Origin of the sequence: Mycobacterium pinniadriaticum (assembly GCF_026242045.1) — a bacterium.
Taxonomy (GTDB): Bacteria; Actinomycetota; Actinomycetes; order Mycobacteriales; family Mycobacteriaceae; genus Mycobacterium; species Mycobacterium pinniadriaticum.
Window position 1 is genome coordinate 1 of record NZ_JAPJDO010000022.1, and the last position, 98,828, is coordinate 98,828.

Annotated in this window: 96 protein-coding genes, 4 tRNA genes and 1 pseudogene; 56 read left to right on the forward strand and 45 right to left on the reverse strand. The window is 67.5% G+C overall.

All coding sequences use genetic code 11. The annotated features are described in order from the left end of the window. Nucleotides 1–298 precede the first annotated feature (298 nt). Complete coding sequence (locus ORI27_RS21285) at nt 299–997, reverse strand: SGNH/GDSL hydrolase family protein (RefSeq protein WP_265999024.1); 699 nt, start codon at nt 995–997, stop codon at nt 299–301. A 424-nt stretch (nt 998–1,421) separates the two neighbouring features. On the opposite strand from ORI27_RS21285, the gene ORI27_RS21290 reads away from it, so the two are divergent. Next, a complete protein-coding gene (locus ORI27_RS21290; protein WP_265999026.1) occupies nt 1,422–1,754 on the forward strand; it encodes a hypothetical protein in 333 nt (110 codons plus the stop codon). A 91-nt stretch (nt 1,755–1,845) separates the two neighbouring features. Here the strand turns inward: ORI27_RS21290 and ORI27_RS21295 are convergent, their stop codons facing one another. After that, nucleotides 1,846–3,396, reverse strand: coding sequence for an RNA polymerase sigma factor (locus ORI27_RS21295; RefSeq protein WP_265999028.1), 1,551 nt, complete (start codon nt 3,394–3,396; stop codon nt 1,846–1,848). A 175-nt stretch (nt 3,397–3,571) separates the two neighbouring features. After that, entirely contained in the window at nt 3,572–4,351 is a 780-nt protein-coding gene (gene ppgK, locus ORI27_RS21300) for a polyphosphate--glucose phosphotransferase (protein ID WP_265999030.1), read from the reverse strand. A gap of 80 nt (nt 4,352–4,431) precedes the next feature. Between ppgK and ORI27_RS21305 the strand changes: the two genes are divergently transcribed. Next, the gene (locus ORI27_RS21305) at nt 4,432–5,304 is read left to right on the forward strand and encodes an inositol monophosphatase family protein (RefSeq protein ID WP_265999032.1); all 873 of its coding nucleotides are present in this window, start codon (nt 4,432–4,434) and stop codon (nt 5,302–5,304) included. Between the two features lie 4 nt (nt 5,305–5,308). Here the strand turns inward: ORI27_RS21305 and cei are convergent, their stop codons facing one another. Next, the gene (gene cei, locus ORI27_RS21310) at nt 5,309–5,959 is read right to left on the reverse strand and encodes an envelope integrity protein Cei (protein WP_265999034.1); all 651 of its coding nucleotides are present in this window, start codon (nt 5,957–5,959) and stop codon (nt 5,309–5,311) included. Between the two features lie 170 nt (nt 5,960–6,129). Between cei and ORI27_RS21315 the strand changes: the two genes are divergently transcribed. Next, a complete protein-coding gene (locus ORI27_RS21315) occupies nt 6,130–6,432 on the forward strand; it encodes a DUF4193 domain-containing protein (protein WP_265999035.1) in 303 nt (100 codons plus the stop codon). Between the two features lie 43 nt (nt 6,433–6,475). Here ORI27_RS21315 and ORI27_RS21320 read toward each other — a convergent pair whose 3' ends face one another. Next, on the reverse strand, nt 6,476–6,958 hold the full coding sequence (locus ORI27_RS21320) for a DUF3093 domain-containing protein (protein WP_265999036.1): 483 nt from the start codon (nt 6,956–6,958) through the stop codon (nt 6,476–6,478). Between the two features lie 25 nt (nt 6,959–6,983). Between ORI27_RS21320 and dut the strand changes: the two genes are divergently transcribed. Both dut and ORI27_RS21330 read left to right on the forward strand, forming a co-directional pair. Beyond that, entirely contained in the window at nt 6,984–7,448 is a 465-nt protein-coding gene (gene dut, locus ORI27_RS21325; protein WP_265999037.1) for a dUTP diphosphatase, read from the forward strand. Continuing rightward, nucleotides 7,448–8,224, forward strand: a complete 777-nt coding sequence (locus ORI27_RS21330) for a DUF3710 domain-containing protein (RefSeq protein ID WP_265999038.1) — start codon at nt 7,448–7,450, stop codon at nt 8,222–8,224. The genes dut and ORI27_RS21330 overlap by 1 nt, the downstream gene beginning before the upstream one ends. A 45-nt stretch (nt 8,225–8,269) precedes the next feature. Here ORI27_RS21330 and ORI27_RS21335 read toward each other — a convergent pair whose 3' ends face one another. After that, nucleotides 8,270–8,983 carry an alpha/beta hydrolase gene (locus ORI27_RS21335; RefSeq protein ID WP_265999039.1) on the reverse strand — a complete coding sequence of 238 codons (714 nt, stop codon included), beginning with the start codon at nt 8,981–8,983 and terminating at the stop codon, nt 8,270–8,272. A 122-nt stretch (nt 8,984–9,105) separates the two neighbouring features. Here ORI27_RS21335 and ORI27_RS21340 point away from each other — a divergent pair, with 122 nt between their 5' ends. Both ORI27_RS21340 and ORI27_RS21345 read left to right on the forward strand, forming a co-directional pair. Beyond that, nucleotides 9,106–9,477 carry an OB-fold nucleic acid binding domain-containing protein gene (locus tag ORI27_RS21340; protein WP_265999040.1) on the forward strand — a complete coding sequence of 124 codons (372 nt, stop codon included), beginning with the start codon at nt 9,106–9,108 and terminating at the stop codon, nt 9,475–9,477. A gap of 86 nt (nt 9,478–9,563) precedes the next feature. After that, complete coding sequence (locus ORI27_RS21345; protein ID WP_265999128.1) at nt 9,564–10,178, forward strand: DUF3159 domain-containing protein; 615 nt, start codon at nt 9,564–9,566, stop codon at nt 10,176–10,178. Nucleotides 10,179–10,181: 3 nt separating this feature from the next. Here the strand turns inward: ORI27_RS21345 and ORI27_RS21350 are convergent, their stop codons facing one another. Both ORI27_RS21350 and ORI27_RS21355 read right to left on the reverse strand, forming a co-directional pair. Next, entirely contained in the window at nt 10,182–10,865 is a 684-nt protein-coding gene (locus ORI27_RS21350; RefSeq protein WP_265999042.1) for a potassium channel family protein, read from the reverse strand. Between the two features lie 4 nt (nt 10,866–10,869). After that, nucleotides 10,870–11,547: a potassium channel family protein gene (locus ORI27_RS21355; protein ID WP_265999043.1), complete on the reverse strand. Its 678-nt coding sequence runs from the start codon at nt 11,545–11,547 to the stop codon at nt 10,870–10,872. Between the two features lie 134 nt (nt 11,548–11,681). On the opposite strand from ORI27_RS21355, the gene ORI27_RS21360 reads away from it, so the two are divergent. From ORI27_RS21360 to dxs, 4 genes are all read left to right on the forward strand, one after another. Then, nucleotides 11,682–13,676 carry an APC family permease gene (locus ORI27_RS21360; RefSeq protein WP_265999045.1) on the forward strand — a complete coding sequence of 665 codons (1,995 nt, stop codon included), beginning with the start codon at nt 11,682–11,684 and terminating at the stop codon, nt 13,674–13,676. Beyond that, complete coding sequence (locus ORI27_RS21365) at nt 13,651–14,871, forward strand: class I SAM-dependent RNA methyltransferase (RefSeq protein ID WP_265999046.1); 1,221 nt, start codon at nt 13,651–13,653, stop codon at nt 14,869–14,871. The genes ORI27_RS21360 and ORI27_RS21365 overlap by 26 nt, the downstream gene beginning before the upstream one ends. Nucleotides 14,872–14,963: 92 nt before the next feature. Further along, entirely contained in the window at nt 14,964–16,286 is a 1,323-nt protein-coding gene (gene nhaA / locus ORI27_RS21370; RefSeq protein ID WP_265999047.1) for a Na+/H+ antiporter NhaA, read from the forward strand. 28 nt (nt 16,287–16,314) lie between these two features. Further along, nucleotides 16,315–18,228 carry a 1-deoxy-D-xylulose-5-phosphate synthase gene (gene dxs / locus ORI27_RS21375; RefSeq protein WP_265999048.1) on the forward strand — a complete coding sequence of 638 codons (1,914 nt, stop codon included), beginning with the start codon at nt 16,315–16,317 and terminating at the stop codon, nt 18,226–18,228. Nucleotides 18,229–18,260: 32 nt separating this feature from the next. Here dxs and ORI27_RS21380 read toward each other — a convergent pair whose 3' ends face one another. Next, complete coding sequence (locus tag ORI27_RS21380; protein WP_265999049.1) at nt 18,261–19,565, reverse strand: ribonuclease D; 1,305 nt, start codon at nt 19,563–19,565, stop codon at nt 18,261–18,263. A gap of 1 nt (nt 19,566) precedes the next feature. Further along, entirely contained in the window at nt 19,567–20,148 is a 582-nt protein-coding gene (locus ORI27_RS21385; RefSeq protein ID WP_265999050.1) for a DUF3000 domain-containing protein, read from the reverse strand. Nucleotides 20,149–20,300: 152 nt separating this feature from the next. Here ORI27_RS21385 and hemE point away from each other — a divergent pair, with 152 nt between their 5' ends. From hemE to ORI27_RS21410, 5 genes are all read left to right on the forward strand, one after another. Continuing rightward, on the forward strand, nt 20,301–21,350 hold the full coding sequence (gene hemE / locus ORI27_RS21390; RefSeq protein WP_265999051.1) for a uroporphyrinogen decarboxylase: 1,050 nt from the start codon (nt 20,301–20,303) through the stop codon (nt 21,348–21,350). Continuing rightward, nucleotides 21,347–22,705, forward strand: coding sequence for a protoporphyrinogen oxidase (locus ORI27_RS21395; protein ID WP_265999052.1), 1,359 nt, complete (start codon nt 21,347–21,349; stop codon nt 22,703–22,705). Before hemE ends, ORI27_RS21395 begins: the two co-directional genes overlap by 4 nt. A gap of 49 nt (nt 22,706–22,754) precedes the next feature. Further along, entirely contained in the window at nt 22,755–23,459 is a 705-nt protein-coding gene (gene hemQ / locus ORI27_RS21400) for a hydrogen peroxide-dependent heme synthase (RefSeq protein ID WP_265999053.1), read from the forward strand. Nucleotides 23,460–23,601: 142 nt separating this feature from the next. Continuing rightward, nucleotides 23,602–25,971 (forward strand): putative bifunctional diguanylate cyclase/phosphodiesterase, encoded by a 2,370-nt coding sequence (locus ORI27_RS21405; protein ID WP_265999055.1) that lies wholly within the window; start codon nt 23,602–23,604, stop codon nt 25,969–25,971. Nucleotides 25,972–26,212: 241 nt separating this feature from the next. Next, nucleotides 26,213–28,540, forward strand: a complete 2,328-nt coding sequence (locus ORI27_RS21410; RefSeq protein ID WP_265999056.1) for a putative bifunctional diguanylate cyclase/phosphodiesterase — start codon at nt 26,213–26,215, stop codon at nt 28,538–28,540. Here the strand turns inward: ORI27_RS21410 and msrB are convergent. From msrB to ORI27_RS21430, 4 genes are read right to left on the reverse strand one after another with little or no spacing between them, the layout of a single operon-like run. Continuing rightward, entirely contained in the window at nt 28,500–28,919 is a 420-nt protein-coding gene (gene msrB, locus ORI27_RS21415) for a peptide-methionine (R)-S-oxide reductase MsrB (RefSeq protein ID WP_323055646.1), read from the reverse strand. The genes ORI27_RS21410 and msrB overlap by 41 nt on opposite strands. A gap of 4 nt (nt 28,920–28,923) precedes the next feature. Then, nucleotides 28,924–30,234, reverse strand: a complete 1,311-nt coding sequence (gene aftC / locus ORI27_RS21420; RefSeq protein WP_407666386.1) for an arabinofuranan 3-O-arabinosyltransferase — start codon at nt 30,232–30,234, stop codon at nt 28,924–28,926. Between the two features lie 35 nt (nt 30,235–30,269). Then, nucleotides 30,270–31,844: an alpha/beta fold hydrolase gene (locus tag ORI27_RS21425; protein WP_265999060.1), complete on the reverse strand. Its 1,575-nt coding sequence runs from the start codon at nt 31,842–31,844 to the stop codon at nt 30,270–30,272. A 36-nt stretch (nt 31,845–31,880) separates the two neighbouring features. Beyond that, the gene (locus ORI27_RS21430; RefSeq protein WP_265999061.1) at nt 31,881–32,678 is read right to left on the reverse strand and encodes a pyrimidine reductase family protein; all 798 of its coding nucleotides are present in this window, start codon (nt 32,676–32,678) and stop codon (nt 31,881–31,883) included. Nucleotides 32,679–32,821: 143 nt separating this feature from the next. Between ORI27_RS21430 and zapE the strand changes: the two genes are divergently transcribed. Further along, entirely contained in the window at nt 32,822–33,838 is a 1,017-nt protein-coding gene (gene zapE, locus ORI27_RS21435; RefSeq protein WP_265999062.1) for a cell division protein ZapE, read from the forward strand. An 8-nt stretch (nt 33,839–33,846) separates the two neighbouring features. Here zapE and ORI27_RS21440 read toward each other — a convergent pair whose 3' ends face one another. The 5 genes from ORI27_RS21440 to ORI27_RS21460 form a co-directional block, all read right to left on the reverse strand. Next, nucleotides 33,847–34,155, reverse strand: coding sequence for an STAS domain-containing protein (locus ORI27_RS21440; protein ID WP_265999063.1), 309 nt, complete (start codon nt 34,153–34,155; stop codon nt 33,847–33,849). Continuing rightward, entirely contained in the window at nt 34,152–38,282 is a 4,131-nt protein-coding gene (locus ORI27_RS21445; protein WP_265999064.1) for a SpoIIE family protein phosphatase, read from the reverse strand. Before ORI27_RS21445 ends, ORI27_RS21440 begins: the two co-directional genes overlap by 4 nt. Nucleotides 38,283–38,386: 104 nt before the next feature. Next, the gene (locus ORI27_RS21450) at nt 38,387–38,920 is read right to left on the reverse strand and encodes a GNAT family N-acetyltransferase (RefSeq protein WP_265999130.1); all 534 of its coding nucleotides are present in this window, start codon (nt 38,918–38,920) and stop codon (nt 38,387–38,389) included. 56 nt (nt 38,921–38,976) lie between these two features. After that, nucleotides 38,977–40,293: a N(5)-(carboxyethyl)ornithine synthase gene (locus ORI27_RS21455; protein ID WP_265999066.1), complete on the reverse strand. Its 1,317-nt coding sequence runs from the start codon at nt 40,291–40,293 to the stop codon at nt 38,977–38,979. Nucleotides 40,294–40,459: 166 nt separating this feature from the next. Beyond that, the gene (locus tag ORI27_RS21460) at nt 40,460–40,849 is read right to left on the reverse strand and encodes a hypothetical protein (RefSeq protein WP_265999068.1); all 390 of its coding nucleotides are present in this window, start codon (nt 40,847–40,849) and stop codon (nt 40,460–40,462) included. A gap of 17 nt (nt 40,850–40,866) precedes the next feature. On the opposite strand from ORI27_RS21460, the gene ORI27_RS21465 reads away from it, so the two are divergent. From ORI27_RS21465 to ORI27_RS21480, 4 genes are all read left to right on the forward strand, one after another. After that, on the forward strand, nt 40,867–41,064 hold the full coding sequence (locus ORI27_RS21465) for a hypothetical protein (protein ID WP_265999069.1): 198 nt from the start codon (nt 40,867–40,869) through the stop codon (nt 41,062–41,064). Between the two features lie 205 nt (nt 41,065–41,269). Further along, nucleotides 41,270–42,487 (forward strand): cation:proton antiporter, encoded by a 1,218-nt coding sequence (locus tag ORI27_RS21470; RefSeq protein ID WP_265999070.1) that lies wholly within the window; start codon nt 41,270–41,272, stop codon nt 42,485–42,487. A gap of 54 nt (nt 42,488–42,541) precedes the next feature. Next, nucleotides 42,542–42,985, forward strand: a complete 444-nt coding sequence (locus ORI27_RS21475) for a CBS domain-containing protein (RefSeq protein ID WP_265999071.1) — start codon at nt 42,542–42,544, stop codon at nt 42,983–42,985. Between the two features lie 25 nt (nt 42,986–43,010). Next, on the forward strand, nt 43,011–44,300 hold the full coding sequence (locus ORI27_RS21480) for an ArsB/NhaD family transporter (protein WP_265999072.1): 1,290 nt from the start codon (nt 43,011–43,013) through the stop codon (nt 44,298–44,300). Here ORI27_RS21480 and ORI27_RS21485 read toward each other — a convergent pair. Beyond that, nucleotides 44,282–45,025 carry a Clp protease N-terminal domain-containing protein gene (locus tag ORI27_RS21485; protein WP_265999073.1) on the reverse strand — a complete coding sequence of 248 codons (744 nt, stop codon included), beginning with the start codon at nt 45,023–45,025 and terminating at the stop codon, nt 44,282–44,284. The two genes, ORI27_RS21480 and ORI27_RS21485, sit on opposite strands and share 19 nt — an antisense overlap. A gap of 127 nt (nt 45,026–45,152) precedes the next feature. Here ORI27_RS21485 and ORI27_RS21490 point away from each other — a divergent pair, with 127 nt between their 5' ends. The 4 genes from ORI27_RS21490 (at nt 45,153) to ORI27_RS21505 (ending at nt 48,789) form a co-directional block, all read left to right on the forward strand. Continuing rightward, nucleotides 45,153–46,991 (forward strand): AMP-dependent synthetase/ligase, encoded by a 1,839-nt coding sequence (locus ORI27_RS21490; protein WP_265999074.1) that lies wholly within the window; start codon nt 45,153–45,155, stop codon nt 46,989–46,991. A gap of 73 nt (nt 46,992–47,064) precedes the next feature. Then, nucleotides 47,065–47,886 (forward strand): 1-acyl-sn-glycerol-3-phosphate acyltransferase, encoded by an 822-nt coding sequence (locus tag ORI27_RS21495; RefSeq protein ID WP_265999075.1) that lies wholly within the window; start codon nt 47,065–47,067, stop codon nt 47,884–47,886. Between the two features lie 93 nt (nt 47,887–47,979). After that, a complete protein-coding gene (locus ORI27_RS21500) occupies nt 47,980–48,495 on the forward strand; it encodes a hypothetical protein (protein WP_265999076.1) in 516 nt (171 codons plus the stop codon). A gap of 3 nt (nt 48,496–48,498) precedes the next feature. Further along, the gene (locus ORI27_RS21505) at nt 48,499–48,789 is read left to right on the forward strand and encodes an EF-Tu/IF-2/RF-3 family GTPase (protein WP_265999077.1); all 291 of its coding nucleotides are present in this window, start codon (nt 48,499–48,501) and stop codon (nt 48,787–48,789) included. Nucleotides 48,790–49,023: 234 nt separating this feature from the next. Here ORI27_RS21505 and ORI27_RS21510 read toward each other — a convergent pair whose 3' ends face one another. Next, the gene (locus tag ORI27_RS21510; protein ID WP_265999078.1) at nt 49,024–49,287 is read right to left on the reverse strand and encodes a hypothetical protein; all 264 of its coding nucleotides are present in this window, start codon (nt 49,285–49,287) and stop codon (nt 49,024–49,026) included. 903 nt (nt 49,288–50,190) lie between these two features. Between ORI27_RS21510 and ORI27_RS21515 the strand changes: the two genes are divergently transcribed. Both ORI27_RS21515 and ORI27_RS21520 read left to right on the forward strand, forming a co-directional pair. Then, on the forward strand, nt 50,191–50,571 hold the full coding sequence (locus ORI27_RS21515; RefSeq protein WP_265999080.1) for a hypothetical protein: 381 nt from the start codon (nt 50,191–50,193) through the stop codon (nt 50,569–50,571). Between the two features lie 363 nt (nt 50,572–50,934). Then, nucleotides 50,935–51,444, forward strand: a complete 510-nt coding sequence (locus ORI27_RS21520) for an Rv2253 family sensor-like surface protein (RefSeq protein WP_265999082.1) — start codon at nt 50,935–50,937, stop codon at nt 51,442–51,444. A gap of 168 nt (nt 51,445–51,612) precedes the next feature. On the opposite strand, the gene ORI27_RS21525 is transcribed toward ORI27_RS21520, so the two are convergent. The 3 genes from ORI27_RS21525 to ORI27_RS21535 all read right to left on the reverse strand — a co-directional run bounded on the left by ORI27_RS21525 (nt 51,613) and on the right by ORI27_RS21535 (nt 51,874). Next, a tRNA-Val gene (locus tag ORI27_RS21525) sits at nt 51,613–51,687 on the reverse strand. Nucleotides 51,688–51,702: 15 nt separating this feature from the next. Further along, a tRNA-Cys gene (locus ORI27_RS21530) sits at nt 51,703–51,773 on the reverse strand. A gap of 28 nt (nt 51,774–51,801) precedes the next feature. Next, nucleotides 51,802–51,874: transfer RNA gene (locus ORI27_RS21535), tRNA-Gly, on the reverse strand. 170 nt (nt 51,875–52,044) lie between these two features. Here ORI27_RS21535 and ORI27_RS21540 point away from each other — a divergent pair. Next, a tRNA-Val gene (locus ORI27_RS21540) sits at nt 52,045–52,116 on the forward strand. A gap of 398 nt (nt 52,117–52,514) precedes the next feature. Here the strand turns inward: ORI27_RS21540 and ORI27_RS21545 are convergent. From ORI27_RS21545 to ORI27_RS21560, 4 genes are all read right to left on the reverse strand, one after another. Next, nucleotides 52,515–53,630, reverse strand: a complete 1,116-nt coding sequence (locus ORI27_RS21545; RefSeq protein ID WP_265999083.1) for an alpha/beta hydrolase — start codon at nt 53,628–53,630, stop codon at nt 52,515–52,517. Between the two features lie 923 nt (nt 53,631–54,553). After that, on the reverse strand, nt 54,554–54,973 hold the full coding sequence (locus ORI27_RS21550; protein WP_407666388.1) for a DUF6319 family protein: 420 nt from the start codon (nt 54,971–54,973) through the stop codon (nt 54,554–54,556). A gap of 185 nt (nt 54,974–55,158) precedes the next feature. Next, entirely contained in the window at nt 55,159–55,434 is a 276-nt protein-coding gene (locus ORI27_RS21555) for a hypothetical protein (protein WP_265999132.1), read from the reverse strand. Between the two features lie 132 nt (nt 55,435–55,566). Beyond that, on the reverse strand, nt 55,567–56,937 hold the full coding sequence (locus tag ORI27_RS21560; RefSeq protein ID WP_265999084.1) for a cytochrome P450: 1,371 nt from the start codon (nt 56,935–56,937) through the stop codon (nt 55,567–55,569). Nucleotides 56,938–57,215: 278 nt separating this feature from the next. Between ORI27_RS21560 and ORI27_RS21565 the strand changes: the two genes are divergently transcribed. Both ORI27_RS21565 and ORI27_RS21570 read left to right on the forward strand, forming a co-directional pair. Then, nucleotides 57,216–57,605 carry an STAS domain-containing protein gene (locus ORI27_RS21565; protein WP_265999085.1) on the forward strand — a complete coding sequence of 130 codons (390 nt, stop codon included), beginning with the start codon at nt 57,216–57,218 and terminating at the stop codon, nt 57,603–57,605. Nucleotides 57,606–57,635: 30 nt separating this feature from the next. Then, the gene (locus ORI27_RS21570) at nt 57,636–58,106 is read left to right on the forward strand and encodes an ATP-binding protein (RefSeq protein ID WP_265999086.1); all 471 of its coding nucleotides are present in this window, start codon (nt 57,636–57,638) and stop codon (nt 58,104–58,106) included. A 1-nt stretch (nt 58,107) separates the two neighbouring features. Here the strand turns inward: ORI27_RS21570 and ORI27_RS21575 are convergent, their stop codons facing one another. Next, entirely contained in the window at nt 58,108–58,518 is a 411-nt protein-coding gene (locus ORI27_RS21575; protein WP_265999087.1) for a Zn-ribbon domain-containing OB-fold protein, read from the reverse strand. Between the two features lie 2 nt (nt 58,519–58,520). After that, on the reverse strand, nt 58,521–59,726 hold the full coding sequence (locus ORI27_RS21580) for a thiolase family protein (protein WP_265999133.1): 1,206 nt from the start codon (nt 59,724–59,726) through the stop codon (nt 58,521–58,523). A 96-nt stretch (nt 59,727–59,822) separates the two neighbouring features. On the opposite strand from ORI27_RS21580, the gene ORI27_RS21585 reads away from it, so the two are divergent. The 5 genes from ORI27_RS21585 (at nt 59,823) to ORI27_RS21605 (ending at nt 64,356) form a co-directional block, all read left to right on the forward strand. Beyond that, a complete protein-coding gene (locus ORI27_RS21585) occupies nt 59,823–60,695 on the forward strand; it encodes an SDR family NAD(P)-dependent oxidoreductase (protein WP_265999089.1) in 873 nt (290 codons plus the stop codon). Continuing rightward, nucleotides 60,692–61,759, forward strand: a complete 1,068-nt coding sequence (locus ORI27_RS21590; RefSeq protein WP_265999090.1) for an NAD(P)H-dependent amine dehydrogenase family protein — start codon at nt 60,692–60,694, stop codon at nt 61,757–61,759. The genes ORI27_RS21585 and ORI27_RS21590 overlap by 4 nt, the downstream gene beginning before the upstream one ends. Before the next feature lie 31 nt (nt 61,760–61,790). Further along, complete coding sequence (locus ORI27_RS21595; protein ID WP_265999091.1) at nt 61,791–62,423, forward strand: TetR/AcrR family transcriptional regulator; 633 nt, start codon at nt 61,791–61,793, stop codon at nt 62,421–62,423. A gap of 91 nt (nt 62,424–62,514) precedes the next feature. After that, nucleotides 62,515–64,008: a hypothetical protein gene (locus tag ORI27_RS21600; RefSeq protein WP_265999092.1), complete on the forward strand. Its 1,494-nt coding sequence runs from the start codon at nt 62,515–62,517 to the stop codon at nt 64,006–64,008. A 90-nt stretch (nt 64,009–64,098) separates the two neighbouring features. Next, complete coding sequence (locus tag ORI27_RS21605) at nt 64,099–64,356, forward strand: DUF7218 family protein (RefSeq protein WP_265999093.1); 258 nt, start codon at nt 64,099–64,101, stop codon at nt 64,354–64,356. Nucleotides 64,357–64,385: 29 nt separating this feature from the next. Here ORI27_RS21605 and ORI27_RS21610 read toward each other — a convergent pair whose 3' ends face one another. The 5 genes from ORI27_RS21610 to ORI27_RS21630 are packed head-to-tail and all read right to left on the reverse strand — an operon-like array spanning nt 64,386 to nt 67,964. Next, nucleotides 64,386–65,009, reverse strand: a complete 624-nt coding sequence (locus tag ORI27_RS21610; protein ID WP_265999094.1) for an SAM-dependent methyltransferase — start codon at nt 65,007–65,009, stop codon at nt 64,386–64,388. Next, nucleotides 65,006–65,773 (reverse strand): PIG-L deacetylase family protein, encoded by a 768-nt coding sequence (locus ORI27_RS21615; RefSeq protein ID WP_265999095.1) that lies wholly within the window; start codon nt 65,771–65,773, stop codon nt 65,006–65,008. The genes ORI27_RS21610 and ORI27_RS21615 overlap by 4 nt, the downstream gene beginning before the upstream one ends. After that, nucleotides 65,770–66,714, reverse strand: a complete 945-nt coding sequence (locus tag ORI27_RS21620; protein ID WP_265999096.1) for an acyl-CoA dehydrogenase — start codon at nt 66,712–66,714, stop codon at nt 65,770–65,772. The genes ORI27_RS21615 and ORI27_RS21620 overlap by 4 nt, the downstream gene beginning before the upstream one ends. Next, nucleotides 66,711–67,436 (reverse strand): glycosyltransferase family 2 protein, encoded by a 726-nt coding sequence (locus ORI27_RS21625; RefSeq protein WP_265999097.1) that lies wholly within the window; start codon nt 67,434–67,436, stop codon nt 66,711–66,713. Before ORI27_RS21625 ends, ORI27_RS21620 begins: the two co-directional genes overlap by 4 nt. A gap of 30 nt (nt 67,437–67,466) precedes the next feature. After that, nucleotides 67,467–67,964, reverse strand: a complete 498-nt coding sequence (locus ORI27_RS21630) for a DUF1990 domain-containing protein (RefSeq protein WP_265999098.1) — start codon at nt 67,962–67,964, stop codon at nt 67,467–67,469. 167 nt (nt 67,965–68,131) lie between these two features. On the opposite strand from ORI27_RS21630, the gene ORI27_RS21635 reads away from it, so the two are divergent. The 11 genes from ORI27_RS21635 (at nt 68,132) to pdxT (ending at nt 78,127) form a co-directional block, all read left to right on the forward strand. After that, a complete protein-coding gene (locus ORI27_RS21635) occupies nt 68,132–68,767 on the forward strand; it encodes a PaaI family thioesterase (protein ID WP_265999134.1) in 636 nt (211 codons plus the stop codon). Then, nucleotides 68,764–69,177 (forward strand): TIGR02611 family protein, encoded by a 414-nt coding sequence (locus ORI27_RS21640; protein WP_265999099.1) that lies wholly within the window; start codon nt 68,764–68,766, stop codon nt 69,175–69,177. The genes ORI27_RS21635 and ORI27_RS21640 overlap by 4 nt, the downstream gene beginning before the upstream one ends. An 84-nt stretch (nt 69,178–69,261) precedes the next feature. Then, entirely contained in the window at nt 69,262–71,313 is a 2,052-nt protein-coding gene (thrS, locus tag ORI27_RS21645) for a threonine--tRNA ligase (protein WP_265999100.1), read from the forward strand. Then, the gene (locus ORI27_RS21650) at nt 71,306–71,854 is read left to right on the forward strand and encodes an HIT family protein (protein WP_265999101.1); all 549 of its coding nucleotides are present in this window, start codon (nt 71,306–71,308) and stop codon (nt 71,852–71,854) included. The genes thrS and ORI27_RS21650 overlap by 8 nt, the downstream gene beginning before the upstream one ends. Next, nucleotides 71,851–72,531 carry a phosphatidylinositol phosphate synthase gene (gene pgsA, locus ORI27_RS21655; protein WP_323055647.1) on the forward strand — a complete coding sequence of 227 codons (681 nt, stop codon included), beginning with the start codon at nt 71,851–71,853 and terminating at the stop codon, nt 72,529–72,531. Before ORI27_RS21650 ends, pgsA begins: the two co-directional genes overlap by 4 nt. Next, complete coding sequence (locus ORI27_RS21660) at nt 72,528–73,490, forward strand: phosphatidylinositol mannoside acyltransferase (protein WP_265999103.1); 963 nt, start codon at nt 72,528–72,530, stop codon at nt 73,488–73,490. The genes pgsA and ORI27_RS21660 overlap by 4 nt, the downstream gene beginning before the upstream one ends. Then, nucleotides 73,490–74,650: a glycosyltransferase family 4 protein gene (locus ORI27_RS21665; RefSeq protein WP_265999105.1), complete on the forward strand. Its 1,161-nt coding sequence runs from the start codon at nt 73,490–73,492 to the stop codon at nt 74,648–74,650. The genes ORI27_RS21660 and ORI27_RS21665 overlap by 1 nt, the downstream gene beginning before the upstream one ends. Nucleotide 74,651: 1 nt before the next feature. Next, complete coding sequence (locus ORI27_RS21670) at nt 74,652–75,692, forward strand: NUDIX hydrolase (protein ID WP_265999106.1); 1,041 nt, start codon at nt 74,652–74,654, stop codon at nt 75,690–75,692. Nucleotides 75,693–75,758: 66 nt separating this feature from the next. After that, nucleotides 75,759–76,688, forward strand: coding sequence for a pyridoxal 5'-phosphate synthase lyase subunit PdxS (gene pdxS / locus ORI27_RS21675; RefSeq protein WP_265999107.1), 930 nt, complete (start codon nt 75,759–75,761; stop codon nt 76,686–76,688). Between the two features lie 6 nt (nt 76,689–76,694). Next, the gene (gene tesB / locus ORI27_RS21680) at nt 76,695–77,537 is read left to right on the forward strand and encodes an acyl-CoA thioesterase II (protein WP_265999108.1); all 843 of its coding nucleotides are present in this window, start codon (nt 76,695–76,697) and stop codon (nt 77,535–77,537) included. Next, nucleotides 77,534–78,127, forward strand: a complete 594-nt coding sequence (gene pdxT / locus ORI27_RS21685; RefSeq protein WP_265999109.1) for a pyridoxal 5'-phosphate synthase glutaminase subunit PdxT — start codon at nt 77,534–77,536, stop codon at nt 78,125–78,127. The genes tesB and pdxT overlap by 4 nt, the downstream gene beginning before the upstream one ends. Before the next feature lie 28 nt (nt 78,128–78,155). On the opposite strand, the gene ORI27_RS21690 is transcribed toward pdxT, so the two are convergent. Continuing rightward, on the reverse strand, nt 78,156–79,064 hold the full coding sequence (locus ORI27_RS21690; RefSeq protein ID WP_265999135.1) for an NAD(P)-dependent oxidoreductase: 909 nt from the start codon (nt 79,062–79,064) through the stop codon (nt 78,156–78,158). Nucleotides 79,065–79,075: 11 nt separating this feature from the next. Then, complete coding sequence (locus ORI27_RS21695; protein WP_265999110.1) at nt 79,076–79,456, reverse strand: carboxymuconolactone decarboxylase family protein; 381 nt, start codon at nt 79,454–79,456, stop codon at nt 79,076–79,078. A gap of 132 nt (nt 79,457–79,588) precedes the next feature. On the opposite strand from ORI27_RS21695, the gene ORI27_RS21700 reads away from it, so the two are divergent. Continuing rightward, a complete protein-coding gene (locus ORI27_RS21700) occupies nt 79,589–79,747 on the forward strand; it encodes a hypothetical protein (RefSeq protein WP_265999111.1) in 159 nt (52 codons plus the stop codon). Between the two features lie 103 nt (nt 79,748–79,850). On the opposite strand, the gene ORI27_RS21710 is transcribed toward ORI27_RS21700, so the two are convergent. Continuing rightward, the gene (locus ORI27_RS21710; protein ID WP_265999112.1) at nt 79,851–81,614 is read right to left on the reverse strand and encodes a CocE/NonD family hydrolase; all 1,764 of its coding nucleotides are present in this window, start codon (nt 81,612–81,614) and stop codon (nt 79,851–79,853) included. A 93-nt stretch (nt 81,615–81,707) separates the two neighbouring features. On the opposite strand from ORI27_RS21710, the gene ORI27_RS21715 reads away from it, so the two are divergent. Then, a complete protein-coding gene (locus ORI27_RS21715) occupies nt 81,708–82,307 on the forward strand; it encodes a TetR/AcrR family transcriptional regulator (protein ID WP_265999113.1) in 600 nt (199 codons plus the stop codon). A gap of 89 nt (nt 82,308–82,396) precedes the next feature. Continuing rightward, complete coding sequence (locus tag ORI27_RS21720; protein ID WP_265999114.1) at nt 82,397–83,149, forward strand: YebC/PmpR family DNA-binding transcriptional regulator; 753 nt, start codon at nt 82,397–82,399, stop codon at nt 83,147–83,149. Between the two features lie 2 nt (nt 83,150–83,151). On the opposite strand, the gene ORI27_RS21725 is transcribed toward ORI27_RS21720, so the two are convergent. Further along, on the reverse strand, nt 83,152–85,140 hold the full coding sequence (locus tag ORI27_RS21725; RefSeq protein ID WP_265999115.1) for a molybdopterin-containing oxidoreductase family protein: 1,989 nt from the start codon (nt 85,138–85,140) through the stop codon (nt 83,152–83,154). 64 nt (nt 85,141–85,204) lie between these two features. Next, nucleotides 85,205–85,654 carry a cupin domain-containing protein gene (locus tag ORI27_RS21730; protein ID WP_265999116.1) on the reverse strand — a complete coding sequence of 150 codons (450 nt, stop codon included), beginning with the start codon at nt 85,652–85,654 and terminating at the stop codon, nt 85,205–85,207. Nucleotides 85,655–85,749: 95 nt separating this feature from the next. Here ORI27_RS21730 and ruvC point away from each other — a divergent pair, with 95 nt between their 5' ends. The 4 genes from ruvC to ORI27_RS21750 are packed head-to-tail and all read left to right on the forward strand — an operon-like array spanning nt 85,750 to nt 88,347. Next, a complete protein-coding gene (ruvC, locus tag ORI27_RS21735) occupies nt 85,750–86,304 on the forward strand; it encodes a crossover junction endodeoxyribonuclease RuvC (RefSeq protein WP_265999117.1) in 555 nt (184 codons plus the stop codon). Continuing rightward, nucleotides 86,301–86,891 carry a Holliday junction branch migration protein RuvA gene (gene ruvA, locus ORI27_RS21740; RefSeq protein ID WP_265999118.1) on the forward strand — a complete coding sequence of 197 codons (591 nt, stop codon included), beginning with the start codon at nt 86,301–86,303 and terminating at the stop codon, nt 86,889–86,891. Before ruvC ends, ruvA begins: the two co-directional genes overlap by 4 nt. Continuing rightward, nucleotides 86,888–87,952 carry a Holliday junction branch migration DNA helicase RuvB gene (gene ruvB / locus ORI27_RS21745; protein ID WP_265999119.1) on the forward strand — a complete coding sequence of 355 codons (1,065 nt, stop codon included), beginning with the start codon at nt 86,888–86,890 and terminating at the stop codon, nt 87,950–87,952. The genes ruvA and ruvB overlap by 4 nt, the downstream gene beginning before the upstream one ends. Nucleotides 87,953–87,963: 11 nt before the next feature. Further along, nucleotides 87,964–88,347, forward strand: coding sequence for a DUF1304 domain-containing protein (locus ORI27_RS21750; protein ID WP_265999120.1), 384 nt, complete (start codon nt 87,964–87,966; stop codon nt 88,345–88,347). On the opposite strand, the gene ORI27_RS21755 is transcribed toward ORI27_RS21750, so the two are convergent. Beyond that, the gene (locus tag ORI27_RS21755; RefSeq protein ID WP_266074019.1) at nt 88,340–89,419 is read right to left on the reverse strand and encodes a GGDEF domain-containing protein; all 1,080 of its coding nucleotides are present in this window, start codon (nt 89,417–89,419) and stop codon (nt 88,340–88,342) included. The genes ORI27_RS21750 and ORI27_RS21755 overlap by 8 nt on opposite strands. A gap of 115 nt (nt 89,420–89,534) precedes the next feature. Further along, nucleotides 89,535–93,050: a carboxylic acid reductase gene (gene car / locus ORI27_RS21760; RefSeq protein ID WP_265999122.1), complete on the reverse strand. Its 3,516-nt coding sequence runs from the start codon at nt 93,048–93,050 to the stop codon at nt 89,535–89,537. A 279-nt stretch (nt 93,051–93,329) separates the two neighbouring features. Here car and ORI27_RS21765 point away from each other — a divergent pair, with 279 nt between their 5' ends. Continuing rightward, nucleotides 93,330–94,001 carry a hypothetical protein gene (locus ORI27_RS21765; RefSeq protein ID WP_265999123.1) on the forward strand — a complete coding sequence of 224 codons (672 nt, stop codon included), beginning with the start codon at nt 93,330–93,332 and terminating at the stop codon, nt 93,999–94,001. A gap of 86 nt (nt 94,002–94,087) precedes the next feature. Here the strand turns inward: ORI27_RS21765 and ORI27_RS21770 are convergent, their stop codons facing one another. The 3 genes from ORI27_RS21770 to ORI27_RS21780 form a co-directional block, all read right to left on the reverse strand. Continuing rightward, a complete protein-coding gene (locus tag ORI27_RS21770; RefSeq protein WP_265999124.1) occupies nt 94,088–95,521 on the reverse strand; it encodes a gamma-aminobutyraldehyde dehydrogenase in 1,434 nt (477 codons plus the stop codon). Nucleotides 95,522–95,534: 13 nt separating this feature from the next. Then, nucleotides 95,535–96,875 (reverse strand): 4-aminobutyrate--2-oxoglutarate transaminase, encoded by a 1,341-nt coding sequence (gene gabT / locus ORI27_RS21775; protein WP_265999125.1) that lies wholly within the window; start codon nt 96,873–96,875, stop codon nt 95,535–95,537. A 153-nt stretch (nt 96,876–97,028) separates the two neighbouring features. After that, a complete protein-coding gene (locus ORI27_RS21780; RefSeq protein ID WP_265999126.1) occupies nt 97,029–97,721 on the reverse strand; it encodes a nitroreductase family protein in 693 nt (230 codons plus the stop codon). A 131-nt stretch (nt 97,722–97,852) separates the two neighbouring features. On the opposite strand from ORI27_RS21780, the gene yajC reads away from it, so the two are divergent. Further along, nucleotides 97,853–98,197, forward strand: coding sequence for a preprotein translocase subunit YajC (gene yajC / locus ORI27_RS21785; RefSeq protein WP_265999127.1), 345 nt, complete (start codon nt 97,853–97,855; stop codon nt 98,195–98,197). Nucleotides 98,198–98,302: 105 nt separating this feature from the next. Further along, nucleotides 98,303–98,828 (forward strand): annotated as a pseudogene (locus ORI27_RS21790) (protein translocase subunit SecD); the annotation flags it as partial.

A 98,828-nucleotide genomic window follows, 5' to 3' on the forward strand; every position in this document is an offset into this window, starting at 1 on the left:
ACCCCCATAACTGTCCGAATGAATCCGAGTTGGTGGCAGCGCCTGGGAGTGACCCGCGAACGCCCTATGAGCAATTATTCTGCAGCGCAGACGATTACGCTCGATCTCTAGACCCGCGATCCAACTCCAGCAGAACAGTCCGTCCTGCGGTAACCAACCCGCGAATATCAGACTTGACGACGCGTCGACAAACGACACGCTCGCCAATCATCAGGTCCATTCGGCAACGGAAGCGGGCGCCACGACGACGGTCATGGCGCCCGCTTCCCCCTGCCCACTTGACAAAGCGAATTACATATCAGGGCGTTGGCTGAAGTTGTTTCGCGATGAGAGGGGTGATCTCGTCGGCCAGGTAGCTATGTCCGGCGTCGGTGGGGTCCTTGCTGTAGGAGCTGATGAGGATGGATTGGCCGACGAACCAGCCGTCGGCTATCGGGTCGACGAACGTGGCCCCGGACGCGGAAGCTTCGGTCTTCAGTACGTTGCGCACCTGTTGGATTCCGGGCGGTGGCGCGGTGTTCATCCAGGCCGGGCCGATGACGAGAATCTTCGCCGCCGGAGCGGCGGTCCTGACATCCGCCAGCGTGCGCCGAACGGCTGCGGTGAGCTGGTTCGCGGGAACGGCGGCATCGTTGCGTGACCCGAACAGGACGACCAGCTGGTCGGTGGAGCCGACCACGTTGGGAATCTGGTCGGCGAACACATGGCCGTCCTCGCCGGGTTGCACGTAGCCGGACCCGGCTTCGAACCCGACCGCGGGATCGATCGGGATGCCCTGCTGATCGAGCCTGTCGGCGACAAGGGCAGGCCACCCCATCAGCTCTTTTCCGCCAGTCGCGGAGCCCCCGGTGTACGAGTCCCCGATGATCGCCAGGGCGGCGGGTGCCTGCGGTTCGGGCGAGATCGGTGTGGTGTAGCGGGACACGTAGTCCGGCGGCGTGTGACTACAGCCGGCCACGGCCCCGATCAGACACAGGACCGCAATGAGGTAACGCAACCGGACCTCCGTGATGAGTTCGATCTCATTCGATGGTTGAAGCGCGACACTGCGGGTGTTTGCGGGGTAACGCGTTCCAGGCGCACGAAGCACCTCAGGGTTTTGCAGTTTGCCAGGACGTGATGTTCTTCCTGCAATTCTAATGACGATCGACTGTCGGCGCGTGCTGAAATCTGCGGCAACGCCGGCCTCCGGCCATGGTTGCGGTATCTGTATTGCCTGTTCAGGATCTACTTCGACTGCTGGCCCAGCAATATTTACCGCAACGACAACGGCGGCACACCCGCGCGTCAACCGGAGCGGAACGAGGTGGGCGTCATCCGCATGAAGAATTGCTGTGGCGCCGTGCGGCGCTGGGTGGCGGCCCGCTCGGTCCTGCCCGATCTGCGCCCGGGGATTCAGTCTGCGCGTCTACCATCGCAGTATGAATACCGACCGCCACTCGCGGCGTTGCCGGGCTGCTGGAGCCGGTCTCGCGCTGGTCGCGATCCCGATCCTCGGCTTCATTTCACCACCGGCCGGCCATGCCCAGGACGAATGCGTGGCGAACCCGCAATCTCTCGAATGCATGATGAAGTCTGACAACGGGTTTGGCGGTTCGGGTGTGCATGACGACTGGACCCAACCCGGCGACCTCGTGATTCCGGCCGGCGGGGGACCGCCACAGGTCGCCGTTGCGCCCGCGCCTCCCGGTGCCCCGGTAGTCACAGCGGGAGGCGGGGCGCCCGTCATTCCCGCCGGACCGCCAATCGGTTAACCACGGTCACCCGCCTGCGGGAGCGTGCCCGACCGCGTCAAGACGCAGATGGCGGTCGGCGGCGGGCGGACTGGTCGCCGAACGTCGACGCCTAATCCAGGTAGTCGCGCAACACCTGGGACCGGCTGGGATGCCGCAGCTTGCTCATGGTCTTCGACTCGATCTGCCGGATCCGCTCGCGGGTGACCCCGTAGACCTGTCCGATCTCGTCGAGGGTGCGCGGCTGACCGTCGGTCAGGCCGAACCGCAGCCGCACCACCCCGGCTTCACGCTCCGACAGCGTCTCGAGCACCGATTGCAGCTGATCTTGTAGCAGCGTGAACGAGACGGCGTCGACGGCCACCACGGCCTCGCTGTCTTCGATGAAATCGCCGAGCTGGCTGTCACCCTCATCGCCGATGGTCTGGTCGAGCGAGATCGGCTCACGCGCGTACTGCTGGATCTCCAGCACCTTCTCCGGCGTGATGTCCATCTCCTTGGCCAGCTCTTCGGGAGTGGGCTCGCGGCCCAGGTCCTGAAGCAGTTCGCGCTGGATGCGGCCGAGCTTGTTGATGACCTCGACCATGTGCACCGGGATCCGGATGGTGCGGGCCTGGTCGGCCATCGCGCGGGTGATGGCCTGGCGGATCCACCAGGTGGCATAGGTGGAGAACTTGTAGCCCTTGGTGTAGTCGAACTTCTCCACCGCGCGGATCAGACCCAGGTTGCCCTCCTGGATGAGGTCCAGGAAAGCCATGCCGCGGCCGGTGTAGCGCTTGGCCAGTGACACCACCAGACGCAGGTTGGCTTCCAGCAGATGATTTTTCGCGCGATCGCCGTCGCGGCAGATCCACTGCATGTCGCGGCGCTGCTGAACGGGCAGCTTCTCACCCTTGTCGGACTTCTCGGCCATCAGCTGAGTCGCGTACAGGCCGGCCTCGATCCGCTTGGCGAGTTCGACCTCCTCCTCGGCGTTCAGCAGCGCGACCTTGCCGATCTGCTTGAGATAGGCGCGAACCGAGTCCGCCGAAGCGGTCAGTTCGGCGTCTTTGCGGGCCTGCCGAAGCGCCTCGGACTCCTCTTCGTCCCACACGAAGTCACCGGAGGCCTTGTCCTTTTCGGATGGCTCGGCGATGTCGTCCTCGTCGGTGGATTCGCCCTCGGGGGCGGGCGCCTTCTTGGCGGCGGGGGCGGCCTCGCCGCCCTCGCCATCGTCGCTGTCGTCGTCGGAGGCCTCGTCGGTGTCGTCATCCGCCTCGTCGGCGACATCCGCGAGGTCGTCGAGTTCCAGATCGTCGTCGGCTACGTCGAGAACGGGGTCGCCCTCCAGGTCGTCGTCGAGGTCCTCATCGCTGACGAGCTCGGCATCACCGTCGGCAGCGCCCTCGGCGGGCGCGGCGTCCTTCTTGCTCCGGCCGCGGGCGGCAGGCGCCTTCTTCGCGGGAGCCTTGGTGGCGCGCCCCTTGGTCGGGGTGTCGGTGGTCTCCGAATCAGCGGCGTCCGCTGCGGCGCCGCGAGGCGCGGCCTTGCTGGCGCGTTTGGCCGGCGCGGATCCGTTGGCGGCCGGCTTGGATTGGCTGGCCGCCGGCTTCTTCGCGGGAGTCTTGGTGGCGGTGCGCTTCACCGGCTCGTCGGTTGCCGGGCTTGCCTTCGTCGCTGCCACGTACACCCTTTCGGTCGTGCTGACTCTCGGTGGGCGCGGGGGCGCCACCGAAAGCGTCGGCTATGAGGACTGTTGGCGTGGATCTCGTGTTCGGATTCTCGCCGCTATCCGGTAGGCGGCCGCCGTCGACCATTGTAACGACAGTGTGGGCTTCCACCGCGCCGAGCGGGCAAAATCAGCGCGTGACGTCGGCTTGCGCTGCCATCGCCGCGCCCACGATGCCGGCTTCGTTCTGCAGTTCCGCGGCGACCACCGGGGTCCGGTTCTTCAGCAGGGGGATCCACTTGTCGGCCTTGCGGCTGATGCCGCCGCCGGCGATGAACAGCTCAGGCCAGATCGCATTCTCGATGCTGACCAGCACTTTCGTGACCTCCTCTGTCCACCGCTCGTAGCTCCAGTCCTTGCGTTCCTTCACCGACGAGGCGGCCCGGTGCTCGGCTTCCTTGCCGCCCACCTCGAGATGGCCAAACTCGGTGTTGGGTAGCAATTGCCCGTTGTGAATCACCGCCGACCCGATTCCGGTGCCGAACGTCAGCAGTACGACGACGCCGTTCTTGTTGCGTCCAGCACCGTGGCGCTGCTCGGCCAGGCCGGCGGCGTCGGCGTCGTTGAGCACCGTGACGTGCTGTCCGCCGAGGGCCGAGCTGATCTCCGCGGCGGCGTTGGTGCCGATCCAGCCCTTGTCGACGTTGGCCGCGGTCTGCACCACGCCGTTGACGACCACCCCGGGGTAGGTGACCCCCAGCGGGCCCGTCCAGTCGAAGTGTCGAACCACCTCGGCGACGGTCGTGGCCACCGCGGCCGGTGTCGAGGGCTGTGGGGTGTTCAGCTTGAAGCGGTCCCCGATGAGTTTGCCGGTGTCGAGATCGACGATGCCGCCCTTGACCCCGCTGCCCCCGACATCGACCCCGAAGCCGCGGTTCTGTCCGGGGTTGGTGGATTCGGTCACGGGCATGGGCTGCTCCTCGGCGAGGCGGGCGGTCGGCGCGATCCACACATTAGTGGGTACGCGCCCCGGTGTGCTGCGATAGGCGGGTGACCGATAACCGGCCTGAACAATTGCGGGTGGTGGCCGAGGGGTTGGCCGCCGAAGCGGCCGCCTTCGTCCGCACGCGCCGCGCGGAGATCTTCGGCGACGACAACGACGCGATCAGCCCGGATTCGGTGCAGCCTGGATTGGTACAAACGAAGAGCACGCCGACCGATCCGGTGACCATCGTGGACACCGAAACCGAACTGCTGCTGCGGGATCGGCTGGCTACGCTGCGTCCCGGTGACACGATCCTCGGCGAGGAGGGCGGCGGTCCGGCGGCAGGTGACGACGATGTGGTCTGTTGGGTCATCGACCCGATCGATGGGACGGTCAATTTCGTCTACGGCATTCCGGCTTACGGCATTTCGATCGCCGCCCAGCTCGGCGGCGTGTCGGTGGCGGGTGCGGTGGCCGATGTGGTCAGCGGTGACGTGTACTCGGCGGCGGCGGGCCACGGCGCGCACGTGGTGAGGGCAGGGCAGCGCCGAGCGCTTCGCTGCAGCGCGGTCACCGAGCTGCCGGTGGCGTTGGTGGGCACCGGCTTCGGCTACGCACCGCAGCGGCGAGCCGACCAGGCCGCGTTGCTGGCCCGGCTGCTGCCGCTGGTGCGTGATGTGCGGCGGATCGGGTCGGCCTCCCTGGACTTGTGCATGGTCGCCGACGGCCGCCTGGACGCTTACTACGAGCACGGCCTGCACGTCTGGGACTGGGCGGCCGGGGCGCTGGTCGCCACCGAGGCCGGGGCGACGGTACTGCTGCCGCTCGCTGACGGTTCAGGCGGGGACGGCGCGCTGCTGCTGGCCGCAGGGCCCGGCATCGCCGCGACTCTCGTGGACGCGTTGAAGCGGGCCGGCGGACTGCGAGTGCTGCGGTAGCGGCTCAGCAGGTGCCGTTGTGGATTTTGGTCAGCAGCGCCGAGTCGGCGGGTTCGGTGGCGTCCGGACGCAGACCGGCCAGGACGGCGTCGATGTCGTCGCTGTGGGCCAGCGTCGTGAAATCGGTGCCGAGGGCCAGATCCACCGAATCGTCCTTGCGATCGTCCTGGAACAGCTCGACGCAGGGCGCGACCAGCCACACGGCGGCCGCCCCGGCCCGTCCGCTGGCACCGAAGCGGATCTGACCCCGGCAGTTCAGCCGGGTGGTGGCATAGATCGGGTCGTTGGCAGCGGTGGGCTGGGCGAAGCCGAGGTCCCTGAGCGCGCCGGCGATCTCACCCGCCTGTCCGCCCTGGCCGCTGGCGTTGAGCACCCGGATCTTGGTGTCGACCAGTTTGGCCGGTGCGACGTCGAGCATCGATGAGTGCGACACCTGCTCACCAAGCGTGGGCGCGTTCGGATCGGCGGCCGGTGGCGGCGGGTTGCAGGCCTCTGCTTCCCGCACGTCGACCGGGCGAGTCAGCACAAACGCCCACACCACGGCGGTGATCGCGAACATCACAGCCACGGCGATGAGTCCGGGGAGGTAGTTGCGCCGCCGGAACGGGCGGCCGTGCTTGTCGAAGGCCGTGCCCTCCGTGATTTGTGCGACCACGGGTGCACTCTAGAGGCAGTCGGTGGGTGTCGGTGGAACACGCCCGCCCAACCAGATCAATAGATGTGACGTAAATCACACATCGCTTCTGTGTGATCTGGGCACGAATCGTTTGGCGGATCCGTTCGACGCTGATACAAAGCCATGCTGAGGTTACGAGGGGACAACAAATGGCTACCGACTACGACGCTCCACGGCGCACCGAGACCGACGACGTGTCCGAGGACTCGCTCGAGGAGCTGAAGGCACGCCGCAACGAGGCGCAGTCGGCCGTGGTCGATGTCGACGAAACGGATTCTGCGGAGAATTTCGAACTGCCCGGCGCCGATCTGTCCGGCGAGGAGCTGTCGGTGCGGGTCGTCCCGAAACAGGCCGACGAGTTCACCTGCGCGAGCTGTTTTTTGGTGCACCACCGCAGCCGGTTGGCCAGTGACAAGAACGGCGTGATGATCTGCACGGACTGCGCGGCCTGACGGGACGATCAGCTGCCGTCTTGTGACGATGCGGGCCGGGACATCAGTTCCGAAGCGCAGACAGCACCCGATCGGGATGACGAGCGCTGACCAGCCAATACGGCGTTGGATCGTCCGGATCGTCGAGAACGACCAGGACCAGCGGGCCCACCCAGCCGCGGTGCAGCACGTAGGCGGCCGGATCGAGTTGGCGACCCAGCGCCGCCGACTTCGCCGTTCGCGGGACCTCGGCCGACCGTGAGACCACTGACATCGGCAGGTGGGCCTGACCGGCCCACAGCTCCACGTCTCCGTTTTGACCGTCAGTCACCACCCGAACCTCGGTGCGGCTCAGCCAGAGCAAGACGCCCACCGCGACGGCGCCGAGCAGCGTGTAGGGCAGCCAGCTGGGCAGTGTGCGGACACCCATGGTGACCTCCTTGGCGATCAGTGCCGCCAAGGCCAGGCCGAGCGGCCACCACCACCACGGGACCCAGAGCCGCTCGCGGTACCGCACGGTTTGCGAGGTCACACGCGAACCAGACACGCGGCCAAGGGTAGTCTGTGGCACCGTGCCCACCAGTCTTGCGGTGGTTCGCCTAGACCGCGATCTCCCGATGCCCAGCCGCGCCCACGACGGCGATGCGGGCGTGGATCTGTTCAGCGCAGAAGACGTTGACTTGGCGCCCGGCCAGCGTGCCCTGGTGGGTACCGGCATCGCCGTGGCGATCCCGCACGGCATGGTCGGTCTGGTCCATCCGCGCTCCGGTTTGGCTGCGCGCGTGGGGCTTTCGATCGTCAACAGTCCCGGCACGATCGACGCCGGCTATCGCGGCGAGATCAGAGTGTCGTTGATCAACCTCGACCCCACCACGCCGATCAACATCCGGCGCGGTGACCGCATCGCCCAACTGCTGGTCCAGCGGGTCGAACTTCCAGAGCTGGTCGAGGTGGCCTCGTTCGACGAGGCCGGACTGGCTGACACCACCCGTGGCGTGGGCGGCCACGGATCCTCCGGCGGACATGCGAGTTTGTGATGGCATTCGGCAGACGCAAGAACGACCCAGATACCCGTGAGACCGCGGACGAAACCCCGGGCGGCCCCGCGGCCACCGCGGCGGCGGAACCCGACGACGCCGATGACGGCTACGAGGGCGGCCCTTTCGACCTCGAGGATTTCGACAATCCTGGTGACGCCGTGGCCGCCCGGCTCGACCTCGGCTCGGTGCTGGTGCCGATGTCCCCGGACGGCCAGATTCAGGTGGAATTGAACGAAGTGGGCGTGCCGAGTGCGGTGTGGGTGGTCACCCCCAACGGGCGGTTCACCATCGCCGCCTACGCCGCTCCGAAGTCGCCGGGTCTGTGGCGGGAGGTGGCCGGCGAGCTAGCCGCTTCGCTGCGCAAGGACAACGCGCAGGTGTCGATCGAGGACGGCCCCTGGGGCCGTGAAGTCGTCGGCACCGGTGCCGGGGTGGTGCGTTTCATCGGTGTCGACGGCTATCGCTGGATGATTCGTTGTGTGGTCAACGGCGCCCCGGAAACGATGCCCGGCCTTGTAGCGGAAGCGCGAGAAGCGTTGGCGGACACAGTCGTACGACGCGGTGACACGCCGTTGCCGGTCCGCACGCCGCTGCCGGTTCAGCTGCCCGAGCCGATGCTGGAGCAGTTGCGCCAGGCCGCCGCGCAGCAGGCCCAAATGGTGGCTGCCCAGCAGGCGCAGGAACAGCAGGCGCAGGGCCAGCCTCCGACCGAGCGGCGCAGCGCATCGGGCTCGGCGATGCAGCAGTTGCGCAGCACCAGCACCGGCGGTTAGTCGCCTGCATCGTCGAGCGCTCGGGTCGGATGGGCGCTCTCCTCCTCAGGCTCGTGCCGCGCCTGCATCGTCGAGCGCCGCCAGACACGCCGCGCCCAACACCGACGGGTCGGGACCGAAATCCTCGAGGCTGACCGTCCGCAGCGCCGCGTACGGTGCGGCGGCCACCCATTCCACCGCCACCTCCAGCGGATGGATCGGGTCGTCGGCAGCGCCCACCACACCCATCGGCACCGTCAGGCGCTCCAGTTCGCCGATGCTCGGGGCGGCGTAGCCGGCGGCTTCTTCCATCGCGTCGGGCAGCTCGGGCCACTGGCCCAGCCAACTGCGGGTCAGCTCGTCGGCCAGCCAGGCCGGGCTCGACGCCCGCATCTGAGCGGTCGTGGCGACCAGGCCGGTGGTGCGCAACTGATGGGCGGTGTGCCGCGCTGACAACGCGGCCGGAGCCGACTGTGGCGCCCCGGTCCACGGCGGCAGCGCGGCCAGCACCGCCACGGCGCGGCCCGGGTGCGCCACCGCCCACGCCACGGCCACCGCCGCCCCGATGGACACCCCTCCGACCACGACCGGAGCCTGCCGGGACGCGTCGTCGAGCGCATCCAGGTAGCTGGCGATCAGCCGGCCCGGCTGGGGCGGTGGCGTGGTGACCACCGCACCGACTCCGTGCAGCGGCCCGGCGAACGCCCGGTAGACGTAATCGTCGTCGGAGCCCGTTCCCGGCAGCAAGACTGTTGTCACGCCGCGAAATGTGATCGTCATCTCATGATCCTGCCTTGTGATGGATTAGCAACAGCCGTCCCGGGTATGCCACATGGCATTGGGGAACTAACAGGTCTACCGTTGCGTTGGCATTGTGATCCGCTGGAGTATCAGGAGAGGCCATGGCTACGGCCGAAAGTTTTGTCCGCCGTCTCACCCGTCGGCTGACGGAGGACCCTGAACAGCGGGACGTCGAGGTACTCACCGACGAAGCTGCGAGCACCGGCGCGCAGCGGGCGATCGATTGCCAGCGTGGCCAGGAGGTCACCATGGTGGGGACCCTGCGCAGTGTGGAGACGAATGCCAAAGGCTGTGCCGGTGGAGTGCGTGCCGAGCTGTTCGACGGCACCGACACCGTGACCCTGGTGTGGCTGGGACAGCGCCGCATCCCCGGGATCGAATCGGGTCGTACCCTGCGCGTACACGGCCGGTTGGGAACATTGGAGAACGGCACCAAGGCGATCTACAACCCGCACTACGAGATCCAGACTTGAGCCTTCCAGCCGACAACGAAGACACCGCAAACACCGAAGAGGCGACTCCCGCCGCGAAGTCACCCGCCCAGGCGCTGTTGGCCCAGATGGGTGGCTTCAGCGGGCTGATCTATTCCGCACTGCCGGTGGCGGTGTTGGTACCGGTGAATACCGCGTGGGGCCTGATGCCGGCCATCGCCGCGGCGCTGGGCGTGGCGGCCCTGATCCTGGTGTGGCGCCTGATCCGTCGCGATTCCGTACAGCCGGCGGTGTCGGGATTCATCGGGGTCGGGATCAGCGCCCTTATTGCCTGGTTCGTCGGGGCGTCGAAAGGCTACTTCCTGCTTGGCATCTGGACGTCGCTGATCTGGGCGTCGGTGTTCGCGCTGTCGGTGCTGATCCGCCGGCCGGTGGTCGGCTATATCTGGAGCTGGGTCAACAGCCACGACCGTGCCTGGCGCGGCAGCCGGCGCGCGGTATTGGCCTTCGATGTGGCGACGTTGACCTGGGTGCTGGTGTTCGCGTCACGATTCGTGGTGCAACGCCACCTCTACGACCTCGACCAGACCGGCTGGCTGGGGGTCGCCCGTATCGCGATGGGCTGGCCGCTGACCGCGGTGGCAGCGCTGGTCACCTACCTGGCGATCCGTGTCGCCCAGCGCGCAATTCACGCCGAGCACGCCGAAGGCCGCGACGCGGACGGCGCGACGGCCGGCGACTGACCGCTACCCGGACGAAGCCGTCAGCACGGTCGTGCGCAGCTCGTCTTCGACCTCGGGGGCCGCGACGAACAGCAGCTCGTCGCCGCCTTCGAGCGGTTCGTCCGCTTCGGGCACGATCACCCGCGGGCCGCGCAGGATCGTCACCAGCGTGGCATCGCGCGGCAGGACGAGCTTGCGCACTGGGCGCCCACCCCACGGGGTGTCGTCGGGCAGGGTGATCTCGACGAGGTTGGCATGGCCCTGGCGGAACTGCATCAGCCGCACCAGATCGCCCACCGCGACGGCCTCCTCGACCAGCGAGGCGAGCATCCGCGGGGTGGACACCGCCACATCCACGCCCCACGCGTCGTCGAACAGCCACTCGTTGCGGGGATCGTTGACCCGGGCCACCACCCGCGCCACCGCGAACTCCGTCTTGGCCAGCAGTGACAGCACCACGTTCGCCTTGTCGTCACCGGTGGCGGCGACGACGACGTCGAATTCCTGCAGGTGCACCGATTCCAGCAGGCTGATCTCGCAGGCGTCCCCGAGCCGCCAGTGCGCAGCCGGGATGGCGTCGACGTCGAGATGCTCGGCGTTGCGCTCGATGAGCGTCACCTCGTGCTCGTTCTCGAGCAGTTCGCGGGCGATCGATCGGCCGACCGCACCCGCCCCGGCGATCGCCACCTTGAGCCGTTTTTCGCCCATCTCTTCAGTGCCCCTCTCCGACGTCCGGGCCGGGCGGCAGCGCGGCGATGGCCAGCGCCTCCGCGGCACGCCCGGATACCGCCGCGATGTAGACCTGGTCACCGGCCTGAACGACGGTCTTCGGCTCGGGCAGGATGCCCGTGCCGAACCGGATGACGAACGCGACCCGCGCCCCGGTGGCGTCCTCGAGGGAGGTGAGCCGGTGACCCACCCAGCCCTCGTGCAGGGTCGCCTCGGCGACGGCCATCGTGCCGGTCGGATCACGCCACTTGGTGGTCTCGGTGTCGCCGACGAGCGCGTTGAGCAACCGGTCGGCGGTCCAGGGCACGGTGGCCACGGTCGGAATGCCGAGGCGCTCGTAGACCGCGGCACGCTTGGCGTCGTAGATGCGCGCGACGACGCGCCGCACCCCGAACGTCTCGCGGGCCACCCGTGCGGAGATGATGTTCGAGTTGTCGCCGGATGACACCGCGGCGAATGCATCGGTGTTCTGAATCCCAGAGCGCAGCAGCACTTCCCGGTCGAATCCCATGCCGAGGACCCGCTCGCCGGAGAAGTCGGGCGAGAGCCGGTGGAAGGCCGTCGCGTCCCGATCGATGATCGCCACCTCATGGCCGATCCGGGACAGCGAGTCCGCCAGCGAAGCGCCGACGCGGCCGCACCCCATCACCACAACCCGCACCTGGCGTCCTCTCGACTTTGCCGTGCGTCGCCTCGCTGCGAACCGGGGCCGCGGAGTGGCTGACCGATGCGCGCGGACAACGACCGTACGGGGAACGCTACAGCCAAAGCGCCATGGGCTTACTCTTGGCACTCGTGTCTAAGCTTTCGACCGCCGCCCGTCGGCTGGTCCTGGGGCGCCCTTTCCGCAGCGACAAGTTGAGTCACACGCTGCTGCCCAAGCGCATCGCCCTGCCGGTCTTCGCCTCCGATGCCATGTCCTCGGTGGCCTACGCACCCGAGGAGATCTTCCTGGTGCTCTCCGTGGCCGGGTTGTCGGCGTACGCGATGGCGCCGTGGATCGGGGTGGCCGTCGCGGTGGTCATGCTCGTGGTGGTGGCTTCCTACCGCCAGAACGTGCACGCCTACCCGTCCGGCGGTGGCGACTACGAGGTGGTGACCACCAACTTGGGCCCGACGGCGGGCCTGACGGTGGCCAGCGCTCTGCTGGTCGACTACGTCCTGACCGTCGCGGTGTCGATGGCCTCGGCGGCGTCGAACATCGGATCGGCGATCCCGTTCGTCGACACCCACAAGGTGTGGTTCGCGGTGGCGGCCATCGTGGTGCTGGCGTCGATGAACCTGCGTGGCATGCGTGAGTCGGGGACCGCGTTCGCGATTCCCACCTACGCGTTCATGATCGGGATGTACATCATGCTCGGCTGGGGCTTGTTCCAGATCTACGTGCTGGACATCCCGCTGCAGGCAGAATCCGCCGGTTTCGGGGTACACAACGAACACGGCAAGGTGTTGGGGTTCGCGCTGGTGTTCCTGGTCGCCCGTTCATTCTCCTCGGGCTGTGCGGCGCTGACCGGCGTGGAGGCGATCAGTAACGGTGTGCCCGCGTTCCGCAAGCCCAAGTCGCGCAATGCGGCGACGACGCTGGCCATGCTGGGCTTCATCGCCATCTCGCTGTTCATGGGCATCATCCTGCTGGCCAAGGCGACCGGGGTGAAGGTGGCCGACGACCCGCAAAGCCAGCTCATCGGGGCGCCGGACGACTACCAGCAGAAAACCCTGGTTGCCCAGCTCGCCGACGCGGTGTTCCACGACTTCCCGGTGGGGCTGTTCCTGATCACCGGGGTCACCGCGCTGATCCTGGTGCTGGCGGCCAACACCGCCTTCAACGGATTCCCGGTACTGGGCTCGATCCTGGCCCAGGACCGCTACCTGCCGCGGCAGCTGCACACCCGTGGCGACCGGCTGGCCTTCTCCAACGGCATCCTGTTCCTGGCGGCGGCCGCGATCGCGTTCGTCGTCGCCTTCCGCGCCGAGGTCACCGCGCTGATCCAGCTCTACATCGTGGGCGTGTTCGTCTCGTTCACCCTCAGCCAGATCGGCATGGTCCGGCACTGGACACGACACCTGCGCACCGAGACCGACCCGCGCGCCCGCGCGCACATGATGCGCTCGCGAGTGATCAACACGATCGGCTTCATCGCCACCGGTGCGGTACTGATCGTCGTTCTGGTCACCAAGTTCGTCGCCGGCGCCTGGATCGCCATCCTGGCCATGACAAGCCTTTTCATCCTGATGAAGGCGATCCACCGGCACTATGACACCGTGGCCCGCGAACTGGCCGAGCAGGAGGCCGAGGAGGGCGAGGTGGTCCTGCCCAGCCGCAACCACGCCGTCGTGCTGGTCTCCAAGTTGCACCTGCCGACGCTGCGGGCCCTGGCCTACGCCAGGGCCACCCGCCCCGACGTGCTGGAGGCCATCACCGTCAACGTCGACGACTCCGAGACCCGCCAGTTGGTGCACAAGTGGGAGGACAGCGACATCACCGTCCCGCTGAAAGTCGTTGCCTCCCCGTATCGGGAGGTCACCCGGCCGGTGCTGGACTACGTCAAGCGGATCAGCAACGAAGCCCCCCGCACGGTCGTGACGGTGTTCATCCCCGAATATGTGGTCGGGCACTGGTGGGAGCAGGTGCTGCACAACCAGAGCGCGTTGCGGCTGAAGGGCCGGTTGTTGTTCATGCCCAATGTGATGGTGACTTCGGTGCCGTGGCAACTGACTTCGTCGGAACGGTTGCATGAGTTGCAAACGCAGAATGCGCCCGGCGATGTGCGCAGAGGCTTCCTGGAGTGATTCGATAGTGGCGCAGGGGGATGCGGTCGAGCTGGTGCTCACCACCGGTGCGGCCGCCAACGGGGGCAGCTGCGTGGCGCGCCACGAGGGCCGGGTGGTGTTCGTTCGCTATGCGCTGCCCGGCGAGGTCGTGCGGGTGCGCGTGACCGGCGACCGCGGATCGTATTGGCACGCAGAGGCAATCGACATTCTCGAACCCTCGCCCGACCGGGTGGAGTCGCTGTGCCCGATCGCCGGTGTCGGTAAGGCCGGCTGCTGTGATCTGGCCTTCGCCGCGCCCGATGCCGCCCGCGTGCTCAAGGGCCAGGTCGTGGCCAACCAGCTGGCGCGGTTGGGTGACTTCGCCTGGGACGGGGTGGCCGAGCCGGTCGGCGACGGCTCGGCCCGCGGCTGGCGAACTCGGGTTCGGCTGGCGGTGGATGCTAACGGCCACGCCGGATTTCACCGCTACCACAGTGCCGAGCTGGTCACCGACCTACGCTGCGGGCAACTGCGTGAGGGGTTGCTCGACGGAATGGATGCAGTGCGCTGGCGCCCCGGTGACCAGGTGCACGTGGTCACCGACGACGACGACACTCGGCACGTGGTCTGCACCAATCGTCAGCAGCGGCGCGGCCACCGCGCCGAGGGCTCCTACGACGCGGTGCAGCGGGTAGGGAGCCGCGCCTGGCAGGTGCCGGTCACCGGTTTCTGGCAGGCCCACCGCGACGCCGCGACGACTTACAGCGCGCTGGTGGCCGGCTGGTCGCAGGACATCGCCGGGGGTACGGCGTGGGACCTGTACGGCGGTGCCGGACTGTTCGCCGCCGTGCTGGCCGACGCGGTGGGCGAGCATGGCCGGGTACTGACGGTGGACACCTCGCGGCCGGCGTCCGGTGCGGCGCGCGCGGCACTCGCAGATCTGCCCGCTGTCGAGGTGGTCACCGATTCGGTGCGCCGGGCGCTGACCGCGCAGCGCGGCGGTGCCGACATCGCCGTGCTCGATCCGCCGCGGTCGGGGGCCGGGCGCGAGATCATCGATCTGCTCGCCCGGGCCGGCGTACCACGGGTGATTCACATCGGGTGTGAGGCGGCGGCGTTCTCCCGCGACATCGGCTTGTATCGGGGGCACGGCTATGCCGTCGAGCAGATCCGGGTATTCGATTCGTTCCCACTGACCCACCACATCGAGTGCGTGGCGCTGCTGACGCGGTGAAAGTCGCCACCTCGACTAGGCTGGGGCCAGGCGTGCCGGGAAGTCTGGTCGGCGTTGCATTTTCCGTACCCGTTGATGCCTGAGGTGGATTAGTGGCCGACCGCAAGCCGTCGCTGCACCGTGCGTTGTTCGCTCAAGGATCGTGGGCGGAGACCTCGCGGATCACCACGATCCTGCGCAAGGAGACCGTCGGCGGGGCGCTGCTGCTGCTGGCCGCCGCGATTGCCTTGATCTGGGCCAACTCGCCATGGTCGGCGGCTTACCACAGCCTCACGCAATTCCACGTCGGCACCGATCGGCTGGGCCTGCACCTGGATCTCACGCTGGGCGGCTGGGCGGCCGACGGGCTGCTGGCGATCTTCTTCTTCGTCGTCGGGCTCGAACTGAAACGGGAGTTCGTCGCCGGCGACCTGCGTGACCCCGGCCGTGCCGTGCTGCCGATCGCCGCGGCGGTCGGCGGCATGGTCGTTCCGGCTGTGATCTTCGTCGCATTCACCCTTGGCGCCGGTCCCGGCGCCACCGGGGGGTGGGCCATCCCGACGGCCACCGACATCGCGTTCGCGGTGGCGGTGCTGGCCGTCATCTCCACCCACCTGCCGTCGGCGCTGAGGACGTTCCTGCTGACCCTGGCGGTGGTGGACGACCTGCTCGCCATCTTCGTGATCGCGGTGTTCTACACCGACAAGATCAAGATCGTCCCACTTCTGCTGGCGCTGATCCCGCTGGCGCTGTTCGCGGTCCTGGTCCAGCGGCGGATCCAGACGTGGTGGCTGCTCGTCCCGCTGGCGCTGCTCACCTGGGCGTTTGTCCACGAGTCCGGGGTTCACGCCACCGTCGCGGGGGTCCTGCTCGGATTCACGGTCCCGGTGCTGCGCAGTGCGGCGGCTGGCGGCCCGGATGCCGGACCGGGGCTGGCCGAGCACTTCGAGCACGTCATGCGTCCGGTGTCGGCGGGGTTCGCGGTGCCGGTGTTCGCCTTCTTCGCCGCCGGTGTGACCTTCGGTGGCTACACCGGATTGGTGAGTGCGCTCACCGACCCGATCGCCCTGGGAATCGTCGCCGGTCTGGTGGTGGGCAAGACGCTGGGGGTGTTCGTCACCACCTGGCTGCTGGCCGCCGCGACCCGCGCGAGCCTCGATTCGGCCCTGCGCTGGATCGACGTGTTCGGCATGTCGCTACTGGCCGGCGTCGGGTTCACGGTGTCGCTGCTGATCGGCGAATTGGCCTACGAACCGAGCTCAGCTCGCGACGATGTGGTCAAAGTGGCGGTACTCGCGGGCAGTTTGCTGGCCGCGGCCCTGGCGGCGATCGTGCTGCGGCTGCGCAACCGGCAGTACCGGTTGTTGTGGGAGATGGAAACCCGGGATCGCGATCGCGACGGTGTGCCCGACATCTACGAGTCTCATCAGGACTGATCCGCGCGCGGGTGCGTAGACTGGCCAGATGCTTGAACAGGTTCGCGGCCCTGCCGATCTGCAACACCTGTCCCAAACGCAGCTGACCGAACTGGCCGCCGAGATTCGCCAGTTCCTGATCCACAAGGTCGCTGCCACGGGCGGACACCTCGGGCCCAACCTCGGCGTCGTCGAGCTCACGCTGGCGCTGCACCGGGTGTTCGATTCGCCGCACGATCCGATCCTGTTCGACACCGGGCACCAGGCGTACGTGCACAAGATGCTCACCGGGCGCGCCGCCGACTTCGACACGTTGCGCAAGCGCGACGGCCTGTCGGGATACCCGTCGCGGGCCGAAAGCGAGCACGACTGGGTCGAGTCGAGCCACGCCTCGGCGGCGTTGTCCTACGCCGACGGGTTGGCCAAGGCGTTCGAACTGACCGGGCACCGCAACCGCCACGTGGTGGCGGTCGTCGGCGACGGCGCGCTGACCGGCGGCATGTGCTGGGAAGCGCTGAACAATATCGCCGCCGCCCGCCGGCCCGTGGTGATCGTGGTCAACGACAACGGCCGCTCCTACGCCCCGACCATCGGCGGATTTGCCGATCACCTGGCCGGACTGCGGTTGCAGCCGGGCTACGAGCGGTTCCTCGAGCGCGGCCGGGTGGCTGTGCGCGGGATGCCCGTGGTCGGCGAGGCCTGCTATCAGGCCATGCACAGCGTGAAGGCGGGCATCAAGGATGCGTTGTCCCCGCAGGTGATGTTCACCGACCTCGGCCTCAAATACGTCGGCCCGATCGACGGGCACGACGAGCATGCGGTCGAGACGGCGCTGCGTCATGCGCGCGGCTTCAACGCCCCGGTGATCGTGCATGTGGTCACCCGCAAGGGCATGGGCTACGCGCCGGCGGAGAACGACGAGGCAGAGCAGATGCACTCGTGCGGGGTCATCGATCCGGGCACCGGTCTGGCCACCAAGTCCGCGGCGCCGGGCTGGACATCGGTGTTCTCCGATGCGCTGATCTCCTACGCCGCCAAGCGGCGTGACATCGTGGCGATCACCGCGGCGATGCCGGGCCCGACCGGCCTGTCGGCGTTCGGCGAACGCTTCCCGGACCGGCTGTTCGACGTCGGGATCGCCGAACAGCATGCGATGACCTCAGCGGCCGGGCTGGCGATGGGTGGGCTGCACCCGGTCGTCGCGATCTATTCGACGTTCCTCAACCGCGCCTTCGACCAGATCATGATGGATGTGGCCCTGCACAAGCTGCCGGTCACGATGGTGCTGGACCGGGCCGGGATCACCGGCAACGACGGCGCCAGCCATAACGGTGTCTGGGACTTGTCGATTCTCAACGTCGTTCCCGGCATCCGGGTGGCTGCGCCGCGCGATGGTGCCCGGCTGCGGGAGGAACTGGGCGAGGCGGTCGAGACCACCGACGGCCCGACTGCCATCCGCTTCCCCAAAGGTGAAGTGGGCGAAGATATTCCCGCAGTTGAGCGAGTGTCGGGCGTTGACATCCTGGCGTGGCCCGCTGACGGCCTCGGCAACGATGTGCTGCTCGTCGCGGTCGGATCCTTCGCGCCGATGGCTCTCAAGGTTGCCGAGCGACTGCGCAACCAGGGAATCGGGGTGACTGTCGTCGATCCTCGCTGGGTGATTCCAGTGCCCGATGCTCTTGTCCCGCTTGCTGATTCGCACAAGTTGGTCGTGACGGTGGAGGACAACGGCGTGCGCGGGGGCGTCGGCTCGGCGGTGTCCGCTACGTTGCGTGCCGCCGAGATCGATGTGCCGTGCCGCGATATCGGTGTGCCGCAACAGTTCTTGGACCACGCCGGGCGCGGCGAGGTGCTTGAGCTCGTGGGCCTAACGGAGCAGAACATCGCCCGGCAGGTCACCGGCTGGGTGGCTGCGCTGGGTGCGCTCGACGACACGGTCACCGACTCCGCCGACAAGGCGTAGGCGCCGCCGAAACGTCGGCGTGTCGGCGACCTTTATGTCTGCTCCCCAGCGGGCGGTGTCTGCGGCTCGGCTGACGCGCTGAGCGCCTGGGTCAATACCGGAACCGCCAGGGCGCGTTGCCACTGCCTGGCTCCGCCGGCACGCAGGAAGTCCTCGATCGCCCCGCCGACGTCGGCGCTGTCCTTCCAGTCCCAGCACAGCCTGCGCACGAGCTCGGGGGAGACCAGGTTCTCGGTCGGGACGTGCACCTGCGCCGACAACTCGGCGAGCTGGGCACGGGCGGCGTCGAGTCGCGCCGCCGCCTCGGGCTTGCGCTTGGCCCAGCGCACCGCCGGCGGCGGGCCGTTCTGCGGCTCGGCGCTCTCCGGCGGATCGGGATTGGCGCGCGCCGACTCCAGCGCGGCCAGCCAGACGTGTGCACTCTTGCGCTGCTTGTGCCCACCGAAGATCGGCAACTTCGTCAGATCCTCGGCGGTCCTGGGATCGGCCACGGCCGCGGCGATGATCGCCGAATCAGGCAGGATCCGCCCCGGGGCGATGTCGCGGCGACGGGCGATCTGATCGCGCACTGTCCACAATTCCCGGACCGCTGCCAGCGTGTGCCGGTTGCGGACCTTGTGGATCCCCGATGTCCGCCGCCACCGATCACGACGGGTGGGTACCGCGTCAGCGTTCCGGAGGTATTCGAATTCTTCTGCGGCCCAATCGCTTTTGCTCTGCTCGGCCAAGACGTCGGCGATCGCCTCACGCAGCGCGATAAGCACCTCGACATCGAGGGCGGCGTAGTTGAGCCACGCGTCGGGAAGGGGGCGCTTGGACCAGTCCGCCGCCCCGTGCCCCTTGGCCAACCCCAGTCCCAGCAGTCGCTGCACCATGGCCGCCAGATTGACCCGCTCGAAGCCCGCCAGCCGGCCGGCCAGCTCCGTGTCGTACAGGGCGGGCGGGCGCATACCGACCTCGGCCAGGCACGGCAGATCCTGGTCGGCGGCGTGCAGGATCCATTCGTCGGTAGCCAGCACCTCGGCCACCGGCCGCAGCACGTCGATCGGGCTGTTGCCGTGGTTGACCGGATCGATGAGCACCGTGCCCGCGCCGCTGCGCCGGATCTGGATCAGGTAGGCGCGGTTGGAGTAGCGAAATCCCGACGCCCGCTCGGCGTCGACGGCGAACGGTCCGGTCCCTGCGGCGAGCTGGTCTGCCGCGCGCGCGATCTCGTCGACACTGACCGACAACGGCGGAACGCCCTCGGCCGGGCGCAGCAACGGCGTCGCCTGTGCGGTGTCGTCCGCCGGGGTCTCGGACGCCGCGGTGGCAGCGTCATCATCGGTTTCTGGCATGTCAGGCGCGCGAGCGGGAACCCAGATCCGTCACTCCCGCCGGCGGTAGACCCGCGGCATGCTCGAGCACCTCGCAGAACGCCTGCACATGGGTGTCGAGTGCCATCGTGGTGGCCGTCCAGGACGCCCGCAGCTCGAGTTGATGGGCGCGCGGTGGACCGGAGATGTCGCCGTAGCGCACCGAGGTGGTAGCCGTGACCGTGCCGCCGAGGGCGGTGACCGGGTCGGCACGGCTTTCCAGCGCGTCGACCAGCCAACTCCAGGCCACCTCGGGTAGCAGCGGGTCGACAGCCTCACTGGAGTCCAGGTCGGCCTGGATGTAGGCGACCAGGCGCATGGTGCCGTCCCAGGCCTCCGAGCCGTCCGGGTCGTGCAACAGGATCAGCCGGCCGAACGCGTCACCCTCGGAGCGCTCCGGCACGATTTCGGTTTCTGGATGCTTAACCTCCGCGCCCAGCGCATAGCTGTATGGCGCGAGACGTTGAGGTGGGCGGATCGGACCGAGTTCGATCTCCGGCCGTACCTCGGCGGTGTTCATCGCCGCCACCGCCTCGCGGAATTGCGCCGGTTCCGCAGTGGTCACGCCAATTGACGCTAGCCCTATCCCCGAGGTCGACGGGGCAGGCGCGCCGATTTGGTCCCGTCCGGCGGGCAGGAGCGGAGCGACCCGGGGATGGGCTCGGGCGGCCAAGGGCTCGTGGGCTGGGCGGGTGGGCCCGTGGGAACATGGAGCCGATGAGTACCCGTCGCCAGCTGCCCGAGGCGCCCTATCTGGCCGCAGCCACTGGCTGCAAACCCAGCCATCTTCCGGTGTGGTTCATGCGCCAGGCCGGCCGCTCACTGCCCGAGTACCGCGAGCTGCGGGCCAAGAACACGATGATGCAGGCTTGCTTCGATCCCGCGCTGGTCTGCGAGATCACCCTGCAGCCCGTGCGCCGGCACGGGGTCGACGCGGCGATCCTGTTCTCTGACATCGTCGTCCCGCTGCGCGGTGCGGGCATCGACCTCGACATCGTCCCCGACGTCGGCCCGGTCATCGACCATCCGGTGCGCACCGCGGCGGATGTCGCTGCCATGAAAGGCCTTGACTTGCAGCGGGTCAGCGCGATCTCCGACGCCGTGGGCCTGCTGGTGGCCGAGCTCGGCGAGGTGCCGCTGATCGGTTTCGCCGGCGCCCCGTTCACGCTGGCGTCCTATCTGATCGAAGGCGGCCCCAGCAAGCAGCACGAGCGGACCAAGGCGATGATGCTGGCCGATCCGTCGACCTGGCATGCGCTGATGGAGTACTTGGCCGACGTGACGATCGCCTTCCTGAAGGTGCAGCTCGATGCCGGAGTGGACGCCATCCAGGTGTTCGACTCCTGGGCGGGCACGCTGTCGCTGGCCGACTACCGCAGCCATGTGCTGCCGCACAGCGAGCGGGTGTTCGCTGCGCTCGCCGACTATCGCGTGCCGATGACCCACTTCGGTGTGGGCACCGCCGAACTGCTCGGCGCGATGGGTGAGGCGGGTGCCACCGTGGTCGGCGTCGACTGGCGGACCTCTCTGGCCGACGCCGCGCTGCGAGTCGGCCCGAACAAAGCGCTGCAGGGCAACCTGGATCCGGTAGTGCTGCTGGCCGGCTGGCCGGCCGTCGAGCGGGCCGCCCGCTCGGTCGTCGACGACGGTCGGCGCGCGGTCGACGCCGGTGCTGCCGGGCACATCTTCAACCTGGGCCACGGTGTGCTGCCGGCCACCGACCCCGGGCTGCTGACCGAACTGGTGGATTTGGTGCACTCGCTGTGACACAGCAGCGGTATTGCGTTGTCGGAGGCGGTATCTCGGGGCTTGTCGCGGCCTACCGGCTGCGGGTCCTGGTCGGCGACGATGCCGACATCACGGTGTTCGACCCGGCCGACCGGCTCGGCGGCATCCTGCGCACCGAACGGCTGGCCGGCCAGCCGATGGACGTCGGCGCCGAAGCGTTCGTGGTGCGCCGCCCCGAGGTGCCGGCGCTGCTGGCCGAGCTCGGCCTGGCCGGCCGCCAGATCAGCACCACCGGGGTCCGGCCCACGATCTACAGCCAGGCCCGCATCCACCCGCTGCCACCCGACACCGTCAACGGGATCCCGACCTCGGCGGCCTCGGTGACCGGTCTGGTCGATGACGCGACGATCGCGCAGATGGCCGCCGAGCCCAACCGGCCGCTGGACTGGCGGGCCGGCGCCGATCCGGCCGTCGGTGCCGTGGTCACCGATCGGTTCGGCGAACAGGTGGTGGCGCGTTCGGTCGACCCGATGCTCTCCGGCGTCTACGCCGGCTCGGCGGCCACCATCGGCATCCGCTCCGCGGCGCCGACGCTGGCCGCCGCCCTCGACGCCGGGGCCACCAGCCTCACCGAGGCTGGTCGGCGCGCGCTGCCCGGCAGCACGCGCGGCCCGGTGTTCGGCGCGATCGAGGGCGGCTACCAGGTCTTGCTGGACGAATTGATCGCCCGCAGCCGGCTGCGGTGGGTGCAGGCACGGGTGGATCGCATCGAGCCGGAGGGTGACGGCTGGAGCGTGCGCGACGACGAGGGTTCGCACTGGGGCGCCGACGCGGTGATCGTGGCCGTACCGGCACCGCGGCTGGCGCCGCTGCTGGCGGAGGTCGCGCCGAGTGCCGCCGCGGCGGCTGCCCGGATCCCCGTCGCCTCGGCGGCGGTGCTGGCGTTGGCCGTTCCCGGCGGAACACCGTTGCCCGCGCAGTCGGGGGTGCTGGTGGCCACCGGAGAACGCTTACGCACCAAGGCGATAACCCTCTCGACCCGCAAGTGGGGGGCGCGCGGCAACGCCGAGTTGCTGAGGCTGTCGTTCGGCCGCTTCGGGGACAGCATCGCCCGGAACACCTCCGATGCCGACCTGCAGGCCTGGGCGCTTACCGATCTGCAGACGGTGTTCGGCATCGCGGTGGATCCCCTCGACGTCCTGGTGCATCGCTGGCTGGACGCGATGCCGCAGTACGGTCCCGGTCATCGCGAACTTACCGCGGGACTGCACACGGGTCTGCCGCCCACGCTGGCGATCGCGGGCAACTATCTCGACGGGATCGGGGTGCCGGCGTGCGTGGCGGTCGCGGCTCGGGCGGCGCAGTGTGTGGTGGCGGCCACCACGCGGGGATAGCGGCCACCAGGCGCCGATGGCCGAAGGCGCACGTGGCACCATGGGTGCCATGGCCAAACTGGACTACGACGAGCTCAACGCCACGATCAGGTACGTGATGTTCTCGGTGTTCGCGGCGGAGCCGGGGGAGCTGGGCTACGACGAAGAATCCCGGGCTGCCGTCGTCGACGAGACCGCGACGTTCCTCAAGCAGCAGGAGGACAACGGTGTCGTGGTGCGCGGTCTCTATGACGTCGCCGGGCTGCGCGCCGATGCCGATTTCATGATCTGGACGCACGCGGAGCGGATCGAAGCACTGCAGGCCACCTACAGCGACTTCCGCCGCACCACGACGCTGGGCCGGGCCGTGTCCCCGGTGTGGAGCGCCGTCGCGCTGCACCGGCCGGCGGAGTTCAACAAGAGCCACGTCCCGGCGTTCCTGGCCGGCGAGGAACCCGGAAACTATGTGTGCGTCTATCCCTTCGTGCGTTCGCTGGACTGGTATCTGCTGCCCGACGACGAACGCCGCAAGATGCTCGCAGACCACGGCATGGCCGCCCGCGGCTACAAGGACGTGCGGGCCAACACCGTTCCGGCGTTCGCGCTGGGTGACTATGAATGGATCCTGGCTTTCGAAGCCCCCGAGTTGTACCGCATCGTCGACCTGATGCGTGACCTGCGAGCCACCGAGGCCCGTCGGCATGTGCGCGAAGAGGTCCCGTTCTTCACCGGCCCCCGGGTCGGTGTCGAGGAATTGGTCGCCAAGCTGCCCTAGCGCGCTCGGCAGGCAATCGAGCCGTCAGCCAGCCGAATGTTCGCTACGATCGCGTTACCGCGGTTTTGCGCGGCCGAGACGATCGGGGGCCCGGGTGACAGGGCTTAGGGGGACGCAGACGCTGTCCGTCGCCGCTGTCGCCGTGTCCATCCCTGTGATCGGCATGTTGTTGGCGTTCGAAGGGTGGTCGAGCGCGTCGCCGCTCTCGCTGGTCACCAACACCGACAACGTGCTGATCGAACTGGCTGTGCTAGCGGTGTTCGCCGCGGCGTGGACTGCTCGATCCGGTCGTGGCCGAGTGCGCATCGCGTGGGTCACGATGGCAATCGGCCTCGGTCTTTTCACCTCCGGCGCCGTGCTCTGGCGCTACTACAAGTTTGTCGGTCACAAGAACCCGTACCCGTCGGTGGCCGACGCCGCCTACCTGGTGCTGCCGGTCGTCACCGCGGTGGCGCTGTTGCTGTTGTCCTCCGGGTTCAGCCGGACCTCGCGGACCCGGCTTATCCTCGACGGGCTGATCGTGGCCGGGTCGTTCACCATCGTCGGGTGGGCCGCGGTCTTGGACGAGCTGTGGAATTCGGAGCCCAGGGACAAGCTGCAGGTGGCGGTCTCGGTCAGCTACCCGGTGCTGGACGCGGCGGTGCTGACCATCGGGGTCCTGGTGGTGGCACGCGCGCCGCGCGGTCAGCGGCTGACCCTGATCCTGCTGACGTTGGGCATGTTGGGGATCACGATCTCCGACGGCCTCTTTGTCTACCTGACGGCGACGCACCAGCGAACGAGCGTGCAGCTCCTCGACGCGGGTTGGCTGTTGGGGCTGGCGCTGTTCATCGCCGCGGCGATCACCGGGCACGGGTATGCGCATCGGGAAACGGTTGCGAATCAGCCTGTTTCGTTGACGTCGGTATGGCTGCCGTTTGTGCCGGTCGTCTTTGCGAGCTTCGCGGTGTTCACCGAGTCGCCCGATCAGATCAAGGCCGGACCGATTCCAGTGATCGGGATGGTGCTGCTGGTGGCCTTCAGCGCTCGCCAGATCTTGGTGATGAGTGAGAATCGCAGCCTTTTGGCCACGGTGGCCGACCAGGCGCTGCGCGATCCGCTGACCGGCGTCGGTAACCGGATCGTCTTCCGGGACCGGCTCAACCACGCCATGGAGATGCGCCAGCGGGACGGACTGTCGGTCGGCGTATTGGTCATGGACCTCGATGACTTCAAGGTGGTCAACGACACCCTGGGTCACCCGGTGGGGGACGAACTGCTCAGCCTGGTGGCCGACCGCATCGTCGGGTGTGTGCGGGCGGGCGACACGGTTGCGCGGCTCGGTGGTGACGAGTTCGCCGTCCTCATCGAAGGCCGCGTGGACAAGTCGCAGCTGGTCGCCCACCGGGTGGTGGAGGCGTTTGACGAACCCTTCATCGTCGACGCTCAGGATCTGCTGATCCGGCCCAGTGTCGGGCTGGCGGTCGCCGAAGCGGACGAACCCGATCTCACCGCCGAGGATCTGCTCAAACGGGCCGACATCGCGATGTATTCGGCCAAACGGTCTCGTAGCGGCGGCGTGCACCCGTTCAACTCGGAGATGCTGTTGGCCGAATCCCCGGACAGCGATTTGTTCGCCAGCGGGCCGATGCCGGTGGCACGCAGCGGTGCGAGCACGATCCGACTGCTGGGCGAGCTGCGTCAAGCCATCGACCAGTTCGAACTCACCCTGGTGTACCAGCCGAAGTTCGACCTGAACACCGCGGCGATCGTCGGTGTCGAGGCGCTGGTGCGGTGGCCGCATCCCAAGCGGGGTCTGCTGGCGCCTGACGAGTTCCTTCCGCTGGTGCGCCGCTACGGGCTGATGGGCTCGATCACCGACCTGGTGGTCAACACCGCCCTCGATGATGTATTACGTTGGCGCGCAAAGGGGCTCGAGGTGCCGGTCGCGGTCAACATCTTCGCGCCGTCGATGGCGGACCTGCGGCTGCCGGGCAAGTTCGCCGCGGCCCTGGCCAGCCGCGATCTCAGTCCGTCCCAGCTGACCGTCGAGATAACCGAAGACCTCTTCCTGGACAACGTGGATCGCGCCAAGACCGTGCTGAATCAGTTACAGGAGAACGGAATACGGATCGCGATCGACGATTTCGGCAGTGGGTACTCGGCGCTGTCGTATATGCGCGATCTCACCGTCGACGAGGTCAAGCTGGACCGCCATTTCATCGCGCCGATTCCCGCAGACACGCGCGCGGCGGCCGTCGTGCGTGCGGTGGTCAACCTGGCCGACGAACTCGGCCTGACGACGGTGGCCGAGGGGATCGAGACGGCGCGCACGGCTGACTGGTTGCGTGCGCATGGCTGTCATATCGGGCAGGGTTACTACTTCAGTCCGCCGCTATCGTCCGCCAAGCTGGTCGAGATCTTGAAGAGGTGCCAGCGCGACGGCAACTGCCAGACATTGGGCTGTTCGGTCCGCGACGGCACCTGCCGCTGGGTGGAGTCCGATGTTCCACAGATCGAGTTGATGCGCTAGGTATACCTTCGAGGCCGACTCGGCGGCGATATCGGGCAGGGCGTCTACCACAGTATGCCGCTGCCGCCCGAAAAGTTGTTGCGCCTGATCAAACGTCGGGCGGCCGACGCGAAGATCGGGTAGCGGTCGGCGGAGACTGTCGTTCTCGCCTATGAGCTGCGGTGACGTTGCTAATCTTGCCCTGTCGTCACTGCCGTCGGCCTACCGTCTGTGGCTGCCTGCGTGGCGCACAGGGGGTGGTATGCGCAACGGACGCGTGGCCGCATTCATCGCTGCGGGGGGCGCCGCAATCGCTTTGTGGCTCATCGGTTATTGGGTAGCTGCCGCGGTCGACTCCGCCCTGTTCGTGGTCGCGCCGTGGGTCGCCGCGGGCAGCGCCGTCTGGGCGGCCCGGTCGTCGACGGGTCGGCAGCGCGTGGCCTGGCTGTGCATGGCGGTGGGGCTCGTCGGCTGGGCGCTCGGTGCGGCATCGATCGTGCACATCGAGGCGTTTCTCAGTGGACACCCGCTGTCGAGCGCAGACACCTGGCCATTCATTCTGTTCCCGATCGGACTCGGTGTCGCGCTGCTGCTGTTTCCGCCCGGATTGGCCAGGCGATACGTGGGCCGGTTCATTCTCGATGCGGCCATCGTGGCGGGGCTGTTCTTCCTGATCTTCTGGCTGGTCGTGATGGACGAGGTGTACAAGGTCGCGGGCGGAGTCGACCATTTCATGCAGATCTTGCCGGTGGTGTACGCCGCCCTGGAGATCGCCGTGCTGACCTTCGCGCTGCTTCTCGTCGTGCGAGCCCCGTCCGGTCAGCGTTCGACGCTGTCATTATTGACCGCGGGCCTGCTCGGCGTGATCGTGTCGGACGGCGCGTACACGTACATCTCGGTGAGCACCGCCTACTCGCATGGGGCGCTCGTTGACATCGGCTGGATCGCCGGTATGTTCCTCATCGCCGTTGCCGCGCTGTCGGCACCTCGCTCGACGGTGTCGGTTCCCAAGGTGCGAACGGAGTCTGCCTGGGCATCGGCGTGGCTGCCTGGCCTCACCGCGGTCCTGGTGGCGGTGGCCGCGGTCACCGAACCGATGGTGGACCTGACCTCGCGGCCGGTGCTGATGCTGGCCGCGGGTCTCGCCCTGGCGGTGTTCGCCCGGCAGTTTCTGGTCATCAGCGACAATCATCGGCTCCTTGGCGAAGCGGCGGATCAGGCGCTGCGGGATCCGCTCACCGGGGTAGCCAACTACACGCGGTTCAACGAGCGGCTGACCGAGGCGATGCAAGAACGTGAGCACGACCGGGTCCCGGTCGTGGTGATGATGTTGGACCTCAACGATTTCAAACTGGTGAACGACAGCTACGGCCATCCCGCCGGTGACCGGCTGCTGATGCTGGTCGGTGACCGCATCAGTGAGGCGGTCCGCCCCGCCGACACGGTGGCGCGACTCGGCGGTGACGAGTTCGGGATCGTGATGACCGGCCCGATTGACGATTCATATCGGATCGCACGGCGGGTTGTCGAGGCGTTCGACGCACCGTTCGTGGTGGACGGTCACGACCTGGCTATTCGTCCCAGCGCCGGGGTGGCCGCCGCTGATACCGACGGTTCCGCGGTTGACACCGATATGCTTTTGAAGCAGGCGGACACCGCGATGTATTCGGCGAAGTGGGCGGGATCTGGCAGTGTGCACGTCTTCACGGCGGAGATGGATTCGGTTCGGGTAGGCCGCGAGTTGTTCCGCACGACTGAGGTTTCGGCGCGCGGCGGGCCGGCGGTGCTGACTCTGCTGGGCGAACTTCGGCAGGCCGTTGACCGCGCCGAGCTGACAGTGGTGTACCAGCCTCAGTTTCGTCTGCGGACCGGCGATCTGATCGGCTTCGAGGCGTTGTTGCGCTGGCCCCGGCCCGACGGCAACGTGCTCGCGCCCCATGAGTTCCTGCCCATGATCCGCCGGCACGGCTTGATGGATGCGGTGACCGATTTCGTGTTCGCCAGGGCAACCGAGGATGCCGTGCGCTGGCGGGCGGCCGGCATTGACGCGTCGGTCGCGGTCAACGTATTCGCGCCGTCGCTGGCCGATGCCACGCTGCCGGCCAGGATCGGTGCCGCGCTGGCCGTCAGCGGCCTGCCGCCCGCGAGCCTCACCATCGAGATCACCGAGCACATGGTGCTCGGCGACCTCGAACAGACCCGAGAGGTATTGCACACGTTGCGGGAGCAGCAGATTCGGATTGCCATCGATGATTTCGGCACCGGCTATTCAACGCTGTCCTATCTGCGGGAACTGCCCAGTGACGAACTCAAGCTGGATCAACAGTTCATCGCCCCGGTTCTGGTCGATCCCACCGCGGCAGCAGTCGTTCGGGCCGTGGTCGGCCTGGCGCAGGAATTGGGAATCACCACGGTGGCAGAAGGGGTGGAAAACGCGCAGACCGCGGAGTGGCTTCGGCGCAACGGCTGCGACATCGCACAGGGCTTCCTCTACGGCGCACCCGTCGACATCGACACCGTGCTTGAGCGCTTCGCCGTGCAGCCGAGCGCTACTCCTGCGACGGCACCAGCTTCAGCGAAATCGAATTGATGCAGTATCGCTGGTCGGTCGGCGTGGGGTAGCCCTCGCCGCTGAACACATGCCCGAGGTGGCTGTGGCAGTGTGCGCAGAGCACTTCCACCCGGTGCATGCCCATCGAGTCGTCCGGCCGAAGGATCACCGCGTCGGAGTGGGACGGGTCGAAGAATGACGGCCAGCCGCAGTGGGACTCGAATTTCTCTGTGCTGCGGAACAATTCGGTGCCGCACGCCCGGCAGGCGTAGATGCCCTCAGTCTTGGTGTCGGTGTACTCGCCGCTGAACGGGCGCTCGGTGCCGGCCTGGCGGAGTACCGCGTACTCGGCAGGGCTCAGCCGCTTGCGCCATTCGTCGTCGGTCAGTTCCAGCTTCGGACCGGGAATCGAACTCATGCGTTCACGGTACCGCGTGTGGGGTGTCGGCTCGTGGTTCGCGCATCCACGGCGGATCGATACCGTCAGCTAGTCTGCGCTCGGATTTGGCGTCGGCGTAGCGGAAGTAGAGGACGCAGAACACCACGACCAGCATCAGCGACCAGCCGTACGTGATCTTCATGTATTCCAGGAACCGTCCGGTCGTCGGCCAGCGCCACATCAACCAGAAGTCCATGGTCAAGAACCCGTAGGTGGCCAACCAGGCCGGCCAGTTGCGCACCACCGAGTTGGGCAGCACCACGGTCATCAGGAACGGGAACAACATCATCGAGTAGTAGCCCTGGGCCAGCGAGAGCACCAGCCAGGACGCGATCAGCAGCACACCCGAGGAGGTCAGCATCCAGAACAGCGGGTCGCGTTGCCGGTAGTAGCGGTACAGGAGCCACAGGCTCACCACGGCAAGCGCCAGGAAAATCAGCCGCAGCAACAGGATCAGCCACATCGGCAGCCCGTAATACACCCCGTTGCCCAGCACCGAGCTGTTGAAGTAGTCCCGCGTCGAGAAGATGTAGGGCAGTGTGCGTTTGACGAAGTCCATCGGATCGGCCACCAGCGGCCAGGCCGCGGCGTTGAAGGCCAGCGGTACGGCGAGCGCCGTCACCAGCACCCGCCACTGCCGGTTCAGCAACGGCAACAGCAGCAACACGCCCAGCAGGGGTTTGACCACCAGCGAGAGCCCGATCGCCACACCGGCCCACCACTCGTGGGAAACCTTCCCGTCGAGCACCCACCGGAAGAACAACACCTCGCACAGCAGGATGCAGCCGTTGACGTTGGTGAAGACCAAGGTGTTGGTCACCGATTCGGTGCAGAACATCGCCAGCAGCAGCGCGGGTAGCGCGACCGAGGTCAGCGAGAAGTTGAACAACCGGACCAGCAGGCAGGCCGCGATGATCATCGCCACGGTGTTGAAGAACACGAACCAGTTGTGCGAGGCGAAGACCGGTAGGTAACCGAACGGTGCCATCAACAGCGTGCCGCCCGGCGGATACAGATAGTGCGGGTCGACGTAGTCGAAGTGCTCGTTGTAGATGGCCAGCCCGCGGCGGAAGTTCGAGACGGCCCGGTACACCGGGCCGAAGTCGTCGGTGATGTAGCCGTTGCTGGAGAGCACGTAGCTGCGATGAATGATCGACATGATCGCGATCGGCCACAGTGCCGAACGCAGCACCGTCGCCGTGCTCGCGGGGCCGGTGCGGGGACGGAAAGCCTTCAGCACGCCGGCGGGCAGGAGCGAAGCGACGCGGGAATGGTTGGAGTCAGCTAGCGCCACGTCCGCACCGTACACCGGCGCGATGCGTCAGACGCTCAGGCGGGGCAGTAGGTGTCGGTGGGCGGCATGTCGCCGCTGTCGAGATAGCTGATCATGGGCGGCAGGGCGCACGCCGAGTAGACGCTGGCCCCGTGCCCGAGGCCCTGCCACATCACCCGCTTGCTGGCCGCGCCGGCGTTGATGACCGTGGCCGCCGACGCGGGCACGCCCTGGTTGCCGGCGATCGGGTCGTTCTGCACGCCGAGCAGCAGCACGTTGACCTTCAGGTCCTTGGGTTCTTTGGGGGCCGCGCCGCTGGGCCAGTTCAGGCATTTCACCAGGCCGAGTGCACCGACCGTGCCGAATTGGGGGTAGATCTTGCCCCACTGGACTACGAGTTCGCGTACCCGGTCGGGGGTCGGGCGGTTCAGGGCGTCGCTGCAGGTGTTGACGAACTGGCCGTCGCTGTCGCGCGTCGCCTCGGCCTGGTTGATCAGGCTGTTCAGCTGGTTGGTGTCGCCGTTGCGGGCCGCCGCGAGGGTGTTGGCCAGGCTGAGGGTGCTGCCGACCGGGTCTCCGCTCGGATAGCCCATGGCGGTGACGATCGCGTTGGCCAGCACCGCCACGGAGACGCCACCGGGGCCCCGGCCGGCACGGGCCGAGGACAGCAGCGCATCAACGGCACCTTTCGGGTCGGGCCCGAGCGCGCAATTGACCGCAACGCATCGCGCGGCGAACGCGTCGAGGGCGGCCTGCTGACCCTTGACCTGTTCTTCGGCCGCCGCTTCGGCGTCGACGCCGGGCGGGACAGGGGAGTCGAGCACCAGGCGGGCCACCTTGTCGGGGTGTGAACCGGCATAGGCCAGTGCGATCTGCGCACCGTTGCCGACCCCGATCAGCGCCAGCGCCGGGACGTCCCAGGTGCTGCGGAGTCGCTCGAGGTCCTCGGCGGCGCGGGCGTTGTCGTACGCCGAGTCCCCGGGGGCGATGGTGTCGGTGCAGCTCGTTGTCGCCGTCATGGTGATCGCACCGAGGTTCGCCACGGGGTCGTCGCCGGACTCGAACTGGGCCTGGTCGCGCATCTCCTGCCGGTCGAACGCGTCGCGGCAATCCACCGGGCTGGACATGCCGATGCCGCGGCGATCCACCGAAACGATGGGATGGCTCTTGAGCACGTCGGCTCCCGACCGGGACAGCCACACCGGCAGCTGCAGAGATGACGGGATGTCTGTGCCGGTGGTGAACACCAGCGGCCCGGCGTCGGGTGGGGTCTGCACCGACCGGGCGCGCACCACCCCGATGCTCAGTGTTCCGGTCGCGCCGGCGATGGGGTCCAGGTCGGCGTCATAGTCGGCGCACTCCAGGATCACACCCGGGGCGGCAGGCACTCCGGCGTCCCCGAACATCCTCGACGTGCAGTCCTTCCAGCCCAGCTCGTTCTTGGGAGCCGCGATGGCGGGCGGGCCGCCGGCCGGTGCGGTGGTGGTGGTTCCGGGCGGATTGTGCGCCTTGTCGCTGGCGAACTGCGGATTCGCCGCCAGCCACGGCGCGCATCCGGTGAGCAAAGCCGTCAGCGCCGCGGTGCCGAGGCTGACTATGGCTCGGGAGGCCCAGACCCGACGATCGCGCATGCCCACCACAGTAGCGACACCGCCGCCGGGCATCGCTCAGCCGGCGCGGGTGTAGCGCCCGTACAGATAGCCCTCGGCGTCGGAGATCAGGTGTTGTCGACGCATCTTCGCCAGCACGTGGCCGGCGCCGGTGACGATGCGTGGCGCGGACCCGCCGACCAGCATCGGTGCGGTGGTCAGGCACAGCTCGTCGAGCAGGCCGTGTTCGATGAACGTGCCCATCAGCGTCGGTCCGCCTTCGCACAGCACCCGGGGCAGCCCCCGTTCTGCCAGCGCGGTCAACACCGTCCCGGGGTCGACCTCGGCGGGATCGGCGGCCGAACAAGCGATCACCTCGGCGGCACCGCCGAGCCGAGACCGGGCGTCGGCCGCGGCGTCACGGCAGGTGAGCACCAGCGGCGCCACTTCGGTGCGGGTCAGCACCGGCACGTCGCGGTCGAGGCGCCCGGAGCGGGTGACCAAGGCGATGGGTGGCACCTCGCTCTGGCCGCGCCGCTGCCGGTTGCTGCGTTGGGTGAGGGTCATCTGCGCGCCGGAGTAGTTTTCGGCCCGCGCGGTGCCGGCACCGACGACGATGACGTCGGCGAGCTCGCGCAGCACCCGGAAGAGCCGCCGGTCACCCGCTTCGCCGAGGCCGCCCGATGTTCCGTCGGTCGAGGCGCCGCCGTCGAGGCTGGTGATCATGTTGCCCCGAACCACGCAGCCGGTGACGTCGGCGGGGTAGGCATAGAGCTGCGCGAGCCGGTCTTCGTCGACGAAACGGCCGGGGCCGTCGTCTTCCCCCAGCAGTGTGAAGTGCGTCCCATCGGGGTCGTTCGGGCTCGGGTCGGGCATAACAACGATTGCAGCACGCGGCGGGCAGGAGCGAAGCGACCGGGGGAGTGACACGGCGGGCAGGAGCGAAGCGACCGGGGGAGCGACACGGCGGGCAGGAGCGAAGCGACCGGGGGACTAACCGGGCCGATAGGGTGCCTGTCATGGACCGCCTCGTCGATCGGCATCCGACGGTCTCCCCGGAACGGCTGGTGGCTCAGCTGATCCCGCCGCCGACGTTCGCCGACGTCAGCTTCGACTCCTATCGTCCCGACGCCGCCGAGCCCACTCAGGCCGCTGCCGTGGATGCGTGCCGGGCGTTCTGCGTCGAAGCGCAGCGTCGCCGTGCCGGTAGGAAGAGGCTGTTCGGCAAGCGGGAAACCCTGCCAGGGGTGGGGATCTACCTCGACGGCGGGTTCGGTGTCGGCAAGACCCATCTGCTGGCGTCGTCCTATCGGCAGCTGCCCGCCTCGGCCGAACACCCCAGGGCGTTCGCGACTTTCGGGGAGCTCACCCAGCTGGCCGGCGTCTTCGGCTTTGTCGAGTGCATCGATCTGCTGGCCGAATACACAGTGGTGTGCATCGACGAATTCGAGCTCGATGACCCGGGCAACACGACGCTGATCGCGCGGCTGTTGTCCCAGCTCGTCGAGCGCGGGGTGTCGATCGCGGCGACATCCAACACCCTTCCCGGGCAGCTGGGCGAGGGGCGTTTCGCCGCGCAGGACTTCCTGCGTGAAATCAACACCCTGGCAAGCATTTTCACGACCGTACGGATCGAAGGTCCGGACTATCGCCATCGCGGCCTGCCGCCGGCGCCCGAACCGCTCACCGACGCCGACGTCGCGGCACGGGCGGCAGGGGTTGCCGGCGCCACCCTCGACGACTTCGACGCGTTGTGCGCGCACCTGGCGACCATGCACCCCTCGCGCTACCTCACCCTGATCGAGGGGGTGTCGGTCGTGCACATCACCGGGGTGCACCCCATCGACGATCAGAACGTGGCGCTGCGTCTGGTGGCTTTGACCGACCGGCTCTATGACGCCGGCATTCCGGTTGTGGCCTCCGGAACCAAGCTGGACACCATCTTCTCCGAGGAGATGCTCGCCGGGGGCTATCGCAAGAAGTACCTGAGGGCGACGTCGCGGCTGCTGGCGCTGACCAGTCCTGGGGGGCTTTAGGTCTCGGATCAGATATCGGTTGCCGGTGAGATCTTGGCGAGTTCGGTCAGGCCGCTTACCTGAAGCACCCGCATCAGTACCGGGTTGGCGATGATGTGAAGCTGTTCGGCATGGGGCGCAAGGGCATTGATCGCCGCGCTGTCCACATAGTCGACCGCGCTGAGGTCGACGGTGAGGACATCGGTGCCGTTGGCGGCTCCGGCGTGCAGCGCCTCGGCGAAGTCGGCCACATTGCTGGCGTCGATCTCGCCGGTGGCGAACAACACCGGCCGGCCGTCGGCGCCTCGATCGGTACGAATGGTCAACGGCGTGCTCATCGGCGGATCCTGGTCGACAGGCGCACGACGGTACCGGTGGTGTCGCGGACGATAGACACGTCCTCCATCAGTGCCTGCATGATCTGAATGCCCTTGCCGCGATGGGTGTAGCCGGTTTGCTTCGGTTTCCACGAGCCCGTGTCGGTGATCGTCAGGCGCAACTGGTCGACTTCCGAGCTGGCGTGCAGGGTGATGGTGCCGCCCTCGATGTTGCGGTAGCCGTGTTCGATGGAGTTGGTGACGGCTTCACCCGCGGCGACCAGCACGTCCTGGGCCTGCTCGTGATCGATACCGGCTGAGCTCAGCCATTCCCGCAGCGCGGCGCGGGCGGGGGCCAGATGAACGGCGTCGGCCGGGATGGTCACTTCCAGCGGAGCGGGATGGCGGTAGAGCAGCAAGACGACGTCGTCTTGGTAACCGCCCGGCGGGGCCAGGCGGTGCATGAGCCGGTCGGCCAGCGGGTCGAGGTCCAGCGAGCTGTCGGCGCGAATGAGATTGATCGCCCCGTCGATTCCGTCGTCGAGTGATCGATACCTGCGCTCCACCAGGCCGTCGGTGTACAGCAGCAGGGTCGCCTGCGCCGGTATCGTCAGCTGAGCTTCGGGGCGTGCCCGGTCCGGGCGGATGCCCAGCGCGATGGAATGCCCACCTTCGAGCAGGCGGGTGGTGCCGTCGGCGCAGACCAGGATCGCCGGCGGATGTCCGGCACTGGAATAGGACAGTTCACCGGTGTCGGGGTCGAGGATCGCGCAGAACGCGGTGGTGGACTGCGCGCCGGGCAGGCGCGAGGCAAACCGGTCCAGACCCGCCAATGTAGCTGCGGGACTGGATCGTTCGAGCAATAGTGCACGGCAGGCGCTGCGCAGCTGCCCCATGACGGTTGCCGCTGCCAAGTCATGGCCGACGCAGTCGCCGACGACCAGGGCGATGCGCCCGTCGTCCAGAGCAACCACGTCGTACCAATCGCCGCCGACCTGCAGCGGATGCGACGCGGGTTGGTAACGCACGGCGAAGCCGGACGGTAGGTACGCTGGTCCCAGGATCGAGTGTTGTAGTGCCAGAGCCGTTTCGCGTTGTAGATCTAACTGGTGAACGCGCTGCAGGCCCTGTCCGAGGCGCCCGGCCAGCACCGCCAGCAGCGTCTGGTCTTCGGCGGTGAAGGGCCGCTCTGCGGGCAGGTCGAGCCAGATCACGAGAATGCCGCGCGGGTGTTGAAGGGCGATGCCCGCCGAACCGGCGACCTCGGTGTCCGCGGTCAGCAGGTCGCCGCTGCCGGCGATGGCGGTGATCCGGTCCACGATCGCTTCGGGCAGGGCGATCCAGTGCGCGCTGTCGGTGTCGCCAAAGAGTTCCGGGGTCTCCGACACCGTTGCGACGCCACCGCGGACTGGGAAGACCGCGGCCAGGATGCGGCGGGCCGACCATTGGGAACGCAGCTGTTCGACCGCGGCGCGCAGTGCATCGTCAACGGTATCCGCTTGTACCAGTTGCTGATTCAACGCGGCCAAGGCGATCTGGCGTTGGCCGCTGTAATGCTCGGCGGTTACGTCGCGAAATGTTCCGACCATGACACCGCGGCCGGTGTCGGGGTCCTCGGCGTGGGCGATGTTGGCCGAGATCCACACCCGATGGCCGTCACGATGATTCACCGGAACGGTGTAGCTACCGTGCGGGTGATCGGGGATGCCGGCGAACGCGTCGACGATCTGCTGGTGGGCCTCGGGCTGGGTTTCGGGGTCCGGCCACCAGGGATGCTCGGGGGCATAAGGCAGATCCTCCGGGCCGAAGCCGAGGATGTCGGTGAACGCGTTGTTGATCTCGATGACGGCGCCGACTTCGTCGCAGATGAAGAACGCTTCCTGCAACGATTCGACCAGGGCTTGGCGCCACCGGGTGTGGTGGCTGCGAAGCCGGGCCAGTTCGACGTTCGCCCGTACCCGCGCCAGCAGATCCGCGGCGGCGAACGGTTTCACCAGGTAGTCGTCGGCGCCGGCGCGCAACCCCTCGATCGAGGCCTCCTGGCCGGCCCGGGCCGACAGCAGCAGCACCGGAACACCGACGGTGCGCGGATCCATGCGCAGGGCCGCCACCAGAGCCAGACCGTTGAGTCGGGGCATCATCACGTCGCTGACCACCAGATCGGGCGGATCGGCGCGGATCCGGTCCAGCGCGTGTTGGCCATCGGCTACCGCGTCGACCTGGTAGCCGGCGCCACGGAGCAGTCGGAGCAGGTATTGGCGCATGTCGGCGTTGTCGTCGGCGACGAGCACGCGGATCACGGCGGTGGTCGACGGCGGCAAGTCCGACACCTCGGACATGGCGTCGGGATCGTCGTCGGGCAGCCAGCGCAGCGCTTCGGCCACAAAGGGTTCGGCGATACCCGAGGGCGTGCGATTCGTTCCCGGTTTGGTGAGCGCGTCGGCGGGCAGGTGGGCGGTACCCAGCGGCAGCCGGACGCGGAACGTGGTGCCCACATCCTCGGTGCTCTCGGCGGTGATCGTGCCGCGGTGCAACGCGACGAGTTCCTTCACCAGGGCCAACCCGATGCCGCTGCCCTCGGTCGAACGAGAGCGGGCACTCTCGATCCGGTGGAACCGCTCGAACAACCTGGGCATCTCGGCGGCGGAGATGCCGACGCCGGTGTCGGCGACGGTCACCACCGCCTCGTCAGTGCCGCGGGCCACCCGCACCGTGATCGTGCCCTCGAAGGTGTACTTCAGCGCATTGGACAGCAGGTTGAGGACCACCTTCTCCCACATGTCGTGGTCCAGGTACACCGGCTCGTCCAGGTGTTCGCAGTCCACGATCAGCGCCAGCCCCGCGCGGTCGACCGCCGAGCGGAAAACGCTGGCCAATTCCGCGGTGACGCCGGCCAGATCGACCGGCGCGTAATGGGCCTGCACCCGGTTGGCCTCGATGCGGGAGAAGTCCAGCAACGTGTTGACCAGCTTGGCCAGGCGCAACCCGTTTCGCTCGATCACGTCCAGTTCCTTCTGGGCGCGTTCGTCCAATGCGGGTGCGCGGGTACGCAGCTCGTTCACCGGACCCAGGATCAGGCTGATCGGCGTGCGGAACTCGTGGCTGATGTTGGAGAAGAACGTGGTCTTGGCCCGGTCCAGTTCGGCGAGTTCCTCGACCCGGCGCTGCTGGTCGCGGAAGCTGCGGGCGTTGGAGATCCCGGTCGCGATGTGGCCGGCCACCAGGGCGACAAAGGCGCGATAGTCGTCGTCGAACGGGCGAAAGCGGTTCAGGGCGGCGACCAGAAAGCCGGACGGCTTGCCGCTCTGCGCCAGCAGGGGTGCTACCAGCGCTTGGCGGGGTGGGTACTGCCATCGGCCGGTCGGCAGGTCCGCGAAGGGGGCGCTGGCGAGGCCGATCAGCACCGACTTACCTTGGGCCGCTTCGTCGGCGGGCCAGACCGCCGAGGTATCGGCGGGCAGCATCACCGGGGCGGCCGGGTGGCCGGCCAGGATCCCGGTCGATCCGGCCAGGTGCGCAGTCCCGTCGTCGTTGAACAGATAGGTCAGGGTGAACGGCAGGTCGAAGAGATTGCGCTCGAGCTGGTGGGCGGCGAAGGCCAACATCTCCGGTTCGGTGCGCACCGATGACGGATCGGAGCCCAGGTCGCGCAGCGTGGCCATCCGGCGCTCGCCGATCACCCGGTCGGTGTCCTCGCTGACGACGCACAGCATGCCGACGACCTGGCCCGTCTCATCGCGCAGCGGACTGTAGGAGAAGGTGTGGTAGGTCTCCTCGGGATAGCCCGACCGTTCGAGGAACAGCAGCAGTCCCTCGTCCCAGGTGGCCTGGGCGGTGGTCAGCACATGGTCGATGCGGGGGCCGGCGTCATCCCACACCTCGGCCCAGACTTCCCGGGATGGCCGGCCCAGCGCCCAGGGGTACTTGTCTCCCAGGGTGTCGCGCCGATAGGCGTCGTTGCAGAAGAATGTCAGATCGGGTCCCCACGCCATCCACATGGCGAAGCGCGACGACAGCAGGATGCTGACGGCGGTTCGCAGGCTCTGCGGCCAGCTGTCGGGAACCCCCAGCGGGGTCGCCGCCCAGTCCACCCGGGACAGATCCCGACCGACATGGTCGTCCGGGCCGGAGACCGAGCCAACGTCCACCGCGCGTCCTTTCGGCTAGATCCGGCGTAGGGCGATCAGCCAACGGGGTTCACCCTACGACCACTCGGCTAAATCAGGGGCGCAGTCGGCGCGGCGCGGGGAGGTCAGACCCCGCGGACCATCACGAAGTCGTGCTCGGTATTCGTGCCCATCTTGAACGTTTTGGTACCGGCGATCGTGAATCCGTGTTTGGCGTAAAACCGTTGCGCCCGAATGTTCTCCTGGTTCACGCCCAGCCATATGCAGCGGGCCGCGGCCGCGCCGGCGCGATCGATGGCGGCGGCCAACAACCCCGCCGAGACCCCCGAGCCGTGGCTGTCGGCCAACACGTAGATCTTGGACAGCTCGACGGCGGGCCGAATGGTGACCGACCGGGCGACGTCGGCGTCGTCACCGATGCCGTCGACGAGGATGGCGTAGCCGACGATTCGGCCATGCTCGCGGGCTGTCAACACGGTGCGCGATGGGTCTGCCAGGTAGTCGGCGAAGCGCTGCCGCGACAGGTTGGCAGCGATGAAGGCGGTGATCTCACCCGGCGGCGAGGTTGGTGGGCAGGCGAGCGGGAAGGTGGCGGCGGCGACCTCGGCGAGCTCCTCGATATCGGTATCGGCCGCATCGTCGACCGAGTGAGTTGTCATGGTCTCGCGCGCCGATGCCGACACGGCGGGGTGGCGTCGCTGCGGTGATGGCACAGTCACTTCCTTGGGTGCACGTCGGTTACATCGTGATTATCGCGCTCTGGTGCGTTGTCACCTTGGCGGTCCACCCGCAGGTAGCCAGTAGGGCCACAGCCATGATCAGCTGAAGTCGACTTCGCCCAAGGATTTTGACGTGAGCGCGGCAACCGGTCGTCGCGAACAGGATGCGGATAGGACCTGTCGCGGTGCTGGACCGCCAGGATTTTCGGATTCAGGATGACACCGTCGCCGATCTCGACGGCCCGAGAGATCGTCGGGCTCATGTTCCACCCCGCCGGCCCTGCCAAAATCGCTTCGATGTGTGGTAACAGCGCCTCGCTGATCTCCCATGTCGCCGAGTTCCACAACAAGGACGGGCTGTGGTCGACGGCGTAATAGTACACGCCATCGGTCACCTCGATGATGGGGTGGGCGAAGGATGTCGGGTGCGCCCAGCTGAAGCCCATGCCCGCGTCACACGAGACGTCGACGATCAGGCTGCCCGCGGCGAAGGCGGCCAGTTCCGACTCGGTGACGAAGATCAGCGGCGCGCTGGGGTCCTGCAGCACGCAGTTGACGACGATGTCGCTGTCCGCGAGGAATCGGGCTACTGGGATCGGGGTGTCTGCTGCGTCGGCCCAGATTCGGTCGGGCGTGTCCGGGTGGTGGCCCATCTGGACCATCTGGGTGGAGTGGATCGGCGAACCGACGGCGGCGACGTCACGGTTGGTCAGTACCCGCACATCGTCGACGCCGTGGGCGTTCAAGGCGGTGACGGCGCCGCGGGCGGTCGCGCCGAATCCGATGACGGTGGCCTGCAGGCGACGCCCATAGCTGCCGGTCAGCCCGACCAGCTGCATGGCGTGCAACACCGAGCAGTAGCCCGCGAGCTCATTGTTCTTGTGAAAGACGTGCAACTCGAACCCGCCGTCGGGCCGCCAGTGATTCATCGCCTCGAAGGCGATCAGCGTCAGCTGCCGATCAATGGCGACCTGTGTCAGCGCAACATCCTGCACACAGTGCGGCCAGCCCAGTACGACTTGTCGCTCACGTACTTCGGTGAGGTCTTGGGCCTGGACTTTGGGCACGAGAATGACGTCACAATCGGCGATGAGCTGCTCGCGGGTGCCGATGCCACCAACGAGTTGGCCCAGCGCTTCGTCGGTGGAGCTGAAGTCCGAGCCGTAGCCGTGTTCGAGGAATATCCGCGATCGGACCGCAGGATCGATCCTGCCCAGATGCGCCGGATGAATGGGTAATCTCCGCTCGTTCTCCTTGCCCGAACGGGCAAAGACTCCCAGCGAAAGCTGTTGTGTATCAACAATTCGGGACATGGTCAGGCCCGGGTGCGCGAGCCCGCAGCTGCTGGTTCGCCGAGTTGGGCGGCACGCGTCTCGCTCTGTTGCATTCCGGGCGTTTTGGTCGTGGTTCGGTTGAGCGTGGTGTCAGACATGGGTGGCCCTTGATCGTGGGGCCGTGGTGGTCCCGATGTCCCGAACCCTACGCTCCGATGTCCGGGTGGGTGGCGGGCCTGGCCTCGCACCAGTTTGAGAGCCATTGGAAAACAAGGTCATTCGCATGACGTGGGCGATAGTCAAGTTCAATGACGAGATTTGGCGTACTGTCGAGGGTATCGGGCAGCTCGGTTGCGAGCGAACATGTTCGACAGAGTAGGGAATCCATGGTTCCGCCGACACCGACCCGCACGTCGTATCGTCGCCGTTTCGATCTGATCAGCACACCATCGGGCGTCACCGCAAACTCGGAGACAAAGCTGCGAGCGAACTGGCCGTAGCGCCCAGCCTCACCAACCACACTCGCGCGCCCGGTCGTCGTGTCTTGGGAGCGGACAAGCTCGATCACCGTGATCCTGCCGACGTTCGTCGGCATACCTGGAGGTTTGAACCATGACCGTTACCGTGAGGTTGCCCGATGGCGGAAGCGTGCAGTACATGCGTTTCGGTGACGCCTATGTCAAGCACAATGATGGCACGCTCGACGTCGTGAGAATTGGCGTGAAAGGGCAGCACAGATACGTCTCCGGGCAGTGGACCGAGGTCGAAGGCGATGAAAAGGGATGGAAGAAGCGCCGACTGTGGGGTTGACCAGAAGCACCGTGAACAGCTCCTCGCGGTAGCAGTCCCAGAACACCCGACCGCCGACGGTGGAATGGGCGGGTAGCCCAAGCCTGGCCCCGCGCGGTTGCCCGGGACCCGCCGATACGGCATGTTTACGGGTGGTGTGCCGGGAAGTCTGGTCGGCAGTCGCGCTGAGTGGCGCCGACTCGGATGGGGATGTGGAGACTCCGGAGTGGCGCTAGTCCTGGCATTTGGCGCGGTCCTGCTGCTCAGTGTGTCGCTGTCCGGCGTCGCGGCCAGGACCGTGCTGTCCACCGCGCTGATGTTCCTGCTGGCCGGTGCGTTGATCGGACCCGGTGGGTTCGACATCGTCGACCTCGGCCCGGAACACGCCATGGTCGCCCAGCTGGCCGACATCGCGCTGTTCACCGTGTTGTTCACCGACGGACAGCGCGCCAACATGCGTGCGCTGCGTGAGAACTGGACCTTGTCCGGGCGTGCGCTCGGGCTGGGGATGCCGTTGACGATGGTCGGCATCGCGGTTCCCGCCCATTTCCTGGCCGGGCTGGATTGGCCCACCGCTTTCCTCCTCGGTGCCGTCCTGTCGCCGACCGACCCGGTGTTCGCCGCCGCGCTGGTCGGCCGTTCGGATATCCCGCTGCGTCTGCGCCGGCTGCTCAATGTCGAATCCGGGCTCAACGACGGTCTGGCCCTGCCGTTCGTGCTGATCTTCCTCGCCACGGCCAAGCACGAGAGCTCGCACTGGACTCAGGTGCTCGGCGAACTGCTGCTGGGGCTGGTGCTCGGTTTCGCGGTCGCCGCGCTGGTGGCGCTGGCCTGGCGCAGCAAGATACTCACCGCCGAGCCACGGCTACAGCCGCTGGGGCCGGTGGCCATCGCGATCGTCGTGTACGCCTGCTGCCATCTGACCCATGCCAACCCCTATCTCGCCGCGTTCGCGGCGGGCTCGACCCTGGCGACGCTGGACCCGGTCGTGGCGGAACGATTCGAGCCGTTCGGCGACCTGCTGGCCGAGCTCACCAAGTTCGCCGCGCTCCTGGTGTTCGGTGCGCTGATCACCCCCGACCGGCTCTCGCACCTGGGCTGGCAGGGCTGGCTGCTGGCGATCCTCGCCATTGTCGTCGTGCGCCCGGTGTCGCTGCTGGTGTCACTGGTGCGCACCCAGATGCCGCGCCGGGAGCGGCTCACCGCGGCGTGGTTCGGACCCAAGGGATTTGCCTCGGTGGTCTACGGCCTGCTGGTATTGCAGTCCGGCATTCCCGACAATCGCCTGGTCTTCGACCTCGTCGCCGTCACCATCGCGCTGTCGATCGTGCTGCATTCGTCGACCGACGTCCCGGTGGCCCGGATGCTGCGTGTGGAGCCGCCCGACAACCTGCCCACCGGCCAACCCGACCCCGGCCAAGCCGTGGGCAACCAACACACATGACCGGAGAATGCGTGACTGACCATCCCACGCCGACGCGAGACGTACTGTTTGAGGGTGCGCGCAGAGCAGATTGCCGAACAATTCCCCGTCGTCGCATTGGATTCCGGTGCCCTGGATGCCGTGCGGCTGATGGCCGAGCAGCGGTTGCCCGGGTTGGTGGTCACCGATCCGCAGGGGCGGCCGTTGACCATCCTGCCGGCGTGGCAGGTGGTGCGGCTGTTGGTCCCCGCCTACATCCAGGACGATCCGTCGCTGGCGGGGGTGCTGGGCGAGCAGGCGGCCGACCGGGTCGCCGACAAGCTGGGTGGCAGGTCGGTCGAACAGGTGCTGCCGAAATCACCGCCGCCGATGCAGACGGTCAACGTCGACGACACGATCGTCGAGGTGGCTGCGATCATGGCGCGCGAACACTCCCCGCTGGTCGCGGTGGTGGCCGACAAACAGCTCGTCGGCGTGATCACCGCCTCCCGGCTGCTGGAAGTGGCGTTGCAGGTTTGATGACGCTGCGGGGGGCGCGGTAATCATGGCCGTGGTCGCTCTCGCGGTGTTCGCCGTGGCCTATCTGCTCATCGCGACCGAGCGGATCAACAAAGTCAAAGCCGCACTCGGTGGTGCCGCGGTGGTCGTGGCGCTCGGTGTCGTGGGCTCCGATGACATCTTCTACTCCCACGAAACCGGCATCGACTGGAACGTCATCTTCCTGCTGCTGGGCATGATGGTGATCGTCGGCGTGCTGCGCCAAACCGGGGTGTTCGAATACACGGCGATCTGGGCGGCCAAGCGGGCCAAAGGATCTCCCTTGCGGATCATGATTCTGCTGGCCTTGATCACCGCCGCGGCCTCCGCGCTGCTCGACAACGTCACGACGGTGCTGCTGATTGTGCCGGTGACGCTGCTGGTGTGCGAACGATTGTCGGTCAACCCGGTGCCGTTCTTGCTCGCCGAGGTGTTCGCCTCCAATATCGGCGGCACCGCCACGCTGATCGGCGACCCGCCCAACATCATCATCGCCAGCCGAGCAGGTCTGTCGTTCAACGACTTTCTGGTTCACTTGGCCCCGCTGGTGCTGATCGCGCTGGTGGTTTTCCTGCTCTCCTTGCCGCTGTTGTTCCGCGGCTCGTTCGACGTCGAACCCGACCGGGTCGCCGAGGTGATGTCGCTCAACGAGCGGGAGGCGATCCGCGATGTGCGGCTGCTCGTCAAATGCGGTGTCGTGCTGGTTGCGGTGTTCGCCGCGTTCATCGGCCACTCGATCATCCACGTCGAGCCGTCGGTGGTTGCCCTGTTGGGTGCCGGCGTTCTGATCGTCATCTCCGGTGTCCAGCGGATGCACTACCTGGGCAGCGTGGAGTGGGAGACCCTGCTGTTCTTCGCCGGATTGTTCATCCTGGTCGGCGCGCTGGTGAAGACCGGGGTGATCGCACAGATCGCCGAGTTCGCCGGGCGGCTCACCGGTGGCAACGCGTTGCTGGCGGCAATGTTGATCCTGGTGGTGTCGGCCGTCCTGTCGGGGGTGATCGACAACATCCCCTACGTCGCCACGATGAGCCCGGTGGTCGCCGATCTCGCCGCGACAGTGACCAATCCCGTTCACGGCCAAGCGCTGTGGTGGTCTCTGGCGATCGGCGCCGACTTCGGCGGTAACCTCACCGCGGTCGGCGCCAGCGCCAATGTCGTGATGCTGGGGATCGCGGCCAGGGAAGGCCATCCGATCAGCTTCTGGGAGTTCACCCGCAAAGGCGTGATCGTGACCGTGCTGACCGTCGGCCTCGCCGTGCCGTACGTGTGGCTGCGTTACTTCGTTTTCGGTTGACCCGAGCCCTGTGTGAGGGCCTGCAGTGCCGCAACGACGTCGATATCGGCGCGGGCCTTGTCGAATCCCAGGCGGTGCAGGGTGCCGTCGTCATCCTCGGCTTCCAGCAGGGCCAGCAACATGTGCTCGGTGCCGATGTAGTTGTGGCCCAAGCGAAGTGCCTCGCGGAACGTCAGTTCCAGCGCTTTTCGCGCAGCCGCGTCGAACGGGATCAGGGCGGGCATCTCGGTAGCGGGAGGCGGCAACGTGACAGCCGCGCGGACCGCCTCGTGGGTGATCTGCTGAGCACGCAACAGGGTAGTGGCCAGTGCGGCCGGATCGGTCAGCAATCCCAGCAGCAGGTGGTCGGCGGTTATCTCGGCATTGCCGGCCTCGTGGGCGGCGTTCTGGGCGGCGACGACGGCGGCTCGGGCCCGGGGGGTGAACCGGGAGAAGCCCTGCGCTGGGTCGAGGTCGGCGGTCAGGTTGGGCGGCTTGGGTACGAAGCGCTTCTGCGCGGCCTGTTTGGTGACGCCCATGCTCTTGCCGATGTCGGTCCAGGAGGCTCCCGAGCGACGGGCCTGGTCAACGAAATGACCGATCAGGTGGTCGGCGAGGTCACCGAGGTGCTCGGCGGCCAGCACCGCGTCGGTCAATTGTTCGAGAGCGTCGGTGTGAACACCCTTGATCGCATCGATGAAATCGTCGAGGCGAATCGGGTAGGCGACGCGAACCGGATCTTCCATCCGTCAACCGTAAGTTGACGAATCGCTGCCGTCAACTGTGGGTTGACGGCAGCGGGTGTTCGCCCCCCGCCCGCCACGCTTCCCGATTCGCCACCGGCACCGCGGCGGAATCCATAAACTCGGCGCCATGGCAGGCCTGCGTAAATCCGAAGAGCGGCCCGACATGACCAAGATCGACAACCGGGCGCCGTCGGTGCCCCGGATGTTCCTCGATCGTGTCGCGGCCACGCCCAACAGCGAAGCGTTTCGCTATCCGGACCATGACGGGTGGACCAGTGTCACCTGGCAGCAGGTCGGTGACCGCGTCGAACTGATCGCGGCCGGGCTGATCGCCCTGGGGGTCAACCCCGAGGACCGGGTGGCGCTGGCGTCGGGGACCCGCTACGAGTGGGTGGTGGTCGACTTCGGCATCCTGTCGGCCGGGGCGGCCACGACGACGGTCTATCCGAGCACCAACGCCGAGGATGTGGCGTTCATCGTCGCCAACTCCGGTAGCCGGATTGTGGTGGCGGAGAACCAGTCACAGGTCGACAAGCTGGTCGCCCACCGCGGCGAGTTGCCGGCCGTCGAGAAGGTGGTGATCATCGACGGCACGAGCCAGGACGACTGGGTGATCACCCTCGACGACCTCGAACAACTGGGCAAGCAGTTGCTGGCGGACAACCCGACCGCGGTTGTCGACCGGATCGAGGCCATCCCGCCCACGCAGCTGGCGACCCTCATCTACACCTCCGGCACCACCGGCAAGCCCAAGGGGGTGCGGCTTCACCATGAGGCGTGGACGTACACCGCCGCCGCGCTGGAGTCACTGCATGTCCTGACCGACAAGGACCTCAACTACCTGTGGCTACCGCTGGCCCACTCGTTCGGCAAGGTGATGCTGGCGATGCCGTTGCTGATGGGTTTTCCGACGGTGATCGACGGCCGGGTCGACAAGATCGTCGAGAATCTGGCGGTCGTCAAGCCGACGTTCATGGGTGCGGTGCCGCGCATCTTCGAGAAGGTGCACGGCCGGATCATCGAGACGATGGCCGAGGAGGGTGGCTTCAAGAAACGGATGTTCGACTGGGCGATCGAGGTGGGCCTGCGGGTCTCTCGCGCCAACCAGGCCGGTCACCGGGTCGGCGCGGGCCTGGCTCTGCAGCGCGCGATCGCCGATCGGCTGGTGTTCTCCACCATCCGCGCGAGGTTCGGCGGGCGGTTGCGGTTCTTCATCTCGGGCTCGGCGGCGCTGGATCGCGATGTCGCCCAGTGGTTCGATGCCGTCGGGGCGATCGTGCTGGAAGGGTACGGGCTGACCGAGACCTCGGCCGCGTCGTCGCTGAACCGCCCGGAGGCCTACCGGTTCGGCACGGTGGGGTGGACGTTGCCCTGCACCGACGTCAAGATCGCCGACGACGGCGAGGTATTGCTCAAGGGGCCCGGTGTGATGAGCGGGTATCACGATCTGCCCGAGGCCACCGCCGAGGCCATCAACGGTGAGGGCTGGTTCCACACCGGCGATATCGGCGAGCTGGATGCCGAGGGCTACCTGCGGATCACCGACCGCAAGAAGGACATGTTCAAGACCTCACAGGGCAAATATGTCGCGCCCTCGGCGATCTCGGCGGCATTCAAGGGTCTGTGCCCGTTCGCCAGCGAGATCATCATCTACGGCGAGGGCAAGCCGTACTGTGTCGCCCTGGTTAGCCTGGACGGCGAGGCGATCAGGGAGTGGGCTGACCGAAACGGCCTGGAGGGCAAGTCCTTCTCCGAGATCGCCACCGACGAGAAGACCAAGGCGATGATCGGGGAGTACGTCGAGACCCTCAACAAGCACCTCAACCGGTGGGAGCAGGTCAAGCGGTTCTCCATCATCGACCGCGAATTGACGGTCGAGGCCGGCGATCTGACGCCGAGCCTCAAGCTCAAGCGCAAGGCCGTCGTGGAGAACTTCCACGGCAACATCGACCAGCTGTACGGCTAGCGGGCGTCCGCGCCGCTTGCCGCGCCGACGCGGGTCTCGGGCGTAACCTGTGGCTTGGATCGAGGACGTGAGCATGGTGGGCGACAGCGACGTCGGGCCGGTGGAAGTCGGCAGGTGGGATCGGGAGTTGACGCGCCGTGTGATGGCGGCGGTACGCCCGATCGTCAAGGTCTACTACCGGTCTGAGGTGCGCGGTCTGGACAATGTCCCGGCCGGTGCCAGCCTGATGGTCTGCAATCATTCCGGCGGCGTGGTCACGCCCGACGCGGCGGTGCTGGCCGTCGACTACTACGACAAATTTGGCTATGACCGCCCACTCTACGTGTTGGCGCATGACCTGCTCTTCCACCCGCCGGCCGCCGAGCTGCTGGTGCACCTCGGCGTTGTACACGCCAGTCCGGACAACGCCGCAGCAGCGTTGGCGAGTGGGGCGACGACCCTGGTGTATCCCGGCGGAGACTACGACGTCTACCGACCGACAGTGCGGGAGAACATCATCGACTTCGGCGGCCGGACGGGCTATGTGACAACAGCGGTACAGGCCGGTGTGCCAATTGTGCCGGCGGTATCCATCGGGGGACAGGAGAACCAGTTCTATCTGACGCGGGGCCGGTGGCTGGCCCGGGCCTTGCGCCTTGCCGGGCTGGAACGCAGACTGGGGCGAACCGATATCCTGCCGATCAGCGTCGGATTCCCGTTCGGCCTCAGTGTGCTGGTGCCGGTGAACATGCCGCTGCCCACCAAGATCATCACCGAGGTGCTCAAGCCCATCGATGTCATTGCCGAGTACGGCGACGATGCTGATGTCGTTGAGGTCGATGCTCACGTCCGCCGGGTCATGCAGGCTGCACTGCACCGGCTTTCGCGCAAACGGCGCATCCCGATACTCGGTTAGCATGACGAGCCTCCTCCGGGGTGCGGACATTCTTGGTCATGTCCGCGAGCCGACGTAGTCTTGAGGCCGGGTCGGAGCGAGGATGGGGCGGTAATGAGGCATTGTGCTGTGCTGGCAGCCACGGCATCGGTGGCCGCCGCGTTCTCGCTCGTGGCGGTGCCCGCGCACGCAGACAATCCGGTACCGGCCGCTGGCGCCCCATGCCTGTCGGCTTTCGCGAACGCCATGACGCAGCTGCCCGGCGGCCGGGACTTCCTGGTGTGCCAGGCCGATCAGGATCGTCCGGGCCGCTGGGCACCCGTCGACACGCCGTTCGATCCGGCCGACACGTGGTTGAGCTACGGGCCCGCGATCACGTTGCACGGGCAGGGTTTTCGCAATCCGAACCTCCGTTCGGGCCAGTGGACAGCCAAGCCGCTGGCCCCGGACACGGTGTGCGGCGCCGATCAGGTCACCGTGGTGAGCGCGGGAGTGCTTGCCCCACTGGTGCATTCGGAGGGTCCGCCGGGCGAGCAGTTGCAGCTGGAGGTCTTGCCCAAGTTGTTCACCATCACGCTGAGCGGTGATTGCCTGTGGACTGAGGACCAACCGCCCGGGGTGGGGTGGTAGCCCGTGTTTCGTCTGACGGTGCAGGATGTCTTCTTCATCAAAGGGCGCGGTCTGGTCGCCACCGGGCGCGTCGAGGCCGGCGCGGTCCGGGTCGGCGACGTGGTGCGGATCAACGGCGCCCGTGCGGTGATGGTCGAGGCCGTCGAACAATTCCGCAAGAAGGTGGACGAGGCGGTGGCGGGGGACAACGTCGGCCTGCTGTTCTCCGGGCTCGGCCGCAGCGACGTGTCGCCGGGGGACGTACTGACCTCCGGTGGCGAACCCGCGGCGGGCGGCGTCGAGGTGAGCTTGTAGGCGATCGGGAAAAGTGGTCCCCAGGGGCGGGGGGCCGGTGGCCCAAGGGGGTGGCCACTTCGCGTAGCCCACCCCTGGAGACCCGCTCATGACGGTCGGCCCGGGGTGATGGTTGACCGGGACCCGACCGGTCGGCTGTGTTTTTGCGTCGTCTGAAATGTACGACACCGGGCGGCTGCAGGAGCCGACTTCGCGGAGAAAAATTGACGACTGGGAAAGGCGTGCTCCACCAGGTCACCGGCCGTGCGACGAGGCCGTGTGACAGGGAATGGGGGCGCCGGTCATGGTCGAGGGGTCCGCGCACAGCCGCAGGGCCGGGAACCGGGGAATGTGCTGGGAGTAGACGGTCTTCAGCTCCAGGCGGGCCAGTGCGGCGCCAACGCGGTAGTGCAGGCCGTGGCCGAATCCGACGTGGGCGGCGCCGGTACGGGCAAGGTCGACCCGGTCGGGGTCGGCCAGCAGGGCCTGCCATTGGTCGAGATGGGTGAGCAGCGTCAAACGGCAGCTGCTCAAGAGCGGTCATGGCAGTCCTCGGGGTTGGGGTCCATTGGCGCACTACGACGGTTGGGGACCTGGCGCGGGGGATTTTCAGTACTATCAGTCTTGTTGTGGCTGGCGGGCACTCGGCCGGTCCGCCGTCGGTGCCTGCCTCCCTGAGCGTCATCGAAACATATTGGACTGTAGGAAAATTCGATGACCTCTGCGGTGCTGCAGCTGGCGCCGTTTGCCCGCCGACTTGCGGTGGTAGGCTAGAGCGATACCGGCGACAGGGCTACGAATACCCGTGTGATGGCGCCGTACTTCCAAACTAGCGACGACAGCCTCACTACCTCTGGTTGGTAGCTAGTTCCAACAACCCCGATGGGGGTGCCGGCAGTGACGCTAGTCGATTGGTTCGGACGAATCTGGCACAGGTTGCAGCGCCGACTCAGGTATGACGCCCGCCATAGTGAGGGCTACTTGCCTCCGGCGGCCAAGTACGTGGTCGCCGCCCTGGTCTTTGCGGCGACAGTTGTCTTAATCGCCTACGCCCTGACGGTCAGGTGAACGGCGGGTTCGCAGCGGTGCGCTCCAGCGCTGCGTATTGCCAAGGGTGACAACGAGATTAGGGCAGATTCGGCGTTCGCCGGTGATCACCTTCGCGAAGCCGTCACGGCATAGGCCCCGGACGCTGCGCGCCGTGCACTCAGGCAAAGGCGAGCGAGGGCCGGGTGCCCGAGGTCGAGCAGGGCGGCGAGCCTGCGCCGGCCACTGAAGGTCGGTGCCGGGCACGTGTGGTTGGACGGCGACAACCTCGTCGACCCACCCGGCAGCGGCTAGTGTCGTCCTGGTCGCACCCAGGGTGCTCGGCGGTGTGCCCGTGGGCGGGCTGGAACGGGCGCGACGGATTCGAGGGGTCATATGCGTAGCTGGGGCGCCGCCGTCGCGGCCGGTTTGACCTCAGGCGTCTTCTCGGCAATCGCCGTCGTGGTGCTGCTATCTCGCATGTGGGCTGCCTGCGACGTCGGGATCAACTCGTCGGCGAACGCGTTGGGCCTTCTGCTGTTCACCGCACCCGCTGTGGCGGTCGTTGGCGGTGTCGCGGGGGCACTCGCGTTCTGGCTGATCGTCCGGACCGGTAGGCGGGGGGCGGCCATTGCGGCGTGCGCTGGTGCGGCGTGCGCGACACTGGTCGTCGTCTGGGTCGCTGTGGCAGTGCAACACAATCCCGGCGGGGACTATCCCGCACCGCTTTGCGTCGACAACATCCCGCCCTGGTGGCCCGAGTCGATACCGATCTGACAGGTCGGGCGGTGCCGATATCGAACAGAACGCGCTGTCACGGAAGTTGGGACCGGAGGTGAACTGCGGGGCCGTCTTCCGCTAATTCACCAGGTGGCGAGATCGCTGCCCGCCTCTGCTGGGGCGGGATCGTCACACAACGGGACCCGCCACGGCGGCTTGGGGGTTTTGGCCCTGGCGGATCCATGAATATGCAACGTCCTTGCGGCCGCCGCGGTAACCACCCACGGCGCGACTCCGCGCAGGCAACCCCAGACAAGGTGTGCGTAGGGCCACGACAAATTTGTTTGGCTCGTTTAGCCCTGCAAATCCTCGGAATCAAAAAGCGACGGCTCGGCCTCTCTCCGGCTTTAGTATCGAGCCGTGGCTCACTTGGATCGCCGCAGCCTGAGCACACTGCTCGGTTTGTGCGCCGCGTCGCTCGCGATGGCCCTGTGGCTTCCGGTAACTGCGTGCGCGGACTCGCCGTCCTGGAACGGTGAGTACGCGATCACGTTCATCGTCGGCCCAAAAGCCGGGACGAGTATGGCTGCTGGTCAGCCCGAGCAGCAGCACACCGAGATCTACGGATTCCAGTCGAGCTGTGCGAGCGGCACGTGCGTTGCCACGATCACGAGCGGCCCGCCACCGAGCAACCCGACGGTGCCGCAGCCCGTCCAGTTCACCTGGGATGGGTCGTCGTGGACGCAGGCCAGCGATTTCCAATGGGAGTGCATGATGCCCGACGAGACGGTCCAGTGGAATCCAGCCCGCGCCAACGTGCGGTACACGCCTCAACCTGACGGGTCCCTTTCCGGCTCGATGCACACCGAGATCTTGAGCGGCGCGTGCCAGGGCACCGTCGACATGAACATGACCGCTGAGCGCGCTTAGGGTCTGCAGCGAAATTCCCGATCACCACTGGCTATTGCCGGGCGGGGTCGTTGGGTCGTTGGCCCCACGGTGTGGGTGGATGCGTGACGTTCGAAGATCGATGTGGCGCAAATGTGGTGGAGGGGCTGAGCGTTACCTGTCAAAACTGCGGCTCACCTGCATCGAAACTGGTGCGCGATACTGGGATTGAACCAGTGACCTCTTCCGTGTCAGGGAAGCGCTCTCCCGCTGAGCTAATCGCGCGGGGCAAAACTTCGGAGGTGGAGACGGGAATCGAACCCGTGTGCACGGCTTTGCAGGCCGTTGCCTCACCACTCGGCCACTCCACCGTTGGGTTTGATGCCACTTGCACCTTCGAGCGGATGACGGGATTCGAACCCGCGACCCTCACCTTGGCAAGGTGATGCGCTACCAACTGCGCTACATCCGCGCGCCTCGGACGAGATCGTCGCCCGCTGCGAAGGACGACAATAGTCGACGCAACCGAAGCCACACAAATCCCGATGCTGTGGCCCCGCGACGAGCGCATTCTGGCCGGATGGCTTTGCCGTGCTAGTGTTCCTGGTCGGCGAATCGCCACCTCTGATGGTGTGCGTACCGGGTCTCGTAGCTCAGCGGGAGAGCGTCCGCCTCACACGCGGAAGGTCACTGGTTCGATCCCAGTCGGGACCACTTCACAAAGGCCCAGCGCCAAGCAAGGCGAGCTGACCCTGCACGCGCGTTCGCTAACCGCCTGTTTCATAAACGTGGGTCCGAGAGTCTCAACAATCGTCTCGAAGTCGCGGCAGCGAAGGCCTGTCGTGTGGCGACGCCCGCGATCGCGTCGGTGCCGGTACGGTAAAGCTGCACTGTTCCCGCAGGTAGAAGCTGCGATCCGAGATGCTGGTCTGCGAGTCCCGATGACGGCGCCAGGGTGGTATCCCGCCCCCCCCTCGGCGGTCCCGGCACGCGGTATTGGAACGGTGCGCAGTGGGATGGGTGGGCACACAGATTATGGGAATTAATTCTGCGGAACCAGTGCCTAGCGGTTCAAACGGCCGACCAGAGTCGACAGATTGTCACCGTTGGCGTCAGTGCGTCTGCTCGCCTGTCGGATCCGGGGTGACCTCACGTTGGGCGAGGTCCCCGAGTGCGCGAAAGACCCGCTTGGACGGCTCGGCCCAGGGCATGAGTATCGGGAATACGTGGAACATCCCAGGCTCCTCCATCGCCCGGATTCGAACGCCGGCCTTCTCCAGCCGTTCGGCGTACTCGCGAATGCCGTCCCGGAACATCTCGTCGGCGCCCCAGCACACGAACGTCGGTGGGTGCCACGTCGGATCAGGTTCTTCGTAGACCGCCGACACCCGGGCATCGTCGGGTTGCACGCCGTGCAGATACGGAGTTACCGGAACACTCCACGGCAGGATGTCGTGCGCGGCATTCTCTGTCACCGAGGGATGGCTGAGGTCCAGATCGATTTCGGGCGAGAACAACGCCAGCGCGGCCGGCATCGGGATGTCCTGGACATGCAGATGGGCGATCAGTGAGGTCGCCAATCCGCCGCCGCCCGAATCGCCGGCGACGATCAGATGATTTGCCTCAAGGCCACGGTCGAGAAGTCCGCGATAGACGTCCGCCGCATCGAGAACACCCGCGGGGAAGGGAAATTCGGGAGCCATCCGGTAGTCGGCGATGAATACCTCACATCCGGTGAGCCGTACCAGCGACGACGCGAAGGCGGAGTACATGCTGGGAGACGTGCCGATATAGCCGCCGCCGTGCAGATAGAGCACGGTCGCCTTGATCGCCCGGGGCTGCTCGTCATCCTCGAGGTAGGCATCGGAGCTGGACTTGGCTCGGCACCAGATACCGGGGACCCCGCCGACGCTGTCGGACTTGATCTCGACACCGTCGGCGAAACCGACGAAGGGTGGCATCACGACCCGGCAGAGGTCGTCGAGAATCTTCTCCATCGAGCGGAACTCCTCGATGGGCAGTCCCATCGAGTACCCCATGAAGGACCGGATCGCCTGTCGCGTGACCGACTGGCCGAGATTGCCCAGCAAACCATTGCCACCCTGCCACGGCCGCCGGAACGGAATCCTGGCCAAGCCGTTGAGCATCGACTCTGCGAGCCCGACCACAGTCAATGCCGTCACCGGCACCGATGCGGTCTCAACCTCCGGGCGGTCAGCCATCACCATGCGACCACCCTAGCGACCGATCGGCTGGCGGGCATCGCGCAGGCGGTTCCGCGGAGGATCCGCCCGTGCGTACCGGGAACGCGGGTTCCGCCGGATGATCGGCTTATCGGCGGACTCAGGGCAAGCCCTGATCCGCGGAACAGTAGTTGGGTGTCAATGAGGCGGTCCAAATCCTCTCCGAGAGCCGAACACCCCAGGAGAATCAGATGAACGTCACCACCGCTCGCGTCGCGGCCGTAGGCGCCGGCATGGCCGGGGCACGGACGTGTCTGCCGGCCGAACCAGTTCATCATCTGAGCCATGAACTCTCTTGATGGACTGTTGCTCTTCGTTCCCGAGACCGAAGCCGATGTCGTCGTCGCTGCGGTCGCGGCAGCGGTCGACGAACCTGCGCCCGAGCGGGTGACCGGTGTCCGCGCTGACGGCAGCGAAGGCCGCACTGTGACGATCCCCGTCGGGGCCAGCCGCATCGTGAGCGGGGCGGGGCGGCGCGGGGCGGGGCGGGTCGCCACGCCAGAGTGTGTCTATCTCAGCGTGGTGGATCTGGACGCGGCACTGCAGCGGGTAGTGCCCGCCGGCGGGGGAGGTTTCCTCACGCGGCGGCGGGGTTGCGTATGTGCGCGTGGGGGAGACGATGAAGCTACGGCTGCAGCAGTGGTAGCCGCCCGGAAAAGTTCACACGCGACACGCCGGACTTCACACATAGTTCCCACTCAACCCGCATCCGACCAGGTTCTGGGTGGAGCATCTCCGCAGGTGGAGCGCGATTCCTATGCTCAGCAGCGACCTAGGGAAACGCTGCGTCATGCTCCTCACACGCGGAAGGTCACTTGGTTCGATCCCAGTCGGGACCACTTCACAAAGGCCCAGCGCAGAGCGCATTCCTCCGGCCACTTGGCTTCAGAAGGGGCCAAGGATGAGGCTCAGTCCAGGTCGGCGAGCGCCCGGCGGGCGGCCTCCAGTTCGGCTTCGAGCGCAGCGACCCTGGCGGCCTGCTCCGAGCGCGCCGCTTCAATGACCTCGTCGATGGGGGTGGCGAGGTCCTCATGCAGTTCCTTGGCGGCCCGTGAGACGGCGGCCGCCGCGATCGCAAGGTCGCGAGCCACATATGTGCTGCCGCGCTTGAGATCCGCGCGCCATTCACCGTCGGCGGTACCGGTGACCGTGAGGGTCAGCTCGAGCGTCTTGGTCTTCTTGGCGGTCTTCTTGGCCGGCGCCTTCGCAGGCCCGGCGGAATCGGACGACGCAGGCGCCAAGGACTCGGGGCTCGTCGGTCCGATCGGACGAAGAAACACCTCCGGCGTTTCGGCTTCGGCGGACGGCGCGTGGGTGTCTACAGTCATGGTCACGTCGATCTCCTCGTGGACGGCGGCTGGCAACGACATCCAGTAGAACATACGTTCGATGGCTGGCCAAGTCGGGGCCAGTGGGCGTGTCGAGACCCGGAACCCCTGGCGTCAGGCTGAAATGCGCGGTTTATCAACGCGTTTCACCAATTATCGCCGGTGTTCGCAAGGTGACAGGCGCGTCAGCCGTGCGGAGCCTCGGAAATCTTGGTGTCTTCCTTGCCCAGCGTTTGGCAATAGAGCGTGACCGAGGTCTTTGTGGCAGTGATTTCCAGATTCGTGGGATCCTGCCCGCTGTTGTCCTTGAGCATCTTGCTGACTTCGTCGTTCTGCTTCTTCTCGTCTTGGGTGAGGAAGTCCTTGCACTTGGTGTCGCCGCCGGTGTTGAGGACCTCCGAGGCCGAGCAACCGCTCAGAACGGCAGCCGCCGCCGATGCTGCAAGGGCAAAGTGCACGATTCGCTTCACTGGGAACCTCTCTCGGTTGGGAACGGCACGCAGATGATTCACAGAATCGGCAAATTCGAAACGTGGCCGTGGATTGTCTACCCACCGAGGGGCACTTGTCGAGACTTGATGCAGTGCAGCTTGTTACGCCGTGTGGCCCGTCATGCTGGCATCGGCAGTCCGAGGTGTCTTGACTCGTGACACGGTGATCCGCGCACCGCGATTCGGCGTCAGGATCACGTGCTTGACCCTCGGTCGCTCACCGTGGGCCGTGGTCGTGGCCAGCTCGACCCGGCGCAGCACCTCGCGCAACACCACCCGCATCTCGGCCATCGCGAACGTCGCCCCCAAACACCGGCGCGCTCCGCCGCCGAAGGGTAGCCACGTCGTCGGACTCAACGTCGCGCCGACCATCCGATCGGGGTCGAAGCGCTGGGCATCGGGGTAGATCCGGTCATCGGAATGAACCAATCCCACCCCGGGCGCCACCATCACACCCGCGGGCAGGTGGTAGCCGGCGATCTCCACCGGTTGGGTCAGGATCCGGCCGACGTCGAAGACCACCGGCCGGTTGCGCAGCGTCTCCTTGGCCACCGCGTCGAGGTACTCGTCGCCGTCGGGGTCGCCGGCCGCGCTGGCTTCCGCGGCCCGCACCGCCTTGGCCAGCACCGCGGGATGGCGGGTCAGCCGTTCCAGCGCCCAGGACAGGCCGGTGGCGGTGGTGTCGTGCCCGGCGACCAGCAGCGTCATCAACTGATCGCGCAGTTCGGAGTCGGTCATTGTGCGGCCGTCCTGATCGGCGGCGCGGACCAGCATGGCCAGGGCGTCGGTGCGCGACGCCAGGTCCGGATCGGCGCGGCGATCGGCGATCTCGGCATACAGCAGGCGGTCCGCCTCGTCGATGCGGCGCCGCACCCCGCGCCACAGCCGCCGCCGCTGCAGGGTGGGTGAGGCGATCCCCACCAGCTCGATGGCGGTCAGATTCAACAGCCGCGGCAGGACCTCGCGCAGCGCGGCCAGCCGCGCCGGATCGCTGGCGCCGATGACCAGCCGCATGATCACCTCCAGGGTGATCTCAGACATCTTCGGTGCCACCGGAAACGGCTTGCCCACCGGCCAGGTCGCGATATTGGCCGCGGCGATCTCGGCCATTACCTCGGTCTGGCGGGCAACCGCGTCGCGATGAAACGGCTCCAACATCAACCGTCGCCGATCCCGGTGCACTTCGTCGTCGACGACCAGCACCGACGCCGGCCCCAGCAGGCCGGACAGCATGGAATTCGCTTCGCCGGCATGGAAGACCGCGGGATCGCCGGCGAACACCTGTTTGATATCGGCGGGATCGTCGAAATACACCACGGTGCCCATCCCGGAGATCCGCACCGTGAAGGTATGCCCGTAGCGGCGCCGGCAGGCGGAGAGGAACCGCGGCCAGAACCGCAGCATCAGGGCCGCCTGTATGGCCGGTGGCAGAGGGGGCCCCGGCGGCAGCGTTGACGACGGTGTATTAGACATGAGTCCAGTATAGAAACGTCGTGCGACGACGAACCGAGATCGACGAAATGGTGCGATCAACTCGCACTCACGTGCCCGTTCGTCGGTTTGGGCGCGCTGCGGGTGAGCCGAGTGCGTTAGCCTTGAATAGTTGGCACGGAGATTTTTCCGACGTCAACTCGCGCCGCAAGCAGACCGGCGCACAACTGCTACTAAGTTCATGCCAGGTTCAGACGGCAGCCTCGCAGACATGACGTAACCGCGAGCGCGCCGTCAGGCGCGCGCTAGTGAGGTGAATCTTGGACGAGCAAACCATTGCCACTACGGGCACGACTACCGCTGCCAATACCGGCTGCGTGATCAACGAGGAGTGGTTCGGGCGCACGGCCGTCATCTCGGCTTCCGGTGTGGTGGACATGCTGACGTCACCGCAACTGGAGACCAGTATCGCTACCGCGCTGAAGAACAATCCGACGGCGATCATCGTCGATCTGACCGACGTCGACTTCCTCGCCTCGGCGGGGATGGGTGTTCTGGTCGCGGCCCGTGACAAGGCCTCTGCGGAGATCGGTTTCGGCGTCGTGGCCAGTGGGCCCGCGACAAGCCGGCCGCTGAAACTGGTCGGGTTGGCCGATATCGTCGGCCTCTACGACACATTGGAAGAGGCACGCGCCGCATTGGGTGAGTAATGCTCGGAAGTTGGGTATAAGAGATTTGCCATGACGACACCGAGTTACCCAAGTCCCACAGCCGACGGTGACCGCTTCGTTCGCAACGATGTCGTCGCTGACGCGCACAACGCAGCCAGGGTTCGTGACGAGTTCGCGACCTGGCTGCGGGGGCGCGGGGATCTCGACAGGGTTCGGTTCAGCGATGTCGTCCTCGCGGTCAATGAGGCGTTGGCCAATACTGCCGAATTCGCCTACCTGCAGAGCGGCCGTGTCGGCACCATCGACGTCGAGGCGGTCCGCGCCGATTCCACCCTCACCATCACCATCGCCGACCAGGGGTGCTGGCGCGAAGCGACGCCGGCCACCCAGAGCCGGGCGCGTGGTCGCGGCATCCCGCTGATGCGCGCCCTCGCCGACGATGTCAGCATCGATACCTCCCCGCTGGGCACGACGGTCTGCCTGCGCTTTGAACAGCTGCACGCCATCCAGAACGACGACGCCGATACCAGGGTCGGGTAGGTCAGGCCGGCTCGTAGCGCAGCATCGTCACGCCGGACTCGGGATAGTCGACGAAAACCGGCCGCAGCCGCATGCCGACCGCGAGGTCGGTCGGCTCGGCATTGACGATCTCGGTGGAGAACCGCGGCCCTTCGTCCCACTGCACGATGGCCAGTAGCTGCGGGGTGTCCCCGGCGAAATGCGGTGCCACCGGCCGGTAGGCCACTGTATAGGTATAAAGAGAGGCTGCCCCGGAGATCTCGCGCCATTGAAGGTCGTCGGCCAGCGTGCCCGGGGCCAGCACCCGCGGATAGAACACATAGCACTGCGCCGACGGCGAGTACTGGATGCGGATTCGGTGTTCGGCCAGCGCATCCCAGAACGGCTGGGTGGTCGGCGTGGGGATCGGCATCGGCTTGGCGAAATCGCTCATGACTAGTCGCCTTCCAGGATGAGGGTGGTCTGTTCGCTCAAGATGCCGCCGTTGCCGGAGACGAATGCGCGGTTGCAGTCGGCCACCTGGGTGGCGCCGGAGCGGCCCATGATCTGGCGGGTGGCGTCGCAGACGTGGTGCATACCGCCGGCCGTTCCGGCCTGCCCGTAACCCAGCTGCCCACCGGCGGTGTTCATCGGGAAGTCGCCGCGGAACGTGAGATCGTGCTCGGCGACGAACTGCAACCCCTTGCCCTTCTGGCAGAAGCCGGCATCTTCGAGGCTGAGCAACACGGTGATGGTGTAGCAGTCGTAGATCGACACCATGTCCATGTCGGCCGGGGTGAGGCCGGACATCGAGAACGCCGACGCGGCCGCCTTGATCATCGGTGTCTGCAGCAGCTCGTGAGCGTAGGTGGGCGTCTTGTAGGGCACCCGCTCGCCGAACCCTTTGATCCACACCGGCCGGTTGGCGCTACGGCGGGCCAGTTCGGCATTCGTCACCACCACCGCCGCGCCACCCATCACCGGCATCACGATCTCCAGCATGTGCAGCGGCGCGGCGATGACGGGGCTGTTGACCACGTCGTCCACCGTGATCGGCACGTCGTGGAAGATCGCCCCCGGTGTGTGATTGGCGTTGATCCGTTGGTCGACGCTGATCTTGGCCATCGCGCGTTCGTCGTAGCCGTAGGTGGCGCCATACAGGGTGGCCACCTGTCCGTACGGGCCGTTCTGGCCGAGATTGCCGTAGGGGATTTCGAATTCGGCCTGCGGTGAGCCGTACCGGTTGCTCGATGCCCCGAAGTACATCATCTCGCTGACGTCCAGCGGTTTCTGCGCGCTGACCGGTGTCATCGGCGTCGCGGGGATCACGCAGAGCACCGCATTGCACAGGCCCAGCTCGATGGCGGCGGCCGCACGCCACACCATGGCCGCCGCGCTGGCGCCACCGAGGTCGACCATTTCGGCGAAACTGGCTTTGATGCCCAGGTATTCGACGACGGTCGACGGCACGAAGATTTGCGACTCCTGAAGGTGGGTGGTGCAGATGCCGTCGACGTCGGCGGCCGACAGACCCGCGTCGGCCAGCGCGGCCGCCGCTAGTCGGGCCCACTGTTCGAGGGTGAACTCCAGTGGTCCGGTCGGTCGCTTGCTGGAGGGGAGTTCGGTATAGCCGACGATCGCGGCCTCTCCGCGAAGACCCATGCCGCCGCCCTTCGTCTCGTCATTGCCGAATAACATTAAGCATGTAATCATATTGACCGTTTAATGAAAATCGGCGAACCGGAGAGGTAGCTCACAGTGGACAGTGCTGCATCGTTGGACGGCAAAGTCGCCGTCGTCACCGGCACCAGCCGCGGCGTCGGACTCGGTATCGCACACGAGTTGCTGCGTGCCGGTGCCACGGTCATCGGCTGTTCACGCGGGCCGTTGGACGCCATGCCCGGGGTGACCGACAACCCTGACTGGCTGGCCCGCTCGTCGCAGCGGGTCTGCGACCAGGGGGACTACCGCGCGATCGACGAATTCGTCGCTTCTGTGGTGGCCGATTACGGCCGCATCGACATCCTGGTCAACAACGCCGGTGGCACGGTGCCCGCCCCACACGTCGAAGACATCCCCGAGCTCGTCGCTCGCATCCAGGGCGCCCCGGAGGCCGCCGACGACTACGAGCGCACCGTGTTGTTCCACTCCTTCGCCATTCAGATGAACCTGATCAGCCCGATGTGGTTCGCCATCCGCGCCTACCGGCAGATGCGCGAGCAGGACGGTGTCGGGTCGATCGTCAACATCTCCAGTGGTGCGGGGCATCCCGCCGGCTCTCCGACGCTGGTGTCCTACGGTGCCGCCAAATCCGGCCTGAATCACCTGACCCGCTCGCTGGCCGAGGAATGGGGGCCGAAGGTGCGGGTGAACTGCCTGGCGTTGGGGCCGACGATGACCGACAATTTCAAGTCTTTCGTGCTGCCCAAGGACGACCCGTCGGGCGAGAAATACTTCCACGCCGTGCCCATGCACCGGGCCGGGGAGCCGGCCGAGGTCGGTCGCGCGGTGGTGTTCCTGTGCAGTGGGACAGCCGATTTCATCAACGGGACCACCATCGAGATCGACGGCGGCATGATGCCCGGCGTGCTGTACGAGGCCGGCCTCAAGACCATCACGGATCTGCTGTGAAGCGCGTCATCCAATTCTCGACCGGCAATGTCGGTCGCCACGCCCTGCCGATGATCATCGAACGGCCCAGCCTGGACCTCGTGGGTCTGCACGCCCACGGCACCGACAAGGTTGGTCGCGACGCCGCGCAGCTGTGCGGTCTGCGTGAGCCGACCGGGGTCGTCGCCACCGACGATATCGACGCGCTGGTGGAACTCGGCGCGGACTGTGTCGTCTACACCTCGCAGGCCGAGATGCGTCCGCAGGAGGCGATCGAGGAGATCTGCCGATTCCTGCGTGCGGGCACCAATGTCGTCGGCACGTCGATGGTGTGGCTGGTCGCCCCGCACCACGCCGACGCATGGATCCGCGAACCACTGGCGCGGGCCTGCGCCGACGGCGGTACCTCGCTGTACATCAACGGTGTCGACCCCGGCTACTCCGGTGACACCCTCATTTACACCGCGCTGAGCCTGGCCGGGCGGGCCACCGCGATCACGGTGTCGGAGATCTGCGATTACGGCAGCTACGACGATGCTGAATTCACCGGTGTCAGTTTCGGTTTCGGGACAACCCCGGACCACACCCCGATCATGTTCGCCCCCGGCGTGCTGGCCTCGCTGTGGGGTGGGCAGGTCCGGTCGCTGGCCGAGATGCTCGGGGTCCGGCTCGACGAGGTGCGCGAGCGGCACGAGAGTTGGGTGACGCCGACGCAGATCGAGTGCACGATGATGGGCGTGCCGCCCGGCCATGTGGCCGCCGTCCGCTTCGCGGTCGAGGGAATCCGCGACGGACGGCCGTTGATCACCATGGAGCACGTCAACCGGCTGACCCCGGCCACCGCGCCGGACTGGCCGTACCCGCCGGACGGCCGCCTCGGCGTGCACCGAGTGGTCGTGCACGGTCAACCCGGGGTGGAAATCAACACCCACCTCGGACTTGACGGTGTCGACCACAACGACGGCGGCGTCATCTCCACCGCCGCTCGTGCCGTCAACGCCATCGACGCGGTGTGCGCCGCGCCGCCGGGGCTGCTGTCGGTCAAGGACCTGCCCGCCGCGCACGCCGACACGGTGATGTGGTGAGTCCGGTGGGCAGGAGCGAAGCGACCCGGGAATGAGACAGCGAAAAATCGCGCCGCGCCGCCCACCGGGCGGCAGCCAACTGCGCGCCGAGCGCACCCGCGAGGCGGTTCTTGACGAGACGGTGCGCTGTGTGATCGACGAAGGATTCGCCGCCGCCAGCGCTAAGCACATCGCCGAGCGGGCCGGCGTCACCTGGGGTGTGGTGCAGTACCACTTCGGCGATCGCGACGGCCTGTTGATGGCCGTCGTCGACCGGGGATTTGCCGAGATGCTCGACCTGCTGCGCGGCCTGCCGGCTCCGTCGCCCACCCAAACCCGCCGCGAGCGGGTCGAATTGGTGGTTCAGAGCGCCTGGGCGGCCTTTTCCAGCCCGACGTCGCGAGCGTCGCTGGAGATTCTGATCGGCACCCGGGCCATGCGCGACAAACGGGCCACCCGTCATCTCCTCGAATTGCAGAGGGCCATCACCGATTTGGGCGGTGACATCGCCGAAGGCCTGGACAGCCCACACGCCACCGCGATCGGCGACCTGATCTGGGCCACCATGCGCGGGTTGGTGATCACCCAGCTGGTCATGCCGGGCCCGGCGCGACGAAGCCGGGAACTGGCGGCGCTGGTTGACGTGATCTGCTCCTACCTGGACAGCCACGGGCAAACTCGATGAGCACCAAGCAAAGTCACAGTTAGGTCATAGCAATGCGCCGGATCGGCGCGCCTGAGTGACTTTCGCGGTGAGCCGTGGTGATCATGGCCGGATGACCGAACCACTGGGTATCTGCGTGGGCGCGACCAGTCTGGTGGCCGCGCGCACCGGGGACCCCCCGGTCATCTGCCCGGCTGAGTTGGTGCTCGGTGAGCAGGTGTGGACCGGTTTCGTCGAACGGGTCGGCGACCCGATGCCGCTGGTCGGCGTCGACGGCATCGCCTACCGCGCCGAGCAGCTACTCGCGCTGGCCCTGTCAACACTCGCCGATACCGAAGGGAGCGGGCTCGCGGCGGTGGCGGGTGTCGCGGTTCCCGCCCACTGGGGGCCGGGGCGCCGGGAGGCGCTGCGCGACGCCATGTGGAATCTGCCCGCATTGGCCGGTGTCGCGGCGCCGCCGCTGCTGGTCTCTGACGCGACCGCCGCGCTGCGCTCACTGCAGAACGATCCGGGACTGCCGGCCCACGGCGTGATCCTGGTGTGCAACGTCGATACCGACGGTGTCGGCATCACATTGGCCGACGCGGGCGCGGACCTCCGCCAGATCGGCGAGACCCAACGCCTGATGGAGTTCTCCGCCGAAGCTCTCGCCGGCGCGCTGGACCGAGCCAGGATCGCGCGCACCGACATCGGCGCCGTGGCCGCCATCGGAGTTGGGGCCACACCGGCTGTCGTCCAACAACTCTCAGAACATCTGCAGGTGCCGGTCACCGTGTCAGCCCACCCGGAGCTCGATGCCGCGCTGGGCGCGAGTCTGGCTGCGGCCCGGCAGCTGGCCGCCGACGCGCCGACCGGGTTGGCGCCCGCGCCGCTGATCGAGCCGGCCGACGTCGGTCCGCAGTCGGCGACCATGGCGGCTGCCCTGGCCTGGTCCAGCGACGAATCCGCCGAAGAACCACTCGGGCAGGACCAGCCCTACGGCTACGGCGACTACGAGTATCGCGGCTATGGCGATTACGAGAGCGATGACGACCTCTCAATCCTCGATACGGACTCATCCGGGCGGCGTGGATCGGGCCTGACCCGCAGCGTGCCGCTGCTGCTCGGCGGGGCCGCCGCCGTCGCCGCCGTCGCCGTCGGCGGCTTCGCCTACACGCTCACCGGCACCAGCGCCCCCAGTGAACCGTCGGTGAAACCGCTTCCGGCGACGGCGGTCACCTCGGCGGCGAGTCCCGCGGCGACGCCGCCGGCCGCACCGACGGAGACCGTCACGATGACCAACGCTCCCGTCAACACCGTCACCCAACAGGTGCAGGCTCCGCCGCCCGAAACCACCGTCGTCACGGTCGAGACGACGACTACCACGCCACCCCCCACGACCACGACAACCACCACGACTCCGACAACCACGACCACGACCACCACGACCACGACCACCACCCCGACGACCACGACCACGACTCCGACGACCACCACGACACCGACCACCACCACGACCCAGTGGGACACCACGACCACCACGACCCGCAGGCCGTTGATACCCGGATTGCCACCGCCGCCGCAGATCCCCGGTTTGCCGCCGCTGCCGCACATCAGCCTGGGCTGAGCGCGCGGCCGGCGCGAGGATTACGGGCCGTCGATGGCGGGTAGGCGTAGGAATCCGACATTCGTGTCCGCTGACCGGAAGGTGACGAACGTGCCGAATGCGTCGATCAAGAACGAGAAGATGTACCGCGAGCTCCGTAGTGAGGGTAATTCCAAAGAGAAGGCGGCCCGCATCTCGAATGCGGCCGACGCACGGGGTGCGTCGGCCGTCGGCCGCAAGGGTGGTCGGTCGGGTTCCTACGACGACTGGACCGTGCCCGAATTGAAGAATCGCGCCAAGGAGCTCGGCCTGTCTGGATACTCCCGGCTCACCAAGGGAAAATTGATCGCCGAACTCCGCAATCACTGATCGGGCAAACTGTTGCGAGGTCTGCGCTATCACGCACCGGGGACCGCCGTGCGGGCCGCGACCGATCGTGCCGACCCAGTGTCGAAGACCTCGATGACGACGTCGTCATCGAGGTATCCGCCCAGGCGATGCAATCCGGGGGTGGCCGCGATGACCGCGTTGGCGGCATCGCCGGATAGCGGATAGTCGGCTACCGGGTGGCGCCAGTGCGCGGCAACCACCGTGGTCGGTGACGGCAACCGCGGCAGCTCACGGTCCAGCAACTCCCGCAGTTCCGCGGCCTCGAAGTAGTAGCCGATCTCGGAGATCACCACCAAGTCGAAATCGGATGCCGGCCAGGGCGCGTCGAGAGACCGGCGCAGCAGCGTCACACCGCTGCGCCGCCCGCATTGATGTAGTCGGGCGGCGGCCTGCTCGAGCGCTGCCTCGGCGATATCGATGGCTGTCACGTGATCGCAGCGCGCAGTCAACTGCTCGGTGAGGACGCCTATCGAGCACCCCGGCTCGAACGCATGGCGATACCGTTCGTGCGGCAGCAACGCCACGGTGATCGCGTACTTGCGGCGTTCGTACCACCGCGACGCGAGTTGCCAAGGGTCCGCGGAGGTCTCGTACATGCCGTCGAAGTAGCCGTCAGGCGGGCCGGGCGTCACCGGAACACCACCTCACCGACACTCTGCAGCCGCGCCAGCACATGCCGGGGCAATACCGGATCCCGGTTTGCGCCACCAGGAACGAGTTGACTCTGGAAAACCTCCGTTGCCAGTCGCTTGCGCTGTGCTGCATCTGGATCCGGCACCACCCGAGCCGCGTGCTGCCACGGGATGCCCGCCTGGCCGAGACGTGCCCAGTGCCACATCCAGACCGGATACTCCACCAGCACGGAATCGGTGCGGGACACGGCAACCGCGGCGGCGCGACCCACGGCTTCGTGATCGGGGTGCCCGTCGCCGCGCCAGGTGGCCGCGCACCACGTGCCGGCACCCCGAGCGCTCAGATGAGTGCTCAGGATGTCGGCCAGACGGGATTCCTGATCGGCCAGGCCACCGTCGGGAAGCCCGAGGAACGTCGGCTGGGGCAGGCCCAGCACGGCGGCCGCGCGCCGTGACTCGTTGCGCCGGCACCGTTCGAGTTTCGCTCGCTCGGTAACCGATAGGTCGGGCCAGGCGGCGCCGCCGTCGCTCGCGATGATCGTCTGAACCGTGACCCCGCGAGCGGCGATGCTCAGTGCGGCCGCGCCGAAGCCGAGTGTCTCGTCATCGGGATGCGGTGCCACCACGACCAGGCCGGGGCACAGCTCGAGCGGCAGGCGGGGGAGCCCGCGTTGCCAGGGGAGCCATTCTTCGGTGGCGGTCCCTCTCTCGCTGAGGGGCACCCGGGCGAACCGCGACGAGTTGCTGGCGGTGTCCGGTGTCATCGGCCCACCAGGTTGCCGAGTGTCGCCAGATCCCTCTCGGCGTGACTCTGCCTGACGTACATGCTCAGATCGGCGACGCGACGGGCGTGCGCGGCATCCAGAGCCAATGGCGCCGGGCCCAGGGCACGGCCGGAGCGGCCGATGACCTCGTCGACAGCCCATTCCACCACCGCCCTCAACCGCCGGGCCGCGGTCTCGCCCTGATCGCTGATCGGCTCGGCGTCGATCTGTTCGGCGGTGCTGGCGAGCAGAGCCTGGGCTGCGGCGAGTGCGGCGTCGACCGCACCGAGATGAGCTGCGGCGTGCGGATCTTCGCAGCCGCTTGCCTTTTTCTCGGCCACCGCACGGTAGAGCGGTGCAGCAACGGCCCGGGCGGCGCCCAGCCAGCATGCGCTGACCCCTGCTGCGCCGTGCCAGAAGCCCGGCCGGCGCAGATAGTCGCCCGGATCCCCGACCGGGATGGCCGGCGCGGCGGTGAACTGGACCGACCGGGTGTCCGAGGCTGCCATGCCCGTGTTGCGCCAGCTGCTCGGCAGCGGCTGAACGCCCGAAGCGGTCAGATCGACGGCGTAGAGGCCGCGGTCGCCCGCGGTGGTGGTGGTGGCGGTGACCAGTGCGTCCGAGCAGATGCCCGCACCCGAACACCACGCTTTGGTGCCGCTCAGGGTGACCCGGTCGCCGGCGCGGTGCGCCTGCACCGTCGCATGCGGGGTCTCGGCGGCCCAGACACCCCACAGGCGACCGGCCCTCACGGGCGGCCCCTTCAGCTCGGCGAGAATGGCAACAGCATCGGTGTGGGCTTCGGCGAGTCGGCCGGCCACCACGTCGGCCTCGCAGAACGCGGCAAGTTTGCGCCAGCGCAACAGGGTTCGCCCCGAACCGGGCAGTGGAAGGTCGAGTTCACCGGCGTCCAGCCAGCGCCGTACCAGGCCCGGTGTCATGCGGGGCCGCTCGCCTGTGCGGCCAGCATGCCGCGCAGATGGGCCGCGAATCCGGCTGGGGCACGGCCAATCTGACGCGCTGAGGTGAGCACCGAAAGTCCTGTGTCCCGGCGGATGCGATATCCGGCCAGCTCGAAACGGCGCACCAGATCGACATCCTCGGCGCTCGCCAACGGGGCGAAACCGCCGACGCGCCAATACGCGTCTGCCGTGAATCCCATGTTCGCGCCGTGGATGTGCTCATGATCGCCACGGCCGGGATGAATCTTGGAGTGATAGGCGCGAAGGTAACGGCGGGCTGCCGCAGCCGGGATGTCCCGCCAGCTGTTGACACGGACGACGCCGAGCACCATATCGGCGTTCGCGGTGAGCTGGCGGAGTAACCAGTTCGCATCGACTCGACTGTCGGCGTCGGTCGTCGCATACCATGTGGTCCCGCACCCGACGTCGCCGTCGATGTGCGTGTGGGCGTAGGAGAACCCCGCGGCGCGCGCTACGCCGACATTGCGGGCATCGACCGGAATGAAGTGGACATTCGGCCCGAATCGGCTGTCCAGCACACCACTTCCGTCGTCGCACGAGTCCAAGACCACGACGATGTCGACGGGTATCTGCACCCGGGCGGCAGCCACGAGTACCGCCCTCAGGCATCCGGGCAACGCCGACGCCTCGTTGTGGGCGGGTATCACGACAACCGCTTGGGCGAAACCTCCTTGGATCACGCCTATTCAGATAGCCACTGAAAGCGCATTTCACACCACGGACAGGTAGCGCTGCGTGATCACCCGCTGGATCAGCGAGGCGACCGGCGCCCCGACCTGGCTCCACCACGTCGCGGGTGTGGAAAACGCCACCACCTCGGCGTGCACGGATTCATCGGCGGGCTGGAAACGCACGCCGAACATCTCTTCGCCCGACACCGCATGGCCGGGCAGACTTCCGTAGGCGAAACCACGCCGGTTGGGCTCGTCGATCACATAGACCACCCGGCACGGCGCGTTGAACGGTCCCAGCCGGCCCAGTACATCCGTGCCGACCTCGGCCACCTCGGTGGTGGCCGAGACCCGCAGTCCGGCACCACGCAGCATCCCGTAGCGCATCACCGCACCGGCCGCCTGCTCAAAACGGGCCCGCCCGCTGCCGATCCGCGAGGACAACCGGACGTGGTGATAGCCGACCGGCAGGTCCGCCGCGGTCGCACCGACCTCAGTGTAGGTCAACGGGCGGCCGGCCAGGTCGCTGAGCTTCACGGATCCACCTTGCCATCTGCGCCGTCGTCGGCGGGTCATGTGCGCCGCTCCTCCTGATCGCTCGTGCCTCGCTCTGCATCGTCGTCGGCGGGGTCATTGGGTTCCGTACTGTCGAGGAGGTAACTCGCCGACATCCGGCGGCATACGGTAACCAGGTGGCAGAGGACATGACGGCGATCGGTGAAACCGTGGCGGCACTGCACCCCGGCGGAGGATTCAACCCGCCGGAACCGACCACCAAGGGTGGCCCCGACTACGGGCGGTTCATCGGGGCGGTGCGTGATCTGCAGGATCGTGCCCGCGCTGTCGACGCGCCCGACGAGGTGATCACCAGGGCCGCCGACCTGCTGGAGCAGGTCTCGACGCTGCTGACGCCCTACGACGCCGACGAATGGACGGCGCCATCGGGTCGGCGGATGGACCTGCCGATGCGCGGCAGCATCGTCAGCATCCCCAACGAAACGGAGGTGGGCGCGGACGGGCGGCTACGCGGCTGCGCCCGGTTCCGGCGCTATCACCTGGGCCGCAACGGGGCCGTGCACGGCGGCTTCATCGCGCACCTCTTCGATTCGGTGCTGGGCAAGACCTCGTTCCTGGTCACCGGCGGGCCTTACCAGCGGACCGCATATCTGCACGTCAACTACCGCAAGATCGTGCCGATCGAGAAAGAACTGCAGGTCGACGCCGGGGTGCTGCGCACCGAGGGCCGCAAGATCTACGTCGACGTCCGGCTCTGCGACGGCGACGAGCTGCTCGCCGACGGTGAGGGGCTGTTCGTGCTGCTGAAACCGGGACAGCCGTGAAACGTCGGTTGCGCCAGTGGGCGCGGCTGCGTGACCGGCTGCGGGAGCGACCGGTCGCCGACTTCGGCTACCGCGTGGTGGTGGGCGTCGTCGGGCTGGCCGTGCTGCTGGTCGGGATCGTTGCCATCCCGTACCCGGGCCCGGGCTGGGCGATCGTGTTTCTCGGACTGGCGATCCTGGCCACCGAGTTCTACTGGGCGCACCGCGCCCTGACGTTCACCCGCGGCCGCTACGACGGTGCGATGGTGTGGTTCCGCAGGCAGGGCTGGTGGGTGCAGGCGCTCGGCGCGGTGTTCACCGCCGCGGTGGTGGTGACCACGCTATGGCTGGTCGGCGCGGTGGGCTGGTCTGCGGGACTACTGGGCTTGGATCATCCCGCATTGGACAGCCCCATCGGCCTCGGTGCCTGACCAGCGCCCCGATAGCATGGTCGCGTCCGACCGCAGACATCTGCGGTGTTCGACTGTGTCCGTATCTGCCGAAAGAGGCCAACGATGAGCGCCCCCGTACACCCCGCCCCAGCAGCCCCGATCCGGGTGCCTGCCGGGACTACCGCGGGCGCGGCGGTGCGCGACGCCGGACTGCCGGGCCGTGGTGAACCCGGCGCGATCGTCGTCGTTCGCGACGGCGAGGACAAGCTGCGTGATCTGAGCTGGACGCCCGACGTCGACGTCGAGGTCACCCCGGTGGCCGCCGACACCGACGAGGGCCGCAGCGTGATCCGGCATTCGGCTGCCCACGTGCTGGCCCAGGCGGTACAGGAACTCTTCCCCCAGGCCAAGCTGGGCATCGGGCCGCCGATCACCGACGGCTTCTACTACGACTTCGACGTGCCCGAGGCGTTCACGCCCGAGGACCTGGAGAAGCTCGAAAAGCGCATGCAGAAGATCGTCAAGGACGGCCAGCTGTTCTCGCGACGGGTCTACGAGTCCAAAGACGAAGCCCGAGCCGAACTCGCGAGCGAGCCATACAAGCTCGAGCTGGTAGACGACAAATCCGGTGACGCCGACATCATGGAAGTCGGCGGCGACGAATTGACCGCCTACGACAACCTCAACCCCCGGACCCGTGAACGGATTTGGGGTGACCTCTGCCGCGGGCCGCACATCCCCACCACCCGCTACATTCCTGCGTTCAAGCTGACCCGCAGTTCGGCCGCGTACTGGCGGGGTGACCAGAACAACGCCAGCCTGCAACGCATCTACGGCACCGCATGGGAGTCGCAGGAGGCCCTGGACCGCCACCTCGAGTTGCTCGAAGAGGCTGCGCGCCGCGACCACCGAAAGCTCGGCGTCGAGCTGGACCTGTTCAGTTTCCCCGACGAATTAGGTTCTGGCCTACCGGTTTTCCATCCCAAGGGTGGCATCATCCGGCGAGAGCTGGAGGACTATTCACGCCGCAAACACGAGCAGGCCGGCTACGAGTTCGTCAACACGCCGCACATCACCAAGGAACAGCTCTACATCACCTCGGGGCACCTGGAGTGGTATGCCGACGGCATGTTCCCGCCGATGCACATCGACGCGGAGTTCGACGAGGACGGGACGCTGCGCAAACCGGGTCAGGATTACTACCTCAAGCCGATGAACTGCCCGATGCACCACCTGATCTATCGGTCGCGGGGCCGGTCGTATCGGGAACTTCCGTTGCGGCTCTTCGAATTCGGCTCGGTGTACCGCTACGAGAAGTCCGGGGTGGTGCACGGCCTGACCCGGGTCCGCGGCATGACGCAGGACGACGCGCACATCTACACCACCCGCGAGCAGATGCGCGACGAACTGGCCTCGCTGCTGCAGTTCGTCCTCGACCTGCTGGCCGACTACGGGCTCAACGACTTCTATCTGGAGCTCTCGACGAAGAACCCCGAGAAGGCCGTCGGCTCCGACCAGATGTGGGAGGAAGCCACCGAGACCCTGCGTGAAGTCGCCGAGGCATCCGGCCTGCATCTGGTGCCCGATCCTGGTGGTGCGGCGTTCTACGGGCCCAAGATTTCCGTGCAGGTCAAAGACGCGCTGGGCCGCAGCTGGCAGATGTCGACCATCCAGCTCGATTTCAATATGCCCGACCGGTTCGAGCTGGAGTACACCGCCGCCGACGGAACCCGCAAGCGACCGGTGTTGATCCACCGCGCGCTGTTCGGTTCGATCGAGCGGTTCTTCGGGGTGCTCACCGAGCACTACGCGGGCGCCTTCCCGGCGTGGCTGGCGCCGGTGCAGGTGGTGGCGATCCCCGTCGCCGAGGGTCACCTGCCGTATCTGGAAGATGTTGCCGCGGAGCTGAAATCACGCGGGGTGCGCGTCGAGGTCGATTCCAGCGATGATCGGATGGCCAAGAAGATCGTCAACCACACCAACCAGAAGGTGCCGTTCATGTTGCTCGCGGGAGACCGCGACGTCGACGCCGGCGCGGTGAGCTTCCGGTTCGGTGACCGCAGTCAGATCAACGGAGTGCCCCGTCATCAGGCGGTCGCGGCGATCGTGAAGTGGATCGCCGACCGTGAGAATACCGCTCCCACAGCCGAACTGGTGAAGGTCGACGGTGTCTGAGGACTCGATCGTCGACCGGGGTGTCGGTGAACCCGACCGCCTGCAGCGCCTGTGGACCCCACACCGGATGAGCTACATACTCGATGTGCCGGCGCAGCAGAAGTCGTCCGAACCCTCAGCGCCGTTCACCGAGATCCCCACCCTGCCCGACGAAGACGGCCTCGTGGTCGCCCGTGGCGAGCAGGTCTACGTGGTGCTCAACCTCTACCCGTATAACCCCGGCCACCTGATGGTGGTGCCCTACCGGCAGGTGTCGGAGCTGGAAGACCTCACCGCGGGTGAAAGCGTGGAGCTGATGGCCTTCACCCAGAAGGCGATTCGCGTCATCAAATCGGTGTCGCATCCGGACGGGTTCAACGTCGGGCTCAACCTCGGCAAGTCGGCGGGCGGGTCGCTGGCCGAGCACCTGCACATGCATGTGGTGCCGCGCTGGGCCGGCGACGCCAACTTCATCACGATCGTCGGAGAGACCAAGGTCATCCCGCAGTTGCTGCGCGACACCCGCCGACTGCTGGCCGAGGAATGGGCCGGCCAGCCGTGAGCGACTTCTACCTGATGACCCGCGCGGCGTACGCCAAGCTCAGTACGCCGTTGGCCAAGGGGGCACTGAAGATCGGGCTGACCCCCGACATGGTCACGATCATCGGCACCGCGGGATCGGTGCTGGCCGCGCTGACCCTGTTCCCGATCGGTCAATTGTGGTGGGGCACGCTGGCCGTCTGGTTCTTCGTGCTCGCCGACATGCTCGACGGGGCGATGGCCCGCGAGCGCGGCGGTGGCACCCGCTTCGGTGCCGTCCTCGACGCCACCTGTGATCGCATCAGCGACGGCGCGGTGTTCTGCGGGTTGCTGTGGTGGGCGGCATTCGGGCTGCGGAGCTCGTCGCTGGTGGTAGCGACGCTGATCTGTCTGGTGACCTCGCAGGTGATCTCGTATGTCAAGGCCCGTGCCGAGGCCAGCGGCCTGCAGGGCGGTGGCGGTCTCATCGAGCGCCCCGAGCGGCTGATCATCGTGCTGGTGGGCGCCGGCCTCGCCGACCTGCCGTACTTCCCGATGCCGGTGGTGCTGCACGTCGCCATGTGGTTGCTGGCCGTCACCAGCCTGGTGACGGTGGGCCAGCGGGTGCATTCGGTGCGAAGCAGTCCGGGCGCGATGGACAAGATCGCACCGGCCAGCTCGCCTCCCGCCGGTGACGAGTCTGGAGGCACCGAGCAGTGATCAGCACACCGGCGCAGCTGTGGACAGCGGGCCGCAGGCGGCTCCCGCGCGGCGCGCATCTCAGCGACCTGGGCTACGCCGCGGGTTGGCGGTTGGTGCGGGCGATGCCGGAGTTCGTGGCGCGCAACGCTTTCGACGCAGGGGCGTGGTATGCCGCGCAGGGCGGCGGGCCCGGGCAGCTGCGCAAGAACCTGGCCCGGGTGATCGGCACGACTCCCGCCGAGGTGCCGGATTCGCTGGTTCGTGCTTCGCTGGCCTCTTACGCCCGATACTGGCGGGAGGCATTCCGGTTGCCGACGATGGACCTTGAGGCCGTCGCGCGTCGCCTCGCCGAGCTGGTGATCGGTTCCGAGCACGTCGATGCGGCCTTCGAGGCCGGCCGCGGTGTCGTGCTGGCGCTTCCGCACAGTGGGAACTGGGACATGGCCGGGGTGTGGCTGGTCCACCACAGCGGCACCTTCACGACCGTCGCCGAGCGGCTCAAGCCCGAGTCTCTCTACCAGCGCTTTCTCGACTACCGGGAGAGCCTCGGCTTCGAGGTGCTGCCGCTCAACGGCGGCCAGTGCCCGCCGATGGAAGTGCTCGCCGAACGGCTGCGCGCGAATCGGGCGGTGTGCTTGATGGCCGACCGTGATCTCACGAAGTCCGGTGTGCAGGTTGACCTTTGTGGTGAACCGACGCGACTGCCGGCCGGGCCGGCGAAGTTGGCGATCGAGACCGGTGCGGCGCTGCTGCCCGCGCACGTCTACTACCAGGGCGATGACTGTGTCGTCCACATCTTCCCGCCGCTGGATTGCTCCAGCGGCGACGTCGGCGTCATCACCCAGAAGTTGGCCGACCGTTTCGGCGCGAACATCGCGGCGCACCCCGAGGATTGGCACATGCTGCAACCGCAGTGGCTGGCCGACCTGTCCGACGAGCGGCGGGCTCGCTTGGCGGATGGAGACGGGCGGACTTGATGCGGATCGGCATGGTCTGCCCGTACTCGTTCGACGTGCCCGGCGGGGTGCAGTCGCACATCCTGCAGCTTGCCGAAGTGATGCGTGACCGGGGCCATGAGGTCAGCGTGCTGGCGCCGTCGTCGCCGCATGTCGAGCTACCGGACTACGTCGTCTCCGGCGGGAAGGCGGTGCCGATTCCCTACAACGGCTCGGTGGCCAGGCTGCGGTTCGGCCCCGCCACCCACCGGCAGGTCAAAAGGTGGCTCGCACACGGCGACTTCGACGTACTGCACCTGCATGAACCCAACGCGCCCAGCCTGTCCATGCTGGCGCTGCAGGCGGCCGAAGGCCCGATCGTGGCGACCTTCCACACCTCGACCACCAAGTCGCTGACGCTCAGCGTCTTCCAGGGCATCTTGCGGCCCTATCACGAAAAGATCGTCGGCCGGATCGCGGTATCCGATCTGGCCCGGCGCTGGCAGATGGAGGCGCTGGGCTCCGACGCGGTCGAGATCCCCAACGGCGTCGACGTCGCCGCCCTGAAGTCGGCGCCGCTGTTGGCGGGCTACCCGCAGCCGGGCAAGACAGTGCTGTTCCTCGGTCGCTTCGACGAGCCCCGCAAGGGCATGGCGGTGCTGCTCGGCGCGTTGCCCGCGCTGGTGGAGAGGTTCGCCGACATCGAGATCCTGATCGTCGGGCGCGGCGACGAGGACGAGCTGCGAGACAAGTGCGGTGACCTGGCGGGCCATCTGCGATTCCTCGGTCAGGTCGATGACGCCGAGAAGGCGGCCGCATTCCGCAGCGCCGACGTGTACTGCGCTCCGCACACCGGCGGTGAAAGCTTCGGCATCGTGCTGGTCGAGGCGATGGCCGCGGGCACTCCGGTGGTGGCCAGCGACCTCGACGCCTTCCGTAGGGTGCTGCTCGACGGAGAGGCCGGCCGGCTGGTTCCCGTCGACGATTCCGCGGCGCTGGCCGACGCACTGATCGAGGTCCTCGACGACGAGGCCCTGCGCCGGCGTTACGTCGCGGCGGCCGAGGTCGCGGTGCGCCGCTACGACTGGCCGGTGGTGGCCGACCAGATCATGCGGGTCTACGAGACGGTGGCAGGCGGGGGTGCCAAGGTGCGGGTGGCGGGATCGGCGGGTAAGAGCGAAGCGACCCGGGATGTGACCTGAGATGGCTGCGGGCTTGTACTGGACATTGACCGTGCTGCTGATCGTCGTGCTGGTGGTCAGTGCCCTGCTGGCCTACCAGACCGCCACCCGGCTGGACCGTCTGCACGTCCGCTACGACCTGTCCTGGCAGGCGCTCGACGGGGCGCTGGCCCGCCGCGCGGTGGTCGCCCGTGCGGTGGCCGCCGATACCTACCGCGGACGCCCCGAGGGCAAGCGGCTGGCCGCACTGGCCGACGCCGCCGAACGTGCACCGCGCTCCGGCCGCGAGGCCGCCGAGAACGAGCTGTCGGCGGCGTTGGCCATGGTTGATCCGACGGAGATGCCGGTGGCGCTGGTCGCCGAGCTCGCTGATGCCGAAGCCCGGGTGTTGCTGGCCAGGCGGTTTCACAACGACGCCGTGCGCGACACCTTGGCGCTGCGGGAACGTCGTCCGGTCCGGTGGCTGCGACTGGGCGGAACGGCACCGTTGCCCAGCTACTTCGAGATCGCCGAGCGGGGCGATACGGCGCCGGCCGACACCGCCGAGCAGGTGGACCGCCGGACCTCGGCGCGGGTGGTGCTGCTCGACGAGCGGGGCGCGGTGTTGCTGTTCTGCGGGTCCGACCCCGCGGTGACCGGGGGTGTGGCCCCGCGGTGGTGGTTCACCGTCGGTGGCCAAGCTCTGCCGGGGGAGCGACTGGTCGACGCCGCAGTCCGGGAGATCGCCGAGGAGACCGGACTGCGGGTCGACCCGGCTCAGATGGTCGGGCCGGTCTGGCGCCGCGATTCGCTGATCGACTTCAACGGGGCCGTCCTGTCCAGCCAGGAGTTCTACTTCGTGCATCGCACCGCCCGGTTCGAACCGACCGCGGCCGGGCGCACGCAGCTGGAACTGAGGTACATTCACGGCCACCGCTGGTGTGATTCCGCCACGATCGATCAGCTGGCCGCGGCTGGGCAGACGGTGTATCCGCTGCAGCTCGGCGAGCTGCTCGTGGAGGCGAACCGGCTGGCCGACGGACACGGCGGCGAGGCCGCGAAGGAGTTGCACCCGATCCGCTAAGCAGCGGACATATTCGGTTTGGCATCGCCGTTTAGACTGGATCCGTATCAAACGAAGGGACTGACAGTGGATACCGGAGCTACCGCCGCTGGAACCAACGGCTCGGGCAGCGCCGCGCAGACCGGTACCGCTCGGGTCAAGCGCGGCATGGCGGAGATGCTCAAGGGCGGCGTCATCATGGACGTCGTCACTCCCGAGCAGGCGCGCATCGCCGAAGGCGCGGGCGCGGTGGCCGTCATGGCGCTGGAGCGCGTCCCGGCCGACATCCGCGCCCAGGGGGGCGTGGCCCGGATGAGTGACCCGGATCTGATCGAGGGCATTATCTCCGCGGTCACCATCCCGGTGATGGCCAAGGCCCGCATCGGGCACTTCGTCGAGGCGCAGATCTTGCAGAGCCTCGGTGTCGACTACGTCGACGAGTCCGAGGTGCTGACTCCGGCCGACTACACCCACCACATCGACAAGTGGCGATTCACCGTTCCCTTCGTCTGCGGGGCGACCAACCTGGGCGAGGCGCTGCGCCGGATCACCGAAGGCGCGGCGATGATCCGCTCCAAGGGCGAGGCGGGCACCGGTGACGTCTCCAACGCGACCACGCACATGCGCTCCATCGGAGCCGAGATCCGGCGGCTGTCGTCGCTGTCGGAGGACGAGCTCTACGTCGCGGCCAAGGACTTGCAGGCACCCTACGAGCTGGTCGTGGAGGTTGCCCAGGCCGGCAAGCTGCCGGTGACGTTGTTCACCGCCGGTGGTATCGCCACCCCCGCCGACGCCGCGATGATGATGCAGCTCGGCGCCGAGGGCGTGTTCGTCGGCTCCGGGATCTTCAAGTCCGGCGACCCCGCGGTGCGGGCGGCCGCCATCGTCAAGGCCACCACCTTCTACGACGACCCCGACGTGTTGGCGCGGGTGTCGCGGGGGCTGGGTGAGCCCATGGTCGGGATCAATGTGGAGGAGATCGCGGAGCCGCACCGACTGGCCCAGCGCGGCTGGTAACCGTTCGTGGCGATCGAAGAAATCCTCGACCTGGAGCAGCTCGAGGTCAACATCTACCGTGGCGGGGTGTTCAGTCCCGACTCCGGTTTCCTGCAACGCACGTTCGGCGGCCACGTGGCAGGCCAGTCCCTGGTGTCGGCTGTGCGCACCGTCGACCCCGCGTTCCAGGTCCACTCGCTGCATGGCTACTTCCTGCGGCCAGGTGACGCCAGGCACCCCACGGTGTATCTCGTGGAGCGGCTGCGCGATGGCGGATCGTTCGTCACCCGCCGGGTCAACGCGATTCAGCACGGCGAGACCATCTTCTCGATGTCGGCGTCGTTCCAGACCGACCAAAGCGGCATCGAGCACCAGGACGAGATGCCCGCCGCCCCGCCGTCCGACAACCTGCCCGGATTCATCTCCAAGGGCGGGGTGTTCGACGACGCCGGGTTCTCCCAGTTCGCCGAGTGGGACGTCCGCATCGTCCCGCGCGATCAGGTGGTCCGCCTGCCCGGCAAGGCTTCTCAGCAGCAGGTGTGGTTCAGACACAAGGAACCGCTGCCCGACGATTACGTCCTGCACATCTGCGCGCTGGCCTATATGAGCGATCTGACGCTGCTCGGTTCGGCGCAGGTCAATCACGTCGAAGAGCGCAAACACCTGATGGTCGCCTCGCTGGACCACGCCATGTGGTTCATGCGCCCGTTCCGGGCCGACGAGTGGCTGCTGTATGACCAGTCCTCGCCGTCGGCGTGCGGCGGGCGGTCACTCACCCAGGGCAAGATCTTCAACCAGTACGGCGAAATGGTCGCGGCCGTCATGCAGGAGGGGCTGACGCGCTACAAGCGCGGATACACCGGCCCGTGACCGTCCGGGTGGGCGTACTGGCACTGCAGGGCGACACCCGGGAGCATCTGGCCGCCTTGCGGGCGGCCGGCGCCGAGGTCGGCACCGTACGCCGCCGCAGCGAACTCGGCACAGTGGACGCTCTGGTCATCCCCGGTGGCGAGTCGACGACGATGAGTCATCTGCTGCGCGAATTCGATCTGCTGGATCCGCTGCGGCAGCGCCTCGCCGACGGCATGCCCGCCTACGGTTCGTGTGCCGGCATGATCCTGCTGGCCAGCGAGATCCTCGACGCGGGCGCCCCCGGTCGCGAGGCAGTGCCACTGGGGGGTATCGATATGACGGTGCGGCGCAACGCATTCGGGCGCCAGGTCGATTCCTTCGAGGGCGACATTGCCTTCGAAGGCCTGAACGGGCCCGCGCACGCGGTCTTCATCCGGGCACCGTGGGTGGAGCGGGTCGGGCCGGGCGTGCAGGTCCTGGCCCGCGCCGAGGACCACATTGTGGCCGTGCGGCAGGGCCGGGTGCTGGCCACCGCCTTCCACCCCGAGATGACCGGCGATCGCCGGGTGCACAAGCTCTTCGTCGACATCGTGACCGGCCGGCACTGAGCCCCGCGACACCACATTTGCCAGCCGATCAGCTGGTGGCGGGCCCGTCAGAACGTCCGTCCACGACGACACCGGCCGCGGCCTCGAGGGGCTTGATCGCCGAGGTGAAATCCGACTCCGGACCTTCTTCGTTCATGACCTGTTCCCAGAGCCGTCCCACGGCCGAAGCGACCTCCGTTGGCAGACCCAGCGCTTCGGCCTCCTCCAGATAGAGCCGGACGTCCTTGACCATCAGGCCGGTGGCGAACCCGTAGTCGAACGTGCGCGGCAGAATCGATTTGGGAAACTTGTCGCGGCTGGCGTTGGTGGCGCCCGACCCGGCGTTGATCACGTCGATCATCACCGACGGATCCAGGCCCGCCTTCACGCCCATCACGACCACCTCGCACGTGGTGGCCAGCGCGGTGGCGGCCAATAGATTGTTCACCAGTTTCATCGTCTGTCCCGCGCCGGATTTGGTGTCGACGAAGAACGGTGTGCCGAGCTGGGAGAGTACGGGCTCAACCAGGTCGTACTCAGGGCGAGGACCCGAAACCATCAGCGCCAGTGTGCCTTTCGCGGCCCCGCCGACACCGCCGCTGACCGGGCTGTCGAGCATGGCGATGCCGCGGGCGGCCAGCAGGGCCTGAATCTGTTGTGCGGCCGCGGCACCCACGGTGGACAGGTCGACGAAACGTTTGATGCGACGGCCGCCGATCACCCCGTCGGGGCCGGTGGCGACGTCGCGGGAGGCCTGCACCGACGGCAGGCTCGCGAGCACCGTTTCGCTGCGGTCTGCCACGTCGCGTGGCGAGGTGGCGGCCTGTGCACCGAGCGCCACGGCAGCCGCGACGGTCTCGGGCCGGGTGTCGAACACGACCAGCGGGTGGCCGGCCTCGAGCAGTCGGGCCGCCATCGGGAAGCCCATATTGCCCAGTCCGACGAACCCGATGTCCATGGTCGCGCCGCTCATAGGGCGTCGAGTTCGGCGAAGGCCTCCCGGGCGACACGGAAGCCGTCGACCGCCGCCGGCGCGCCGGCGTAGATCGCGACCTGCAGGAGAATTTCCCGAATCTCCTCGCGGGTGACGCCGTTGGTCAGTGCGCCGCGGACATGGGTTTTCAGTTCGTGCGGTCGGTTCAGCACTGAGATCATCGCCAGGTTCAGCATGCTACGGGTCTTGAGCGGCAGCTCCTCGCGGCCCCACACCGCGCCCCAGCAGTACTCGGTGAGCAGATCCTGCAGGGGCTTGTTGAAGCTGTCGGCCTCCCGCTCGGCCTTGGTGACGTACTCCTCGCCGAGCACCGCGGCGCGGATCTGTCGTCCCTTGTCGTATGTCGCCTGATCCATGTCTTCCTCGTCTGTTCGCCTGCCGGAACTTCATGATCGCATTGCCGTGCGAGGACCACTTTCACTGACTTGAGTCATTGACGTTCGGGTTGCGCGCGTACTACGAAGGCGGGCGAGACGCGAGGAGAGCCGATGACCCCTGAACAGGATCTCGACACGATTCCACGACTGGACTTCGCCGACCTGCCGATGGTCGCCGACCGGGCCGCCGGCTGGGCGGTGCTGCGCGACGCCGGGTTGGTGGCGGGCCGCATCGGTGCCTCGGCTCCAACCTGGCCCGGCTCGGACTGAAATTGGTGCTCACCGAGTGGCTGCGCCGCATCCCCGATTGCGAGGTGGCTCCCGGGTTCGATCCGGTGGTCGAGTGGCCGGCCCCTCGCTCGCGCTGCCGAAACTACCGCTGGTGTCCGGCTGCACTCAGCACGGGTAGCACCAGCCGCGACGCCGAAGCCACGGTGTTGATACTGCTGGTGCCCACACTGGCGTGCCGGAAGTTCATGATCGCCGGCGTGTCGGGATCCTGATCGTCACTGGTGATCGTCACCTGGATACGATGACCGACGGCGAATCGACGAGCATTGGCTACCAATGGAATTCGGTATTCCACGTCGTCGCCGATGGGTACCGCTACCGGGCGCCGGCACGGCAGCACGGGCGCGCCGGGCCGGCTGGCCGCCTCGTCGACCTCCCGCAGGCTGGCCCGCAACCAGCCGGCGGTGACATCGGCCTCGGTACTACCGTCCGGGGCCACGTCGGCCAGCGTGATGATCCACGCGGTGTCGGCGGCGGTGGCGCTGGCGATCAGTCGCAGCTCGATGTCGCCGACGATGTCGAGGGTCTCGGTCAGCGGTGCGCTGGTCCACGTCAACGATGACGGGGGATCGATCTGGCTGGGCTTGGCCCGCCCCAGGCCGGCACCCAGCGCCATGAATTGCCTTGCACCAGAGGTACCTTCGTCGGCCTCGAGCCCGCCGTCGGCGCGCAGGGCCAGTTCGCGATGCTCGCCGGCCGGCGGCCATGAATCGGCGGTGCGCCACCCGTCGGCGCCAGGTAGGACGTAGCGGATGGCAGGACCGTCCAGGATTCCGGTATCGCGGTCCTTGAGCCAATGGTCGTACCAGGCCAGCGCCTCGACGTGCAGGCTCTCCCACGGCCAGGTGAGGCCGTACTCGCCGAGCATGCCCATCCGCACCGACGGGCTGTTGGTCAGCTCCTTAAACGTCGGGAATGTCGATGGTAGGTGCAGCGGCACGTTCTGCCAGTCGCAACCCAAATAGACGGGGATATTGACGTTTTCGAGTAGCGGCAGCAGATTTCGTTCGTCCCACCAGGCGTCGCGCACGGGATGGCGCACCGCCGTGTCGAGCCACAGGTCGTCCCACGGATGCGGATCGTGCGGCAGCTTCAGCAGTCCGCGCATCATCGTCACCGCCGCCTCACCGTTCATCGTGGCGAACTTGTGGTGCAGCGGCTTGGTGTTGAGCACCCAGCGCGCCAAACCTAATGGACGGCTGCGCCAGAACGAGTCGCTGCGGGCGGCGGTCAGGCCCAGCATCGACAGGAACGGCGTCACGAACGACGCGCTGAACAGGCCGTGGTGCACCGCGGCTTCGTACAGGTCGGTGGTGACCGCGACCGGGAAGATGGCCCTGAGGTGCGGTGGGCGTTCGACGGCGGCCTCCAGCTGGGTCATCGCGAAATAGCTGATGCCGATCATCCCGACGTTGCCGTCGCACCACGGCTGGGCAGCCACCCACTCCACGAGGTCGTACATGTCGCGGCGCTCCTGGGCGTCGAAGAAACCGAACTCGCCCCCGGATCCGCCGGTGCCGCGCAGGTTGGCGATCACGTGCCCGTAGCCGCGCGGCACCCAGAAGTCGGTCGCGCCGGCCTCGATGAATCCGGCCGGGGCGCCGAGGTCCTGGATCTGTCGGGGGTAGGGCGAGGCGGCGATCAGGGCGGGGAAGCGGCCGTCAGCGTTCGGGCGGTGCACGTCGGCGAGCAGATCGATGCCGTCGCGCATGGGGATGGCGACGTTGCCATCGGTAATCGTGGCGTGGGTCGGCGTACTCAGGTTGCGGTACTGCCGACCGGTGGTCTGCGGCCCGTTGAGCGGTCGCTGGCCGGCCTCGGTGCCGGAGACGGTGGGGATCGCCATCGTCGACTCCTTTTTCACGTGTTGCTGAGACTAGTTTCACGCTACGATGAAACTAGTCTCAGCACAATATGAAATTCATGGTGAGGTGGATCCATGCCGAAGAGGTCGACAACGCCGGGACCCCGCGACGAGAAGGGCGTCCTGGCCGCCCGGATCCTCGGCGCCGCGCGCGATGAGTTCGCTCAGCACGGCTCGGCGGGCACCACCATCCGGGCGGTAGCGCGGGCGGCCGACGTGGACCCAGCCCTGGTGTATCACTACTTCGGCTCCAAGGAGGGCCTGCTCGACGCCGCGACGAACCCGCCGGCGCGCTGGCTGGAGAACGTCGCGCAAACCTGGACGACCCCGGTGCCGCAGCTCGGCGGCGCGCTCTTGCGGCTGATGCTGAGCGCCTGGGCCGACGACGAGATCGGCCCGATCTTGCGGGCGGTGCTGCAGACCGCGGCGCATGAGCCGAGCACCCGCGAGAAGCTGCGCAGGGTCGTCGAGAGCCAGCTGATGGGGGTGTCGCAGCTGGGCGTCGACGAACATGACCGGCTCAAGCGCAGCGGACTGATCTCGTCGCAGATCATGGGATTGGCGATGATGCGCTACATCTGGAAGATCGAACCCGTCGCCTCGATGAGCCCAGACGAGGTGGTCGCGGCGGTCGCGCCGAACCTGCAGCGCTACGTCGAGGGCGACCTGGGTTAGTCGCAGCTGCCCTCGCCGGACGGGTCGACGTGCGTCGACCAGTAGACTCGTCGGGTTACACCAGAACACCAAAGACGGAGAAGGACCCGATGAGCGGCCATTCCAAGTGGGCTACCACCAAGCACAAGAAGGCCGTCGTCGACGCCAAGCGCGGCAAGATGTTCGCCAAGCTGATCAAGAACATCGAGGTTGCGGCACGCGTCGGCGGCGGTGACCCGGCGGGGAACCCGACCCTGTACGACGCGATCCAGAAGGCCAAGAAGTCCTCGGTGCCCAACGACAACATCGAGCGGGCCCGCAAGCGCGGCGGCGGTGAGGAGGCCGGCGGCGCCGACTGGCAGAACATCACCTACGAGGGTTACGGGCCCAACGGTGTCGCGGTGCTCATCGAGTGCCTCACCGACAACCGCAACCGGGCCGCCGGTGAGGTCCGGGTCGCGATGACCCGCAATGGCGGCAACATGGCCGACCCGGGCTCGGTGGCCTACCTGTTCTCCCGCAAGGGCGTGGTGACGCTGGAGAAGAACGACCTGTCCGAGGACGACGTGCTGCTGGCGGTGCTGGATGCCGGCGCCGAGGAGGTCAATGACCTCGGCGACAGCTTCGAGGTGATTTCCGAGCCGACCGACCTGGTCGCGGTGCGCACCGCGCTGGTGGATGCCGGCATCGACTACGACTCCGCCGAGGCGGGCTTTCAGGCCTCGGTGACTGTGCCGCTGGACGCCGACGGCGCCCGCAAGATCATGAAGCTCGTCGACGCGCTGGAGGACAGCGACGACGTGCAGGACGTGTACACCAATGCCGACATCCCCGACGAGGTCCTGGTCCAGATCGAGGAGTGAGCTCAGGCCGGATGCACGCTGACCGGCAGCCCTGAGTAGCGCGTCATCCCGGTCGGCGGGTCAAGGTCGTCCTTGCTCGTCAAGACATTGACGTTCGCGTCGGCGTGACCGTGCGGCACCGACACCACGCCGGAGCGCACCGACGGGTCCAGTTTCGCGACGCCGGTGAGTTCGCCGTGTTCGGTGCGCACCAGCACTGCCTGGCTCTCGGAGACTCCGGCCGCCGCCGCATCCTCGGGGTTCAGGACGACTTCGGCGCGCTCGCCGAGGAACTCCAATTGGGTATTGAGCCTTCGCAATTGGCGGCGCGGCACCAGCACCGGGCCGGTGGTCTGGCGCAGGCCGTGCAGCTGGTCGATCAGAACTTTCGGTGCCAGCCGCCATCCGCCGAGCCGCTCGACGTGACGCTGCACCCACGCCGCGGGCAGCTCGCGCTGGGCTTCGGCCCAGCCGGTGGCGACCAGATCGTCGTAGCCGGTGCGGCCGCCGGAGTTGAGCGCGGCCAGCATCTGCTCGTCGGTCATCGCGGGGTCGGCCACGTCGTGGCCCAACCGCTTGCCGATCTCGGCGAGCACCCACCACATCGACCGGCGCTGGCCGACCGGATCGGTCACCGCCGGGGTGTGCTGCGCGGAGATCCGCGTGCTCATGAAGTCCCACAGCGTGATGTCGGGCCGCTCGAGCTGGCCTTTGGTCGGCAGTACGTGGGTCGACATCGCCGTCGTCTCGGTCGGCAGGATCTCGGCGGTGGCCAGCACCTCGAGCTTGTGTAGTGACGGCCGCAGCGTGTCCGCCGCGGGGAACCCGGTCAGCAGGTTGCCGCCGAGGTTGATCAGCGCACGGATGTTGCCGGCTTCGATCTCGTCGCCCAATGTGGCGCATGGCCATTCCCGCATGAACGCGGTCGTCTCCGGCCGGCTGCGCGGTCCGGGCCTGGTCTTGCCCTCCGGCGGGGCGATCGGCAATTCGAACGATTCGAGCTGATAGCCGAATCCGGGGTGGAACCACATCCCGCCGGGGGTGTTCATCGAGCCGGTCAGTATCAACAGCGCCCACGAAAACCATTGCGTCACATTTGCACTCGCCGACATGGTGACGCCGGTGCCGGTGTCGATCGCGAGATGCCCGGCCCGGCGTACCGCGGCGAGCAGATCATCGAGATCGGTCTGCGTCACATCGGCGAGCGCTGCGGTGTGTTCGGCGGTGAACGGTTCGACCGCGGCGGTCAGCGCGGCGACATCCTGGACAGGGATGTCGGGGTTGCCACCGCTGCGCAGGATTTCGCGCACCAGGAAGCCCAGAATCGCGTAGTCGGTGCCCGGTCGCGGCGCCAGGTGGCGGGTCGCCAGCCGTGCGGTCTCGGTGCGGCGGGGGTCCACGACCCACAGCTGTGCGCGCTTGGCCAGCTCACGGAACAGTCCGCGGGGATTCGGCATTCCCAGGGTATGGCCATGGGAAACAACAGGATTGCTGCCGATCAGGATGACCAGATCGGCACTGTCGTAGTCCGGTCGGGCGGTCAGCCCCGATGAACCGCCCATTAACTCGGCGACCAGGACCTTCGCGGTGCCGTCGATGGTGAGCGGGCTGAACTTCGCCGGTGTGCCGATCGCGCGGTGCAGTGCCTCTGCGGTGCGGTAGCCGACCGCATCCATCCAGACGCCGGTGCCGAAGTTGATGGCGACCGCGGCGGGCCCGTACTCGGCGATGATCTCGCGCAGCCGGGTGCCCAGATCGTCCAGGCAAGTCTCCCAGCTGGTTTCGGTCAATTGCCCGTCGATGCGCAGCATCGGCTGCTCGAGCCGGTCGGGATGGTGGTGAATCTGCGGCAGCGCGCGGCCTTTCGGGCAGGTGTAGCCCCGGGAGAACGGATGCTCGCCGTCACCGTGGACGGCGAGCACGTGATCACCGTCGATCTCGACCAGGATGCCGCACACCGATGTGCACACCCGGCAGAAACTTCGCACAACGCGGGCCGCTCCCGTGTCCATGGGGAAAACCGTACGCCGCAAGGATGGCCGAGGTTACCGACCCCGACGGGAACGCCGGGCCCGGCTACAGCGGATACAGCCGGTTCAGGTTGACCACGATGGCCTCCTGGGTGCTGCGCGCGATGACGACGACGGCCGGCTCGTCGGGGTCCGGGTTCTCCTCGCGGTGCGGCAGGTGAGGCGGCACGAACACGTAATCGCCCGGCTCGGTGCGGATCCGCACCTCCTCGACACCATCGTGGAAGACGAACTCCGGGTGGCCGCTGCGGACGAAGATCGCTGTCTCCGACTCCCCGTGGTGATGGTTGGCCGACGCCACACCGGGCCCGACGTGCGTCTCACCCATCCACAGCTTCTCCGACCCGACCGACGTGCCGCTGATCGCAGCGAACCGTTGCATCCCATCGGTCTGGCCGGTGCCGCCGTCGAGGCCGTCGGCCCTCACATGCCGCACCCGGTTGCGCATCGGCCCGGCACCCGAGAGCTCGGGATGGAATGCATCGGATCCGGCCATGGTCCGACGATAGCCGCGTGGCGTGTCCTGCCCGGTGTCGTCGGCCCGGCCCGCTACTGTGATCGAACAACTGTTCGCAGTCGGGAAGGTGATCCGTGCGGGTGATGGGAGTCGACCCGGGGTTGACGCGCTGCGGCCTCTCGGTGATCGAGAGCCGGGGCGGGCGCCATGTCATCGCCCTGGACGTCGATGTGGTGCGCACCTCGTCCGACGAGCCGTTGCAGAACCGGCTGCTTGCCATCAGCGACGCCGTCGACCATTGGATGGACACCCACCTCCCCGACGTCATCGCCATCGAGCGGGTGTTCGCCAACCAGAACGCCAACACCGCGATGGGTACCGCCCAGGCCGGCGGGGTGATCGCGCTGGCGGCCGCCCGCCGCGAGATCGACGTGTATTTTCACACCCCCAGTGAGGTCAAGGCCGCCGTCACCGGGAACGGGCGGGCCGACAAGGCGCAGGTCACCGCGATGGTCACCCGGATTCTGCAGCTACAGCAGAAGCCGACACCGGCTGATGCCGCCGACGCACTGGCCCTGGCGATCTGCCACTGCTGGCGCGCCCCGATGATTGCCCGGATGGCCAAGGCCGAGGCGATGGCCGCCGAGCAGAAGCGTGCCTATCAGGCGCGGCTGAAGGCGGCGAGATGATCTCCTCGGTGCGCGGCGAAGTCCTCGACATCGCCCTCGACCACGTCGTCATCGAAGCCGCCGGCGTCGGCTACAAGGTGATGGCCACCCCGTCCACCCTGGCCACCCTGCGGCGCGGCACCGAGGCCCGGCTGATCACCGCGATGATCGTCCGGGAGGACTCCCAGACGCTGTACGGGTTCGCCGACGCCGATGCCCGCGACCTGTTCTCGACCCTGCTCGGGGTGTCCGGGGTCGGCCCGAAGATCGCACTGGCGACGTTGGCCGTCTACGACGCGACCGCGCTGCGCCAGGCGCTGGCCGACGGCGACGTGACCGCCTTGACGCGGGTGCCCGGTATCGGCAAGCGTGGTGCCGAACGGATGGTGCTGGAACTGCGGGACAAGATCGGAGCGGCGTCCGGCGGCGCGGGTGTCGCCGCGGCCACCGGCCATGCCGTGCGCGCGCCCGTCGTGGAAGCCCTTGTCGGGCTTGGCTTCGCGGCCAAGCAGGCCGAGGAGGCGTGCGACAAGGTGTTGGCCGGTGACCCGGATGCGACCACGCAGAGCGCACTGCGGGCGGCGCTGTCGATGCTGGGCAAGAAATGAGCCGATTCGACGAGGGCGAGGACGACGATCTCGAACGTGACGTCTCCCCGGCACTGACGGTCGGTGAAGGCGATATCGACGCCAGCCTGCGACCGCGCTCGCTGCGCGAGTTCATCGGCCAGCCGCGCGTGCGCGAACAACTGCAGCTGGTCCTCGAAGGCGCCAAGAACCGAGGCGGCACACCGGATCACATCCTGCTCTCCGGTCCGCCCGGGCTGGGCAAGACCTCGCTGGCGATGATCATCGCCGCCGAACTGGGCACCTCGCTGCGCGTCACCTCCGGGCCGGCCCTGGAACGCGCCGGCGACCTGGCCGCGATGCTGTCCAACCTCGTCGAGCACGACGTGCTGTTCATCGACGAGATCCATCGCATCGCCCGTCCCGCCGAGGAGATGCTGTACCTGGCGATGGAGGACTTCCGGGTCGACGTGGTAGTCGGCAAAGGCCCCGGGGCGACATCGATCCCGCTGGAGGTGGCGCCGTTCACCCTGGTCGGCGCGACCACCCGGTCCGGCGCGCTGACCGGACCGCTGCGGGACCGGTTCGGGTTCACCGCGCACATGGATTTCTACGAGCCGGTCGAACTGGAACGGGTGCTGGCCCGCTCGGCGGGCATCCTGGGCATCGAGTTGGGCGCCGAGGCGGGCGCCGAGATCGCCCGCCGCTCGCGGGGCACGCCGCGCATCGCCAACAGGCTGTTGCGCCGCGTGCGCGACTACGCCGAGGTGCGCGCCGACGGGGTGATCACCCGCGATATCGCCAAGGCGGCGCTGGCGGTCTACGACGTCGACGAACTCGGCCTCGACCGGCTGGACCGGGCGGTGCTCTCGGCGCTGACCAAGAGTTTCGGCGGCGGCCCGGTCGGGGTGTCCACGCTGGCCGTCGCGGTGGGGGAGGAAGCCACCACCGTCGAGGAGGTCTGCGAGCCGTTCCTGGTGCGTGCGGGCATGATCGCGCGGACGCCGCGTGGCCGGGTGGCGACACCGCTAGCCTGGACCCACCTCGGCATGGCGCCGCCGCCGCGGGCGGGTGGGCTGGGTCAGTCCGGCCTTTTCGACTGATGGGAGACCCGATGGTCATCGCTGCATTGGTCTTCGCCGGACTGGCCGCGCTGCTGCACGTCTACATCTTCACGATGGAATCCCTGACCTGGACCACGCCGCGCACTCGTGCGGTATTCGGTACCACCGCCGAGGAGGCCGACACCACCAAACTGATGGCCCTCAACCAGGGCTTCTACAACCTGTTCCTGGCCGTCGTCAGTGTCGTCGGCATCGCTGCAATCCTTTTGGGACATACCGGGATCGGTGCTGCGCTGATATTCGCCGGAGTCGGGTCCATGCTGGCCGCGGCGGTGGTGCTGCTGGCGTCCGCGCCGGACAAGGCGCGCGCCGCGGTGATCCAGGGTGCGTTCCCGTTGGTGGCGGTCGTGCTGCTGGTGATCGGGCTCATCTGACGTCGGCGCGGTAGCGAACCTGGTTGCCGCCGGCCCGTTTCGCGTCGTACATCGCCGCGTCGGCCTCGTCCACCAGCCGGGTGATCGTCGCCGGAACGGCGTCGCCGTCGATATCGGCCAGCTCCCGCACCGCCACCCCGACACTGGCGGTCACCCCACCCGGGGTGGCGGCGACGGCTTCCCGGATCCGTTCGGCACCGGCGGCGGGATCGCCGGACCCGGCCAGGTAGGCGAGCAGGAACTCCTCCCCACCCGGGCGGGCGACGACCGAATTCATCGCGCTCGCCCGCCGCAGATTGTCGGCGACCGCGACCAGGACGGCGTCACCATAGCCGTGGCCGTGGCGGTCGTTGATCTGCTTGAACCCGTCCAGGTCGACCATGATCACGGTCAGCCATTGCGGCTGCGACCTGTCCGCGGCGCCGATGAGTTGGATCGCGGACTGGTAGTAGCCGCGACGGTTGCGCAGTCCGGTCAGCGGGTCGGTGAACGAACGGTGTGCGTCGGCGGTCAGCATGTGCAGCAGAGCCTGCACGACCAGCGGAACCATGACCATGGTGGCCAGCGCGCCGATGCTGTGGCCGATCGCCATCATCGGGTCGCCGGGGGCCACCCGGAAGGACACCACGACGGTGGATACCGAGGCCGCGGCCAGCAGCGCCGTCGACAGTCGACCCGAATGGAAGAACGACAGATAGCCGGCCAACGGCGCGAAGGCCATGCCCCCGAACACGCCGGCGGCGGGATCGGTCGCGATCAACCCACCCGCGACGATGCAGGCGGTGGCCGTGACCGTGAAGACGGTCGACTGGCGCTCAGTGGGCCAGCGAATCGCCCAGAGGAGTGCCAGAACTGCACACGCGGCGGTGGTGCCGACCGACACCGCGACCGCGACGGTGCCCTTGGGGCCTGACGGGCTGGCCAGCATGATCGGTGGTACCAGTGCGAACGCGCCCATGACAGCGGCGATCGTGTAGCGCGTCGGCCGCTGCAGGCCGCGTGATTCCAGATAGGCCGACACCGTGTCGTATTGGTCCGGGCGTCGCCACCACTGCCGGACCGACGCCGCCATACCCACGTCGTTGTGCATATGCTCCCGAATCGCCCACAGCCCGCCCCCAAAGGCTGAAAGCCTGACGGGCAATAGTACTGCCCGGACATCCAGCCCGCAGGGGAGGGCCGCGGGACTACAGCAGAGCCAACAGCTGCAAGTCGGTCACGTACTTGACGATGACCTCCGACGACACGTGCGGAATATCCTTGTCCGGGCCGATTTTCGCGTCCTGAACCGCAGTGCGGAACCGTTCGGTCGGGGCGATCGGGCCGCGGAGCGGCCGCTCGGGTCGCTGATAGTTGTGCAGCAGCGGCAGCAGGGAGTGCTGGCGCTGCCGGTCGGGCAGGGCCCGGATCGCGGTGTCGAACCGGTCCAGCCACGTGTCGTATCCGGCGATCCGCTGGATCGGATGGCCTGCCTCGATCAGCCAGTCGACGAACTCGTCGAGCCCGATGCCGTCGTCATAGGGGTTCATCACGTGGTACGTCTCGAAACCTTCGCTGACCTGGGCGCCGAGCGTGGAGATCGCATCGGCGATGAACTCCACCGGCAGGCCGTCGTAGTGGGCGCGTTGGCGGCGTCCCTCGGCGTCGAGTTCGTAGAACGACGCCGGCGCGATTCCGGTGGCCACCAGGCTCAGCATCAGGCGGGTGAACATGTCGGGCAGGTTGAGCTGCCCGCCGTAGGTGGTGTCGGCCAGAATCATGTCGCAGCGGAACACCGAGACCGGCAGACCGCATAGGTCGTTGGCCTCACGCAGCAGCACCTCTCCGGCCCACTTGCTGTTGCTGTAGCCGTTGGCGTAGGAGTCGTCGACCGCCCGGGTGGGGCTGATCTCGCGGATATCGCCGTCTTCGGTGAACCGCCCGGGCGCGATACCCGCACCGACACCGATCGTCGAGACGTATACGAACGGCTTGAGCGTCGTGGTGAGCGCGATTCGGATCAGTTCCGCGGTGCCGACGGCGTTGGGGCCGAACAACTCCCGATAAGGCAGCACATGGTTGACCAGCGCGGCCGGGTCGACGATCAGGTCGACGGTGTCGGCCAGCCGCTGCCATGTCTGGGGATCCAGTCCCAGATTCTCCTCGCCTTTGTCGCCGGCGATGACCTCGAGATGGTTGACGGCCAGTTCCCGGTAGTGCGCCAGCAGCTTGGGATCTCCGCTGTCGAAGGTGGCATCAAGCCGGGCCCGCGCCGCGCCATCGTCCTTGGCCCGCACCAGGCAGATCACCGTGCCGTCGACCAGTCTCATCCGCTCCAGCCATTCCAGTGCGAGGTAGCGACCCAGGAATCCGGTTGCGCCGGTGAGCAGTACGGTGCGGACCTCGCTCTTCGGGCCGGGCAGGCTGGGTGCCGCAACCAGGGTCGAAGGGTCGATGAAGCGGTCCAACGTCAGATCGGCGGCGCGCGCTTCGGGGGTGTCGACACCGTGGATCGAGGCGAACGTCGGTCGCCTGCCGCCGAAGGTGCGTTCGGCCTCCACGTACCCGGCGATGGCCTGCAGATCACTGGCGGGGCTGACGATGACGCCGACCGGCACGTCGATCCCGAAGATCTCGTTGAGCAGGTTCGCGAACGTCAACGCCGACAGCGAATCCCCACCCAGGTCGGTGAAGTGGGCATCGGGCCGCAGGTCGGCGGCGGCAGCACCCAGCAGCGCGCCCGCGGCGCGGGTGACGGTCGCCAACACGGGTGTGTCGGCCCCGCTTTGCCGTAGTGCCCGCAGCTCGTCGGCCTGTCCCTCGGCCAAATCGGTGTAGAGCTGTTCGAGCGCCCCGCCGTAGCGTTCCTTCAGCCGGGGCCAGGCCAGCTTGCGGATGCCGGTCAGCAGTCCGTTCTCGATGGTGAAAGGCATTGTCTCGATGAGGAAGTCGCGCGGGATCTCGTAGGACTGCAACCCGGCGGTGCGGGCGATCTCCTGCAGCGAGTCGCCGATCAGCACCTTGAGCTCGGCGGTGTCATGACCGGCCGCCGCCTCGGCGGTCGGCACCACCACAGCCAGTAGATACGGCCGGGCGCTGTTGCCGTACAGGTAGATCTGCTGCACCAGCGGGCTGCGCCCGAAGGCGGCCTCCAGCTTGGACACCGTGACGAACTCACCCTGGGAGAGCTTGAGCACGTTGTTGCGCCGGTCCACGTACCGCAGGTGGTCGGGTGCGGTCTGCGCGACGATGTCGCCGGTGCGGTAGAAACCGTCCTCGTCGAACATCGCGGCGGTCACCTCGGGACGCTTGTAGTAGCCGGGGAACAGCTGCGTCGACTTCACCAGCAGCTCGCCGCGCGGATGCGGCAGGTCGGTGCCGAAGTAGCCCAGCTCGGGAACGTCCACCAGCTTGTAGTCGGTGACCGGAGGACGACGGACGACGCCGTCGACGAACACCGCGCCGGCCTCGGTAGAGCCGTAGCCCTCCACGAGGTGCATGTCCAGGAAGGCTTCGACCCAGGTCTTGAGCTCCGGTGCGATCGGTGCCGAGCCGGTCATCACCGACACGAACCGGTCGCCCAGCAGGCTGTTTCGCTTCTCGGCCAGTATCTTTGCTTCTTCGGGATTCGATGTCGCCGGCCCAGCGGCTCCGGCGGCTCGCCGGTCGATCTCGCTTTGGACTTCCTGGTGGATCATGTCCCAGACCCGCGGTACCAGGTTCAGCTGGGTGGGCCGGGTCAGCGACAGGTCTTCGAGGAACGTGGACAAGTCGGGGCGGGCGGCGAAATAGACTGTGCCACCGGTGCTCAACGTGCCGTAAAGCGCTCCGCGCCCCATCACGTGGCTCATCGGCATGAAGCTCAACACGATCGCGGGGTAGGTGCCTTGCTTGTCGTCCCAATGCGCGGCGGCGGCCAGCCACATGTCGGCGACCTTGTGGGCCGGGTACATGGCGCCCTTCGGGGCGCCGGTACTGCCGGAGGTGTAGATCAGCAGGGCCAGCGGGTCGTCCTCGGCGGTGGCGGGCGGATCGATGGAACTACCGGTACCGCGGTCGATTTCATCGGCCAGCGTGGTCACGGTGACCCCGGTGCCCGCCAGTCGGTCGGTGGCGGCGGCCAGCGACTCGCGCTGATCATCGACCTCGGGGGAGAAGTCGAAGACAACCAACCGTTTCGGCGCTGGTCCGGCGAGGGCGAGTTCGACGGCACCGTCCAGGTGGTCGATGCTCGACGCGATCACCACCGGTTCGGTCTCGGCGAGGATCGGCTGCAACTGGGTGACGACAGCGCTGGTCTGCAGCGGCACGCACACCGCGCCCAGCAGGGCCAGCGCAAGGTCGACGGTGGTGTAGTCCACGCTGGTGAAACCCAGGACGGCCACCCGGTCGCCGGCCTTGACGGTGCCTCCGGACCAGGAACCGGCCAGGGCCTGCACACGGTCCCACAGTTGGCGATAGGTGATGGTTTCGAACTCCGGCACCAACTCGGCAACGGTGCGATGCGTCTGCGGGTCCTCGACGAACCGGACCGCCCGCTGGCCCAGCGCCGGGCGGTCCGCGTAGCCGTCGAGGACGGTCTTGATGACCCCGGCGAGTTCTGCGGCCTGGGTGGCGGCGGCGGTCACGACGGGGTCGGGCGCGGCGGCGGCGAACTGCGGATCGTTGGCGTAAAGATGGGCGACGCGCTGCTCGAATCGGGCTTCGCGAGTATCAGTCGGCATGACGAGACTCCAGTAAAGGCTAGAAAAAGAATTGGTGGGCGCAACGCTGCGCCCACCTGAAACTACGTTAGCAAAGCTAACGGTATTCCCGGTGAAGCTGGCAGACGCCCGTGAATATGCCTGCGCTACGGCGGGCGAGGGTGCGCCAACTGTCCGTGGTGGCGGTGTTTCGGGGCACCGACACGCACGGTCGTGGAACCCAGGCCCGGTTAGAGGGCCGCGCGGCACGGGTACTCGGGATACCTCACGGGGATTTGTCCCCTGAATCAAGGAGGCGTCATGAAAGACGTGGATGCCCGTATCGGCACCGGTGCGGGTCGGATGGAAATCGCCCGCAGCCGAGGCGCGCTCAGTGGAGTCCTGCTCATCCTGCTCGGCGCATGGGGCGCGTTGGTTCCGTTCATCGGACCGTACTTCGACTTCGCCTACGAGCCCGCCAGTCCATGGGTGTGGACTGCTGGTCGTGGCTGGTTGGAGGTCCTGCCGGGCGTGGTGACCGTACTCGGTGGCGTGTTGCTGTTGATGTCGCGAAACCGGGCGACCGCGATCCTCGGTGGCTGGATCGCCGTCATCGCGGGCGCATGGTTCGTGGTCGGCCGGATGTTCGCCGGTCCCCTGCGGCTGGGTGACTTCGGGTCACCGGTGGCCGACACGGCTACCGGACAGGTCGCGCTCGAGTTGGCGTTCTTCAGCGGATTGGGTGCCCTGATCATCTTCTTCGGGGCGATGGCCCTGGGTCGGGTGTCGGTGCGCAGCCTGCGTGATCTTCGGCATGCCCAGCGACCGGCCGTAGCCGAATCCGTTGCCGCCGAGCCGGTTGCGGCCACGAGCGCCGAGCCCGTCGCGGAGCGGCACAGTCACCATGCCAAAGACGACGATGAGGACGAGCACCGTCATCGCAGTTGGCGCGACCTGTTCGGTGGGCTGCGCCGGACACCCGTTTCGCATTAATTGATCTGCCCGGCAGACGCAAACGTCCCAGACACGCCGTGTGCACGGGGACGTTTGCGTCTGTTCGCGGATGGGCTGAGCCAGGCTCAGCCGGTGTAGGCCATCACATGCTTGATCCGGGTGTAGTCCTCGAAGCCGTACATCGACAGGTCTTTGCCATGCCCCGAAGCCTTGTAGCCACCGTGCGGCATCTCGGCCACCAGCGGAATGTGGGTGTTGATCCACACGCAGCCGAAGTCCAGCGCATTGGACACCCGGATGGCACGGGACACGTCCTTGGTCCACACCGAAGACGCCAGGCCGTAGTCCACCCCGTTGGCCCAGCGGATCGCCTCGTCCTCGTCGGCGAAGGACTGCACGGTGATCACCGGCCCGAAGATCTCCTCCTGAATGTGCCGGTCATCTTGGCGTAGCCCACCGATCACCGTCGGCTCGACATAAAAACCTTTGTCGCCCTGCCGGTTTCCGCCGGCGGCAACGCTGGCATGTGACGGCACGTCGGCCAGGAAACCGAGGACCCGCTCAAGCTGGTTGGGGTTGTTGACCGGCGGCACCCAGGCGTCCTCGTCATCGGCCGCCCGGCCGAAGGTGGTCGCCGCGCCCTTGGCCTGCTCGGCCAGCGCGGCGGTCAGTTCTTCGGCGACGCCGGCGCGGGCCAGCACCCGGGTGGCCGCGGTGCAGTCCTGTCCGGCGTTGAAATAGCCGGCTACCGCGATTCCTTCTGCGGCGCTGGCGATATCGGCGTCGTCGAACACGATCACCGGCGCTTTGCCGCCCAATTCGAGGTGGGTGCGCTTGAGATGGCCGCCGGCACTGACCGCGACGGCGCGCCCGGCGGCGACCGAGCCGGTGATCGACACCATCTGCGGGGTCGGATGCGCGACGACGGCTGCGCCGGTAACCCGGTCACCGCAGACCACGTTGAGCACGCCGGGTCCGAAGTGCTTGGCGGCGATCTCGGCCAGCATCACGGTAGTCACCGGTGTGGTGTCGCTCGGCTTGAGGACGACGGTGTTGCCGGCGGCGATGGCGGGACAGAATTTCCAGATCGCCATCATCATCGGGTAGTTCCACGGGGCGACCTGGCCGATCACCCCGACCGGCTCGCGACGGATCCAGGAGGTGTGGTCCGCCATGTACTCACCGGCCGACTTCCCCTCCAGAATCCGTGCCGCACCGGCGAAGAACCGGATCTGGTCGACCATCGGCGGGATTTCCTCCGCCAGTGTCACATGGTTGGGCTTGCCGGTATTGCGGCCCTCGGCGGCGACGAGGTCGTCCGCATGCTTTTCAACGTCGTCGGCGAAGGCCAGTAACGCCTTCTGTCGCTGCGACGGCGTGGTGCGCTTCCAGTCGGCGAAGGCCGCATCCGCCGCGGCATAGGCATTGTCGATGTCCTGCTCGTTGGAAATCGGCGCGGTGCCGTACTTTTCGCCGGTCGAGGGGGCGACGAGCGGCATCGTTGCCCCGCTTACCGAGTCGACAAGATCGCCGTTGATGAAATTCTTGACGGTCGTCATTGCGGTCGTCCCCTCAGAGTTCGGTGAGGATCTGGTTCAGCACGTCGAGACCCTCGAGCAGAAGTTCGTCGCTGATGGTCAGCGGCGGCAGGAATCGCAGCACGTTGCCGTATGTGCCGCAGGTGAGCACCAACACGCCCTGCGCGTGCGCCTTGGCGGCCAGGGCCTTGGTCAATTCCGGATCCGGTTCGGCGGTACCGGATCTCACCAGCTCGACGGCGATCATCGCGCCGCGGCCGCGGACGTCGCCGATGCGGTCGTCGTCGGCCTGCATGTGGCCGAGCTTGTCCTTCATCACCGCTTCGATCTGTTTGGCGCGCTCGACCAGGCCGTCGAGTTCGATGGTCTCGATGGTGGCCAGGGCCGCCGCGCAGGCCACCGGATTGCCGCCGTATGTGCCGCCCAGTCCGCTCACATGCGGGGCGTCCATGATCTCGGCGCGTCCGGTCACCGCCGCCAGGGGGAGGCCGTCGGCGATGCCCTTGGCGGTGACGATCAGGTCCGGTTCGATGCCCTCGTCCTCACAGGCGAACATCGCCCCGGTCCGGGCGAACCCGGTCTGCACTTCGTCGGCGATGAACACCACGTCGTTGTCCGCGCACCATCCGCGCAGCGCCGGCAGGAATCCCGGCGCCGGGGCGATGAACCCGCCTTCGCCCTGGATCGGCTCGATGATGACCGCCGCCAGGTTGGCCGCCCCGATCTGTTTGTCGATCACGGTCAGCGCCCGGTCGGCGGCCAGGTCGCCGTTGGTGCCCCACTCCTTGTCGAGCAGGCCGTCCCGATACGGGTAGGACAGCGGCGCCCGGTAGATCTCCGGTGCGAACGGGCCGAAGCCGCTCTTGTAGGGCATCGACTTCGCGGTCAGTGCCATGGTGAGGTTCGTGCGTCCGTGGTAGGCGTGGTCGAAGGCCACCACAGCGCTCTTGCGGGTGTAGGAGCGGGCGATCTTGACGGCGTTCTCGACCGCCTCCGCGCCGGAGTTGAACAACGCCGAACGCTTCTCGTAGGTGCCGGGGGTGAGCCGGTTGAGGTGTTCGGCGACGGCGATGTATTCCTCGTAGGGCGTCACCATGAAGCAGGTGTGGGTGAACCTGGCAACTTGCGCCGTGACCTGCTCCACCACCCGGGGGGAGGAGTTGCCGATGGTGGTGACCGCGATCCCCGAACCCAGGTCGATCAGCCGGTTGCCGTCGACGTCCTCGATGATGCCGCCGCCGGCGCGCGCGGCATAGATCGGCATCGTGACGCCGACGCCGTGCGACACCGCGGCGACCCTGCGTTTGGACAGCTCGATCGACCCGGGGCCGGGGATGTCGGTGACGAGTTTGCGGCTCTGCTCGAGGGTGGTCACTTCTGTTCTCCTAGCCGAAGGTGGCACTGCGCGAAGAGGGCGAATCGAGCCTAGTCGGGCTACCGCCCGGTGCAACTGAAAACCCGCTTTGAGGGTGCGATAAGAAAGGGAATGAGTCGCTGGAAGCGGCCAAATCGACGCAATCGGTTGGCGTCAACCGTGTTCGGAGGTGAATGGCGCGCCGTCGACGCGATCGACGGTGGTGAACGATGAGACGGGTTGGCGGGTGAGCCGGCGCGGTTGGCGAACCGGGTGGCCCAGCGCGATCACCGCCGCCAGCACCAGCGGGTCTTGCGCCCCCAGCAGCCGCTTGACCTCCTCCTCGGCCCGGATGAGCATCGTCGTCAGCACGCCGCCGAGACCCTCGGCCCGGGCCGCCAGCAGGATGCTCCAGGCGAACGGGTAGACCGACGCGCCCCCGGCCAGCGAGTACCGGTCCAGGTCACGGTCCACCGCGGCCAGCTGCGACAGGTCGGCGAACAGGGCCAACAGCACCGGAACCTCGTCCAGGTGCGCGGCCATGCCTCCGGTCGCGGCGTCGGTGGCCGGCCCGGTTCCGGCCGCGAGGGCGGCCACCTCCGCGGCCGAGTCGTTGACCGGCGACCAGGGACGGAGCCCGGCCGCCGTCAACGTCAGGTAATCGATCCACGGTGGCAGATAGAGGTCGCGCAGGCTTGTCCGAATGGCCGGGTCCTTGACCACGACCACGCGCCAGGCCTGCGCGTTGGCGCCGCTCGGAGCGAACCGTGCGGTGTCCAGAATGCGCGCCAGCGTGGCGTCGTCGACCGGCTCGTCGGTGAACTCGCGCACCGCGCCGGTGCTGCGCAGGGTGTCGATCAGGTCCATCCGACTATCTTCCATCGACGGTGCCGGTCGGCGTCGAACCGGCACAATGGCAGACTGGGCAGCTATGAAGCCTGTGACCTGACGGTCGCGCGGGGCTGACCCGACACCCGATACGAAAGAATCGTTTTGCCATGGACTTGCTCATCTTCCTGCCCCTCATCATCATCATGGGCGCATTCATGTATTTCGCCTCCCGGCGACAGCGCAAGGCCATGCAGGCCACCATCGACCTGCACGAGTCACTGAACGTCGGCGACCGGGTGCACACCACCTCCGGCCTGCAGGCGACGATCACCGCGATCACCGACGACACCGTTGACCTGGAGATCGCTCCTGGGGTGGTGACGACCTGGATGAAGCTGGCCATTCGCGACCGCATCGAGCCCGAGGTACCGGAGGCCCTGGAGGCCTCAGACGCCGAGTCGAGCGCCACCGAGATCACCGACAGCGACGCGGACCGCCTGACCAAAGACTGATCGCCAGGCACACCACGTACCCTCTAGCGGGAGCTTGGAGGACCGCTGCGCGCGACGCGGCAGAATCCCTGCGGGACGCGGCACAAACCTAGGAGAGACAACAACGTGGCATCGTCTTCGGCGCCGGTGCATCCCTACCGCTGGCTGGCGCTGTTCCTGGTCCTGCTGATCGGGGTCTACCTGCTTGTCTTCCTCACCGGGGACAAACACGCGAGCCCCAAGCTGGGCATCGATCTGCAGGGCGGCACCCGCGTCACGCTCACCGCACGCACTCCGGACGGATCCAAGCCCACCCGCGACGCGCTGAATCAGGCCGAGCAGATCATCGCCGCCCGCGTCAACGGTCTCGGTGTGTCGGGTTCCGAGGTCGTCATCGACGGCGACAACCTGGTCATCACCGTTCCCGGCAACGACGGCAACGAGGCCCGCAACCTCGGCCAGACCGCGCGGTTGTTCATCCGCCCGGTGATCGGCCAGCCGATCCCGGTGGAGGCCATCAAGGAGCAGATGCAGAAGGCGGCGCCGGGCGGCGCGCCCCCACCCGGCGCGCCCGCGCCACCGGGAGCCCCGCAACCCGGTGCACCCCCCCCCGGCGGTGCCCCGGCCCCGGCACCCGCGCCGGGGGCGCCCG

Excerpts from the sequence above, each read along its gene's own strand:
- ORI27_RS21290 (WP_265999026.1), top strand. The coding sequence starts at position 1,422 with ATGAATACCGACCGCCACTCGCGGCGTTGCCGGGCTGCTGGAGCCGGT.
- ppgK (WP_265999030.1), bottom strand. The coding sequence starts at position 4,351 with ATGCCCGTGACCGAATCCACCAACCCCGGACAGAACCGCGGCTTCGGG.
- ORI27_RS21315 (WP_265999035.1), top strand. The coding sequence starts at position 6,130 with ATGGCTACCGACTACGACGCTCCACGGCGCACCGAGACCGACGACGTG.
- ORI27_RS21330 (WP_265999038.1), top strand. The coding sequence starts at position 7,448 with ATGGCATTCGGCAGACGCAAGAACGACCCAGATACCCGTGAGACCGCG.
- ORI27_RS21335 (WP_265999039.1), bottom strand. The coding sequence starts at position 8,983 with ATGACGATCACATTTCGCGGCGTGACAACAGTCTTGCTGCCGGGAACG.
- ORI27_RS21340 (WP_265999040.1), top strand. The coding sequence starts at position 9,106 with ATGGCTACGGCCGAAAGTTTTGTCCGCCGTCTCACCCGTCGGCTGACG.
- ORI27_RS21345 (WP_265999128.1), top strand. The coding sequence starts at position 9,564 with ATGGGTGGCTTCAGCGGGCTGATCTATTCCGCACTGCCGGTGGCGGTG.
- ORI27_RS21350 (WP_265999042.1), bottom strand. The coding sequence starts at position 10,865 with ATGGGCGAAAAACGGCTCAAGGTGGCGATCGCCGGGGCGGGTGCGGTC.
- ORI27_RS21365 (WP_265999046.1), top strand. The coding sequence starts at position 13,651 with ATGTGCGCAGAGGCTTCCTGGAGTGATTCGATAGTGGCGCAGGGGGAT.
- dxs (WP_265999048.1), top strand. The coding sequence starts at position 16,315 with ATGCTTGAACAGGTTCGCGGCCCTGCCGATCTGCAACACCTGTCCCAA.
- ORI27_RS21380 (WP_265999049.1), bottom strand. The coding sequence starts at position 19,565 with ATGCCAGAAACCGATGATGACGCTGCCACCGCGGCGTCCGAGACCCCG.
- hemE (WP_265999051.1), top strand. The coding sequence starts at position 20,301 with ATGAGTACCCGTCGCCAGCTGCCCGAGGCGCCCTATCTGGCCGCAGCC.
- hemQ (WP_265999053.1), top strand. The coding sequence starts at position 22,755 with ATGGCCAAACTGGACTACGACGAGCTCAACGCCACGATCAGGTACGTG.
- ORI27_RS21410 (WP_265999056.1), top strand. The coding sequence starts at position 26,213 with ATGCGCAACGGACGCGTGGCCGCATTCATCGCTGCGGGGGGCGCCGCA.
- msrB (WP_323055646.1), bottom strand. The coding sequence starts at position 28,919 with ATGAGTTCGATTCCCGGTCCGAAGCTGGAACTGACCGACGACGAATGG.
- ORI27_RS21425 (WP_265999060.1), bottom strand. The coding sequence starts at position 31,844 with ATGCGCGATCGTCGGGTCTGGGCCTCCCGAGCCATAGTCAGCCTCGGC.
- ORI27_RS21430 (WP_265999061.1), bottom strand. The coding sequence starts at position 32,678 with ATGCCCGACCCGAGCCCGAACGACCCCGATGGGACGCACTTCACACTG.
- zapE (WP_265999062.1), top strand. The coding sequence starts at position 32,822 with ATGGACCGCCTCGTCGATCGGCATCCGACGGTCTCCCCGGAACGGCTG.
- ORI27_RS21440 (WP_265999063.1), bottom strand. The coding sequence starts at position 34,155 with ATGAGCACGCCGTTGACCATTCGTACCGATCGAGGCGCCGACGGCCGG.
- ORI27_RS21450 (WP_265999130.1), bottom strand. The coding sequence starts at position 38,920 with ATGACAACTCACTCGGTCGACGATGCGGCCGATACCGATATCGAGGAG.
- ORI27_RS21455 (WP_265999066.1), bottom strand. The coding sequence starts at position 40,293 with ATGTCCCGAATTGTTGATACACAACAGCTTTCGCTGGGAGTCTTTGCC.
- ORI27_RS21460 (WP_265999068.1), bottom strand. The coding sequence starts at position 40,849 with ATGCCGACGAACGTCGGCAGGATCACGGTGATCGAGCTTGTCCGCTCC.
- ORI27_RS21465 (WP_265999069.1), top strand. The coding sequence starts at position 40,867 with ATGACCGTTACCGTGAGGTTGCCCGATGGCGGAAGCGTGCAGTACATG.
- ORI27_RS21480 (WP_265999072.1), top strand. The coding sequence starts at position 43,011 with ATGGCCGTGGTCGCTCTCGCGGTGTTCGCCGTGGCCTATCTGCTCATC.
- ORI27_RS21485 (WP_265999073.1), bottom strand. The coding sequence starts at position 45,025 with ATGGAAGATCCGGTTCGCGTCGCCTACCCGATTCGCCTCGACGATTTC.
- ORI27_RS21490 (WP_265999074.1), top strand. The coding sequence starts at position 45,153 with ATGGCAGGCCTGCGTAAATCCGAAGAGCGGCCCGACATGACCAAGATC.
- ORI27_RS21495 (WP_265999075.1), top strand. The coding sequence starts at position 47,065 with ATGGTGGGCGACAGCGACGTCGGGCCGGTGGAAGTCGGCAGGTGGGAT.
- ORI27_RS21500 (WP_265999076.1), top strand. The coding sequence starts at position 47,980 with ATGAGGCATTGTGCTGTGCTGGCAGCCACGGCATCGGTGGCCGCCGCG.
- ORI27_RS21515 (WP_265999080.1), top strand. The coding sequence starts at position 50,191 with ATGCGTAGCTGGGGCGCCGCCGTCGCGGCCGGTTTGACCTCAGGCGTC.
- ORI27_RS21545 (WP_265999083.1), bottom strand. The coding sequence starts at position 53,630 with ATGGTGATGGCTGACCGCCCGGAGGTTGAGACCGCATCGGTGCCGGTG.
- ORI27_RS21550 (WP_407666388.1), bottom strand. The coding sequence starts at position 54,973 with ATGACTGTAGACACCCACGCGCCGTCCGCCGAAGCCGAAACGCCGGAG.
- ORI27_RS21560 (WP_265999084.1), bottom strand. The coding sequence starts at position 56,937 with ATGTCTAATACACCGTCGTCAACGCTGCCGCCGGGGCCCCCTCTGCCA.
- ORI27_RS21570 (WP_265999086.1), top strand. The coding sequence starts at position 57,636 with ATGACGACACCGAGTTACCCAAGTCCCACAGCCGACGGTGACCGCTTC.
- ORI27_RS21575 (WP_265999087.1), bottom strand. The coding sequence starts at position 58,518 with ATGAGCGATTTCGCCAAGCCGATGCCGATCCCCACGCCGACCACCCAG.
- ORI27_RS21580 (WP_265999133.1), bottom strand. The coding sequence starts at position 59,726 with ATGGGTCTTCGCGGAGAGGCCGCGATCGTCGGCTATACCGAACTCCCC.
- ORI27_RS21595 (WP_265999091.1), top strand. The coding sequence starts at position 61,791 with ATGAGACAGCGAAAAATCGCGCCGCGCCGCCCACCGGGCGGCAGCCAA.
- ORI27_RS21600 (WP_265999092.1), top strand. The coding sequence starts at position 62,515 with ATGACCGAACCACTGGGTATCTGCGTGGGCGCGACCAGTCTGGTGGCC.
- ORI27_RS21615 (WP_265999095.1), bottom strand. The coding sequence starts at position 65,773 with ATGACACCGGACACCGCCAGCAACTCGTCGCGGTTCGCCCGGGTGCCC.
- ORI27_RS21620 (WP_265999096.1), bottom strand. The coding sequence starts at position 66,714 with ATGACACCGGGCCTGGTACGGCGCTGGCTGGACGCCGGTGAACTCGAC.
- ORI27_RS21635 (WP_265999134.1), top strand. The coding sequence starts at position 68,132 with ATGACGGCGATCGGTGAAACCGTGGCGGCACTGCACCCCGGCGGAGGA.
- thrS (WP_265999100.1), top strand. The coding sequence starts at position 69,262 with ATGAGCGCCCCCGTACACCCCGCCCCAGCAGCCCCGATCCGGGTGCCT.
- ORI27_RS21665 (WP_265999105.1), top strand. The coding sequence starts at position 73,490 with ATGCGGATCGGCATGGTCTGCCCGTACTCGTTCGACGTGCCCGGCGGG.
- ORI27_RS21670 (WP_265999106.1), top strand. The coding sequence starts at position 74,652 with ATGGCTGCGGGCTTGTACTGGACATTGACCGTGCTGCTGATCGTCGTG.
- ORI27_RS21690 (WP_265999135.1), bottom strand. The coding sequence starts at position 79,064 with ATGGACATCGGGTTCGTCGGACTGGGCAATATGGGCTTCCCGATGGCG.
- ORI27_RS21695 (WP_265999110.1), bottom strand. The coding sequence starts at position 79,456 with ATGGATCAGGCGACATACGACAAGGGACGACAGATCCGCGCCGCGGTG.
- ORI27_RS21700 (WP_265999111.1), top strand. The coding sequence starts at position 79,589 with ATGACCCCTGAACAGGATCTCGACACGATTCCACGACTGGACTTCGCC.
- ORI27_RS21710 (WP_265999112.1), bottom strand. The coding sequence starts at position 81,614 with ATGGCGATCCCCACCGTCTCCGGCACCGAGGCCGGCCAGCGACCGCTC.
- ORI27_RS21715 (WP_265999113.1), top strand. The coding sequence starts at position 81,708 with ATGCCGAAGAGGTCGACAACGCCGGGACCCCGCGACGAGAAGGGCGTC.
- ORI27_RS21720 (WP_265999114.1), top strand. The coding sequence starts at position 82,397 with ATGAGCGGCCATTCCAAGTGGGCTACCACCAAGCACAAGAAGGCCGTC.
- ORI27_RS21725 (WP_265999115.1), bottom strand. The coding sequence starts at position 85,140 with ATGGACACGGGAGCGGCCCGCGTTGTGCGAAGTTTCTGCCGGGTGTGC.
- ORI27_RS21730 (WP_265999116.1), bottom strand. The coding sequence starts at position 85,654 with ATGGCCGGATCCGATGCATTCCATCCCGAGCTCTCGGGTGCCGGGCCG.
- ruvA (WP_265999118.1), top strand. The coding sequence starts at position 86,301 with ATGATCTCCTCGGTGCGCGGCGAAGTCCTCGACATCGCCCTCGACCAC.
- ruvB (WP_265999119.1), top strand. The coding sequence starts at position 86,888 with ATGAGCCGATTCGACGAGGGCGAGGACGACGATCTCGAACGTGACGTC.
- ORI27_RS21750 (WP_265999120.1), top strand. The coding sequence starts at position 87,964 with ATGGTCATCGCTGCATTGGTCTTCGCCGGACTGGCCGCGCTGCTGCAC.
- ORI27_RS21755 (WP_266074019.1), bottom strand. The coding sequence starts at position 89,419 with ATGGCGGCGTCGGTCCGGCAGTGGTGGCGACGCCCGGACCAATACGAC.
- car (WP_265999122.1), bottom strand. The coding sequence starts at position 93,050 with ATGCCGACTGATACTCGCGAAGCCCGATTCGAGCAGCGCGTCGCCCAT.
- ORI27_RS21765 (WP_265999123.1), top strand. The coding sequence starts at position 93,330 with ATGAAAGACGTGGATGCCCGTATCGGCACCGGTGCGGGTCGGATGGAA.
- ORI27_RS21770 (WP_265999124.1), bottom strand. The coding sequence starts at position 95,521 with ATGACGACCGTCAAGAATTTCATCAACGGCGATCTTGTCGACTCGGTA.
- ORI27_RS21780 (WP_265999126.1), bottom strand. The coding sequence starts at position 97,721 with ATGGACCTGATCGACACCCTGCGCAGCACCGGCGCGGTGCGCGAGTTC.
- yajC (WP_265999127.1), top strand. The coding sequence starts at position 97,853 with ATGGACTTGCTCATCTTCCTGCCCCTCATCATCATCATGGGCGCATTC.